Raw genomic sequence first — 84,906 nt, forward strand, 5'->3', positions numbered from 1 at the left:
GTAGCCCGCACGCACCGCGTAGGCCACCACATGGGTGCGGTTGCGCAGTTGGAGACGGGAGGTCAGATTCTGCAGGACGTTCTTCACCGTCCGTTCGGAGTACGCGAGCCTGTCCGCTATCTGCCCGGTGTCATGACCTTCGGCCGCTAACTGAAGGACTTCGACCTCCCTCGACGTCAATCCCATCGTGGGGAGTCCGGCCGGGTCCGGCGCGCTGCTCTTGAGCTGCCCCATCCGGGTGAGGAAGGTGCCAAGGAGATCGGCCGGCAGGTCCCCGTCACCTCGGTGGGCCGCGAGTATGGCCCGAAGCAGCCGAGCCGGCGTCGCATCTCGACGCCATACGATCGACGTGACGCCGCACCCGGCGACATCGAACAGGTCGGCCTCCCGCATCCGGTCCACCACCAGGACCGCCCGGACGCCCTTGACATGGACGAGTGAGCGCAGTTTCAGCAGAGTCGTCTCGTCCACGGAACCGACGACCAGCAGGGCGACTTGGCCGCGGTCCTGCTGAGCGGTGTCCACCAACTCGATCTCCGGGTACTGACGGAGCTGGGTGAGCACTCCGGCCCGGGATATCGGGTCCGATGTGTGAACGGACAGCTGCACCCGTTCAGTCGTAGGGATGCTCTCGACGGTCTGCTGCACGGGCTGGAGCTCCTTCTGCTTCCACGAAGACCAGGGGCTCGAGCGCTGCAGACACGAGTGCGCGGCGCTACCCCCTTGTCGACCAGGTCACCAGATATTGCGTTTGTGCCCTAAGAGGCTCCACGCGATCAACAGGTTGTGTGCTAACGCTCACGTCCTGCTGATGTTCTGCTGACGTCCACTCCTGTGTCATCCGTTTCCGCCACTCCTCCGTCGCCGCGCGCTCGTGCTTTCAGGCCAGGAGCGGGAGAGCGCGGGGAGTACTGCGTCGGGCTCTCAGCGCCCGAGCTGATCCCTGCACAACGCCACGGTGGCCGGATCGGCGACACCGTCCGCCATCCGGCACACCACCTTGCCGTCGTACGTCTGCCGCGGCCGCGCGGGACGCGGTGCCACAGGCGCGGGACGCTGCGGCGGGCGCTGCGCCGTGGACCGGGCGGGCGCCGGGGCCCGGTGGACGGGGGGACGCGGAGGGGCAGGCGCCGGACGCTTGTGGCCGACGGCGGCGGGCTCCTCGCGGCGTCGCGTCGCCTCCTTGGCCGCAGTGACCTTCTCGGCCTTCCTGCCCCGGGGTTTGCCCGTGCTGCTCTCGACCAACGCGTCCCGGGCCGAGGGCTGCACGGCGGGGGAGCGGGACGCGATCGGCGAAGGGGCCGTGCCGCCCGTAGGCGCGAGCGACCGGCCGGGCGGTAGCCGATCCGGATCGGCGCCCGGCGTCACGGAGGCACACCCGGCGGTACTCAGCAGGGCGAGGGCTACGAAGGTGATGATCCGGCGATGCACGCGGCCACTCTCCCTCAGCGCGGAGCCCGGAGAGGGGCGCGGAGCAGCCGGTCCACCGGACCGAGTGATGGCGCGATGCGTGATGACTGGGACCTCCTGCTGCCAAGGAGAGGCCGGGAAGGGGGGCCCTGTTGCCCTGTCCCCGGCTACGACGCAGAACCCTGTCGCCTGCACCGCCCCCGAAGGCTCGTCGGCCCACGACGCCCTTGTCCGGCTCACGTCCTGGTCAGCGCCCTCGGAGGCCGCCGGCCGGCGGCGGCTCGAATCCTGAGTGGCCCCGGCGTTTCCCGCCCGGCCGGGGAGGGAGTCGCGCAGAGTGGTCCGTATGACAACACCCGCAGAGCTGCTCCGTTCCTTCGCCCGCACCCGGGCCTCGCTCGATGGCGAGGAGGTCACGTACTGGTGGTCCGGCGACGTGTACTCCTGGGCCCCCGCTGAGCCCTACCAGCGCCTCTTCGGCTTCGAAGGGCTCAACGTCGCCCGCCTCGTCCAGGACGCCGAAGGCGGCCCCGACTCCTATCAACTGCTCACCCGCGAGGCTGCCTTCTACCTGGACCCCGTCACCCGCGAGATCCTGGAGACCTGGCAGGACCTGCCGGTGGTGCACGTCTGGAACGACCCGGCGAACCAGAAATGGCGCCCTTTCCCGATCCCGACGACCGATCTCGGCGAGCAGGTCTGCTTCAGCCTGGAGATTCCGCTCGCCTACCCCTCGCCGCTGCCGGTGGCCGAGTACCCGGTCCACTCGGCCGGCGACACGTACAAGGCCCTTGAGCTCTTCCAGTTCTTCGCCGACCGCGCTGATCTGGCAGGCCAGGCGCCCAGCGTCCCGGCCACCATGTCGTGGACCCGGATGTCGCCGTGGCTCCCGTGGATGGCCCGCGGCCAGCGCCCCGGCGGCCTCACCTACCACTGCCGGGGTCGCAAGCTCGGCTCGTACACCGAGGTCCCCGAGCGCACCCGCGCCTACATCGCCGACCACCACCCGGAGTTCGCCCAGGCCCCGGAGAAGTGGAGCGAACCGAACGAGACCAGCTGGACGTACTTCCGCAAGCTCCATCCGCCGCAGTAGCCGCAGTAGCCGCCGAGCGGCGTCCGGGGCCGCCGTGGCGATCCCGGACGCCCGGTGTGAGGTGAGCACCTGGCAAGGGCCTACCAGTTGTCCGGCCGCACCTCGTAGGTGAGGGTGTAGTGGGCGCCGTCGCCCCGGAACTCGGCGACCTGCTCGCCGCGGCCCGAGACGGCGGGACTGATGTGGAAGTCGCCCAGGTGGTCGTCCGGGTCGAAGTCGTCCTGGTCCCACAGGGAGACGACGTCGGCCCCACTGTTGACCAGCGAGAACGGCCCGTTGTTGACGTTGATCACCTGCCCGTTGTTGATGTCGCCGCGACCCCAGACGCGCTGGCCGCGGAAGTCCACCCACAGCTCGTCCTCGCCGTTGTCCTCGGTCTCGATGCACCGCAGTTGGTAGAACTTGACCTGGTATCCCATGACTGTCTCCCGCTCCCGGGTCCTTCCGGCCGTCGGACGTGTTTCCGACATCCATGAGAATGCGCGCTTCGAGGCCGCCATCGCGTCCACTCTGGAGTGGATTAGCGGTGTACGACCCAGAGCGTACGTTTCTGCGTGACGCCGAGGCAGTTTCATGGAGCCATGAGCGATTCGCGCGACCCCGTGGATGAGACAACCGTGCTGGTCACGGCCGTGGACGTCACCATCGAACCGATCGGTGCCAAAGCCCTCCTCGTGGACAGGGACGCGCTCCTCGCCCCTGACCCGCCGCCCCTGCTCGTCGAACCGCAGGGGGAACTGGTCGCCGTGATCACGCCGGTGCCCGCCGAAAGCGGCCCTGTGGAGCGGATCGCCGTGGCCGGCGTGGAGCAGCTCGGCGCCGACGAGACCATGCCGGGCGTGACGGCGAGCGTGGTCCGGCTCGCCGGACGATCCCGCTACGTGGTGCGCGCCGAGCCCTTCTCCCAGCATCGGCTCACCGAGGCGTTGCTCGCCGATGACGGCGATCTGTGGGCGGCGATGCGCGAGCTCGGTTACGACTCGCCGGTGCCCGCCCGGCCCCGAAAGGCGGGCCTGACCGGGGTGAGCGAGGATCAGCTCGACGCGTTCGCGGCCGGACCGTGCCGGGTCATCCGCACCTGCTTCCCGCACCCGCCGCACCCCGGCGACCCGCACCCGCCGCACTCCGATGACCCGCGCCCCCCGCACCCCGGTGACCCGCACCCACCTCACTCCGATGACGGCCCGCACCCGCCCCACTCCGGCGGCCCGCGCCCACCCCACTCCGACGACGATGACCCGCACCTGCCGACCGGGCCATGACAGGCAGCCCCGGAGCCGCCCTCGGCGGGCGCTACCGTGCGGCCCCCGCCGTCCAGGACACGGTCCTCGCCACTGCCCTGCTGCTGCCCGACTTGTTCCTCTTCTCGGACTTCGCCCTCCCCAATGTCGGCCTGGCCGACCGCCTTGCCACGGTCGGGTACGCCGTCCTCGGCTATGCGGCGCTCGCGGCCCGGCGGCGAGCGCCCCGCGCGGTGTTCGGCTACCTGTGGGCGCATGCCCTCGGCGGTGAACTCCTCACCGCCGCCGGGGTGTTCGACTACAGCCCGACCCTGGCCCTGCTCGCCGCGCTCTACACCGTCGCCGCTCTCCAGAGCAGCCGCCTCGCCGCGCTCGCGCTGGGCTCCGTGGTGGTGCCGGTGGCGCTCTCGGTGCGGGCGGCGCTCGCCGACGTACCCGCCCAGGAACGACTCACCACCTTGATCGGGGTGGCCTGCTTCTACGGGCTGCTCAACCTGGAGGTGTGGGCCGTCGGCCGGTGGGTGCGGGCCGGGCGGTCGGCCGCGGCCAGGGACCGGCTCGCGCTGAGCCGCGCCGAGGAGGCGATTCTTGCTGAACGGGCGCGCACCGCACGCGAGTTGCACGACATCGTCGCCAACGCGGTCACCGTGATGGTGCTCCAGGCCGGCGGCGCCCGCCATGTGCTGCGGGCCGACCCGGACCGGGTCGAGCACGCGCTCGACCAGATCGAGTCGAGCGGCAAGACCGCCGTCGCCGAGCTGCGCCACATGCTCCTTGTGCTGCGCACCGACGGTGAGCGGCTCGCGGCCGACGGGCCGGGCTTCGGGCTCGCCGATCTGGACCCGCTCCTGAGCGGGGCGCGCCAGGCGGGCCTGGACGCCCGCCTGGAGGTGAGCGGGGTCCCTGCCGTGCTCGCCAGGAGCGTAGATCTGACCGCGTACCGCCTTGTGCAGGAGGCGTTGACCAACGCGGCCAAGCACGCGGGCCCCGGATCCGCCACGGTCGTACGTCTCGACTGGTCCCGGGCCGACGGCCGGCTGAGCATCGAGGTGGGGGACGACGGTCGGGGCATCCCGGCGGCGGCCCGCTCGGAACTGTCCACCGGGCACGGCCTGATCGGGCTCCGTGAGCGAGTGGCCGTCTGTGGCGGCACGTTCGACGCCGGTCCCACCAGGAACGGTGGCTTCCGGACCGCCGCCACCCTTCCGACAGGGGAACATTTCCGACAGGAGGTCGCGTCATGAGGGGTGGCCCCGAGGCAGGAGGAGGGGAGCGGTGATCCGAGTACTGCTCGCGGACGATCAGGCCATGGTGCGTTCCGCGCTCGCCATGCTGCTCACCGGCGAGGACGGCATCGAGGTGGTGGGCGAGGCCGCCGACGGCGACGAAGCCGTGGCCCTGACGGCCGAACTGCGCCCCACCGTCGTCGTCATGGACGTGCGGATGCCCGGCGTGGACGGGGTCGACGCGACCCGGCGGATCACCGCCGACGCCTTCCCCGGTGAGGCCCGGGTGCTCGTGCTGACGACGTACAACGTCAGCGAGGCCGTTTACCGGGCGCTGCGTGCCGGGGCCTCCGGCTTTCTGCTCAAGGACGCGGCACCCGGCGAGCTGGCCGGGGCGGTACGGGCGCTCGCCGACGGGGACGGCTGGCTGGACCCCGCCGTGACCGCTGGCCTCCTTGCCGAGTTCGCCGCCAGGCCGGAGAGGATCAGACCGGCCCCCGAGGAGCTGGCGGCGCTCACCTGCCGGGAGCGCGAGGTCCTCGTCCTGGTCGCGCACGGACTCTCCAACGCCGAGATCGCCGCCCATCTGTTCATCGGGGAGGCGACGGTCAAGACCCACCTCGGGCGGATCCTTCTGAAGCTCGGCATGCGGGACCGGGCCCAAGTGGTCGCCGCGGCCTACCAGAGCGGTCTTGTCGCGCCGGGCTCGTCCCCGCCGCCGCCCGCATGGTGAGGGCGAGGTCTCGACAGGAAGATGCCAACCCGGCCTGGAGCAAGTGAAGTTGGCCTGCCGCATATATCAGCGGCCCTGCTGGTGAACGGAGTTGGACAACAAAAGGTGACTTCTGTCACATGGGTCGCTACTTCTGAGTGTCATCGACCGGTGTGCGCAGGGGTTTTCGGGGGAACGGGCATACGCTTCGATGGCGGCGAGCGAGCGGATTTCCGCTGGCCAGACGTCCGTACGTAGAGTGAGAATTCGTTACCGATCGTTCACTCTCGAACGCATATTTTGTCCTACGGTTACTAGTCAGTCACTTTGTGTCGAAAATTGATTGCCTCTGGCATACGCGTTTGCCCCCTCCGATCCGAAATCCTGCGGTTGAGGACATTGGCGTTCTCCGGCGGCCCGCACCTGGTGCGGGACGGGCCGCCGCCAGCAGGACAAAGGACAGAATCAGTGCCCTTCACCCTCGACGATGTACTCGCCGCGACCGTGGTCATCACCGCGCTACGAGTCTTCGCCCCAGACGCCCGGCGTCTGACGCGCCGCCTGCTGCGCGCCGGTGTGCGCGTGGGCGCCAATGAACTGCTCAGGAGCGGCCACCCTGCCGACGCTGCCCCCTCGTTGACCGCCGCATCCAGTGACGAGGGGGCCCAGCGATGAGCGAACGCACGGGATCGCTGCCGTCCGAGGACGCGGACGAGCCGGAAGGAGTCCTGGACGCCCTCGCCGGCTACCCCAATCTCGACAACCTCACCGGTCTGTCCTACGAGATACCCCCCGATCTGGAGGCGCTCTTCGCCGTCTGTGAAAGGCCCCACCTGCGCTATGCCCTGCGGATGCTCGGGGACAAGCAGGCCGCCAAGAACGTGGTGCGCCGTTGTTTTGGCCACCTCGCCCTGAACTGGCCGCACGTCGCCAAAGAGGAGAGCCCCGAGGCGTACGCGTGGAAGTTGCTCAAGCAGCGGGTGGAGACGCAGCTGCGGCTTGCGGGGCGGCCGGTCGGGTCGCCGTCCGCGCAGGCGGCCGCCCTCCAGGACACCGCGCGCGCCACGCTGGAGGCCGTGCGCTGCAAGTTCGCGGCGATGGAATCCCCCCTGGGGCTCTACACCGCGATAGCCGGACTCCCGGAGCGCCAGTACGACGTCTTCGTGCTCTATTACGTGCTGGGCTACACCTCGCCGCACATAGCCAAGGTCATGGGCATCAAGCCTGACACCGTCCGATACCACCGCCGACTGGCGTATCAGCGCATCGCCATCAAGCTCGGCCTGTCGATCACCAACGAGACGGAGTAGCACTGTGCCAAGCCACATCGACGACATCCTCGCCCAAGTCGCAGTGGAAGCCGACGTGTTCACCGACGCCGAACTGGACGACCTCCGCCAGGAAGTCGTCCGCGACGTCACCGAGATCCTCATGTTCGGTGCCGTCCCCGCCCCGGCCGGCTATCTGCCCACCGTCCACGGGCACGCGGCCACCCGACTCGACGCGCTGTCCATCCAGGTCCTGCACCATCGCGACGCCGCCGGACACCTGGCCCGGCTCGTCGCCGACGGGCCCGACCCGGAGGGGACGCTGCGCTTCGCCTGCCTGCTCAGCCTGGCCGGCTGCCACGACGGCGCCCAGTTCTGGTGGCAGTTCTCCGCCGGCGCGGGCAACGCCGTCGCCGCCCAGTGCCTGCACCTCTACCACCTCAGTCGCGGTGAACTCCGCGACGCCGAATTCTGGGAACGGCAGGCGATCACCCTCGCCGGGCCGCCCGCCCCCCGCACTCCCTGGGCGCGGCGTCCGGCCACGGCAACTCGCGAAACCCGCCTGCCCAAGCAGCTGCATGACGCCGTACGCCGGCTGAAGGTCGACACCGTGGAGGAGTTCGGCATGGGGCGCGTACCCCACCCCGACCCCCGCCTCGCCGACCAGGTCGAGGAGCTCGCCGACGCCCTGTAGACGCCGATGCGCTGTGGACACGGGAAAGCCCCGGCTGGACGGGGGAGACCAGCCGGGGCCGTAAAGCATGACACGCGGAGGGCGGTCGCCTCTCGGCGAAAGGCTCCATGGGGCTTCAGCCGAACGATCTTCCCCATGGGCTATAGGTGGGCCCGGGGACACTGTCCCCTCCGCAGCCACACTCAGAAGAACGACGACTCGTATCCGAATGTTCCGGACCAACGCCTTCCGCGGGGTGAACTGCGACACATCGGAGAGGCTGCCCTCAGGTCCGGCTGCCGTCGGACGGGCCGAAGAGCTCGACCTCGGCGATGGACACCTGCTTCTTGGCGGACGCGGCGTGCGACGACTCGATGGTGAAGCGGACGCGGGTGGCGTCACCGACGCGGAAGGACCGGCGCTGGGCGCCCGGTCCCGGGTCCAGGGAGAGTTCCCGGGTCGTGGTCGTGCCGTCCTTCTTGGTGATCGTGGCCTTGACGCGGTGGGGCAGGGCGGACTTGGAGAGCTGGTCGGCCTGGACCGACACGCCCGGCGTGATGATGACGTCGAGCAGGCGGGTCGGCCGGACGAAACGCACTTCGATCCACTCGCCCTGGCCCGATTCCGCGACGCCCGGCCCCCACCAGGTGTTGTTGAGCTTGTCGAAGGCCAGCTTCACCGGATGGCCCTCGTACGACTTCGAGGCATGGATCTCGTCAGGCTCGACCGGAACGCGCTTGGCGAAATGGTCGCGCGTGGCCTGGATGCCGTCGGGGAGGTACACCGCGGTGCAGATGAGCGCGGTCACGACGAGGACCGCGGTGATCCAGCCGCCGATGTTGTCGAACACGCGGCGCAGCCGGGGGCGCTCACCAGCCCAGGGCGTCTGATTGCGGCCGGGTCCCATGAGGCGGCGCCACCACGGCAGTGGCGCCTGCGTCTGGTCCGCGGTCGCTGCGAGCGGCATCGCGCAGCGGGCGCAGAAGTGCCGGTCGGGGCGGTTCGGGGTGGCGCACCACTGGCACGGCGGGCCGTTTCCGGTCTGAGGCGGCGCGCTGGGTACGCGCACGTGCGGGCGCCGGGCGTCGGGCCGTCCGGGCAGGACGGGACTCACGCCCGGGGGCGGCGGGGTGCCCTCGGGGTCCGAGACGGGGACCAGAAGGGAACGGACGGTGTCCGGCCCTGGGGTGTACGCGGGTACCGGATCGTTGGGCGCCGTGTCCGTCAAGTCCGGTGACTGGTAGGGAGGGTGGGGTGAGGCGGCGGCCGGGGGCTCCGAAGGCGCCGCCGTGCGGGGGCGGAGAGGAAGGCCGGATCCGGCGCGCGGATCGGTGGCCGGGGGCGGCACCGGACCGGTTGTGGGGGCACCCGCAGAGCCGGACGCGGCGGGTGCCGTACGGTCCGAACGCGCGAAGCCGTCCCAGCCGTGGCCGGGGTCGGACTGCGCCCCGGCGCCGGAGTTGGCGTGGGCACCCGAGTCGGCGGCCGAGGCCGCCCCCGAGCGCGCCCCGGCCGGATCCCAGCTGAGGACGGCGCCGCAGGCGTCGCAGAACGACTGGCCCGGTTCCACGCGGGCGTCGCACTCGGTGCAGTTCTGCCTGGTCATGACTCCAGAGTCCTTTCGGCGGCCGTGACGGTGACGGTGTAGGGCATGTGGGCGGGGCGGGCGGCGGCCACGAGCGTGTCCAGGCGGTGGGTGTCCGCCGGGGTCGGCTCTGCCAGCTGGAGCGCCACGTGGAGGTGGGGGCGAGGACTGCCGGGGACCGGGCCGCGGGGGCGGGCGCTCCACGTCGCGCCGCCGCTCTCGGTGATCTCCGGTGCGGTGCCGAACGCGAGGCGCACCGCCTCCGACAGGCCCTGTCGCGTGCCCCGTACCCGGTGCAGCGCCGCCGCGGCCGCGACGGCGGCGCGCAGCCGTGCCTCGGACTCGATGCCGTCCGTCTCCGCACCCACCCAGATGCTGAGCCACTCGGCGAAGTCGACCGGGGTGAGCGCGGGGTCGAAGTACGTGTCCAGGCAGTCGAGGACGTTCAGGATCGGCGCCAGGACGTCGTCGAGGCCCGCGACGAACCGCTGGGCCAGGTCGTCGTCGGCGAAGACGGCCGGGAGCATCATCCCGATGGGAGCGGAGGAGCCGAGGCCGTCGACGGAGCCCCTCACGTGGCGTCCCCGATCACCCGTACGCGGTGGTCGAAGGAGAACACCAGGGCCGACGGCTCCAGGTCGATGCGGTCGGTGCGGTCGCCGCGCTTGCCGGTCAGCGGATCGGCCTGGTGCAGGACGACCTCGTCGACCAGTTCCACGCCGGGCACCCGCTGCAGGACCGCGAAGATCTCGCCCGCCTGGACGGGGCGGCCGAAGGGCCAGCCCTTGCCGTCCGCGCCACCGGTGAGCGGGTCGAGGTGGCGGTAGAGGGCGTCGTGGGTGGCGCGCCGCACCCGGTCGGTCTCCACACCGCGGAACGCGTGCACCGTGGCCACCACCGTGATGCCCTGGTAGTACGGCGGGCCGACGGCGAGACGGGTGCCGATGAGACGGCGTTCGTCGAGATGGCGGGTGATGCGGCCGAGCAGCGCGTCGCCGGGGACGAGCTGCTCGAACCGCAGCCGCCCGCCGGGGTCGGGCACCGCCTGCGGCACGACCAGGACGCGCACCGCGTGCGCCCCGTAGTCGTCGAGCTTGCCCTCCAGACACATGATGCGGGCGGTCTCCGGCGCGGCCCGGCGGGCGAGTTCCTCGTAGTCGCGCAGGGTCACGGCGCGCTCCTGGGCGCGCAGTGTGATGGGGGCGCGGACCTTCGCCTCCTCGACCGTCTCGCCGTCGACCCCGCTGTGTGCGGCCTCCCGGTTGACGACCTCGGTGACGTACGGGATGGAGGTGCGCAGCACGCTCAGGGCGCCGCGGGCCACGTTGCCGGCCCGGCCGCCACCGGTGCGGTAGCGGCGGGCGCGGATGACGGCGCCCTTGGGGGCGACCCTGCCGTACTGGCGCAGGGAGCCGTCGGCCTCGCGGACGGACGGGCCGAACGCGATGTCGCCGGTGGCCGCGTCCAGGGTGATGTGCCGGTCGTCGGCGCGGGACTCGGCGAAGTGCCGCACCACCTGCCAGTCCTCCCAGCCGTTGTGCTCGGCCGTCTGAAGAAGGACCGGCGGGTCGTCGCCGACGATGGGCGCGTGGGCGAGACGCATCCGCTGACCGGGCAGCCCGGTGGCCTCACCGAGCGCCTCGTCGTACACCGTGTCCGCGTGTACGACACCGGTGGTGCCGCCGATCGTGCAGGCGTCGCTGGAGCGCACCGTCGGCGAGGTGGTGTAGAAGGGCTGATTGGCCAGCGGTTCGGTGACGCGGCAGCGCAGCCAGCCCGCCTCGTGGCCGCCGTTGCGGGACAGGACGTGACCGCCGGGAACATGCAGGACCACGTCGCCGGGCCGGTTGAGGCCGCCGGTGCCGTCACGGTGCACCTCGCACGGCTGCCAGCCGTCCGCCGTCCACGCCTCCCAGACCAGCGGGGGCTGCCGGGGGTCGACGCCGACGCCGTCGACACGGCTGTCGAGTTCGATGGCGACCGCGCAGTGCGGCACCGCGGCGGTCAGGCCGAACAGCAGGCAGTCGCCGGCGGCCGGGGCCTCGGCGAAGCACAGCACGTCGGTGCCCTCGGCGATGTCCGCGGTGCGATCGGTGACGGGCTCGCCGCGGCGCTGCACCATCAGATGCCGCAGCATGCACGGGACGATGCGCAGGTCGTGCTCGGCGGCGAAGACGACGGCGTCCTCGGTCTCGGTGCGCAGCGTCGTCACCTCGGTGCCGACCGGCACGGCCACCACCTCGTCGCGGGGCGCGGACAGCCAGAAGGTGACGTCGGTGCGCGCGGCGGACGGCGGGAACAGCGTGATGCCGACCAGGTCGAGGAAGGCCAGGTGGTTCTTCTCCGGGACGCGGTTGAGGCGGTAGACGATCTGGTCCGCCATGTGCGCGACCGTCTCGACCAGGGTGACGCCGGGGTCGGAGACGTTGTGGTCGGTCCACTCCGGGGCGCGCTGCTGTATGTAGCGCTTGGCGTCGTCGACGAACTGCTGGAAGCGGCGGTCGTCGAGGTTCGGGCTCTGCAGGGGCATCAGCGGTCGCTTTCGGGGAAGGCACCGGGGCCGTCGGACGTCTCCGCGGCTCCCGGCTCCTCGTGGGAGGGAATGACGTAGAAGGGGAAGACGAGGCTGCGTGGGTTGTTCGTGCCGCGGATCCCGTAGCGCACGTCGATGTACAGCACGGACTGGTCGTCGCCCGCGGTGACCTCGACCTCGTGCACCTCGATGCGCGGCTCCCAGCGGTCAAGGCTCAGGTAGACCTCGTGCTGGATGCGGCCCGCGGTCTGCTCGTTGACCGGCGCGAACACCAGGTCGTGGATGGCACAGCCGAACTCCGGGCGCATCGGACGCTCGCCGGGTGAGGTCGCGAGGACGAGCCGGATGGCCTCCTCGACCTCGCGCTCCCCACTGACCAGGGCGATGCCCCCGGTGGGGCCGATGCGCAGCGGGAACGCCCAGCCGGAGCCGACGAACTGTTCGGCCATCAGGAAAGCACCTGTCCTCTCTCGGGATGCGGGGTCACAGGGGTCAAAGGGGCACAGGGGCCACAGGGGTAACAAGGGTCATCAGAGGGGCAAGGGCTTCCCCTTGATCAGGACCGTCCCGTTCAGCCCGATCAGGGGCGCGTTCGCTGTGAGGTTGCTGGAAGTCAGGGTCATCAGGGCGCCGGAAGTGAGCGCCATCGCCCCAGGGGTGTTCATCGTGACCCCGCCCGTAGCGATGAGGGACGCCATACCGGCCGCCCGCACGTTGAACATCGATGCGTTGACGCTGAACCCGCCGCCGCCCGCGTTCACGTTGACGGCGCTCCCGGCCCGCAGGCTGAGTATTCCGCCGCTCTGGATGGACACATTGCGTTTGGCGCTCAGCGTGAGGTCGGTCCCAGCCCGGACGGACACGGAGCGGCTGCCCTTGATGGTCACCGAGCCCTTGCTGTCCACGGTGATCTCGGTCTTCGCACGGTCGAGATGGACGGTCAGTTTGTCGTCGCCCGTGCTGACCTTCACGCCTCGGTGGGCGCCCACGCGCTGGCTGAGCAGGTCGACGCGGTTGCCGGTGCGGTCGGAGATGGTGTGGCGGCTCGCCTGGTTGCGCGCCCCGGAGTACAGCGGTGCCTTGTTACGGGTCGGATTGTCCTTGCCGTTGTAGAGCCCGCCGATCACGAAGGGATGGTCGAGCGCGCCCCGGTCGAAGCCGACGAGGACCTCGTCGCCCACGTCCATCGGGAAGATGCCACCGCCGCGCTTCCCGCCGAGCTGCACACAGCGCGTCCAGTCGCTGACGTACGTGTCGTCCAGCCACGGGAACTTCAGCTTCACACGCGCCTGGTCGTCCTTCTTGTCGACGTCCGTGACGACGGCGTTGGCCACGCCGGGCAGCCGCGGCTCGCTCTCCGTACCGCCCGATGTGAGCCCGTACAAGGAGCGCCACTGGCGGCCGCTGACGGTCACCCAGGACTCGTAGCGCTGCCCGTTGCCGAACACGTGCCGCACGGAGGTCGTCGTGTACTTGCCCTGGAAGGGCCAGCCGACGTCGGCGAGCGCCACCGGCACGCCAGGGCGCAGCTTGGGGTTGCCGTGGACGATCACCTCCAGTTCGGAGAACGAGGAGGACACGTCGTCGAAGAGCGCGTCGGCGGCGTGCTTGACCTCGGGCTGCTTGTCGTAGGGCACCGAGGTCTGTACGAGCTTGGTCTTCTTGAAGGCGGCAGCGGCCTTCTTCGGCGAGCTGCCGATGGAGAAGACGGGATTGTCGGCGCGGCGCGAAGTCTCCACGATCTCCCGCGCGTTGGCGACGTCATAGCCGCGCACCTCCACCTCGGCCACCTGGTCGGCGGCGGTCACGGAGGTGCGCAGGCGCAGGATGTCGGTCCCGGACTTCAGGACGAGGGGGTTCTTCGCGCTCCGGCCGCCGCTCGGCGACGGCGCGCCCGACGAGGGCTTCGGCGAGACGAAGTTGAACTTGCCCTTGGCGTCGAGGGACATCACCATCTTGTTCTCGTCCGCGAGCCGGGCGATGAAGTCCCAGTCGGAGACGTTGGCCTGGCTGATGAACTCGTAGCTCGCCCGGGTGGATTCGATCTTCCCGACCGGAACGCCCGCGAGCCCGGCCAGCTTCCTGACGATCGAGGACGCGGTCTCGTTCGTGTACGCGACCACGCGGCGCCTGCGCATGAAGCGGTGCCCGAGGTCGTAGCCGCGGATGACGGTGAAGGATCCTGTGCCGTCGTAGTCGGCCTCAAGGGCGGTGACCTCACCGGTGAGGAGCGGGTCGCCGGAACCCTGCCCGTCGGCCACCGGGGTCAGCACCACCGGGGTGCCGAACTTCACGCCCAGCTCCTTGAGGAGCAGACGGTGCGGGTCGCGGAAGGTGAGCCGGAACGCGGCGGGCACCCCGGCGCCCTGGTCGACCCAGCCGTCGACGAACATCCGGCTGTACTCGTCGGGGATCTTGGCCCCGCCGAGCTTCACCTTCATGACACTGGAAAAGGCGGTGTTGGCCATCAGCGACCCACCTCCTGCGCCGCGGGCAGCACGAGTTCGGTGCCGGACGCGAGCGCGGCCGGGTCGTCGATCCCGTTGGCCTCGGCGATGGCCCGCCACACCGTGGCGTCGCCGTACTCGCGCCAGGCGAGCGACTGCAGCGAGTCACCGGCGACGACCCGGTGCACTCTCTGCGCGGTGAGCGCGCCGGAGGTCGGGTTCTGCGCCAGGGCATCGCTCGGGATCTCGTGCAGCCGCAGCTGGCAGGTGGCCCTGATGGGTATGCCCGAGGTGCCGAAGAGGGTGTACGACGCGTCGACGGAAGCGACGTAGGCGACGAACCGAGCCGTCTTGAACGACCCCCACTGGAAGATCACCCACGGCGGCGACGGCTGGTCGGCGTTCTTGCTCATGGACGTCACCCCACAGCAGTCGAGGAGCGTCTGCACCTTCTTCAGGACCACGTTGCTCGTCGGCCGGTCGGAGGAGTCGAGGAAGATCTCCACGCTCATCTCACGCTGTTCCGAACCCATGAACTCCGGCATCGCGCCGTCGCGGTTGTCCGCCGTCGGCGTCACCGTCCAGTTGGCTCGGCGGCCGATGGTCAGCTGCGAGGGGTTGAAGTCGAACTCGAACGTCTTCATGAGCCCGCCCGGCGAGGTGCTGGTGCCGATGGGGGGTTCGTGAATGGCGAGGCTGGCGCGTACGAGGCTCTTGCCTGCGCCCTTGCTCTGGGGCATGTGGGTGTCTCCCGCTACTCTCTCCGGACCCCCGGGTCACTCGGACCCCGGGCCCCTTGCTCTGTGAGGCCGCTCAGTCCGTGAACCCGTGGTGGGCGATCTCCAGGACCTCCGTCGCGACGGCCGGGCTGCTCGGGTCGAGCCGGGGGCCCTGCCAGCTGACGGGAAGCACATCGACAAGCCCCCACCGCGCGACCTCCGACCCGTCCGCGCGCAGCGCCGCGATCTCGGCGGTGGGCCGCTTGATCCCCGTCTGCACGGAGGAGATCCACTTGGCGACCTTCGTGGTGTCCGGGGTGAGCGGACGGGTGAGCCGGATGGTGGAGAAGGTGACGCGGGACGGCAGTTGCCAGACGAAGCCGTTGTTGCCGCCCTCCTGGCGATGCTCGATCTCCACCTGCGTCGAAAGCCCCTCGCATCCGTTGAAGTAGCCGAGGCTCTGGCCGTCGATGGAGAGGCTGAACCAGATCGTGGAACCCGGGTCCTGGCGGGGCATCGCGGGTGGACCTTTCTGTCGGTGCTGCTGCTCTTGCTGTTGTTGTTGGCTGCCGCGCGCCGGTCAGCGGCGGTCGTCGCGGAGCCTGCCGATCCGTTCGCGGTCCATGCGGAGTTCGGTGCGGACGAGGCGCGTGATGCGGCCGATCATGCGGTGCACGAGTTCGTCGATCTGGAAGTCCGTGAGGTCCTTCGGGTCGAACGTCCCCTCGGGCACTCGCGTGTACTCGGGTGGCGGCGGCGCGCTACTGGCGGAGGAGGTCGCCGAGGCCGCGGTCCTGTCGGGCGGGAAGGGCAGCGGATCGTCCTCGATGCTTGCGTGCTTCTGCTCCTGCTGGCTCCGGCCGCTGGGCCGGATCCGACCCATGGCGGTTGCGACGGTGGAGGCGGCCGCGGCGGCGAGCGAATGGGTCGCCGAGCGGAAATCCCGCTGCACAGTCGGGCCGCCGCCGGGTGGCGGGGCAACAGGTCTGGATGAGGGCGGAGTCGCTCGGGTCGGCGTCGACGGGGCGACGAGGCGGGCCACGGGGAGGGGCGAAGAGGTGGCGGGGGTGGTGCTGGTGCCGGGAGAGGTGAGGCGGCGTACGGGTCTGGCGGGGGCTGCCGGGGTGAACGTGAGTGATTCGGGGGCGCGTTGGATCGGCATGTTCGGCTGGGCGATCGCCCGGGGGGCTCTCGGTGCCTGTGGCGGGGTGCTCGTGTGCGGTGCTGCTTCGCGGCGCGGGGCGGCCAGTTGGGCAGGCGGGGGAGCGGCGGCGTTGGTGCGTGAAGTGACGGGAGTCTGCTGCGGGGCGGCCTCGGGAGGCGTCGCCGTGTCCGGCGCCGGGGCGAACGCCAGCGGCGCGTCGGGGGTGGTGGCTCGCTGGACAGGCGGCACTTCGGGGGTGCTGGTGCGAGGAGGAGGTCCGGGGGCCCGCTTCGAGGGGGCGACGGGCGAGCTGGGTACAGCCCTTCGCGCCGGTGGCGCCACCCGGCCGGTCGGCGGGCCGGAGGCGGGGGGCGGAGTGGACGTGGTGGCTCGTTGGACCGGCGGCACGGTGGGCGTCGCAGGCGCGATGGGCGGGAGGGGCGTGGCGGCTCGCTGGACCGGTGGCACCGTCGGACCGGTGGGTCCGAGCGGCTCGGGAGTCCGCTTCGGTGCGTCTGCGGTCGGCGCGGGATTCGACGACGACGCGGATTCGGAGGTCCATCGCGCTGACGTCGGGGCGTGAGGGTGTGACGCGCCGGTCGACGCGGAGGGTGAGTCGGTAGAAGCGGCACGTTGAACCGAGGGCGGAGCCGTGCGGTCGCTGGGGCGCGACGCGGCAGCGGGCCCCCGCTGCCGGGAGTTCGTGAGCGGTACGGCCTCCGGAGGCGGGGCGGTGAGCGGAGCACCGAGCGGGCTGCGTCCGCGTGGCGCGGGGTTGGTGACGGGAGCGGTGGAGCGCTGGACCTTGTGTGCGGGCTGCGGGGAAGCAGGCGGCGGCCCGGCAGGAGTGGCGTGCGTGTAGGGGGTGGTGACGGGCGCGCCGAGTGGGTTGCGGCGTGGCGCGGGGCTGGTGACGGGAGCGGTGGAGCGCTGGACCTCGTGCGTGGGCCGCGGGGAAGCGGGCGGCACGGTAGGAGGGGCGGGCGCGGTGACGGGCGTGCCGAGTGGGTTGTGGCCGCGTGGCGCGGGGTTGGTGAGGGGATCCGTTGAGCGCCGGACCTCGTGCGTGGGGCGCGTGGAGGCCGGGTTCGCACGTGGTCCGGCAGGAGTGGTGAGCGCTTCGGGGGCGGACGTCGGGCTCGGGTGCGTCGAGGCGACCGGAGCGCCGAGACCCGCACGGGGTGCCTTGCGGGTGGCGCTGCGCTGCACTGCCGGAAGCTGAGGGCTCAGGGATGTCTGGGGCGTGGCGGAACTCGGAGCCTGAGCAGGGGAGTTATGTGCCTCAGTGTGGGGTGCGCTTGCGGTGACATGCGAACCCGGCGAGGCCTGGAGCGAGTTGCTCGCATCGATACGCGATACACCCCTGTCCGTACGAGTGTTGTTCGCCGCTGTACGAGACTCGGGTGCCGCAGAGGGCGGGGCGGCCGGAGAGATGCGTGAGGCAGGCGGCGTCGGGCTGTGCGCACTCGGAGTCGCCCGCTGTGCCACTGGCCGCGCATCGGACGGCCCGTTCCGGTCAGTCGGCTTCGCGGCAGCCGGTGTCGCAGCATCCGACAGAGCGGCAGCCGTTGATGCGGCACCCGACGAGGCGGCGATCGATGACGGAGTACCCGGCGAAGCGGCAACCGATGACGGTGTACCCGACGAGGCGGCAGGCGAAGTCGCGGCAACCGGCGAAGCGGCATCCGCAGTCGCGGGAGCCGGCGAGGCACCCGGCTCAGGCGTGGACGGAGAGCTCGTGAACGGCCTTGAAGGGGAGGCCACTTCGCCTCCCCCTCGTTCCCCACCGCCCCCGCCAGGAGACGCCGCCCCCGCCCGCGCCCCGTCACTCGTGGCGGCCCGCGTCGGCGCAGGCTCCCGACGGGCCACAGGCAGGACGCGGCGCTGCACGGCCGTAGGAGCGACCGGCGCCTTGGTCAGGGCAGAGGGCCGCGTGGCCGCCAGGGACGCGGCAGCCGGGGCGGGCGTCACGCGTACCCCACGGACCGGGGTGGGCGACGGCGTGGCAGCACTCGACACATGGGACGGCGCGGCTGCCGATGCCCCGTTCCCCTCCTGCGCGGAGCGCGAGCGTTGCACGGTCCGGGAGACGGGACGCTGCCGACCGGAACGCTGCTCCCCAGGAATCCGTGCCGGCGGCTGTGCGAGAGGTACCGGCACCCCGGGCCCTCCAGAGCCTCGTACGCCGGACGCCGCAGCACGCTGCACGGGTACGGGTACGGGCGCCGCCACCGGAGTGTGCCCCGTACCTCCAACGTCCTTTACGGGCACGGAAGATGCCGTGGGGCCCGGCCGCCTGCCGGGACCCACGGGGGCGGCGCGCCCGGCGGTCGGCCCTGCCGATCCCGCCGATCCCGCCGACCCCACGGCCCCCACCGGTCGACGGGACGCGGCAGGCCCCTTCGGGCCGCCGGACGCACCTGATCTCGGCGCCTGCGCTCCGGGTGCTTCCGGAGCGGCAGGCGGGGCGGGCGCGGCGGGCGTCGACTCCGCCCGCCGCACCTCACGCAGCGGCGCCACCGGCAGGCGGCGAGCCGACGAGGCCGGCGACGCGGGTGTCCACGGCGCCGCGCCGGCGGCACCCTCGAGCCCCGTGACCGGCCGCGCCGTCTCGCTCAGCGCCGCGGGCGACGAGGAGAAGGTGGCGGAGAGCAGGCTGCTCGACGACGCACCGTCCAGGACGCCGATGCGGGACGACGTCGCAGCGAACGAGGGGTTCTGCCACGTGGGCAGCCGCATGCCGAACGCGGAATCCGCGACGCCGGACCCGCCGTCGCGCACGGACCGCTGGATCGGCGGCAGCCCGGACCACGCACCCGCGGCACGTCCGGCGCCGCCGGAAGCGCCGTCCGACGCGCCACCGGACACGGCGCCGCCGTCCGACGGAACCGTGGCGGCACCGCCGTCACCACCCCCGCCACCGACATCGGCGGCGTCAGCGAGCACGCCACCGTCCACGCCCCGGCCCCGCAGCCTGTCGAAGAATCCCACCGCTCAGCCCTCCGCCCCGGCGAGCGTCACGAAGGACGCGATCTGGTCCGCGTAGAGGCGGCGGTCATGGTGCTCCAGATCCAGGATCGTCTCCAGGTTCCAGTGGAAGTGATAGGCGACGTACGCGATCTCCTCGTGCAGTCGGTCGGTCGCGTACGTCACGATTCCCCCAGGCGGCTCCCGCCGAGTTCCACTTCGAACGGCTCGGAGCAGTGCGGGCACTCCACGGCGGCGCGGGTGTGCCCCTCGGCATTGATCTGTCGGTAGAAGTCCTGGAGGAACGCCAGGTCGGAGGCGAACAGGTTCTCCACCGTCCCGTCGTGCACCGACGGCAGCGTGCCCAGGCGCGTGATGACCCGGCCCAGGAGCACCACCGACAGGTAGGCCGGGTTCTCCTGGACGCGGACATCTCGCAGCGGGATCAGTTCGTCCCGCGCCGTCGACAGGCGCATCACGCCGTCTCGGTGCACGGTCCCCGCCTCGTCCACGTACCCGCGCGGCAGCTGGAAGGGGAACTCCGTGCGCAGGACCCGCGGTGCGGTGTCGGTCTGAGCGGCGGGGGGAGCCTGAGACGGGGACTCCGCTCCCCCCGCCGCGGTCTGGATGGCCGGGGGCGCCGCGACCACCGTGCCCGCGTCCGGCGCACCAACAGCCTTGCGCCGCATTACTCGATGACCAGTTCTTCGAAGACGATGGTCACGGTCTCGGTGAGCACGGCGGCCTCGCCGGCCTTCAGGCTGCTGGCGTCGATCTTGTTGCACCAGGCGTTGCGCAGGTTGTACCGCTTCACCGGGTTGTCCTGGTAATCCATCATGATGATGGAGGCGTTCTTGCGGGCCGTGCTCATCTGACCGTTGATCGAGTCGTTGATCCACTGGGTGAACGCGGACGACTGGGTCATGCCGCGCACCACGGTGCACTGCCCGTTCTTCTTCACACCCGGCAGGATGTTGATGTCGATCTTTCCCTGCGCGGTGTTCTGCTGGCTGACGATGATGTCCTGTTCGAGGGTCAGACCGCTGACCTCCTGGAGGTACTCGACCATCACGCCGTCGATCTGCAGACCGAAGTTGTGTGAAGTGAGGGAGTCACCCTGCATGAGACTCATGGAATCGCTGTCCTTCTAAGGCTGGCTTCGTGGCGATGGCGTACGAGGGCGGGGACGGCGGACTACTCGTCCAACTCCCCGCTGCCGCTGGAGAACTGGGACAAGCGGAAGATGACGAACTCCGCGGGCTTGACCGGCGCGACGCCGATCTCGCACACGACCCGGCCCAGGTCGACCGACTCCGGAGGGTTGGTCTCCTCGTCGCACTTGACGTAGAACGCGTCCTCGGGCCGCTGGCCGAAGAGCGCGCCGTTGCGCCACTCGGTGATCAGGAACGCCGAGATGTTGCGCCGGATCCGGGCCCACAGCGCGTGGTCGTTCGGCTCGAACACCACCCACTGGGTGCCGATCAGGACCGACTCCTCCAGGTAGTTGAAGTACCGGCGGATGTTCAGGTAGCGCCACTCGGGGTCCGATGAGAGGGTGCGCGCGCCCCAGACGCGGATGCCCCGGCCGGGGAAGGAGCGGATACAGTTGACGCCGATGGGGTTGAGCAGGTCCTGCTCACCGCGGGTGATCTGCAGCTCCAGGTCGACGGCACCGCGTACGACCTCGTTGGCGGGGGCCTTGTGCACGCCGCGCTCGGAGTCGTTGCGGGCCCAGATGCCGGCGATGTGGCCGCTCGGCGGCATCATGCGGGCCTTGCCCGACGCCGGGTCGAAGGTCTTCAGCCAGGGGTAGTACAGGGCCGCGTACTTGGAGTCGTAGCCGGCCGTCTCCTGGCGCCACACCCGGATCTGACGGGCATTCAGGCTCGGGGGCGGGTCGATGACCGCGACCCGGTCGCCCATCAGCTCGCAGTGGGCGATGAGCCCGAGCTGCACGGCCTTGACGGACTCCAGGTCGATCGCGCCCTGCTGGTAGGCGGCCATGAGGTCGGGGACGGCCACCATGGAGATCTCGTCGATGGCCTCAAGGCCACCGAAGCCGGTGCGGTCGGCGGAGTCACCGAGGTACTTGGCCGGACCGGGGTGCGAGGGGGTGTCCTGCTCCACGGGCGCGGGTACGGGGGCCGCGGCGGGAGGCGCGGGCAGTGCGACGGTCTGGTTCTCAGGCCGCGTGAGCTGCGCGCCGGACGCGTTCTCCGTCACGGTGATGAGCTTGGAGCGCTCCTTGACCTGGGTGACGACGTACGACCGGTTGCCCTTCTTGGCACTCACGTCGAAGGTCTCGACCGGCTTGTCACCGCTCTTGACGATCAACTTGAAGCGCTCCGCGGGGCCTTCGCCCTCGGGGTCGGCGACCTCCACGGACAGCTGGCCGTTCGCACCGGGCGCCGTGGCGGCCACGGAGAACGCGCCGAGCTGCTTCGCCTCGGCGGCGGGCAGTGCTGCCGCGGGTGCCCCGCCGTTCACCGCGGCGGGAGCCCTGCCGTCTCCGGACGAGCCCTCCGCGGAGCCGCCCACACGAATCACGTACGCGGCGGATCCGCCGTTGTTGAAGAAGCCGTAGACGGAGTGCGCGAGGTAGTACCCGTCGGTGAAGTCGCCGAAGGCGGCGACGTACTGGGTCCAGTTGGTCACCAGCGTGGGCTCGTTCAGGGATCCGGTCGGCGCGAGTCCGACGAAGGCCGCCACGGAGGTGCCCACCCCCTCGATCGGACGCGAACCGCTGGCGACCTCCTCGACGTAGACGCCGGGCGACAAGTAGGACGGCATGCTCTGCTCTCCTCGGGGTACTACGAAACGGAACCCCGTCAGCCTGGCCGGTGCGGCGCGCCGCCGAAATGGCCTCCGGTGCCGGTTGCCGGGCAACGTCGATGCCCGCAAGGGCACTTCGGCGTGGTCGGAACTCGCTGCCCGGACACCCTGCCCGCCTCGGTGCCCGCACCACTGCCCCTGTGGCCCTGTTCCGGTGGGAGGCGTCCGGATGAGGGTGAAGGGTCAGCCCCTGGTTCCACCAGCGGTGGGGCCACTTGGGCCGCGACGGACCGGCCCGGTCGGCCGTCGTCACGAACCGGGCGTGAAGTCCGGTTCGACGGACGGGAGTCCGGTGGGCCGGGCAGCACATGTCGCTGCCCCTCCAGGCAACCAGGTGTGCCCGGCGGACTCCTGACGAGCCGTGCGCTCTCTCCTAGCGTCGTGGCGTGAGCCTTTGGACTTCCCTAGAACCCGCCTCCGCGACCGTCGACCCCGGCAGTAGCACCACAGTGCGGCTGAAAGTGCGCAACACCGGTGACATCGTCGACGAGTACCGCTTTGAACCGGTCGGTGACCTCACCCCCTGGACCAGAGTGGAGCCGCCATCGCTGCGGCTGTACCCGGGGACGACGGGCACGGTGGAGCTGACGTTCGCGCCGCCACGTACGCCGGACGCGACCGCAGGACCCAATCCGTACGCGGTACGGATCACTCCGACAGAACATCCCGACGCCGTCACAGTCCCCGAGGGCAACCTCACCATCACCCCCTTCACCGAGGTGCGCGCCGAACTGGTGCCGCCGACGGTGAAGGGGCGTTTCCGGGGACGCCCGCGGCTTGCGGTGGACAACCTCGGCAACACCAAGGTCACCGCGTCGCTCAGTGGCAGCGACAGCGGGGACCGGCTGTCGTACGACCTCCAGCCGAGCAACATCCAGATCGATCCGGGCCGCGCCGCGTTCGTGAAGACGACGCTGCGGCCCCGGCAGATCACCTGGTTCGGTTCCAAGCAGGAGCAGCCCTACTCGCTGGCCGTACGGCGCTCCGGCACCGAGCCGATGGACGTGAACGGCACCTTCGTACAGCGCGGGATCCTGCCGGGCTGGCTGGCCACCACCTTCGCCCTGCTCCTCGCGGTGACGATCGCCTTCGTGGTGATCTGGCTGTCGTACCGGCCGCAACTGCAGAGCGCCGCGAAGGAGAAGCCGGCGGCGGCGGGGAACATCGCGCCGTCCAGTTCGCCTCCTCCGATCAGCAGCCCGCCGCCCGAGCCCGAGGACAAGCCGTCCGACTCCGCCGACAAGCCCGGTGGCGGCGGCTCGGACGAAGAGAAGGGCGGCGGCGGTGGCGGTGGCGGGGGAGACAAGCCCGTGAAACCCAAGAAGGAGACCGCGGCCGACGCGGTGCGCAAGCTCTCCGAGCGCAGCGAGGGCCGCCACATCTGCTACCGAGCCCTCGTCAAGGGCGAGGGCTGGCAGGACCCGGTGTGCGACGGCGTCGAGGCAGGCACGGTCGGCAAGGGCAAGCCCATCAAGGCGCTGAACATCGCGGTGATCGGCACCAAGGGCGTCTCCGGCACCGGCGCCTGGGTGGGCGAGGGGTGGCGCAAGGAGATCCCGTGGGCGGACACGGAGGACGGCAAGAACATGTACTTCGGCAGCTCCAAGAGCGAAGATCCCCCGCTGGAGGGCTACACCTTCAAGGTCTTCGACGGCTCCGTGTGCAGTGACGCCTATGTCAGGGACAGGCAGTGGATGGGGCCGGTGTGCACCGACCCCGGCGGCTGGAAGTACCACGGGAGCCCGATCGAGCAGTACCAACAGCTGGAAGCGGTCCGCTTCAAGGTGTGACGGCCCCCGACCTCACCGTCGGCTTCACTGGCGAATTCACCGGGTGACTTCACCGGGTGACGGCCAGGTCCGGCACCCGGTTCACCCGGTTCACCCGGTCACCCGGTGAGGTCGGCGGTCACCAGCTCGCTTCGCCCGGGACGAGGCGGCCGGCCTTGCGGTACTCGCGGCGGGCGCCCTCCACCAGGTCGCCCGTCGCGACCGGCTCGTCCCGTCCGGCCGCGAGGTAGGCGGCGGTGACCACCGCACTGCGGATGGCGCCGCCCGAGAGCTCGAAGTCCCGGGCGAGGCCGTCGACTTCGATGCCATCGGCGCGCGGTACGTGCGACAGGCCGTGCCGCCACAGGGCGAGGCGCTGCCCGGGATCGGGGAAGGGAAAGTCGACCACCAGGTCGAGGCGCCGGGTGAACGCGTCGTCGATGTTGGCCCGCAGATTGGTCGTCAGGAGGGCGATGCCGTCGAAGGATTCCAGGCGCTGCAGCAGGTAGGCGCTCTCCATGTTGGCGTACCGGTCGTGGGAGTCCTTCACCTCGGAGCGCTTGCCGAAGACGGCGTCGGCCTCGTCGAAGAGGAGTACGGCGTCCGTGCGGTCGGCCTCGGTGAAGATCCGCTCCAGGTTCTTCTCGGTCTCGCCGACATACTTGTCCACGATCGAGGAGAGCTGGACCACGTAGAGGTCCACTCCCAGATCGGCGGCGACCACTTCGGCGGACAGCGTCTTCCCGGTGCCGGACTCTCCCGCGAACAGACCGACGACCCCGCGTCCACGGCCGCCGCCCGCGCTGAGCCGCCAGGCGCCGAGGACCCGGTCGCGGTGGCGGGCGCGCAGGGCCAGTTCCCGCAGCTGGGCGAGGGGGGCGCCGGGCAGGACCAGGTCCTGCCAGGTCACCGCGGGCCGGATCCGGCGAGCGTGCTGTTCGAGGCCCGATGCCGACTGCTGCCGGGCGGCGAGACGGACGTGGGCGGCGGTGAGCGCGGTCCCGTCGAAGGCGGCGAGCGTGGCGGCGGCCTGTGCGGCGCGCCCGATGCGCTCGGCACCGAGGTGGTACGGGGCCACGGTGCCTGCCAGGTCGAAGGCGTCGGCGGCCGGACCGAGCGCGGTCCGCCACGCGGCCGTTCCCCCGGCGGGGAGCCGGGGCGCCTGGAGCACCAGAGGGTCGTGCGCGGACCACTGCGGGTCGTAGGGCCGAGGATCGGCCAGGAGTACGGTCACATCCGTGGCCGCGGTCAACTCGGCCACCATCGGGCCCGGTTGTTCGGGCAGGCCGGACACGACGACGGCCCGGCCGCTGAGACGTGCCTCGCGCAACAGTTGAGGGACGCGGTCGGCGGGGCCGGAGAACCGCAGGGCGTCGAGACCTGCCGCGCACAGGGCGGACGCGAGGACGGCCAGGGCATCGCCCTCGCGGTGTTCGCGCAGATAGGCGGTGATCGGCCCTTCGCCGATTCGGGCGGCCAGCTGCCGTACGAAGCCCTCGTCGTGCTCCGCGTGGGGCTGCGGGACCGGCATCGCACGCAGCAGGCCCAGGAGCGCGGCATCCGAGGAGGCGTCACCCAGCAGATGGGCGGTGAGCCGGTCGGGCACGCGCAAGGAGCGGGTGAGAAGCGGCCGTTCGTCCTCCTCGACCGTCAGCAGCCCCAGGGCACGCAGCGGCGCCGCGAGGTGGAAGCGGGCGCGGGCGTCCGGCAGGTGCGCGGGCACCCCGCACAGGTCGAGGGCGAGCCCCACGGTGGCGCGGCGCCGGCTCACGTCGTCGTTGAGGTAGCCGTACAGCGGCTCGAAGGCGCGGTCCAGGTCGGGGGCGAGTGCGATGAGCAGGACGGCCGCGTCCAGCTCGGTCAGGTGCAGCCGGGCGGCCGTCCGGGCAAGGCGGTCGTCGGGGTCGCCGGTGTCCTCGGGCCACGGCGCCCACACCTCCGGCGGGACGTCCGCGTCCGGCTCCGCACGTGGCCAGGCCCGCAGCAGATGACGTACGGCCTCCTCGGACATGTACAGGCCGCGCAACGGGTCGCTCGCGGTGGGATCCCCGGCGGAGCGGTGTTCGACCAGGGCGCTCGCGGTCTGCCGTAGTCCGGCGAGGCGGTCGAGCAGGCAGCGGGCCGGGCCCGTGGCCACGAGGTCCCGTGGGCGGGCAGCCGTGGGGGAGGGGGCTTGCGACGAAGACGACGATGACGGCGATGACGACGATGACGGCGACGACAACGACGAGGTGCTCATGACTGCTCCGTGGGGCGGGCCGTCGCCTGTTCGCGGGCGGAGCGCGCGGCCGCCAGTTGGTGGGGCCGGTGGGCGCGTTCCTTCGACCGGGGCGGGCCGCCGTCGACAGCGCCGACCCGGACCGTCGCGCCCTCGGTGACCGGCGGCCCCGCGTCGTAGTCGGGGTACGCCGGGAACGGCACGGTCACCGTGACGTCCAAAGACGGCTTGAGCTCGCCGCCGAGTGCCGACCAGATGTCGGCGAGGGAGCGGGCCTCCGACTGGTTGGCGGAGACCGTCACAGGCACCGAAAGGCCAAGGTCCCCGAGTGCGCCCGGGAGTTCCTGGGCGGGCAGGAGCTCGTGCGGCAGCAGTGTCGCCAACACGGCGGACAGCAGCCGGTGTTCGTCCTGCGGAGTCTTCGTCCAGGAGGTCACCAGGTAGGCGAGCCGGAACCAGCGCGGGGGACGGCGGCGGCGTACGACGATGTCACGGCTGTCGCGCAGCCCGGTGTGGCCGCGCTGCCGCAGGCTCACGTCCTCCCGGATGTCGTACAAGTAGGCGTTGACCACGGGTGCGTTGCGCCGGGCCGCCCAGTCACGGGTGGGCACGTCGAAGGACACGTCGATTCCGGACCCGGCCAGTGCCCCGCCGCCGATGAGGCCCTTGAGGACCTCGTCCACCTCATGGATCACTCTCGCGCTCCCACCTGCCGTTGGCTTCCCCGCCGAACGATGTGATGGCGGCCCTGCCGTCGATCCTGCTCCCCTGAGTGGCCGGAGCGCAGGGACGCCAGGGATGACGTCGGGGCAGTGCTCTCTGCCTCAATGGGCTGCTCGGGAGCCCGTCCGGTCAGATTCCGGGCAGCCCGCCCGGTGAGACTCCGAGGAGTCGGCCCGGTGAGACTCCGGGAGTCGGGCCGGTCAGATGTAGCCCTCACGCAGGGCATGGGCCACCACGTGCGCGCGGTTGCGCAGGTGCAGGCGTGTGGTGAGGCCGTGCATCACGTTCTTGACGGTGCGTTCGGAGTACGACAGCTTCATGGCGATCTCCGAAGTGTCGAACCCCTCCGCGACGAGGCGCACGACATCCACCTCGCGCTTGGTGAAGCTCAGGAAGGACACCGGCAGATCGGCGCCGCCACTGTGGAGGCGCCGCACCTGGCCGATGAGCTGGCCCAGCAGGTCCGATGGCAGATCGCCGCCGCCTCGGGCGGTGGTCAGCACCGCCTGGACCAGGCGCTGGGCGGTCGCTTCGTGACGCCACACTATGGCTCCCACACCGCACTCGATGACCTCCAGGAGCTCGTGCTCGCGGACCGTGCCCGCGACGAGCACGGCACGCGCGCCCTCGCTGCGCACGACGCGCCTCAGCCGGGTCAGCGCGGCCTCGTCGAGGGTGTCCTCGATGAGCAGCGCGACTGTGGTGGGGCCCGACTCCCCTTCCAGTTCGACCTCGGGGTGCCGGCGCAACTGGCTGAGGACGCCCTCGCGGCTGATCGGGTCGGAGGCGGTCACGGCGACCCGCACCCGGTTCGTCATCGGTAGGGCGGTCGAGGGGGCCGGGGGCGTGCTGGACACGAACTTCCTCACTTCTGGGACTGCGGTAACCGGGACTCGGGCGTGACATGCAGCCGGACCCGTATGGGGAGCCGGATCTGTATCAGGAACAGGGCGTGTATGGCGCGTATCAGGAGCAGGACTTGTAGAAGTGCTTCCAACCGCCGGTGGGCATGGAAGGCAGTTCGGCCGGGGTCCCGGTCTCGCCGTACTTCTGCTGCAGCTCGTAGTCGAAGGCACCGGGGCCGCTGCCCGGCTTGGTCAGGCGCACGGACCGCTCGATCACTCCGTCGCCGGCGTTGTTGAGGATCGCGAGGTCCGGGTACGTGTCGTCGCCGTAGTTGGCGATGCGGAGCTGCTTGGCCTCGCCGAGGTCGCCGATGTCGGAGTGCCGGGCGGCGGCGGAGGACAGGTTCGACCGCTTGAGCGGGCCGGGGCGGAATTCAGCGACGCGTGCCTTGTTGGGGTCGTCCCCGCCGGCGGGCGTCACGAGGTTGACGACCATGTCCAGGGTGCCGTCCTTCTGGAAGTCGGCGACCGCGGCGGTGGCGACCTCGCCCGTCTTCGCGCCGAGGAGCTTGGCGACCGTCTTCTTGCTGCCGAACGAGCCGTCCGCGGCGCCCCACTGGACCGTCGTCTTGGTGCCGGTGTGCCCGGGGTTGACGATCTTGTCCGGACGGCCGTCGCCGTCCAGGTCGCCGACCAGCGTCGTGGCGCCGGACAGACACGGGGCCGTCGCGGCGGCAGCCTCGCCGGACCGCGCCGCGCCACTCGATCCTGACGACCCCGCCGCGTTGGCCTGGTACCCGGCGGCGGTCAGCGTCAGGGCGAGCGCCGCCACCGGGGCGGCGATCAGGCGTGAGCGCTTGCGCAGCATCTGTGAACTCCTCATGTCGTTGCTGTCGGGACGTGCCTCCCGGGTCTCTCGGGTCTCCCGTAAGGGCACGGCTTGAGCTTGCGGGGTGATCCGCTCCGACCGCCACGAAAGCCGGGCAGTTGGGGACGCTGGAACGAGAAATACGCCTTTGACCAGCTGAAACGTAAGCGGCCTGGAACGCTGAGATGGGACGCGCGGGTCTCATCGGGCAAGCGGAGGGGCAGTGTCTGGGGTCATTTGGGGAAGCACTGGAGGAATCACCGAGCAGGCGCCGCGATCGTCGTCGCCGCAATCGTCGTCGCCGCGAACGACGTTAGTGAGGCGACGGAGTATTTGGCAGTGTCAGATTTTCTTCACACCACGTGACTTCTGAGTGGCCGCGCCGTTCAGGGCTGCTGACCCACGGCGTTGGGGGCGTGTGTCTGCCTGTCGGCGTCGGCCGCGCGTTCAGGCTGGGTGCGGAGTTCGCCGCGGCTCCACAAGGGGTGCGGGGCGCCGGAAGGGTCGTGTGGCGGGCGCATTCTGTCACTTAGCGACAGTGTCACTAAGTGACAGATGGCGCAAGCGTGCGACTCCTCGAAAGGCGGGAGCGGCAGTCCAGACACGTCACTCGGTGACTGTCTTCCTGGAGACCAGGCTCGGGCCGTGCGCGACGCCACCGGAGGAACGATCGGCGGCGTGGCCGCCCCTGACATGGCGGAAATCCCGTGGCCTCAGCCGACGCGGATCGAGGTGACCTCGTAGTGGACGGCCGAACTCATCGACAACCCGCGACAGGTCAGCTGACTCGGTGGTGTGCGATAGGAGCGCACCTCGATGTCGAGAGCCGCCGGACCAGGCGGACGGCCGGTGACGCGGATCCGCCAGCGGTCGTCTTCGCGGGATGTCTCGACGATGGCGTAGTCATGCCGACCGGCCGGGCCGAAGCGCCCGAGTGCGGCTGCGACCGCGGCCTGCTGCGGAGGGAAGAGATCCGTGTATCCACGCAGGTGCTCCGCGTGGATACGGCCGGTCAGGTGCCCTTCGACCGCCGCCACGGACGATCTGGCGTCGAGATTGCCGTAGTAGACACCGTCCGGCGCGACAACGACGTTGGCGGCGAATCTGTCGCCGCCCACATGGGTGCATTCCCACACCAGATTCGGCCAGCGCTCGCTCAGGGCGCGACCCACAGGACGGCCGCGTACGGCGCAGCAGGTGTCGTGCTGACCGTGGGCGCAGACGAGGACGACGGGCGGGCGGCCGAGCTCTCCGGGGGTGCCGAGGGCATCGACGATCTGCGCCAAGTCCTCGTCGCGGCTCCACGTGCCCCATTGCTGGCGGTGGGCGCCGGAACTGTCGTAGCGCAGTACGGCCCAGCGCCTGGGGGCCTCGGGGCTGTGGCGTCCGTGCCGTCTGATCAGAAGCATCCGGGCCCGCACCGCTTGGGCGGCGGAGAACACCAGGCCTTTGGTCGCGGGATCGAGATCGAGGCCGTCGAAACCGTTGGGCGGCCAGCCGCCCCGGTACTCGATGAGGATCCAGACAGAGCCGTACGGTGCTGTGCCCGCGAGCGAGTCGCCGCGTGTCCGGGCGGCCTCGGCGCAGAAGAAGCGCTCCGCCGCCGTCACAGCGGCCACGTCACTGTTCGGCGGGCACCAGCACACCCGCGCGCAACAGCCTCTCGACGAGGTCGACGCCGAGATCACCGGACATGTGGACCTCGCCGTCGAGCACACGGGTGACCGACGGCAGATCAGCCTCCGGGAAGTCGAGCCAGCCCACACGTGTGGCCAGGCGTCGGCCCTCAAGTCGCACGTCCAGCGCCTCACGGAGCCGCACCGGTGAGTCGGGGCCCAGGCTGTCGACGGCCGCGAGCTGGGCCAGCGGCCCCAGGGGCGCGGGGCGCCCCTGGCCTCGCCTGGCGCGGTGGAACAACGGAGCGCAGTTGGCCTTCGTGACGGCGGCGACGAGGTGTTCGCGGACGATGTCGATCTCACCTTCCGGCCCGTCCACGCCCAGGGGCAGTGTGCCGCGCATCCGGGGATCGTCGCGCAACGTCGCGAGTGCGGCCTTGGCGAGCTGTTCGGCGAGCCCGTAGCGCGTCCAGCCGTGGATCCCGAGCGTCAGATGGATCGAGACCTCGCCCTGCGCCCGCGCGGCGTGCAGCCAGCCACGCGGGAGGTAGAGAACGTCACCGGGCTCGAGAACGGTGTCGATGCGGGCCTCGCCCTTCGCGGCGTCGGCGACGGCGTCGCGGCGATCGGTCCAGGGCTGGTCGCGCAGCGGGTCGGGATGGACGGGCTCGTGGATGAGCCAGCGCTTTGTGCCGTCGATCTGGAGAACGAAGACGTCGTGTACGTCGTAGTGGTCGTCGAACCCGCGGTTCTGCGGCGGCGTGACATAGGCGTTGGCCTGCACCGGATGCCCCAGCTCCGTGCTCAGCCGGGCACTGAAGTCCGCGACAGGCCCCCACGTGCGCTGCAGAGCTTGCAGGACGAGCGTGGCGCCGTCGGCGAACTCGCGCCACAGAGCGGTGTCGTCGAGCTGGTCGGCGATGGTGGCGCCGACACCGCCGGGCGCGGTGAACGACGACTCGGGGAGCGTGGAGCCGTTCTTGGCGACGCGGAGGAAAGGCGTACGCAGCCCGCGACGCGAGATGAGTTCGTCCACGGCGTCGGCGGAGAACAGATCGGAGAAGTCGCTCGCACGGCGTGTGAGCAGCGCTGTGCGCGCCCAGACGTCGCGGGCGAATTCATCTCGGCTCAGGCCGGTCAGACGTGTCTCCAGAACGCCGACGCCCGCAGTGGCGCCGACGTCCTGAAGCTCGGTCGGGGGAGCACTCAAACGCCGCTGCCGGACTCGTCGGCTCCGCCGTCGGCGCCGCCGTCGTGGACGCCGGGCTTGCCCGCCGCGCCGCCGTCTGCCGGGCCTTCGGCTCCGCCGTCCGCGCCGCCGTCGTGGACGCCGGGGGTGCCTGCCGCGCCGCCGTCCGCGGGGCCTTCGGCTCCGCCGTCCGCGCCGCCGTCGTGGACACCGGGCTTGCCCGCCGCTCCGCCGTCCGCCGGGCCTTCCTGCTGGTTCGGATCCTGCTCGGGGTTGGACATAGTGCCTCCTGAGAATCGAACGGCTGGGATCGGGCGCACCCTCAAGACAGGGCCCTCTCTGCTTCCACCAAGCTCGCTCACGCGATTGGGGTCGGCAACCTGAAGGGATCACGGGGCGCCCGGTCGGCTTCTCGGGCCGGCGGTCGTCGGCGAGGCCGCCGTCAGCTCTGAGTGAGCACCACGTCCTGCCGCTGCGAGGCGTGGAAGCGGGGCAGCGGGAGCCCGCTGCGCGAGTCCAGTTCCATCACGGAAGCCTCGACGTGGCCGGCGCCCGGCTTGAGGGCGGCGGGCGAAGGGCGTCCCGTGTTGGTCCAGGCGTGCTGCTCACCGTCGCAGACCGCACGGGTGCCGCCGATGCCGTACCGGACGCTTTGATTGCCCTGGGTCAGAGAAGAGGACACGAAGACGGGGCCAGTGCCACCGGTGCACTGGTAAGTGCCGGAGAGGGTGACGGTGCCGTCCGGGGCGAGGCGGCCTGCGGGGTCGATGGTCACCGTCTCGTGCGGGTCGGCGAGCGCATCGGCAGCGGGTGCGGTGCACAGCAACAGTGAAGCGGTGAAGACCATGGTGGCCTGGCGCAATGACATGGGGCCTCTTGGGTGAGGGGAGACGGAACTCGAAGTTCCGTCAGCAGCGGGCCTGGTGGAGTTGCGTGCCCCGGTCGCCGGAGGGGAATGCCCCCCCCCGGCGACCGGGGCAGCGGCGAGCGGGAGGCACGCGGCCACCGTCATCTCGCCGCCACGTCAGTTCATCCGTTGGCTGTGCCGTTGCCGGAGAGCACCGGAACGTCCTGGACGAGGTGCGACAGCGGCTCGTCGCCCTTGGACTGCGTGGAGTTATCGGCGCACTGCTGGTTCTGGGGCGCCGAGAGGACCGGCACGTCCTGCACGGCGACCGGCACGAGAATGCCGACGAGGGAGCCCACGTTCGCCTTGACGGGCACACCGGCGCAGAGCTTGTTCAACGAGCCCTGGATCGCGGCACCTTGGAGGCTCTGGTTGCCGTGGGTGGCACTGTTGCCGAAGGCTTCCTTGGCGTTGTTGCCACTGGCGCTGGTGGTGCCGTTGTCGTCGCCGACGGCGGCCGCGCCGCCGGCGCTGCCGACCAGGGAGAGGGCGGCAAGGCTGAGAGCCAGCGGGAAGGTACGGGTTCGCATGTCACTCCAGTACGAAACTTTGGTTGAGGACATGAATCAATACAGCGTCAAGGCCTTGGGGCCGGGCATATTCGCCCATTGGCAGAGTGTCGGCGGGGCAGAACTGACGGCAGGACAGGAAAGCGTATGAGCACACGCGGGTAGGTCATGTGGTGCGCCGTGCGCGGAGGAGTTGGGGCATCCGGGCGCCGGGCCGTCCGGCGCCCGGAGCCCGGCACCCCGGGGGCGGGACGGGGTGTTGGGGCGGTCCGCGCGGGCATCGACGCGACAACAGGCCGTAGGAGTCCGTCAGTTGGCCGAGTCGCGTGCGTGCCTCGTCCGGGTGGCAGGTGACCACGGTGGATCGGGCTGGACGTGCCGCGCGACCGCGTGCTGCTCCAGGAGAGTGAGCGGGCTTCGGCGCTCGCCGGGCCGCGGGAGCTCGCCGAGCAGGCCCGGCGGAGCGGCATCCTCACCGAAGGCGGGTCATGATGGCTTCGTGGCGGCAGAGAGCGCGCGGTACACCGAAGACGGCCATTTCGTCATCATCAAGGGGCGACGCTGGCGGGCGACTGACCCCCGCCTGCCCCACGAAGTGGAAGAGCGCCTGACTCACCACCTGATGTCAGCCCGCCGGGCCGTGGCCGCCGCGGGCGACGACGAAGACGCACGGAAAGCGGCCCGAGCCCGCGTACAGCTCGCGAAGACGGGACTGGGGGAGCGCGGCACGGCCTGGTGGGAACAGACCCTGGCCGAACGGCGCCGACGCTGGGACGACTGCCTGCGCCGACTGGAACAATGAAATGAGGGTGCTCCCTCCTGACTGCTCCCGACGACGCTGATCGGAGCAAGGGTGCGACACGGGCAGTGGACCGGTTCGCCCTAGGCGGACGCCTCCGCGCGCTCCCTCACGTACACGTTGCGCGCCTCGATGAGCCCGTGCATGTACCGGCCGAGAGCCGCCGTCTCCACAGCCGTTCCCAGCGGGCCGAACGGCGCCGCGAATTCGATCACGTCGCGCATCACCGTGCCCCCGCGCCCGTCCGGTGCGAAGTGGTGCGTGTGGTGCCACCGCTTGAACGGCCCGGCCACCTGCTCGTCCACGAATATTGCGGGCCGCTCGTACGCGCTGATGCGTGAGGTCATCCGCCACCGCACACCGAAGTGCCGGGCCTGCCAGGTCACCGTGTCGCCGAGCGTCATACGTCCGGCGCGGACCCCGCCGACGATCCGCTCCCCGGAGTCGGCCATGGACGCGGTGTGCAGGTCCACGTCCAACGACAGGTCGAAGACGGCTGCCGGAGACGCGGAGATGTGCGTGACGGTCTCGAAGCGCTTCATGCCGGGATGCTCGCACAAGCACTCGGCCAGTGGATCAACCGCCTGCCGCTCCCACCCGGCCCCTTGCCCGAACCCGATCGATGGACCACGCACCCGGGCCCACCGCTACGGCCGCCCGTGCCGCGGGCTCCCGGTCGGCTTCGAGGCGCCGAACACGGCGTCGGGCGACGGCGGGTGATCGAGCGTCAAAGGCCGTTGTCAGTGCCTACCCATAGAGTGAAATCAGTCGGGAAGCCCTCGAAGAAGGAGCAGAAACATGTCCGCCAACAGGATCCAGCACAAGGTGAATCACGTGGCGCTGGTAGTGGACTGTTCGGGTTCCATGCGTCCGCACCAGGATCAGCTCGTCCGCGTCGTGGACGAGTTCGTGTCGGGTTTGAAAGCAGAGTCGGACAGCCTCGGCCACGAGACCCGAATCAGCCTCTACTCCTTCGACCACCGCGTGGAGAACCTCGTTTGGGACATGGACGTGAAGCACCTGCCGTCCATGCGGGGTCTTTATCAGGTCAACAATGGTGCCACGGCCCTCATCGAGGCTTCCCTGAAGTCTCTGGACGACCTGGAACACATATGGGAGGAATACGGCGAGCACAGCTTCCTCCAGATAGTGGTGACGGACGGCGAGGAGAACGCCTCCGGCGGCAACAGGCGGCACGACGGCGACATGACCATCCTCGGACCCTGGCTGGACAAGATCGCGGCGAAGATGGGCGGGCTTCCGGGCCACTGGACCTCGGCGATCCTCGTTCCGAATTCCCTGGCCAAGCGGACCGCCCAGAACTACGGCTTCCCAGCCGGAAACATAGCCATCTGGGACGCGGATTCCCAGGAGGGCGTCGAAGAGGCGATAGGCACCGTACGCGCGGCCGCCACCAGTTTCCTCCGGGCCCGCGAGCAGGGTGTGCGTGGAACGAAGAATCTGTTCGCCGTCGGTCAGGACATATCGATTGACGAAGTGCGGGCGAATCTCGAACCGGTTCCGGCCGACATGTACCGGCTCCTCAAGGTCGACAAGGAGATCGAGATCCGCCCCTTCGTCGATTCGCATCCGGGCGTGACGTACGAACGCGGTGCTTGTTACTACCAGTTGGGCGCCCGCGCTCAGGTCCAGCCGAACAAGGAAGTCATCGTGGTCGAGAAAGACACCGATCGCGCCTATACGGGAGACGCGGCGCGCAGCCTTCTGTTCGGTTCGGGTATTCAGGGAACCGTCTCGGTGAAGGCGGGCAACAATCCCAAGCTGGAGGTCTATGTGCAGAGTCGTTCGGTGAACAGGAAGCTCAAGCCGAAGACACGTCTGCTCATCATGCTCTGAGACGCCCGACCCCTCCTGCCCCTTGACGCCCGCCCCCTACTGCCCCTACTGCCCCTCGACCGAGTCCCGCTGGCTCGTGGGACGGCGGCACGTCCTGTCGCCCGGAGGGCAGCGGCACGGTGGAGCGCCGGGGGAGCCGCCCTTGCGGCGCGGCGAGGATGGCACCCGCCAAGAGCACCGGAGCCCCACCGCCTGCACGGCGGCGAGGGACCCCCTAGGAGCAGAGTGCCGCAGGCGGTGTCGGCCACGGCGTCACGCCCGGCTTCTTTCGACGCGCCTGAGCTCAGCCCCGGGCCAGGACCACGACCGCGTTGTGGCCGCCGAAGCCGAAGGAGTCGCTGACGGCGACGGCCGAGGTGACGGTCCTGGCGCTGGCGGCGACCACGTCGATGTCGAGCGCCGGATCCGGGTCGGTCAGCCCCGCGGTGGGCGGGACGAGGTCCGCGCCCAGCGCCAGTACCGTCAGAGCGGCTTCGATCGCGCCTGCCGCGCCGAGAGTGTGGCCAAGAGCCCCCTTGGCGGAGGTGACGGGCGGCCGGTGCGGGAGGACACGAGCCAGGACCGCCGCCTCCATCGCGTCGCCACGCGGGGTGGAGGTGCCGTGCGCGTTGACATGGTCGACGTCGCCGGGGGCGACCCCGGCCTCGGCGAGCGCGGCGCGCAGGGCCCGCTCGGCGTGGCGCCCCTCGGGGTGCGGGGCCACCAGATGGTGGGCGTCGCTGCTCGCCCCGTAACCGATGAGCCGGGCGAGCCGGGGTGCCGAGCGGGCGGCCGCGTGCTCGGGCCGTTCCAGGATCAGGGCGCCCGCGCCCTCGGCGATGACGAAGCCGTCGCGGGCCGTGTCGAACGGGCGGGAGCACCGGTCGGACAGCGCCCTGAGCTGGGCGAAGCCGGTCACCATGAGCGGAGTGACGGCCGCGTCGGCACCGCAGACCACGGCGATGTCGCACTGGCCCGAGGCGAGCAGGTCACGGGCCGTGCCGAGGGCGGTGGCCCCCGAGGCGCACGCGGTCGCGACGTTCAGGGTCGGCCCCGTCACACCGAGGTGCAGGGCGATGGCGGCACACACCATGTTGGGCAGATAGCCGGTCAGGAAGTACGGGGAGACACTCCGCGGGCCGTCGGCGGCGAGGCGAGCCCCGGCGGCCCGCTGGGTGTGCATGCCGCCGACGGAGCAGCCGGTGACGACGGCGACGCGGGCGGGGTCCCACTCGGCGGGGTCGAGCTTGGCCGCGTCCAGGGCCTGGGCGACGGCGGCCAGGCCCATGCGGGCGCCGGGATCGAGCTGCGCGGCGCCGGGCTGCCGCGGACGAAGCTCGTCCACGGCGTCGACGCGGCAGCTCAGAGAGACCTGAAGGTCCCGCAGTTCCGGGTCGGTCCTCGCGGTCGCGCGTCCTTCGCGGACCGCGGCCCAGGTGCTCTCCGTGTCGGCCCCCGCCGCGGTGACCAGGCCGAGGCCGGTCACCGCGACGGTGGTGTCCCGCGTCATCCGGCGCGGCGCTCGTCGACGCGGGCGGAGAATTCGGCGAAGGTGAGCTCCCGCAGTTCGTCCTCGGTGGCGCTGACGTCCAGTTCGTCCTTGAGCGTGATGGCCATCTCGACGACCATCAGCGAGTCGGCGAGCAGGTCGGTCATGCGGGCATCGGCCCGGACTGCGGCCGGGTCGACGTCGAACTTGGCGACGAGCAGGCCGGTGATCAGATCCGCGGTCGCAGGTGACGCAGAGGTACTCATGGCTGGCCTTTCCCTTGACGCGTCCGGAATTCGGGCGCTAGTGAGAGAGACCACCTCAATGGCATCTTTAGGCTTGCGAAGGCCCATTTTCAGCTGAAAGTGGGATCTTGTGACAGATGTAACGGATATGAAGGATACGGAAGACGCGTCAGAAGCGGGTCCTGGACCTTTGACCGAAGCCGGCGCCGACCTGTTGGACGGCGTACTGACCTGGCTAGCCGACGACTACCTCCGCGTGGAGGTGTCGGGTCTGGAGAACGTGCCGCTGGCCGGGCCCGCGCTCATGGTCGCCAACCACTCCGGCGCCTGGGGGCTCGACGCTTTCGTCCTGCACAAGCTCCTGCACCGTCGGCTGCGACGGCCGGTGCACTTCTACGCCTCCGCGTCGGTCTTCCGGCTGCCGCCCCTTGCCGCGTACGCCCGTCGGCACGACGTCTTCACCGACGATCCGACCCTGGGCCGGGACCGGCTGGAGGCGGGGCACATCGTCGCTGTGTTCCCCGAGGGACTCGACGGGGTCGGCAAGCCGTTCTCGCAGCGCTACCGGCTGCGCCCCTTCGGCCCGGGTTTCGCGGTCACCGCCGTGCAGACCGGTGTGCCGGTGGTGCCCGTGTCGATCGTCGGCGCCGAGGAGACGTATCCGAAGCTCGGTGAGATCCGGGCCCTGGCCCGCCGCTTCGACCTGCCGTACTTCCCTCTCACCACCCCGCTGCCGCTTCCGGCGAAGTGGCGGATCAGCATCGGCGAGCCGGTCCCCGCCCCGGCCCGCGCGGCTTCCTTCGCGGCCCGCTCGGCGGCGGCGCGGCGGCTGTGCGACGAGGTCTGGTTCACCGTCCAGGGCATGGTCGACCGGGACCGGCACCGCCGGGCGACACCGTTCTGGTAGGGGGAGCCCGGGCTCAGTTCGTCAGCCAATCGGCGGCCCGGCGTGCGTCGGCGGCAGCGCGGGCGCAGCGCTCGGCGTGGGCGAGCAACGTCATCCGGCAGTGCTCACCGAACGCGTCGTGGTTCCAGCCGGGCTGGTGTGCGCAGTCGGCGAGTTTCCGGGCGTGCTCGTCCAGGCTGCGGGCGCCTGCCGCGGTGAGCGCGGCGTAGTGGGCGGGGCTCTGTCCGGCGCTTGGCGGCACGTACCCGTCGGCCACCGGGCGGGCGCCGGCGCCGTGCGGTGGGTGGCCGGCCGGGTGATCGGCGTCCGCGAGGGCGATGCGGAGAGAAGCGGCGGGCAGGGTGGCAGGCAGCGCGTCGGGGGTGAGGTGCGGGGCCAGGACGATCGGTTCGGCGTGCTGGGTGAGAGCGCGGACCAGTTCGGTGGCGGCGAGGACGGCGAGTTCGGCCGCGGCGCACGGGGCGGGCGCCGCGCACAGGGACACCGACGGGTCGTCGCCGTGGCCCTGTGTTTCGTCCAGGTCGCGCAGCCAGGCGGTCGCGCACAGGATCTCGGTGCCGGTCGCGACGGTCAGGTCGTGCCATGCGAAGGGGGCGCGGATCTCGTGCACGGTGGCGGCCAGCGGCGGGTAGCGGTGCAGGGCCTCGCTGACGGCTCGCTCGGCTCCCTCAGCCCGCTCGGTGCGGTCGGCCTCCTCGGCTCGCTCGGTGCGGTCGGTGTTGGGCATCAGCGGCTGCACCGTCACCAGCGCCAGGGCCTGTGACGCCGTGTCGGTGAGGGCCCGGGTGACGGTCTCCAGGGCGTGCTCGAGCACGGCGTCCCTGGTGTCGTCGGTGAGATCGGCGGCGGCGAGTCCGCCCGGGTGCGCGTCATGGACGTACGGGTCGAGACGGCGGCGCAGAGCGGCGGCGCGGGCGGCGTACTCGGTGCTGTCATCGGACCGGGCGGTGGCTTCGAGGATGGCGCTGACGAGGCTGTCGTCGGCCGCGCCGTCCCCGAGGACGATCCGCCGTGCCAGGCGCGCCGTGTGCGCGCACCAGTCGGCGCGGGCGATGCTGCCGTCCGTGTGGCGACCGGCGTGGATGGCGGCGGCCTCTTCGCCGACGGCCGCCCGCATCTGGACGTGCAGCGCGTCGAGGGGGACGGGCAGCGTCACATGGGGTGTCAGCCGCAGGCGGCGCCCCTCTGCGGTCAGGGCGGTGACGGTGCCCCCGGCGTCGGCCTCGTCGGCCCCGCGGATCAGGCCGGCGGCGTCAGCGGCGCTCAACGGCATCAGGAAGGTGCCGAACGCGGTGCGCAGCCGGGTCGGCCTACCGGACGTGGTGCGCCGCAGCTGGGCAAGGACCTGCCGCGTCAGGTGCTGCCGGGTGAACGGTTTGAGGCCCAGGGCGCGCGCCGGGGCGTCGATCCAGGAGACGCGCTGCGCCGCGAGCGCGGCGCTGATCAGAGCGTTCTCCAGCGGCCAGGCCGTCGCGGGCCTGCGGGGAGCTGTCGTGGTGTCACTGGCGTTCATCGCCGGTCTCCCTATAGGGGGTTGCTGGCTGGCGGCGTCACTTGTCGCGCAGCAGATAGGGCTGGTTGTCGAGGATCTCGCCGTCGTAGAGGGTGATGAGCTCGTTCACGCGGGCCCGGTGCGGGAGATCGCCGCTGCGCAAGGTGCCCGCGTACGACTGAGGGGCGTGGGAGAGGGGATAGTCGTACGTCTCGTCCAGCCAGGAGAGCTCGACCCAGCTGTCCGGGATGTCGTTCGCACAGGCAGGACCGCGCCCGTCGAGGCCCGGGATGACGTCGTGCTCGTTGACGAGGCTGACCACCTGGGTTGTGGGGTCGGCTGGGCGCTTGGTGTCGATGGGGGAGCCGACGGTGATCACGTGCGTGAGCCGGTACGTGGACACGAAGTCGAGGTCGCAGGCGAGGTTCATGGCGGTGATTCCGCCGAGGCTGTGTCCGACGATCATCAACTCCGCACCCTGGGGCACCCCCGCGCGCAGCAGCATCTGTTTCGCGGACCGGCTGTACGTGGTGTCGGTGCGCAGCAGCGCGTCGAACGCGCCGACCAGGTCCTGCGGGGTGCTGTTGCTCAGCCGCCCGAAACTGGTGCCCGGCAGCAGCAGGACGTGCCGCGCCGTGCCGTCCGCGCAGGCGACGCGACGCAACAGGGCGAGCCCGTGGTTGCCGAGGGCGGAGATGTCGTCGATGTAGCGCACGATGTCGTTGTCGGAGCGGGCCAGGACGCGGGTCAGCATCGCGTCGGCCTCGGTGCGCTCGGCGCGCCCCGGGCCCGGGTTGAGGTGCCGGATCAGACCGGCGGGCAGGCCGAACAGCGGGTCGGTGGTGGGCACGCCGCCTGCCAGGGTGACCCAGGCGAAACTGTCGTTGGTCGGGTTCTCGTCGAGCAGTCCGGCAAGCGCGAGCAGCTCCATGATCACGGGACTGATCGTGGTCAAGGTGCGGGTGACGCCGAGAAGGTCCACCAACTCCCTCGCGGCACGCACCACTTCGAGCCTGCGTCCGGCGACCACGGCGTCCGTGAGCCTTTTGGCGAGCGGCGCCGCCAGGTTCGGGTGCTCTCGGGCGGCGGCCTCGATGCGCAGCGCGAAGGCGTCCACGGCCATCGCCACGCAGGCGGGCCGCCGGCGTGTCACGGCGCCCAGGGACCGGACGGTCTCTCCGACCAGGCCGCCGTTGGCGGCGAGGCCGAGCCCCGCGGGGTTCGACATGGCGCGGGCCGCCGAAAGGGCGGTGCCGAGCGCCCACGCGGGGCGCCGCAGCGCCTGCAGCCCGACCCGCCAGCTGGCACCGGCCGCGGTCAGTCCCGCGCCGGTCCGCCGTGCCGCGAGTGCGGCGTCCGCGAGCAGCACCGAGGTCGCGACCAGCAACTCGGCATCGGTCTGCGCCTGCTGTCCCTGCCGTCCCTGCTGTCCCTGCTGTTCTTGCTGTCCTTGGAGTCCCTGGTGTGTCGACTGTTCCTGTCGTACGGCCGTCCGCTCGCCGACGGCGTCGGTCGCGTCGGTCGCGTCGGCTGTCCGGGCTGTCATACCCGCCACCTCATCTCCGGGTGTTCCGGCCGGACGCGAGGTAACGCGCGACGCCGGGCCTGTCACTCCCAGCAGTAGAACCGCCGCCGTGCCGTTCGGCAGGCCACTGCCACCGCTCGGGTGAATCACCGAGCGTGTACGCGTGCCGGGGTCGACTGCCGACGGGTGCCCGTGAGCATCTTCCGGTGTGATCATCGGGCGAGAGGGTGCGGCAACGGCATGGGGGCGGTGGCTGTTGGCCGGTCTTCTCGTGACCGTGGGCTGCTGGTCGGCTGCCGGGTCCTCCGCCGCCGACGGCCCCGGCTCGCACGGCCTTGCCCTGGAGGTCACGGTGAACTCCCGGCCGGGCCTCGGCGCTCTGCACCCCGGCATCCGGACCGGCGCCGTCGTCGTCAAGTCCTACCGTCTCGTCAATCGCGGTGGCGCCGACCTGTACGAAGTGCGGGTGCGGGACCCCGGAATGCCGGGCGCCGTGATCCGCTGCCCCGGCGGACGGGACCGGGTGCCGATGCTGGCGGGGCTGCGTTCGGTGCGGTGCACGGCGACCGGCGCCGCGCGCCCCGGAGACTGGATCGGCGAGGTGCGGGCGGTCGGACAGCAGCCCTATCTGCGCGCGGGTGCCCTGCAGGCGGCCATGCGCTCCCTGCCCGCCGGTGGCGTGCGGGCGACCGCGCGTTCCGGGTACACCGGGGTCGGCGCGGCCCTGACCCTGACGGAGACGGCACGGGTCACCGGCCCGCGGCAGGCGGAGGTCCGCTACGTCCTGGCCAACCGGGGCAACCGGCCCGTCCACGGCGTCCGGATCACGGACCCGGTCCTTGCCCCGGCCCGGATCGCCTGTACGGGCGGGCGGCCCGTCGTCGCCCATCTCGCGGCAGGGGCGCATGCCGCGTGCACCGCCGTCGTCCGGCGCCCCCCTGGCACGTACGTCAGCGGGGGGCGCGCCGACGGCAGCGACCTGCTCCGCACCCTCGGCCCACGCGGTGAAGCGGTGATACCCCCGCGGTTGACGGCACGGGCCCTGGCGCGCTTCACGCTCCGGGCTCGGGCGCCCACAACTCCCTTGGCGCCACGGCCCCGGACGCCCGTGGTGAATCCCGGACAGCGGCCGCGAGCCGGGACACCAGCTTCCGTGCCCCGCCTCGCGTCACAGCTCCCCGCAGTACCCCTGCCGCCGGGCATCGCGGCACCCGGCGCCGCACCACCCGGCGGCGGGGCGCCTGGCGTCGGACCTCCGGGAGTCGCACCACCCGGGCCAGCCGCACCCGAGGAGGCAGCACCCGGTGTCGCTCCGCCCCCTCCGCCCGCCGTGCCCGACGGTGCGGGACAAGCTCCGGCAGCGGTTTCGCCCGCGGTGCCACCAGCCGCGGTTCTGCCGCCCGCGGTGCCACCAGCCGCTGTGCCGAAGGAGGCCGAGCCGCGGCATCCGCTGCTCAGCCGCTTCGTCCGGACAGACCACACTCCCACTGGCATGGGCATGGTGGCCGCGCTCTTGCTCGTCCTGCTGCCCGCAGCCATCGCGGCCGCCGTGTTCGGCTCCCGCAGACTCTGACCGTGCCGCCACGAAACGGGACCCATCGATGATCGAAAGCCTCGCCATCGTTCTGGGCGTCGCCCTGCTCGCAGCGGCGGTCGTTCTGCTCAAACACCGCTTCTGGCCGCCGGGTCCGGACGAGGAACCCCGCGAGGACGTCGCCGAGTACATCTCCATGATGGTCGGTGTCCTGTACGCCCTGGTCCTCGGCCTCGCCCTGGTGTCGGTCTGGGACACCCACTCCGGTGCCGAGGACCACACCGCCACCGAGGCCAGTGCCGCGCACCAGATCCATCTGATCGCCGCGGGCCTGCCCTCGGCGCAGGCCGGCCGGGTGCGGGGCGGGATCGAGAAGTACGTCCGGCACGTCACCGACACGGAGTGGCCCGCGATGGCCGAGCGCGCCCCGCTGGGCCCCGAGGGCTGGCGTCTGCTGGACGGGGTGCGCGCGGCGGGTCAGGTCCCCGCGGACGCCACACCGGCCGAAATGGCCACGGCCCAGGAGGTGTTGGCGCAGCTGAGCACTCTGGACGAGGCGCGTCGCGGCCGTGAGTCCGACTCCATGGAGCGCCTTTCACCGGTGATCTGGTTCGGCCTGATCGTCGGCGGCGCCCTCACCATCGCCTTCATGTTCATGTTCGGTGTCCAGCGCAGTTTCACCCATGTCGTGATGGTGATGGGCCTGTCCGCCCTCATCAGCTTCACCGTGCTTCTCATCTACCAAATGGACAGTCCGTTCCACGGGTTGTTCGCCGTCGACCCGGACGCTTTCACGCGCTACTTCTGACCACGACCTGGATCTGACGTCTTGGTGGCTTGCAAAATATATAGACCGGTCTAGTCTCCGTCCATGACGGAAACCAAGGAAGCCAGGGCCAGGCACGCACTGGTGCTGGGCGCGAGCGGCTTCATCGGACGCCACGTCGTGCTCACGCTCGGCCGGACCGGCGTCAGGGTGAGCGCGGCCGGTCGGAGCGAGGAGTCCTACCGGCGGTTGGTCCGGTGGCTGGCCCGGCACGGGTACGACCGGGCCCCGGCCGACCTCCGGGTCGATTTCACCAAGGCGTCGCTGATCGAGGGCGAGTTCGACGGCATCACCGAGATCTACAACTGCGCCGGTGCCTACCGGTTCGGGATGGCGGCGGAAGAGGCCCGTCGTGCCAACGTCGACAGCGTCCGCGCGGTCGTCGCGTTCGCGGCGCGACTACCGAACCTGCGGCGCCTGGTCCAGGTCTCCGGATACCGCGTGGGCGGTCAGGCCTCCGCCCCGTGGAGTGAACAGCGACGACGGGACACCTACCGGGAATTGGGCGCCTACGAGGCATCCCGCCTCGAGGCGGACGCCGTGTTCCAGGCCGAGGCGGCGCGGGCGGGCGTTCCCTGGACCATCGTCAACCCGCCCAGCGTGATCGGAGACAGCGTCACCGGGGAGTCCGACCAGTACCTGGGACTCGCCTCCAACGTGAAAGACCTCTGGCAGGGCTCACTCGCGGCGCTGCCGGGAAACGGTCAGACCTTCGTGCCGGTGGTCGCCGCCGACCACCTCGCCCGGTTCATGACCCTGCTCCCGACGGACGAGGCCACCCGACAGACCGCGTACTGGCCATTGGCCGACGACACGCCCGCACTGCCCGACCTGCTCACGCTCATCGCGGAGCACTACGGCGTCAAGGTGCCCCGGACACGTATCCCGGTACCCCTGCTCAAGCGGCTACCCCGCCGGCTCACCAAGGCCGATCCGGAGACCCTGACGTTCCTGTCGACCGACCGCTACCCGACCGACCCCGCCCATGCCTTCGCCGCCCGGCACGGGCTGACCATGCCGGACACCGGCACAACGATCCGCCGCTGGGCCGACCATCTGGCAGCCCACCGCTTCGGTGACGTCCCCGCAGGTGAAAGGCGGTTCACCGCACCGGGCGGAATACGCACGTTCGAACTCGGTGACGCGGGCGCCGCCACGGTGGTGCTGCCCGGTCTGCCGGTCAACGCCGACACCTGGGCGCCGGCCGTCGAGGCGCTCGGACATGCCCGTGCCGTCGACCTGCCGGGCCTGGGGATGAGTACGGGACGCCACCAGGACTGGCCGGCCTGGCTGAGCGCACTGGTGACGGAGACCGGTGCCCGTCATCTGGTGGGCCACTCCATCGGCGGCGCGGCCGCCGTCGAGGCCGCGCTCTCCCATCCCGGCGCTGTGGATCAACTCACCCTCGTGGCACCGTTCTTCCTGCAGCAGCCCCCGGCGCGCATGCTCAAGTGGACGCCCCTGACCCGCCAGTACCTGAGCCGGACGACTCCCGAGGCGCTTGCCGAACGGCTGACCGGCACCACGGGCCGAGCGGCCGCGCTCCGACCGGCTGTCGCGGATCTTCGCCGCGGCTCTGTCGCGGCCACCGTCGCCCGCCTCCTGGCTCTCGCCGCGAACCCACAGCGGCGCGCGGACCTCAGGGCCAAGCTTCAGCGCTACCCAGGGCGTGTCCACATCGTCGTGGGCTCCGACGATCCGCTCAACGCCGAGGGGCAGGCCCTGTTGGACACCCTCCCGCACGCCACCGTGACGGTGCTTGCCGACGCGGGCCACCATCCCCAGCTGACGCACCCGGAGGAGGTCGCCCGGGCCATCGGCGAGCAGAGCGCATCCCGGGTCGCCGGGGGCGGTTCATCCACCCCGGCCTCCTCGCCCCGGTGATCTCGGACGTTCCCGCACAGCTGAAGCCGGCGCTGTCCACAACGACCACGGTCCTGTCACGTACGTGCGCGTTCGAAGACCAGCTCACCCTCGATGAACGTCATCTCGACTTCGGTGGTGTGCACTTGGGTGATCTTCGCTTCGAAGGGGTTCTGGTCGACGACGATGACGTCGGCGAGCATGCCCGGTTCGATGCGGCCCAGGCTGTTCGCCATTCCCTCCTGGCGTGCGGAGTTGACCGTGAACAGGTCGAAGGCCTGTTCCAGCGTGATGGCCTGGGACGCGCCGAAGGAGTCGGCGCTGCCCCCTGGCGCCTGCCGGGTGACGAGCGTTTCGATGGCGGACCAAGGATTCACCGACGGCACGACACACCAGTCGGACCCCGGCACGACCAGTGCGCGGGCTTCGAGCATCTCGCGCACTGGCCAGACGCGTTCGATCGCTTCCGGGCCGACGGCCGCAGCGATGTCCGAGCAGATGGGGGAGGGCTGCCACAAGTACGGAGAGACTTCGAACGTCGCACCGATCCGCGACGCGCGCTCGATGTCGGACTTCGCCACGAACGTGCAGTGTCCTACGTTGTGCATGCAGGGGCCGTGGCCGTTCGCGGTACGGGCGGCCTCGATGGCGTCCAGCGCTGCCCTGACCGCGGCATCGCCGGCCGCGTGGAACTTGACCGTGATGCCCATCCGATCGAAGCGGGTCACAGCCCGATCGAGGACCGCCGGCGCGATCGCGAGCAGCCCATGCCGGCCGGCTTCGTCGTCCCGCCCCGCCACCGTGTCCGCGTAGGGCTCGATCATCGCCGCCGTGTGGCTGTCGGTCGGTACCCCGTCCAGGAAGATCTTCACGCAGTCGGGCGTGATGTGGGCGCTCGCGCAGAGGTTTCGCGCAGCGATCACGTCTTCACACGTGGGGTCGTTGGGGGACCACACGAGACTGAGACGCACCCGCTGCCCGACGGCTCCGCGCGCGGCGAGACGGGTGTAGGCCCGCAGTTCGGCTCGCGGCCCCGCGGTGAACCCGACCGCGGCTTCGGTGAACGACGTGATCCCGTAGGAGAGCATCTCCTTGAGGGACCACTCCAGAGCCGCCTCAACTTCTTCGTCGGCCGGTTTGGGGGCCGAGGCGGCGAGCAGATCGGCGGCGGTCTCGCGTTGTATGCCGCTCGGATCGCCCGCGGCGTCCCGCTCGAAGATGCCGCCCGGCGGGTCAGGTGTGCCGGGGCCGATTCCGGCGATCCTGAGTGCCGCGCTGTTCGCCCATGAACTGTGCCCGCTGGTGTCCTCCAGGAGGACCGGATGGGCGGGGGAGACGGCATCGAGCAGGGTCCGGTCCGGGATGGTGCCGAGCGCGGACGTGTCCCACTGCCCGCCGAGGACCCAGGTGCCGGGGGCGGTCCGAGATATGTGCTCGGCCACGATGTGGAGGGTGTCGGCGAGGCCCGAACCCTGCGGGACTTTGCAGCGGCGTTCGCGGATCCCGGCGTAGATCGGGTGCACGTGCAGGTCGTGCAGGCCCGGGAGGACGGTGGCGCCGGCCAGATCGACCACCCGCGTGCCCGGTCCGCGCCGTCGCAGCACATCCTTGTCGCCGCCGACCGTCTCGATGACACCGGCGCGTACGGCGAGCCCCTCGGCCCAGCCCGTTGATGTCCTGACGTGCCCACCCACCAGGATCGTGTCCGCGTACTGATCGGTCATGGCGCTCCACCTCCAGCTCGGCTCCTGCTCGGCTCTACCCCGGTGACTCAGCGGCGGTTGATGAATCCGGCGTCGACGGGCAGCGTGACACCGGTGATGTAGCGGGCTTCGTCCGAGGCCAGCCACAGGACGGCATTCGACACGTCGACCGCCTCGATCGTGGCCACGGGAAGGGCGTTGGGCGCCGTCTCGGACAGAATCGGGTCCTGGGCGACGAACTCGGCGATGGCGGGGTCGGTCACCATGGGAGTGGCCACGCCGGTGGGGTGCACCGAGTTCACCCTGATGCTGTGCGGGGCGAGGTTGTTGGCGTATGTACGCATCAACCCGACCACACCGTGTTTGGAGGCGGCGTAGCCGAGGCCGCCGTTGCTGGCCCCGCCGATGCCGACGAGGCCGGCGGTGGAGCTGACGATCACGATCGAACCGCCCTGCTCGGCGGCGACCATCGACGGGACGGCCACCTCGACGGTGTGGAAGGTCCCGCTGAGGTTGACATCGATGGCGTCGTGCCACGCCTGCACCCTGTCCTCCACGAGGAGCGGTGCGATCCCGGCGTTGGCGACAACGACGTGGATCTGTCCGAACTCGGCGAGCCCGGCGTCGTACGCCTCTTGGAGGGAGTCCCGATCGCGTACGTCCGCCTGCCGGGCCACGACGCGGCGTCCGAGCGCCCGCACTTCCTCGACCGCCTCGGACAGGTCCTCCGGCGTCGACAGCGGGTAGGGCACGGTGTCGACCGACCGGCATATGTCCACGATGACCAAGTCGGCGCCTTCCTCCGCCATCCGGCGAACGTGGGCGCGGCCGAGCCCTCCGGCCGCACCGGTGACGAAGGCCACCTTGCCGTCAAGGCGCCCCTTCGGTCCCTGAGTTTCCTTGTTCCGCCGGTAGCCGTTGTGCGGGGTCATGTTGGTGATGTACCGCGCGGCGGTCGGCTTGGCCAGGGCGGAATCGGAGCGACTGTCGTGCGCCGACTCCCGGGAGCGGAGCATGGGAGCGGCGGGCTCCCGCACATGCCCCGCACATGCCCCACACATCAGCTGCTCCGCTGCTCCTCGCGGTCTCCGAGGGCGCTGATGGCGGTGGCGGCGGAAATCCAGGCTGTCGACGCCGGGATATGATCTTCATCCCGGAGCTCGGAGTCAGTCATGCAGGGAGTGCTCACCGGATTCGCGGTGATCGCCGTCGTCATCGCGGTCGGCTACTTCCTCGGGCTCCGCGGGCACTTGGGCAAGGACGGCCGGACGGTCCTGACCTCGCTCGCCTTCAACGTGGCCACGCCCGCCCTCCTCTTCACCACCCTGGCAGGCGCCGACCTGTCGGTCATCCTCTCCGAGCGCCTCCTGGTGACTGCGGCCGGCACCGCCGCCGTAGCCGCCGTCTTCATCACCATCGGGGCCCTACGCGGCTGGGGCGCGGGGCAGATCACCATCGGCGCCCTGTGCTCCAGCTACGTCAACGCGGGCAACCTCGGTATCCCGATCGCCGTGTACGTGCTGGGAGATGCCTCGCTCGTCGCGCCGATCCTGCTCTTCCAGCAGATCATCGTCACCCCGCTGGCCCTCACCGTCCTCGACCTGAACCGGCCCGGCGAGCCGACGCCCCTCTGGCGGCGTCTGACCACACCGCTCCGCAACCCGACGGCGGTCGGCTCCCTGACGGGCGTCGCCGTGGCCTGCACCGGCTTGACCATCCCGCAGCCGGCCCTCGAACCCCTCAACCTCATCGGCAACATGTCCGTCCCCGCGGTTCTGCTGGCCTTCGGGATCTCCCTGCGGGGCAGCGGACTGCCCGCCCGCGGAGACAACCGGCCCGCGATCGTTCTCTCCACCGTCCTCAAGACGGTCGGCCAGCCCCTCGTCGCCTGGGGCCTCGGCGCGGGACTCTTCCACCTGCACGGGACGGAACTCCTTGCGGTCGTCGTGACCGCCGCCCTCCCTGCCGCTCAGAACCTCTACACGTACGCCTCGCAGTACCGCGTGGCCGAACAACTCGCCCGGGAATCCATACTGCTGTCCACACTCGCCTCGGTACCGGTGCTGATCACCATCGCCGCTCTCCTCGGATAGCTGTTCAGGACGGCTCGGCCGGCGCCAGTCGGTACGCGTCCCCCTCACGCCGTACGTGTCCGGCGGTCGGCGGCGGGAAATGGCTGCCGAGCAGAAGAGTCGACGTGCCCGCGAGCGAGTCGAGCACCCGATCACGCGTCCTGGCGGCGAGTGCGGGGTCGATGTCCACGCAGCTGCAGAGCGCGGGATGCGACATCTGGACCGGGTGGTGGATGCTGTCGCCGGTGACCAGCGCTCGCTCGCCCCTGCTGCTCAACTCGACCGCCACCTGGCCCGGGGTGTGGCCAGGAGTGGGCAGCAGACGGATGCCCGGCGCGACGTCCGTGCCGTCGTCCGCGACGTCGACCAGATCCAACAGGCCCGCGTCGCGGACGGGGTGGACCGAGTCACGGAACATCTGCCGACGCGCCTCCTCCATGTCGACTCCGGCCCAGTAGTCCCATTCGGTGCGCGCGGTGAGGTAGCGCGCGTTGGGGAAGGTGGGCACCCAGTCGTCGCCCCGCGCGCGGGTGTTCCACCCCACGTGATCGGTGTGGAGGTGGGTCATGACGACGAGATCCACGCTCTCCGGCGCGAATCCCGCCGCCTCGAGGCGCGTCACATAGTCGCTGTTCAGGTCGTGCCAAGCGGGATTGGCACGCTGCTTTCCGTTGCCGATGCCGGTGTCGACCAGGACGCGCATGCCGTCGGCCTCGACGGCGAAGCTGTGGCTCGCCAGGCGGATGACGCCTTCGTCGTCGGCGAAGTCGGGGCGCAGCCAGGGCGTCCGGGTCACGATGTCGGCGGTCGCTCCGGGCAGGAGCCAGGGACCGGTCCCGGCGGGCAGAGCTATCTCGTCGATACGCCGGACGACGTGGTCGCCGACAGCCCAGGCGGGGAGCGAAGACGTGGACATGGGTGATCCTTCCCAAGCTAAAAGCAATCGGTTTGCTTTAACTCACCGTAGGTCCTATGGTCGGCTAAAGCAAACCATTCGCTTTAGGTGTTCCGCACGAACTCGGAAGGACGCAATGACCAGCGAACTCACTCCCCAGGAGGCGGCCGTGTCGGCGCTGCGGGCGGGGTTGCCCCTTGCGGGCGACCGGCATGAAGGGGTGGCCGCGACGGCCAACCACATCCACTCCGTCATCACCACGCTGCGCGAGCTCGACTTCGGCGACACGCCTCCCGCGGCCTCCTACCGAGCCGGAGGGGAGAACGCCGATGCAACCGTTTGAGCTTTCACTCACCGAGGCTTCCCGCGCGGTGCGCGCAAGGGAGTTGTCCCCTGTCGACCTCGCTGAATCCGTACTCGCCCGCATCTCCGCGGTCGACGGACGACTCGGCGCCTACGTCACCGTCGCCGCGGACACGGCCCTGGCGGCGGCCGCCCGGGCCGAACGGGAGATAGCGGAGAGGGGGCCGCTCGGGCCGCTGCACGGAATCCCCATGGGCCTGAAGGACCTGATCGATGCCGAGGGGATGCCCACCACGGCGAGCTCGGACGTCCGGTCCGGGCACGTCGCGGACCGTGACAGCCATGTCGCCGCACTCCTCGACGCCGCCGGGGCCGTCCTCCTGGGCAAGACGCACACCCACGAATTCGCCTACGGCCTGACCACTCCGCAGACGAGCAACGCATGGGACCACAGCCGTGTCGCCGGAGGGTCGAGCGGCGGCTCGGCGGTAGCGGTCGCCGCCGGAGGCGCGACGTTCGCGCTGGGCACGGACACCGGCGGTTCCATCCGGGTTCCGGCCGCCCTGAACGGGGTCGTGGGCCTCAAGCCGACCTACGGCCTCGTCTCCCGCACCGGCGTGACCTCGCTCTCCTGGTCCCTGGACCACGTGGGCCCCCTCACCCGCACCGTGCGGGACGCGGCTCTGGTCCTCGCCGCGACAGCGGGCCACGACCCTCGCGATCCGGCGAGCGTGCCCGGACCCGCGACGGACTTCCTCGAAGCGGGTGACTTGAGGGGCCTGAAGGTCGGGGTGCCCCGCAATTACTACTTCGACCGCGTCATGCCCGAGGTGGAGGAAGCCGTACGGAGCGCGATCGGGCGCCTGGCGGAGCTCGGGGCGGAGCTCGTCGACGTCGACATCCCGATGGCGCGCTACATCCATGCCACACAGTGGGGCCTGATGGTCCCGGAGGCCACCGCCTATCACGAGCGGTCGCTGCGGACCACGGCCGACCTGTACGCGCCGGACGTCCGCATCCTCCTGGAGGCGGGCGAACTCATCTCGGCGGGCGACTACCTCCGCGCCCAGCGCGCCCGCACCATGATGCGCGACTCCTGGGCGCGCATGTTCGAGGGGATCGATGTCCTCGCCGCGCCGACGGTGCCCATGACGGCTGCCGCGTCCGGCCAGGACACGGTCGAATGGGCCGATGGCACCGTCGAGTCCGTGTCTGACAGCTACGTCCGTCTCTCCGCACCGGCCAACATCACCGGCGTACCCGCCCTTACCCTTCCGGTCGGCCGCGACCGCGACGGGCTGCCGATCGGCATGCAGCTGATGGGACGGCCCTTCCGGGACGCGACGGTGCTGCGTGTGGGCCGGGCCTACGAGGAGGCGGTGGCCGATACGGGGCGACTCGCACCGATAGCGACCGCGGCAGCGGCCTGAGGGCCTCGCGCGGGAAGTCCTAGACGCAACGGATTCGCATTAAGGTGGTCGGTATGAGTCCCAAGCCCATGGCCCGCCCCGGCGGGCGCAGTGCACGCGTGCAGGAGTCCGTCCACTCCGCTGTCCGTGAGCTCGTCGCCGAAGCGGGACGCGATGCGCTGACCGTCCCCATGGTGGCGGCCCGCGCGGGTGTGACCCCGTCCACCGTCTACCGTCGCTGGGGCGATCTGCAGGAACTCCTCTCCGACGTCGCGGTCGAGCGGCTGCGCCCGGAGACGGATCCCGCCGATCTCGGCAGTCTTCGGGCCGATCTCGACGCATGGGCGGAACAGTTCCTCGACGAGATGGCGTCTCCGTCCGGGCGTGCCTACATCAGGGACGCGCTCCTCGGAGACCCGGAAGGCACCAACGCCGGTCAGTGCTCCGCCTATGCGGCGGAGCAGATCGACGCCGTGCTCGACCGGGCGGCCCGGCGCGGCGAGCCGGTGCCCGACACGGAACGGATGATCGACGACGTCGTGGCGCCGATCATGTACCGCATCCTTTTCCGCCCCGGCCGGCTTGACGCCGCGTACGCGCGCGAGCTCGTGGCGCACGCCCTCGACCGGCTCTGACGCGGCAGTCTCAGGACTCCAGATAGCGCAGCACCGCGAGCACCCGGCGGCTGTAGCCGGTGGTGTGCGAAAGATCGAGCTTGTCGAAGATCATGTTGAGGTTCTTCTCGACCGCGCTCAGCGAGATGTGCAGCTTCTGCGCGATGGCCGCGTTCGTATGGCCCTGCGCCAGCGCCTCGATGACGGTGCGCTCGCGGGGCGTGAGGCGCGAGAGGGGGTCGCTGTGCGTGGTGCGGACGACCAACTGCCGTACGACTTCGGGGTCGATGGCGGCGCCGCCCGCGTGGATCCGCTCCAGCGAGTCGAGGAACTCGTCGACCTGCGCGACGCGGTCCTTGAGGAGGTAGCCGACCCGCTCGACGTTCGAAGTGAACAGCTGCGCCGCGTAGTTGCGCTGCACGTACTGGGAGAGCACGAGCACGCCGACCCCGGGCCAGCGCTCGCGGATCTCCACCGCGGCGCGCAGCCCCTCGTCGGTGTGGGTCGGCGGCATCCGGATGTCGGTGACCACTACGTCCGGCTGCTCTGTCTCCACCTCCCGCAGCAGCGAGAGCGCGTCACCCACCCCGGCGAGAACCTCGTGGCCCTCCTCGACGAGCAGCCGGATCAGCCCTTCTCGCAGCAGGGTCGAGTCCTCGGCGAGAATTACGCGCACGGCAGCTCCGCGGTGATGGTGGTGGGGCCCCCGGAGGGGCTGTGAACGTTCAGTCTGCCGTCGAGCGCGGCCACCCGGCTGCGCAGTCCGGTCAGACCGCTGCCCCCCGGGTCGGCACCGCCGACGCCGCTGTCGCGTATCAGGATGCCGAGGTACGCGCCGTACGCCCTGACGCTGACGAAGATGTCCTGGGCCGAGGAGTGCTTGGCCGCGTTGGTCACGGCCTCCGACACGACGAAGTAGGCGGCCGTCTCGACGGACGGCGGCAGCGGCCCGGCAACGTCGTACTCGATCCTCAACGGGATGCCGCACCGCTCGGACACCCCGCCGAGCGCCTCCTGGAGACCGAGGCTGTCGAGCGCCGACGGATAGACCCGCCAGGCCACTTCGCGCAGTTCGGTGAGGACTTCCTGGGACTCCTTGTGTGCCTGCTCCAGGAGAGCGTCCGCCTGCTCAGGAGCCTTGCTGCGGCGGGCCCTGCCGAGCAGCATGGCGAGCGCCACGAGGCGCTGTTGCACGCCGTCGTGCAGATCGCGTTCGACGCGGCGCCGCTCGGCGTCCACCGCCCGCACCACCGCGGCGCGGCTGGCGGCCAGTTCGTCGATGCGCCGCTCGAGGAGTTCGCGCTCGGACGGCCCGAAGCACTCGCGGGCCAGGCGGGTGTCCAGGGCTGCGAGCGACAAGAGGCCCTGCACGTCGAGGAAGAGCAGGACGCCGCCGAGCACCACCTGGCCCAGGAGCTCCTGCCAGGTCAGTGTGGACCGGGCGACGCCCGCGGCGAGCAGCCCGGCCAGGATGACGCCGACGACGAGCAGCCCGACCACGATGCCGCACAGCAGTCCGGCGTATGTACGGGCCGCGAGGTAGCGCAGCACCTGCTGGTCGGAGGCGTGGTGCTCGGGAAACGAGTCGTGGAAGAAGACCGAGCGCCGTCGGCGCTCAAGGGCGGTCAGTCCGCGGGCCCCCGCGGTGAGCAGGGCATGAGCCCGGCGGCGGGTGCGCGGCCACAGCAGGAAGGCACCGAGCACGGCACCGGCCAGGAGGAAGTACAACAGGCCGAGCAGGGCGGTCAGGCAGCTGATCAGGACACCGGCGCCCCTGAGGAGGAGGGTCGAAGGAAGACGGTCGGTGTCCGTGTCCGTCAGGTCCCCCTCCATGCCGGCTGACATTAGTGCTGCCGCATCGCCGGGACAAGATCGCTCAGCTTGGGCGGGCAGGGGACGGGCGGGGGTCGCGTCGCCGGTCATCGCAGCGGGTCAGGACGTGCGGCGGTGCTGGGACTGCGGCTGAGGCTGCTTCCTGGACCGGACGCGAACGACCACGTAGACGGCGATCGCGACGAGTACCAGGACGAGGACGGCCTTGGAGAGGAAGCCGACGTAGGTCTCCACCGCGTCCCACTGGTCGCCCAGCCAGTAGCCCGCCATCACGAGAACCGAGTTCCAGACCAGGCTGCCGAGGGTGGTCAGGGAGAGGAAGACCGGCAGCGGCATACGCTCCACGCCGGCCGGGATCGAGATGAGGCTGCGGAAGATCGGCACCATGCGGCCGAGCAGGACGGCCTTCGTGCCGTGTTGGGCGAACCACCGCTCGGTGCGCTCCAGGTCGGAGCCCTTGACCAGGGGGAGCTTGGCCCAGATGGCGTGCATGCGCTCACGGCCGAACAGCACGCCGATCCAGTACAGGACGGCGGCGCCGACCACCGAACCGAGCGTGGTCCAGAACAGCGCGGACGCCAGGCTGATCACGCCCTGCCCGGCGGCGAAGCCGGTCAGCGGCAGGATCACTTCGCTGGGCAGCGGCGGGAAGAGGTTTTCGAGGGCGATGGCGAGACCGGCTCCCGGGCCGCCCATCGCGTCCACAAGGTCGGCCGCCCAGCCCGCTATGCCGCCCGCGGGTTCCTGGGGGAGAGCGAGAGTCACGAGATCCATGCGGTTTCTCCAAGCTGGTGGAACGGCGGCTGCAGCACAGGCGCCGGGATGCACCAGCAACGCTAGAAACCGCGGATCAGCGGCGGTATGCGGGTTGCCTTCGAGCATAGTGGGGTTTTCCGCAGGGCTCCGGGCGCCCCCTGCGGACTTGACTCAGGGCGGACTTCACTCAGGCAGGGAGGACGGGCATGCGCGGTGACGCCGGGGCGGCCGTGGTGAGGGCCGGGGCGTCAGCGTTCGGGATTGAGGAGCGTGTCCGCGACCGTGCCGTTCAGGACCTGGCGGGCCACATCCGAGAGCTTGAGCTGCCGGTTGCGGGCATACGTCCGCATGCGGGTGAATGCCTGATCCGCGCTGCAGCCGCGGGAGTTGGAGAGATATCCCTTGGCCTGCTCGATGACGATCCGGGAGTCCAGGGAGTTCTGCAGGTCCGCGATCTGCGCCAGCTGCGCGTGCACCACTTGCCGCTGCATCACGCAGGCAGTGGCGATGTCCGCCAGCGCCTGGGCCAGTCGCAGCTGGGTGTCGTCCAGGGGTTTCGTCCGGTTGTGGAGGAGGCTCAGGGCGCCGACCACCGTGCCCTGGCAGCGCAGCGGAACCGTCGCGACCGAGGTGAAGCCGAGGAGCAGGGCGCGCGGGGTGAACCGGGGCCATCGTGGACAGGCGTCCTCGACGTCGAGGCGGGTCTCGGAGATGCGCGCATCGGAGCGGGCGCAGTCCCGGCACGGCCCCTCGTCACATTCGAGGCCGAACAGCTCAAGCGCGTGGGTGTACTCGTCCGAGGCGACCACCTCGACGCCCTGGCCGTGCGGAACGTCGAGGAGGACCCCGGCCGCCGATACCTCAAGCAGCTCCACACAGTGTTCGGTCAGGGTGCGCAGGACAGCGGTCACGCTCACATCTCGCACCAGCGGTGCGGTGAGATCCACGAACGCGGACGCCAGTCGCTCCTCGCGCCGTCTCTCGGACATGGCGGTCATGCCGCCACTCCCTTCCACGCCCTGCATCAGCAACGGAACTGTGCGCATGCTTGAGTTGAGGATTCCGTGGATCCACGGATCCGCGGAATGCTCTTCACATTACCGCGATCGGTCGTCCGACATCAGACACACGCCGATCGGATGTGGTCGAGAGATCGCAAGTGCCGTAACTAACCGCCCTCTTTTGTTCTGTTGAAATCAGGATTGAATTCCTGTCAGCTTTCTCTTCTCATCGCGGCTTTTCCGCGGCGCGTCCAGGACCAGAGGCCGCGGTCCAGACCCACTGCTCACGGGAGAGAGTCACCGCCGTGACCCGCGCCCTGAAGTGCTCTGCCGCCACGGCGGACGCCAGTTGCCCCACGGGTCACCACGACGTACCGCCTGTCACCACGACGTACTGGTGGAGGGAAGCTGATCGGCGATCACGGGAGGCAGCTCGGAGAGGCCCAGAAGCCCGGCCACCGTCCGTCCGGTCAGCGTGTGCCATGCGGGGGCACGTCTCAGCATGGCGTGGTCACTGCCGTCCATCAGCACGGTGGCCGCCTCGGCGCCCGCGGCGCGGGCCCGGGCCGCGAAGTCCAGGGAGGCCCTCGGATCGGTCGTACGATCCCTGTCGCCGTGCAGCAGCACCACACGACGCCCGCGCAGGTGCGCCACCGGCTCCCCGGCGGGGCACCAGGGGGCGAGGCCGACCACCCCGCGCACCAGCGGTTCCCCGCCGACCCGCAGCGCGGCACGGCCCCCCATCGAGTGCCCCACCAGGACGGTCGGCACCTCACCGGCGAGCAGTTCCAGCTCCCGCAGCGCCCGGCGGGCGTCCTGGGCCGCGTCCTGCCGCTCTGCGTTCCAGCCCCGATGGCGGTAGCGCACCCGCCCGATCAGCACACCGCCTCCCGACGTGGCCCGGCGGATCGCGCCCTCGAAGAGACGAAGCCGCGCGCCCGGCAGATTCCACGGAGGTGGCGCGGCGGTGCCGTGCTCCCGGCCGCCGTGCAGCAGGAGCACGACGGCACGTGGCTCCTGGACGTGACCTCTCAGCTCCAGCGCCGAGCGGTGGCCATCGCGGAAGGGCACAGGGACTCCTCGACATGTCGGTGACCGGCCGTACGCACCGGACACGCCTTATTCGGAGCCGCGCCGGTGTCGGATGGGTCGTACGGCGCGATCGCCTCTGCTCTGGCTCCGCAGTGGCCGCTCGTCGGCTCCGTCCGAGGCCGCCTAGTGCCCGGGGCGCGAGCCGACCTCGTCCAGGGTCTCACCGTCCTTCAGATCCGCCCTCACGGTGACGCCGGGGTTCTTGGAAGCCTTGACGGCGAGGGTGCGGCCTCGTTCCTTCACGTCGACGTCGCCGGTCACCTCGATGCCGGTGACCTCGCGGCTGCCCGCGGCGAGGAGGTAGTGGCGCCCCGAGCCCGCGGTCCAGGGGGTACTTGCCACGATGTGCTGGCCGAACCGGCTGCAGGAAGCTGTGGAGCGTGCCTGTCCGACGACCTTCGCCGGTGCGGTCGCGGACGCCGTGGACGTGCGGAACTGCACGAGGACATCGCCGGGGCCGCGCCAGGTGGAGGCGCGGGTGCAGGTCCACACCGCTCTGCCGCCTCGCTCGGGCAGGTCCTGCTCGGCGAAGTCCCATTGGTTGACGGACCGCACGCCGCTGCGCCGCATCTCGGGGAGTTGGCACGCGGTGCGGGCCCAACTCCGCAGCGCCGCACTGCTGGTGGCCTCGCGAGGCTGCCGGGGCGGGGCTCCGGTGCCGGGCAGGGGGGTGTAGCTGAGATGTACGGGAGTGAGGCCTCCCAGGTCGGTGACGAGGAAGGCGTGCTTCTCCACGATCCTGCTCGATGAGCGCAGCTGCAGCACGGGCAGGCTGTCGCACGATCCCTTGGCCGGTAGCTCGGGGACGGCATCGGTGACGCCCTCGTCCGACACGTCGAGCGGACGGCCGGGAGAGTTGGGGGCCAGCAGGTCGCGCGTGCGCGCCTCGGCGATCCAGGGTGCGGTCAGATAGCGGACCTTGCCCGCCCCGCGGCTGACGACGAGCGCGGCCGCCGTGGTCACGTCGGCCTCGTCGGAACGGGAGATGTCCAGGGAGGCGGCGTCCTGCGCGGAGGGCGGTTCGCCGTAGCGCACGACGCGTCGACCGTCGTAGAACAGCACGACCGCCTCCTTGCCGACGTCGCCCGCGTACACCAACTGGGTGTTTTCGGGAGGTGGTTCGGCGCTGGTGGCCTTGGCGACGCTCACCCGGGTGCCGCGTGGTGGATCGGTCCACGTGGCGAGCGCGCGCGTGATGAGCGCGTCGTCTTTGACGCGTGTGCCTCGGGCAGGCCACGCGGTGAAGTCCACGCGGGAGGTGTTGGACCAGACGTCAGGTGGGGTGTGGACCAACTGGGCCGGACTGATCGGAGGGCGGGCGTCGACGGTTCGGGAGGGCTCGGCCGATGGCGTCCTCCCGACGGTGGCCATCAGTACCGCACAACAGAGGGCTACGACGCCCGCGGTGAGCCAGGCGAGCTGGAACCGGCGCCTGCGGCGCAGCAGATCGGTCGGGCGGGTCTGTACGGAACAGGCGTCGAACTCCCGTGAACGCAGGAGCGCTTCCGCCGCCACGCCCGCGGTCGCCTCCACGCCGCGGGCGCCGCGCAGCGCCTGCCGCGGCTGCGGCACACCGGCGGTGGTGAGCTGCTCGACGACCTCGGAGGGGGACAGGCCCTCCAGCTTGAGCAGCACGAACGCCGCACGCGTGGCTGCGGGTACCTCGGAGAGTGCCTGTCCCAGCGCGATCTCCTCGCCGCCGCCCGCGCGAGGGAACAGGCGCAGTCCCCAGACCACCGGGAGCATGGGGCGAAGTGTGCGGGGCGGCGGCAGCACGCCCGGCCAGCCGCGCGGACGGTGGTCGTGGGCGAGCGCCGAGCGCAGGACGCGCGCCCGCGTGCTCGCCAGCGTGGGGTCGGCCTTCTGTGTGCCCCGCCGCTGCTCAGGCACACGCGATATTGATCGCCCGACACGGAAACCGGGCAGAGCGCGCTGTACCAGAGCGTGGGCGACGAGGACTCGCCTGTGTCTGCTGAGAGTATGGGGGAGCGTGAGGTAGGCGAGGCGTACGAGTCGTGTGTACTGGTCGACGATGACGGCTTCGACCTGGTCAAGGGCGACCCGCCCCGTCTTCTTCGCCGGGCGCCGTTGCGATGTGCTCATCGATCAAAGAAGCCTTCCAAAGGCTGACGACATTGCGTCCTGACCCGATTCAAACGAGTGAATCGTGCGATGGTCACAGCCGTCGCGCCACAGCGGTGGCGGTCGCCTTGAACAGACGACCGGGGGCTGAGGGGAGAGGGCGGAGGTGGCGACGGCGGCGTCCGGGTGGAGGAGGCCGATGCCTCGCACTCCACCGGGATCAGCCGCACCGGTCGCCACCTCCGCGCGTCCGAGCGGGGTCGCTCACCCCCCTGTCGGACACCCGTGATGCGTCGGCGGCGGCGTGATGGATTGGCATCGATTGGCATCGATTGGCGTGGATTGGCATGGATCGGCTCGGGGCGAGCGGGTGAGTGCGCGAGCGGCGCGGGACGCCTGATTCCGGGAGAAGCCGCGTAACCGATGATCATGCCCCGCGTTGGTCTGCCGGGGCCCGGCAAGTCAGGCCGGGCCATGACGAAGGCTTGAGGGTCACTCATCATGCACGACATCACCAGGAAGATCGCCGCGGGGATCGGCGCCGTCGCCGCGGCGCTGGGCTGTGTCATCGTCGCCGGGCCGCCGGCTGCGGCCGACGGCAAGTGGTGCAACAACGCGGTCTGCATCGAGACCTACGACAGCGGCACCTATCTGGGCAGGGTCGAGGTGTCGGTCATCAACTCCAACCAGCCGCACCGCATCAGCGCCCGCGTCTGGACCACCAACGGCTGGAGCGCCAACACGAAGGTGGAGGACGTCGACGCGTTCAGGACCTACCGGGACCAGGCCTACCCGCAGCGCCACTTCCCCGCCGGCACCCGGCTCTGCGCGGAGGGCTTCCGGGGCGGCGACAGCGTGGGCCTTCCCTGCGTCACCCTGACTGACTGACCTCGCCGCGGCTCAGCCGTACCGGCGGCAGCGGCCGGGGATTCGGCGGCGGCGGGGTCGAATCCCCGGGGAAGGTCCAAAACTTCGGTCAGGCCGTGGAGTTCGAGTGCGGCCAGGTCCGGGCCGGTGCGGTCCGGGACCTGGCCGCACCCCTTTTCCGTTCGAGCGGATGACCCGGCCCGGCCCGGCCCGGCGCGGGTCGCGGAAGAGGCGGCCCGGCCACCAGAACCAGCGGCCCAGGTCCAGAGCGAGGGCGGGCACCAGGACCGTACGGACGAGGTGCGCGACCAGACCGTACGTTCCTTGCGCGCGGGCGTGCCGTGCCTCGGCATGAACGGCCGGCACACCCGGCGGCCCGTGACGACGAGCAGCGCCGGCAGGACAGCGACCAGGGCAACGAGCGCGCAGATCACCCCGACGGCGCCGACCGGGCCCAGGGAGCGCGAGGAGTCGATGTCGGCGAAGGCGAGACAGGACAGGCCGACCGCGATGGTCCCGGCCGACGCGAGGATCGCCGGGCCCGAGCGGCGAAGGGCGGCCCTCATCGCCGTGTGCCGCAGCTCGTGGAGTTGGCGGCGTTGCGCGTCGTCCAGGAGGCGCTGACCGGGTGGTGATCAAGCATGCGGACGCCCGGCACGTGGCGGTGTCGGTGGCGGCGACGGGCGACCGGCTCGCCGTGGAGATCACCGACGACGGGCCGACGGCGGCCGTGAACCGCGCGGCCACGGGGGAGGGGCACGGCTTGATCGGCGTGCGGGAGCGGGCCGTCGCGGTGGGCGGCGATCCCGAAGCGGCTCGGCAGGGGTATTTTGCGATTCTTTTACAGTGGGTGTAGAAGTTAGCCGTACTTCTCCACCCACTGTCGCTGTACGGCCGGGGCGTCACCTCCGGCGTGGCGGGATGCCCCGGCCGCGTCGAGAATGACCGGCACGCCCCTTCACCGGAACGGAGCCACTGTTGCTGTCCGCCGTACTCGGTCTGCTCGCCGTTCTCGTCCTGACCGCGGGCACCGGCTACTTCGTCGCGCAGGAGTTCGCGTACGTGGCCGCGGACCGCCTCGCGCTCGCGCGCGAGGCGCAGGCGGGCGACCGGCGGGCGGCCCGGGCCGTGCAGGTCCTGGAGCGGCTCTCGTTCATGCTGTCGGGCGCACAGCTGGGAATCACCGTCACCGGTCTGGTCGTCGGCTTCCTCGCCGAGCCGTCCGTGTCCGGGCTCCTGAAGCCCGCCCTGGACGGCACCGGCCTCTCGGACGGCGTCGTCTCCGCCCTCTCCGTGGTCCTCGGCTTCGTCGTCGCCACCGTGCTCCAGATGGTCCTCGGTGAGCTCGCCCCCAAGAATCTCGCGCTCGCCGTCCCCGAGCGCCTCGCGAAGTCCCTGGCCGCCTCCACGCTGGCGTATCTGAAGGTCGTCGGGCCGATCGTCCGTGTCTTCGACAGCGCCTCCAACCGGCTGTTGCGCCGCATCGGCATCGAGCCCGTCGAGGAGTTGCACCACGGCGCCACGCTCGAAGAGCTCAGCCACCTCATCGGCGAGTCCCACGAGCACGGTCAGCTGCCGCGCGAGAGCGCCGAGCTCCTCGACCACGCCCTGGAGTTCTCCGAGCGCACACTGGCCGAGGTGATGGTGCCGCGGGCGGACGTCACCTTCGTGCGCAAGGACGCCACGGCGGACGAGGCGGTGCGGCTCATCGCCGGGCACGGGCACTCGAACTACCCCGTCATGGGCGACCACCCGGACGACGTCGCGGGTGTCCTCGGGGTCCGCGAGCTGATGCGGCTGCCCGCAGGGCAGTTCGACCGCACCACGGCGGGCGAACAGGCCCGCCGCCCCCTGCTCCTCCCCGACACCCTGCCGCTGCCGGGCGCGGTGGCGCAGATGCGCGAGCGGGACGACGAGTTCGCGGTCGTCCTCGACGAGCACGGGGGCGTGGCGGGCATCGTGACGTACGAGGACATCGCCGAGGAACTCGTCGGGGACATCGCCGACGAGACCGACGCCGTCGTCGCGCTCGCGGTCGCCGACGGCGGCGGCTGGTTCGTCGACGCGGGCCGCCGCCTGGACGAGGTCGCCGACGCGACCGGCATCGACCTGCCGGAGGAGGACGACTACGACACCGTGGCCGGGCTCATCGTGGACCGGCTCGGCCGCTTCCCGGCCATCGGCGACCGCCTGACCGTGGAACTGTCCGACGGCGGCCGCGTCGCCGTCGCCGTACTCGGCCTCGACCGCCACGTACCGGAGCGCGTACGGATCGAGCGCCTGCCGGGTGCGCATGTGCCGACCGCCGAGGAGACCACCGCATGAGCTTCCCGCTGGCCCTCTTCGTCACCCTCCTGCTGCTGATCGCGAGCGGCTTCTTCGTCGCCGCGGAGTTCGCCCTTGTGGCTGCCAAGCGGCACCGCATGGAGCGGGCGGTCGCCGCGGGGCAGCGCGGCGCCAAGTCCGCGCTCGCGGGCATGCGGGAACTGTCCCTGATGCTCGCGGGGGCCCAACTCGGCATCACCGTCTGCACCTTGGGCCTCGGCTCGGTCTCCAAGCCCGCCATCTCCCACGAACTCGACCCGCTCCTCGCGAAGCTGGGCCTGCCCGCCGGGCTCAGCTACGGCATCGCCTTCGCGCTCGCCATGGTCGTCGTGGTGTTCCTGCACATGGTCGTCGGCGAGATGGCCCCCAAGTCCTGGGCCATCGCCCACCCCGAGCGCTCCGCGATGCTGCTCACCCCGCCCTTCCGGGCCGTGGTCAAGGTCGTGCGGCCGCTGCTCACGGTCCTCAACAAGGCCAGCAACGCGCTTGTCCGCCTGTGCAAGGTCACCCCGCGCGACGAGCTGACCTCGGTGCACAATCGCGAGCAACTCACGCACCTGGTGCAGGAGTCGTGGCGGCTCGGACTCATCAGCGAGGCCGACTCCGGCCTCATCACCACCTCGCTCACCGCACCGCTGACCGCGGTCGGTGATCTGCAGACCGCGGCCGCGCAGATCACGTCCGTCCCGGCCGACGCGAGCACCGACGAGGTCCTGGAGGTGGCCGCGGCGAGCGACCGCACCCGGCTGCTCGTCAGGGACGGCGCCACCGTCCTCGGCTCGGTGCACGCCCGTGACGCCCTGGTGGCCCGCGCCCGCAGTCGCGCCCTGACCGCTCGCGAGCTGGCCCGCCCCGTCCCGGAACTCGCCGCCGACGACACCCTCGCGCACGCCGTCGAGGAACTGCGCCGCCGCCGTGCCTCGCTCGCCGTGCTCTGCGACGAATCGGGCCGTCTCACCGGCCTGATCAGCCTTGACGACCTGCTCGCCCGCCTCATGGAACCGCGACAGGCGGCCTGATGGCCGGCCGGTTCCGCCCCTCCGGGCAGCGAAAAGCCACTCGGAACGGGGATGTACGCGTGCCGTGTCCTGTGGCTACTGTGCTCGCAATGTTCCGTGCCGACGCAGTCACGCACCGTCACCCGGCACCCCGCGCGAGCGCGGCGCCGCGATGAAGTTCCGAAGACGGCCTCCTCCCTGCCCGCAGGTGGTCACCTACCGTTGGGCCCCGGCGGCGGTGGCGGCGGGCTGCCAGGTCATCACGCTCCTGGACGGCAAGGGCCACGACATCGGGCACCTCGACTACCAGGTGTGCCATCTGTGCGGCGCCGCACACGTCAACACGATCGCCATCGCCGGGCCCTGGCAGGGCATGGGCCTGGGACGCGAGGCGCTCCACCGCGCCACTGACCCCTGGTCCGCGTACGCGTGGAGCACATCCAGGCAGTCCGCCGACGGCCGGAAGTTCTTCGCCGCGATGGCGGAGGAGACAGGCATGGACTTCGTGCCGGGGGCCGTGAGGTGCCCTCACATAATCGCGTCGCCACCGGAATCCAGGTCCGGCGGGGCGCTGGGGCGTCAGGAATGAACGGCCGCTGACCGGGGCACTCGGAGACCGGGCGCGTATCACGCGCCCACGTTTCTGGGAGGACACGATGACGCTGTCTCGGGTGTACACGCGTGGCCGGACCAAGAAGGCAGGGGTCCGTCGTCGCTCGGCGGAGGAGGAATCGCTGACGGCGGCGGGTAGGGCGGGCTTTGCCGCCCGTGGCGTCGTCTACGTCCTCATCGGCGCCCTTGCCCTGCGGATCGCCCTCGGCGGCAGCGGTGAACAGGCCGACAGGCAGGGCGCGTTGGCCCAGGTCGCCGAGCAGCCCTTCGGTGAGGTGATGCTGTGGGCGCTGGCCGTCGGGTTCGGCTGCATGGCGCTGTGGCGGGGCTCCCGCGCGGTGGGGAGGCGGGGGCCCCGTCGCAAGGCCGCGTCGCGGGCCCTCGACGGCGGCCGGGCGGTCTTCTACGCCTTCGTCTGCTGGGCGACCGCCGTGTACGCGGCCGGGGGCGGCCAGGGTTCGAGCGGCGACGCCAAGTCGCAGGACTGGACGGCCTCGGCGCTGGAACTCCCCTACGGACGCCACCTGGTGGGCGCCGCGGGCTGTGTGCTGACCGGCGTCGGCGTGGTGCTCGCCGTCCGGGCGATGATGCGGCGCTTCCTGCGGCAGTTGGACCTCGGTTCTCTCAAGGGCCGCACGCGGCAGGTCGTCACCGCCCTCGGCGTGACCGGCGGTGTCGCACGCGGCGCGGTGTTCGCCGCCGCGGGCGTCTTCATCCTGACGGCGGCCGTCCAGGCCGACTCCGACGAGGCCAAGGGCGTGGACGCGACGCTCCGCAGTTTCTCGCACACCCCGGTCGGCCCCTGGCTGTTGGCCGCCGTCGCGGCCGGGCTCGTCCTCTTCGGGGTGTTCTCCTTCGCCTCCGCGCGCTGGCGGCGCCTGTGAACCCGCGCCCCCTGCCCCCTAGGCGAACGAGGGCATCTCGCCCTCCGTGGTCGTCAGATCGACGACGCTGAAGGTGGCACCCTGCTGGTCGGCGACCGTGGCGAAGCGGCCGAAGGGGCTGTCCATCGGGCCGAGGAGCAGCCGGCCGCCGAGCTTGGTGACGGTGGCGATCGCGGCATCGCAGTTGTCCACGGCGAAGTGCACGTTGATGAACGGCGGCATGTCCGGCGGGAAGTCCTCGGTCATCTTGAGCCGTCCGAGCACCGCCCGGTCACCGATCTTGAAGACGCCGTAGTCCACGTCGTCGACGTCCATCGTCTCCACCTCGAAGGGGAAGACGGCGGGCAGGAACGCGTCCGCTGCCGCCGGGTCCCGCGTGGTGAGCTCCGCCCAGCAGTACGCTCCTGCCTCACCGGTCTTCTCGAAGCCCTCATGGGCGCCCGGCTGCCAGACGCTGAAGTACGCGCCGCTCGGCTCCTGGGCCGTCGCCATGGTGCCGAAATCGCCCACCCGCGTCGGCTCCATGGCGAGCGTCCCGCCGTGGTCGCGGATCTTCGCGGCCGTCGCGGCGGCGTCGGGCGAGGCGAAGTAGAGGTTCCAGGCGGCCGGTCCTTCCACGCCCTGCATCCGCGGGACGACGGCGGCCACAGCCCTGCCGTCCGAGCGTGCCTGCGTATAGCCGCCGAACTCCTCGGAGCCGGAGTCGAACGTCCAGCCGAGCAGTTCGCCGTAGAAGCTCTTCGCGGCCGCCACGTCGGGGAACATCGCGTCCGCCCAGCAGGGCGTGCCTTCCGGGTGCGCGGCCATCGCGAGGCCTCCTTCTGAGGGACTTCCGAGAGACTTTCAGGTCGTTCCTGACGAATTCACGCTATTCGAACAGAGGCCCCCGCGCTCGTCGGCCCCCGTGCCCGCAGCCCCGGGTGATCCGTGATCACCGCGCGCCGAAGTTCTGCGTCCACCAGGGCCCGCCGCTGCCCTGCCGGTAGCCGATGCCGATCTCCTTGAAGGAGCAGTTGAGGATGTTGGCCTTGTGGCCGGAGCTGTTCATCCAGGAGTCCATCACGGCGGCCGGGGTGCGCTGGCCCGCGGCGATGTTCTCGCCGTAGGTGGTCCACTTGTAGCCCGCTGCCGTGACCCGGTCGCCGGGGTCCTTGCCGTCGGGGTTGGTGTGGTCGAAGAAGTCGCGCTCCGCCATGTCGTCCGAGTGGCCCTGCGCGGCCTTGCCCAGCTTGCCGTTGAGGGTCACCGGGCCACAGCCGCTCTTGGAGCGCTCGGCGTTCACGAGCCGGGTGACCTCCGCGCTGTAGGAGTTGCCCGCCGGGGCCTCTGGAGCCTGGGGCGCGCTGCTCGTGCGGGTGGGCTTCGGAGTCGCCTTGGGCTTGGGCGCCCGCGTCTTCGTCTTCGACGGCGTGGGTTTGGGGGACGGCTTCCGCGTCCGGCTGGGGGAGGCGGAGGGGGACTTGCCGCGCTTGGGGGCCGTGGTGGTCGGAGCCGCGGACGAGGGCGGCTGCGACGCGGTGAGCGGCTGTGCTTCTGTCTGTTCGTCGTCCGTGGGGCGTGTGGCCGAGTAGATGACCCCGGTCGCGACGACGAGCACGGCGACTCCCGCGGCGACCGTACGGCCCTTGCGCGGCACCCGGTGACTGCGCTGTGCGGCGTGTCTCGCCGGGGCGCTCCGGGCGGTGGATATCTCGTACGTGTTCCCCGCCGTGGCGTGCGCGTCGGTCGCCGTGCGCGCGGAGTCGTACGCCAGGTGGTGCGCGTCGGCAGCGCTCACCGCGCGTATCGCACCGGGCGCGGCCAGCGCGGCGGTCGGCGGCACCAGGGCGACACCCACAAGGAGTCGCTCGGCGAGCACCAGGCCCGCGCCGTGACCCGAGCACACCGCGCAGTCACGGACATGCCGGGCCAGGCGCTTGCGCCAGAGGGAGGAAGGAGCGCCGTCCCACGGGGCCACCACGTCGCTCAGGTACGGGCACCGGGGAGCCGCGGCCAGCGCGCGGACCACGATCCGGGCCGTCTCCAGCTGGGTCTTCATCCGCTGCACCCGGACCGTGGCGTGCTGCGTCGGCAGCTCCATGGCGGAGGCGACCTCCGCACGGGTGAGCTCGCCGGAGACCTCGAGCCACCACAGCGACAGAAGCGCGCGGTCGTCGGTGTCCAGCCAGCGAGTGGCCTCGGCCACCTCCCGGCGCTGCCCCACAAGGCCGAGCCGGATGATGGTCAGGTCGACGAAGTCCGCGCCGGGGTCCACGACGTCGTGCGCCTCATGGAGCGGGCTCGGGCTCTTCTGCCCGGACGCACGCTGCTGCCAGTGCCTGCGGATCTCGTTCATGGCGATGGCCACGAGCCAGGACCGGAAACTCGCCGGGTCGCGGAGCGACGACAGTCCGGCGAGCGCCCGCAGCATGGTCTCCTGCACCACGTCGTCGACGTCGGCGTGACCGTCGAGCGCCCGCCCGACGATGTTGTAGACCAGCGGCAGATATCCGGCCACCAGGTCGTCCTGCGCCTGCTGGTCCCCGGTCTGCGCCGCCGTCACCAGAGGATCGTGTTCACCGATCATGGACTGCCTCACTCGCTTTCTTCGTAGGCACGTGTGGCCTTACACCTGGGAGATCGCGTGAGCGCACGGAGATAACAGAAATCCGCGAACGGAAATCTGCGGCGAGCATACGCACCTGGTCAGCAGCGAAAGCGATCCAGGAATGCGTAAATCCATATACACGGCTTACCGGACATCGACTGGTTCCGCACGATCGGCGACGCCGCTGGCCTCACGCCCGCGACAAGCACTCCTTGACCGCCCCGACGAGACGCGCGGACCGCGCGTCGCCATGGCCGATCATCCGGTTCGCGGTGTAGGCGAACCCCACGCCGAACTCGTCGTCCCCGAAGGCGAAGTGACCGCCCGCGCCGTCGTTGCCGAAGCTGCGGGCGCCCAGCATCGGCCGGAACCGCGGGGCGTCGAGCAGGAAGCCCGAACCCCAGCGGGCGCCCAGGTCGGGAAAGCCGGACCAGGAAGGGCCCGCGGTGAGTTCGCGCAGCGCGTCGGTGACGGTGTCCCGCGTGAGCAGCCGCGCCGAGCCGTCGACTCCGGTTGCCGCCGCCGCGTACAGCGTCGCCAGCGAACGAGCCGACGACACCGCGCCCGCGCCGGGAATCTCGGCGCGCAGCAGTGCCGGGTCGTTCCAGCCGTGCGGCTCGTCGAGGCCGGGGAAGGCGAACGCCCCGTTCATCGTCACGATCCGCATGACCAGGGACTGGGGGTCGGGATTCCCCGGCCGCCCCTCCGCCTCGACGAGCCGGGCCAGCTGGGCGACCTCCTCCTCGGGCAGGCCGATCCAGGTCCGCAGGCCGAGTGGGTCGCCGATGGCCTCACGGAAGTACGCGCCCGGGGTGAGGCCGGTGACGCGGCGGATCAGCTCGCCGAGGACGAAGCCGAAGGTGTGCCCGTGGTACTCGTGGGCGGCGCCCGGCTCCCAGAGCGGCTCCTGCTCCTCGATCGCGCGGACCACCGGCGTCCACGCGGTGATCTCGTCGAAGGCCAGGGAGCGGTCCAGGGCGGGGAGCCCGGCGCGGTGCGCGAGCACCATGCGCGGGGTGATCGCCTCCTTGCCGCCGCGCGCGAACTCCGGCCAGTACCGGGCCACCGGCGCGTCGAGGTCCAGGCGCCCCTCTTGGGCGAGCAGATGGACGCAGACGCTGACGACGCCCTTGGCGCACGAGAAGACCGGGACGACCGTGTGCTCGTCCCACGGACGCCCGGTCCGCTCGTCCGCGACGCCGCCCCACAGGTCGACGACCTTGCGTCCCTCGGCGAACACCGTGACGCAAGCGCCGAGTTCACCGAACTCGGCGAAGTTCCGCGAGAAGACGTCCGCGACCGCCCCGTACCGCTCGTCGGCCCATCCGTTGTGCCCCATCGCGTTCTCTCCCCTTGCCCGTGATCGACTGTGTCGTGATCGACCGGGGAACGCTATGCGGCAGGAAGGGCCGACTCCAACGCATTTACGCGGAGGGTGCCACGGAGCGCCTCAGCGGGCGAGCAGGTCCCGCAGCGCCTTCGCCGTCTCGGCGGGGGCTTCCTCGGCCATGAAGTGGCCGCAGGTGACGGGCGTGTGCCGCAGGTCCGGCGCCCAGGCGCTCCACAGGGCAGCCGCGTCGAAGCCGAGCGCGGAGCCCCAGTCCTGCTGGAGCACCGCGACCGGCATCTTCAGCCGGTTGCCCGTGTCCAGGTCGGCGCGGTCGTGGTCGACGTCGACACCGGCGGAGGCGCGGTAGTCGGCCACGATCGAGGGCACCGCGGAGCGACAGGCGTCCAGATAGGCGGCGCGTACGTCGGCGGGGATCGCCTGCGGGTCGTTCGTCCAGATGTCGAGGAAGTAGCCGAAGAACGCGTCAGGGGCGCCGGCGATCAACTCCTCGGGCAGGCCGGGCGGTTGAGCCATCAGGTAGAGGTGGAAGCCGACGGCGGCGGTGACGCCGTGCAGCACGTCCCACATGTCCAGCGTGGGCAGCACGTCGAGGCAGGCCAGGTGCGTGATCGTGTCGGGGTGGTCGAGCCCGGCGCGGAACGCGACCAGGGCGCCGCGATCGTGTCCGGCGAGGGCGAAGCGGTCGTGCCCGAGGGCACGCGCCACTTCGACGACATCGGCGGCCATGGTGCGCTTGGAGTACGTGCTGCCACCGGTCTCCGCGGGCTTGTCGCTGGCTCCGTAGCCGCGCAGGTCGGGACAGATCACCGTGTGGTCAGCGGCGAGGTCGGCCGCGACATGCCGCCACATGAGATGGGTCTGCGGGAAGCCGTGCAGCAGCACGATCGGCGGGCCCGAGCCGCCGACGGCCACACTCAGGCTCACGCCGTCCGCGACGGGCACGCGCCGGTAGGTGAAGCCCTCGATGACAGGAGGCGTGGCAGGGGTCGTGCCGGGGGTCATGGCCGCGTCCTTCGCGTTGGCGGAACAAGTGACCCCGAGCCTGCCGGGCGCCAATGAGCATCCAATGAGCGCGCTACCGTGACCAGCGTCGATACCCATGGAGAAGGTGGTCAGGCGTGCAGGTCGCGTTCGGGGTCCTCGGTCCTGTGGCGGCCTGGGACGGCGCCGGGGCCGCCGTGGGGCTGAAGGGCCCGCGGCACCGCGCGGTGCTCGCCCGGCTGATCGTCGCCCGCCGCCGCGTCGTCCCCGTGGCCCGTCTGGTCGAAGACCTGTGGGTGGACCCGCCCCAGGACGCGATCGGGGCGGTACGCACCTTCGTGGCGGCACTGCGCCGAGCCCTTGAACCGGAGCGCCCGCCCCGCACCCCGGCCCGGCTGCTCGTCACCGAAGGCCCGGGGTACGCCCTGCGGGCCGAGCCAAGCACCGTGGACGCCTGGCGGTTCGAGCAGGCGGTGACCGACGCCGCGGCCCTGCCGCCGCAGGGCGCCCTCGATTGCCTTGAGGAGGCTCTCGGCTGGTGGCGTGGCCCCGCCTACGCCGATTTCACCGAAGAGACCTGGGCCGCCGCCGAGCGCTCCCGCCTGGGCGAACTGCGCCTGCACGCCGTCGAGCGCCGGGCCGAGGCCCGCCTCGGCCTGGGACGCGCAGCCGACGCGGTACCCGACCTGGACGCGCACGTGGCCGAACACCCCTGGCGCGAGGACGCCTGGCGGCTCCTGGCCCTGGCGCTCTACCGCGCCGGCCGTCAGGGCGACGCGCTCGCGGTCCTGCGCCGGGCCCGTACGCTCCTGGTCGAGCAGCTCGGAGTGGATCCAGGACCGGGCCTTCGCCGCCTGGAGACGGACATCCTCGGCCAGGCCCACCACCTCGACCTTCCGACGCCCCCGGCCGGTGGCGCGGCGGAACAAGTGTGGGTCCGGGCCACCACCGCCTACGAACGGACCGTGGCGTCCGGAGCCCGTGCCCGGCTCGACTCCACGGTGAGCCTGCTGCGCAACCTCGCGGTGACCGGAGGCGGCGGCCTCGAAGCGGCCCGCGAGCACCGGGTGGCGGCCATCGAGGCGGCGGAAGAACTGGGCGACGCGGAACTCACCGCCCGCGTGATCGGTGCGTACGACGTCCCGGCGAACTGGACCCGCGTCGACGACCCACGACAGGCCGCGCAGGTCGTGGCGGCGGCCGAACGCACGCTGGCCGCGCTCCCTCCCGACGCGCACCCGGCGGCACGGGCCCGCCTGCTGACCACGATCGCCCTGGAGTCGCGCGGCACCAGATCGGCGCGCGGGCCCCAGGCCGCCCGGCAGGCCGAGGAGATCGCCCGCCGCCTCGACGACCCGGCGCTCCTGGCGTTCGCCCTCAACGGGCTGTACATGCAGACCTTCCACCGTGCGGGCCTTGCCGCACACCGGGACGCGATCGGCGCCGAGCTCGTCGCTCTCTCCGCCCGGCACGGCCTGGCCACCTACGAGGTCCTCGGCCACCTCATCCGCCTCCAGGCCCGCGGCGCGCTCGCGGACTTCCCGGGAGCCGACGGCCACGCGGCAGCCGCGAACCTCCTGGCGGAACGTCATGAGCTGCCGCTGGTAGGCGTGTTCACCCAGTGGTACGCGGCGCTGCGGCTCGCCGCGACAGGGCAGACACCGGCTGCCGAGGCCGCTTACCAGGAGGCTGCCTCGGGGCTGGACGGCGCGGGCATGCCCGGCCTGGAACGCGGATTGCTCCCGCTCGCACTGCTGTGCCTGCGTCTGCGGAACGATTCCCCGGCCTCGGCCGACGTGCACATCGGCCGGGGGCTGGACGACAGCACGGACTGGGGGCCCTACGAACCCTGGACCCGCCCGCTGGTACTGCTGTCCCAGGACCGCCGCGACGAGGCGGCGCAGGCACTGCGCCGCCTCCCGGAACCGCCCCGCGACCTACTCCTCGAAGCCCTGTGGTGCCTGGCGGGGCGAGCGGCTTTCGCCGTCGACGACCGCGAGACGATGGAGCGCGTCCGCGCGGAACTGGCCCCCGCCGCAGGGGAGTTGGCGGGGGCGGGCAGTGGCCTGCTCACGCTGGGCCCGGTCGCACAGCACCTGGACGACCTCGCCTCGGCCCTCCGCCGCTCTCGGTGAGCGGTCGTCGGAAGGCGGACGGACCGCGCTCAGCCCTTGCGGGTGTTGACCTCGTCGGTGAGGGCGGGGACGACGTCGAAGAGGTCGCCGACCACGCCGTAGTCGACCAGCTCGAAGATCGGGGCCTCGGCGTCCTTGTTGATCGCCACGATGGTCTTGGAGGTCTGCATACCCGCCCGGTGCTGGATCGCGCCGGAGATGCCCGAGGCGATGTACAGCTGCGGCGAGACGGACTTACCGGTCTGGCCGACCTGGTTGGAGTGCGGGTACCAGCCCGCGTCCACCGCGGCGCGCGAGGCGCCCACGGCCGCACCCAGGGAGTCGGCGAGCGACTCGATGAGGTGGAAGTTCTCCGAACCGTTCACGCCACGGCCGCCGGAGACCACGATGGCCGCCTCGGTCAGCTCCGGACGCCCGGTGGACTCCCGCGGAGTACGCGCGGTCACCTTCGTGCCGGTGGCCTGCTCCGAGAAGGAGACCGTGAGGGCCTCGACGGCGCCCGCGGCCGCAGCGGCCTCCACCGCGACCGAGTTCGGCTTGACCGTGATGACCGGAGTGCCCCTGGAGATGCGCGACTTGGTGGAGTACGAGGCGGCGAACGCGGACTGCGTCGCGACCGGGCCCTCGTCGGAGGCCTCCAGATCGACGGCATCGGTGATGATGCCCGAGCCGATCCGCACCGCGAGACGGGCCGCGATCTCCTTGCCCTCCGCGGAGGACGGCACCAGCACGGCGGCCGGGGACACCGCGTCGTAGGCGGCCCGCAGCGCGTCCACCTTCGGCACGACCAGATAGTCGGCGAACTCCGGGGCATCGGCGGTCAGCACCCTGACCGCACCATGCTCGGCCAGCACGGCCGCGGTGCCGGCAGCACCATTGCCGAGCGCCAGGGCGACGGGCTCGCCGATACGACGGGCCAGCGTCAGCAGCTCCAGGGTGGGCTTGCGGACGGCACCGTCCACGTGGTCGACGTAGACCAGAACTTCAGCCATGGGACTTCAATCTCCTGCGGTTACGAAGAAGTGGGGCGGATTTCAGGGGCGGCTGAAGCTCAGATGAACTTCTGGCCCGCGAGGAACTCGGCGAGCTGCCTGCCGCCCTCGCCCTCGTCCTTGACGATCGTGCCCGCGGTGCGCGCGGGACGCTCGGTGGCCGACTCGACCTTCGTCCAGGCACCCTCCAGGCCCACCTGCCCGGCCTCCAGATCCAGGTCCGAGAGGTCCCAGGCCTGCACCGGCTTCTTCTTGGCGGCCATGATGCCCTTGAAGGACGGATAGCGGGCCTCACCCGACTGGTCGGTCACCGACACGACAGCGGGCAGCGAGGCCTCCAGCTGCTCGGAGGCCGCATCGCCGTCACGGCGGCCCCTGACGACACCGCCCTCCACGGACACCTCGGAGAGCAGCGTGACCTGCGGGACACCAAGCCGCTCGGCCAGCAGCGCCGGAACCACACCCGCCGTACCGTCCGTGGACGCCATCCCGGAGATCACCAGGTCGTAGCCGGCCTTCTCGATCGCCCTGGCGAGCACCAGCGAGGTCCCGATGATGTCACTGCCGTGCAGGTCCTCGTCCTCCACATGGACGGCCTTGTCCGCACCCATCGACAGCGCCTTGCGCAACGCGTCCTTGGCATCCTCGGGACCCACCGTCAACACGGTGATCTCCGCGTCGTCGGCCCCGTCCGCGATCTGCAACGCCTGCTCCACCGCGTACTCGTCCAGCTCCGACAGCAGGCCATCGACGTCATCCCGGTCGACGGTCAGGTCATCGGCGAAGTGCCGGTCGCCGGTGGCGTCAGGCACATACTTCACGGTGACAACGATCCTCAAGCTCACGCCGGCTCTCCTACCTGGTGTTGTTCGTTATGGCGACCGTATGGCACTCAGTACCCCCTGTAAAGGTACGTAGTGCCAGATGGGCCTTCACGATGCTACGTTCCCCGCATGACTGAGGCGCGCGGACCAGCGAAGAAGACCCCCATGCGGGAGGTGCTCGCCAAGGCGGCGTTCCAGTTGTTTCTGGAGCGGGGCTTCGAGCAGACCACGGTGGACGACATCGTGGCGCGGGCCGGGGTCGGGCGGCGCTCCTTCTTCCGGTACTTCCCGTCCAAAGAGGACGCGGTCTTCCCCGACCACGAGAGCTGCCTGGCCGACATGACGGCGTTCCTCGATGCGGCCGACGGCCACGATCCCGTGGACGCCGTGTGCGACGCGGCCCGGATCGTGCTGCGCATGTACGCCACGAACCCGGAGTTCTCCGTCCAGCGTTACCGCCTCACGCAGGAGGTGCCCGGCCTGCGCACGTACGAACTCTCCGTGGTGCGCCGCTACGAACGCACCATGGCCGGCTACCTCCGCCGCCGCTACGCCCAGGACGCGGACGGCTCCCTGCGCGCCGAGGTGGTCGCCGCCGCCGTGGTCGCCGCGCACAACAACGCCCTGCGCTCCTGGCTGCGTTCGGGCGGCGACGGCGACGCCGAGACGGCGGTGGACCACGCGCTGGAGCTGGTGCGGAACGGATGGGGGAGTGCCGCCACCGGTGGGGAAGGCGCCGCTGACGCCGATGACGAGGTCGTCGTCATGGTCGTCTCCAAGCGCGCGCCCATGTGGCGTGTGGTGCAGCGCGTCGAGTCGGCCCTCGGCCAGGACTGAGCAGGACCAGGAGTGAGCAGGACCAGAACTGAGTGAGTAGCACTCAGTACCTTTACCTGCTGGCACTCAGTGCCATATGGTGCGGAGGCGTCGACGCCGACGGCGGCGCATCCGAGCCGAATGAATGCAGGGGGTCGAGACGTGTCCCAGCAGGAATTGAGCGTCGCGCCGACAGACGACGAGCAGCGAACCGGCCTGATCTACCACCGCTGCCGATGGTGCGGCACCGCGTCCTTCCGGCGCATGCTGTGTCCGGTGTGCGCCTCCAGCGAACTGGTGGCCGAACAGAGCGACGGCGAGGGCGTCGTCGTACAGTCGAGCGTGGTCAACCGCTACACGGGGACCGCACGCAACGAGTCCCTCGTCCGGTTCCCCGAAGGGTTCGTGTTCCGCTGCCGTGTCGTGGGCGCCTCGCCGCATCTCGTGTGGGTCGGAGCGCGTGTACGGCCCGTGGCCGGGTCCGATCCGGAGACCGGGGAGGCCGTCTTCGAGCTCTGCGAGACGCACACGAGCGCCGACTGGTAGGGCTTCCGGCAGTGTTTCGGATGGATCGCTTCGGATGGATCGACCGGTAGTACTCCGGATCAGTTGACGCCCCGCTCGCGCCCCTCCCAGTAGGGGTCGCGCAGCTTGTACTTCTGGAGTTTCCCGGTGGCCGTGCGGGCCAGTTCGTCGCGGAACTCCACCGAGGTCGGCGCCTTGAAGCCGGCGAGGTGCTCCTTGCAGTGCCGGATGAGCTCCTCCTGCGTGGCGTGGGCGCCGGAGGCGAGGACGACCAGGGCCTTGACGGTCTCGCCCCACTTCTGGTCCGGCACCCCGATGACCGCGACCTCGGCCACCGCGGCATGGCTGAACAGCACGTCCTCCACCTCGATCGACGACACGTTCTCACCGCCGGTGATGATGACGTCCTTCTTGCGGTCGCTGATCGTCAGATGGCCGTCCGCGCCGATCGAACCGCCGTCGCCCGTGTGGAACCAGCCGCCTTCCAGCGCCTGAGCGCTCTCCTGAGGCTGCTCCCAGTACCCCTCAAGGATCACGTTCGAGCGGGCCAGGACCTCGCCCTCGTCCGACGTGCGCAGCGTCACGCCCAGGGCGGGGGGACCGGCCTGGACCAGTTTCTCCGCGCGCTGCTGCGAGGTGAGGTCGTCCCACTCGCCGCGGGTGCGGTTGATGGTGAGCAGGGGAGAGGTCTCGGTGAGTCCGTAGATCTGGATGAACTCCCAGCCCAGCTCGGTCTCGACCTGTTCGACCGTCTTGGTGGGCGGCGGAGCCCCCGCGACGATGATGCGCACCCGGTCCCGGCCCGGGATCTCCCCGTCCCATGAACGTGCGGCGGCAAGCACCGCGTTGACCACCGCGGGCGCCGCGCACATGACCGTGACCCCGTGCTCGGCGACGCGGCGCAGGATCTCCGCGCCGTCCACCTTGCGCAGCACGATCTGGCGGGCGCCCATGCCGGACATCGCGAACGGCATGCCCCAGCCGTTCGCGTGGAACATCGGCAGGGTGTGCAGATAGACGTCCCGGTCCGTGACCCCGGCGTGCAGCGCGAACGTCAGGGCGTTCACCCAGATGTTGCGGTGCGTGATCTGTACGCCCTTGGGGCGCGCGGTCGTTCCGCTGGTGAAGTTGATGGTGGCGGTGGCGTTCTCGTCGTGCTCCCAGGGCTCGGGCTCGGTGTCGAACCGGTACAACTCCGAGTCGGCCTCCGCTCCGAGCGTGAAGCGGTGCTTGCAGACCACCCCCGAGAGGCGGTCCTCGAGTTCGGGGTCGACCAGCAGGACGCTCGCGCCCGACTGGCCGACGATGTAGCTCACTTCTTCGGCCGAGAGGCGGAAGTTGACCGGGACGAGGACCCGGCCGTGGCCGCTGACGCCGAAGAACGAGGTAAGGAGCCGTGCGCTGTTGGGCGAGACCACCGCAACGCGTGCGCCGTGCGGCACCCCGAGCGCGTCGAGCCCGGCGGCCTGGGCCCGGGCCAGCTCACCCACGCGCCGGTAGGTGAGCCCCTGCCAGGGCTCGGCAGGCTGATCGGGCTCGTCGACGATGCCGACCCGGTCCCCGTACACGGTCGTGGCGCGGTCCAGAAAATCAAGGGCCCCGAACGGGACGAACATCCTGGCCTCCAGAAGCTCAGTCGATGTACGTCGCCTATCCGACCATGCCCCGCGGGAAACCGGGCCCCCGGCGCCATCCCCTTACCTGACCTCCTCCGGCGCTTCCTGAAGCCGCCGCAAGGACGTCACCAGCTGATCCACCTCCTCGGACGTGTTGTAGAGCGCGAGTGACGCGCGGGCGGCCGACTCCAGGCCGTAGTGGGCGAGCGCGGGCTGGGCGCAGTGGTGCCCCGCGCGGATGGCGATGCCGTCGCGGTCGAGCCAGTCCGCGACACCGGCCGGGTCCTGGCCCGTGAGGGTGAACGTGAGGACCGCGATCCGCTCGGGCGCCGAACCGAGGACCTCCAGGCCCGGCACGGTGGACAGTGCCTGCCGCGCGTACGTCATGAGCGCACTCTCGTACGCGGCGACGGCGTCCCGGTCGAAGGACGTGAACCAGTTCAGCGCGGCGAGGAGGCCGACCACGCCCGAGATGTGGCCCGTGCCCGCTTCCAGGCGGTGCGGGACCGGCGCGAACGTGGTCCGTGTGAAGTCGACCGACTCGATCATGTTGCCGCCGCCCTGCCACGGCCGCATGGTCTGAAGGATCTCCGGCTTCGCGTAGAGCGCGCCGATGCCGGTCGGCGCGAAGAGCTTGTGCCCCGAGAAGGCGTAGAAGTCGGCGTCCAGATCCTGCACGTCGACCGGGAAGTGCGCGACGGCCTGCGCCCCGTCCACCAGGACCTTGGCGCCGTAGCGGTGGGCGAGGGCGGTCATCTCCTTCACTGGTGGCACGGTGCCGAGCACGTTCGACGCGTGGCTGACGGCGACGAGCTGCGTGCGGGACGAGAGGAGATCGGCGTAGGCGTCCTGGTCGATCGCCCCCTCGGGCGTGAGGGGGATCGGGACGACCCGGGCGCGGGTCTCCTCCGCGATCAACTGCCAGGGGACGATGTCGGAGTGGTGTTCGAGGGTGGCCACCAGAATGTCGTCCCCGGGACCGAGATTGGCCCGCCCCCAGCTCTGGGCGACCAGGTTGATGGCCTCGGTCGTGCCGCGTACGAAGACGATGTCGTCGGGCGACCCGGCCCCCAGGAACTGAGCGACCGCCGACCGCCCCGCCTCGTACATCTGAGTCGCCTCGCGCGCCATGGTGTGCGCGCCCCGGTGGATGTTGGAGTTCGCGGCGCCGTAGTAGGCGCCGAGTGCCTCGATGACCTGGCGCGGCTTCTGTGTGGTGGCGCCGTTGTCGAGCCAGACGAGGGGGTGGCCGTTGACGGTGCGGTGCAGGATCGGGATGTCCCGGCGGGCCGACTCCGGGGAGAATCCGGGTGGTTGGAGCTGCGGGAGCGCGCCCGCTCCGGGGGTGGCGGCCGGGGGAGCCGAGTCAGTGGGGGCCGAGTCCGTGGGGACCGGGCCCGTGGGGGCCGTCGGCATCACCGCCGTCGAGCCCTGCACTTCCGGCACACCCGCACCGGGCAGGCCCGGCACACCTGGAACGCCCGGCCCTCGCGCCGTGACGTCAGGAGTAGTCATGGTAGTTCGACACCTCGACGTTCTGCAGGACGGCGATGGCGTCCTCGACCAGGACCGCCGTGTTGAAGTACGCCGTCATCAGGTACGACGTGATGCCCTTCTGGTCGACACCCATGTTCCGCATGGACAGGCCCGGCTCGACCTCGTCAGCGACACCGGCGGGACGAAGGCCCACCACACCCTGCTCGGCCTCGCCCGTGCGCATCAGCAGGATCTCGGTGGTGCCCATGCCGGCACCCATGCCGCCCGAGAACGGCACCTTGTCCGACGGGAGCAGCGGGACGCCGCGCCACGTCAGGAGCGGGCTGCCGAAGCGGTTGTCCGTCACCGGGGGCACGCCCCGCCGCGTACATTCACGGCCGAAGGCGGCGATCGCCCTGGGGTGGGCCAGGAAGAAGCCGGGCTGCTTCCAGACCCGCGTGAGGAGCTCGTCCAGATCGTCGGGGGTGGGCGCACCGGTGCGCGCCTGGACCCGCTGACCGGCACTGACGTTGTGGAACAGGCCGTGCTCGGGGTGGTTGAGGAGTGAGGACTCCTGGCGTTCCCGCAGCGCCGCGACGGTCAGGTTGGACTGTGCGCGGGTCTGGTCGATGGGCCCGTTGTAGAGGTCGGCGACCCGTGTGTGCACGCGGAGCACCGTCTGCGCGAGCGTCATGTGGTACTCACGCGGCGCGTCCTCGTAGTCGACGAACGTCCCCGGCAGGTCCGGCTCTCCTACGTGCCCCGCGCTCAGGTCCACCGGCACCTCGGCGCCGGGCGTCATGGTGCCCCCGGCGCAGTACGCGGTGATCGCACCGCCCAACGCCTCGTCCCGGTCGGCTAGCCCCGAGAGCGCGCTGCGGTCCGCGCAGAGCGCCACACCAGGGGTGAGCGCCTTGACGCGGTACGGCATCGCATCGGTCCGGGTCCACGCGCCGAGGTCGAAGAACTGCCCGTCGCCTATGACTTCGAGCAGCGCGTCCTCGCCGTACCGCCCGGTCACCCGCTTCTCTGCCTTGCCCCGCACGACCACCCACAGCCGGTCGGCGGCGTCGCCCTCCTGCGCGAGCACCTGTCCGGCCTCGAAGGTGACCTCGGTGAAGGCGCCGGCCAGCTCCGCGAGCAGCGCGTCGTCGGCGTCACGGAGGTAGGAGACCTCGCGCAAGTCGCCCGGTACGACTCGGTGACAGCCGCTCTCCTCGTACGTGGTGATCCGGTCGTCTCCGAGCACGAACGTCCGGCGGCGGTTCACCCGGTAGGTGCCCGACTCGACGTCCACCCAGGGCAGGGCGCGCAGCAGATAGCGCGGGGTGATGCCGCGCATCTGCGGAGTGGTCTTGGTGGTCGTGGCCAGTTGCCGTGCGGCATCCGGGCCGAGTGCGAGCCGGTCGTTCACTGGAACCTCCTGGAAGAACGGTCTTTGCTGGCCGCCGTAATGGCGTTCGGCGCCGATCGTCTTCGCGTTGTTCCATGGCCGCAAGTGGTCTTTTTTCAGAGATGATGCAGAAAGGGCCGGAAATGGACTGACAGCTGTCCTGCGACCCCGCAGCCCACCATCCCAGGCCGCTTCCGGGGAGTCCCCGCACCGCGGATATCGGGCTCAAATCAGCTCGATACCGGACCTGAGCACGCCTGAAAGCAGCGCTTATGACTCGGGTAGCGGGACCAGGAGTCGGGAAGGATGGTTCCGGTGCGGCCGGTGCTCGTGGGCGCACCGGGGCGCGGCCCTTCTCCGAGGGCGGTCCCCTCCGGCGTACGAAGGGTGTGGCGATGACGGATTCGGTCCCTGGGCGGCTCTCCATCTCGCGGGCGACGCTCGACGACTGGCAGGTCGTCAGCGGCTGGGCGAAGGACGAGGGCTGGAACCCGGGCCTGCGGGACGGCCCGTGCTTCTTCGCGCAGGACCCGGAGGGATTCTTCATCGGCCGCATCGAGGGGCAGGCGGTCTCCGCGATCTCGGTCGTGAACTACGACGAGGTGTACGCCTTCCTCGGCTTCTACCTCGTCCGCCCCGACCTGCGTGGCCACGGACACGGCCTCGCCACCTGGCAGACGGCCCTCGCCCACGCGGGAACCCGCACCGTCGGCCTCGACGGCGTGGTCGCACAGCAGGCCAACTACCGCCGCTCGGGCTTCGAGTTGGCCCACCGGACCGTCCGCTACATGGGCTCCGTGCCCCCGGGCGCCGCACGGTCCGCGCAGATCCTGCCGGTCGAGGCCGCAGGCCTGCGGGCGATCACCGCGTACGACGCCGCGAGCCACCCGGCCGACCGTCCGCGCTTCCTGGCATCCTGGCTCACCGCTCCCGGCCACCGCGCGCTCGCCCGCATCGTCGACGGCCGCATCACCGGGTACGGCGTGCTCCGCCCGGCCGATGGCGCCCTGCGGATCGGGCCCCTGTTCGCCGATACGCGCGCCGACGCCGAGGAGCTCTTCGACGCGCTGACGGCCGAGGCGGACGGCACGCCCGTGCTCATCGACGTCCCCGAGACCCAGCCGCAGGCCGTGGCCCTGGCCGAGGCGCGCGGCATGAAGCCGACGTTCGAGACCGCCCGAATGTACACGGGCCCTGTGCGGGAGCTGGCCCAGGAACGGGTCTTCGGCGTCACCACGCTCGAACTCGGCTGACGCGCGAGGGCCGGGCGCCACACGGGCCCGGTCCTCCTCGCGCACAGCCGCTACGTGATCGTCAGCCTCTTCTTCGCCTTCGCCTCCGAGCTGTTGCCGACATAGACGTCCACGGCCCCCTCCTCGACACGGAACTCGCCGCTCTCCGCGTTCGTCCAGAACCCGAAGTCATCGGCGCCGAGCTGGAAGCGGACCGTTCGCGACTTGCCGGGCTCCAGCGTCACCCGCCGGAACCCGCGCAGCTTGCGCACCGGCTGCGTGATGCTCGCCGCGATGTCGTGGACGTACAACTGGACGACCTCGTCGCCCGCGCGCTCACCCGTGTTGCGGACGGTGACCGAGACCTCAAGCGTGTCGCCCTTGCGCAGCGCTCCCGCCGACACACGGTCGCGGCTGAGCTTCGGCTCACCGATCTCGAAGTCCGTGTACGAGAGCCCGTGGCCGAAGGCGAACTGCGGGTCCGGGGGCAGGTCGAGGTACTTGGACGTGTACTTGTTGTCCGCGTTGTAGGGGCGGCCCGTCGACTCGTGGTTGTAGTGGCAGGGGATCTGACCGACCGTGCGCGGGAACGAGACGGGCAGCTTGCCGCCCGGATTGACCTTGCCGAACAGCACGTCGGCGATCGCGTTGCCCGCTTCGAGGCCCGGGTGCCAGGCCTCGACGACGGCGGGCGCCGACTTCAGCCAGTCGCCGACGGTCAGCGGGCGCCCGTTGACCAGGACCACCACGAACGGCTTGCCCGTCTTGGCGATCGCCTCGATCAGCTTCTCCTGCCCGCCCGGCAGACTGATGTCGCTGCGCGCCGCCGCCTCGCCGCTCATCGCCGGGGGTTCGCCCACGACCACGACGGTGACATCGGCGCCCTTGGCCGCGGCGACCGCCGCCGGGATACCGCCGGTGTCCGTGCCCTCGGGGTCGACGCCTTTCGCGTACGTCACCTTCGCCCCCGGAGCCGCGGCCTTCACCGCGGCGAGGACCTTGCCCGAGGGGAAGTTCTTCGTGGCGCCGGGGAACGTCCATGTGCCCAGGAGGTCGTCGGAGTCGCCGAACGGGCCGACGACCGCGATCGAACCTGCCGACTTCTTGAGGGGAAGCGCCTTGCCGTCGTTCTTCAGGAGCACCATCGAGCGGGCGGCGGTCGCACGGGCCGCCTCGCGGGCATCGGCGGACGGCTTGTCGATGGCGTCGTCCTCGTCGACGTACGGATTCTCGAAGAGTCCAAGGGCGTACTTCAGGCGCAGGATCCGCGTGACCGCCTCATCGAGGCGCTTCTCGCGGATCCTGCCGCTGCTCAGCAGCTTCTTGCCGTGCTCGGCGAGATCCGTGCTCGCCATCTCCATGTCGACGCCGGCGTTCAGCGCGAGCCGTGCCGCGTCGGCGCCGTCCTCGGCGAAGCCGTGCGCGATGAGTTCGTCGACGCCGTTCCAGTCGCTGACGACGAAGCCGTCGAAGCCCCACTCCTTGTACAGGACGTCGGTGAGGGTGTGGGAGTTTCCGTGGGCGGGGACGCCGCTGATGGTGTTGAAGGAGGCCATCACCGTGGCCACGCCCGCGTCCAACGCGGCCTTGAACGGCGGCAGATAGTGGTTGCGCAGGCGGGACTCCGACACGTCGACCGTGTTGTAGTCCCGGCCGCCCTCGGCCCCGCCGTACGCGACGAAGTGCTTGGCGCAGGCGGCGATGCGGTCCTTGGCGTCGAGACTCGAACCCTTCTCGCCCTGGTACCCCTCCACCTTGGCCACGGCGAACGCCGTCGTGAGGTACGGATCCTCGCCGCAGCCCTCGGCGATCCGGCCCCAGCGCGGCTCGTGCGTGACATCCATCATCGGCGAGAACGTCCAGTGCACGCCGTTCGAGCGGGACTCCTTCGCCGACACCTCGGCGTCCCGTCTGGTGACCTCCGGGTCGAAGCTCGACGCCTGGGCGAGGGGGATCGGGAACGTCGTCCACAGGCCATGGATGACATCGAGTCCGAAGAGCAGCGGAATGCCGAGCCGGGATTCCTCCACGGCGATGCGCTGGAGCGCGTTGCTGCTCTTGGCGCCGAAGATGTTCAGGACCGAGCCGAGCCGCCCGGCGCGCGCCGCGTCCTCGACGTCCTTCGTCTCGCTGCCGCCGGGGCCGGTGCTGACGGCCCACGGGAGCTGCTGCAACTGCCCCAGCTTCTCTTCGACAGTCATACGGGCGAGCAGCTTCTTGACCTTCGGGTCGATGGGGCTCGGGCGCCGCGGCGCGGCCTGGGCGATCCCGGTGTCCGCGGTGGCGACCCCGGTGCCCGCGGCGGTGAACCCGCCCCCTGCGACAGCGGTGCCGCCGATCGCGGACAGCAGAGTACGCCTTCGTAGCTCTCGCATGTGTTCGCCTTCTCGCATCAGAAAGTCGACAACCTCTGTGATGGCCACAAGAGTTGAAGCGAAAGTACGTTCCTGTTACATGCGGGTCAAGGGATGCGGCAGGGACGCGCGGGGCTCTTGTTTCGGTGTCCCGTTGGCGCCCGGCTCCCGACGCTTGACCTCAATGAAGCTTTAGGTTCTACGTTCTTCTTATGAGCATGGAAACGACAGCCTGGACCCAGCTGCAGAGCGTCATGCGCGCCGAGCAGGACAGCCGTCCCTTCGCCCGCGCCACCTTGCGCCGCATCGGGACCTTCGCCCGCCCGCACAAACGCCGCATCGTCCACTTCGTCCTCCTGAGCATCGTATCCGCGCTGCTCGCCGTGGCGACGCCCGTCCTCGCGGGCAGCGTCGTGGACACGATCGTCTCGGACGGAGAATCCTCGCTCGTCGTCCGCTACGCCCTGCTCATCGCCGCCATCGCCGTCGCCGAGGCGGGCTTCGGCCTGCTCGCCCGCTGGCTCTCGGCGAACCTGGGGGAGGGGCTGATCCTCGACCTGCGCACCGCGGTCTTCGACCACGTACAGCGCATGCCCGTCGCCTTCTTCACCCGTACCCGCACCGGCGCCCTTGTCAGCCGCCTCAACAACGATGTGATCGGTGCCCAGCGCGCGTTCAGCAACACGCTCTCCGGAGTCGTCAGCAACGTGGTCACGCTGCTCCTGACCCTGGCCGTGATGCTGAGGCTCTCCTGGCAGATCACGCTCCTCGCCCTGGTCCTGCTCCCCCTCTTCATCGTGCCCGCGCGCCGCATGGGCTCCCGGATGGCGAAACTCCAGCGGGAGGCCGCACACCACAACGCGGCGATGGGCACGCGTATGACCGAGCGCTTCTCCGCACCCGGCGCCACGCTCATCAAACTGTTCGGGCGCCCGGGCGCCGAGTCGGCGGAGTTCGCCACGCGGGCCAGCCGGGTGCGGGACATCGGTGTCCGCACGGCCATGGCGCAGTCCGTGTTCATCACCGCGCTCACGCTGGTCTCGGCCCTCGCGCTGGCCCTCGTCTACGGCCTCGGCGGCTACTTCGCGCTGGACGGCACCCTGGAAGCGGGCGCGATCGTGTCCCTCGCCCTGCTCCTGACCCGCCTCTACGCGCCACTGACCTCCCTGGCAGGAGCGCGGGTCGAGGTCATGAGCGCGCTCGTCAGCTTCGAGCGGGTCTTCGAGATCCTCGACCTGAAGCCGCTGATCGACGAGAAGCCGGACGCGCGTGAAGTCCCCTCGGGCCCGGTGGCGGTGGAGTTCGACGACGTCCGCTTCGGCTACCCCTCCGCGGACAAGGTCTCCCTCGCCTCCCTCGAAGAGGTCGCGTCCCTCGACACCCGAGGCGGCGAAGAAGTCCTGCACGGCCTCTCCTTCCGCGCCGAACCGGGCCAGACCGTGGCGCTCGTCGGATCGTCGGGTGCGGGCAAGTCGACGATCGCCCAACTGCTTCCCCGCCTGTACGACACGGACGGCGGGACCGTACGCATCGGTGGAGTCGACGTCCGTGATCTCTCGGCGGCGTCCATGCGCCAGACCCTCGGCATGGTCACCCAGGACGGCCACCTCTTCCACGAGTCGATCCGCGCCAACCTGCTGCTGGCCCGCCCCGAAGCCGCCGAGGACGACCTGTGGGACGCCCTGCGCAGGTCCCGCCTCGAAGACCTCGTACGCTCCCTGCCGGACGGCCTCGACACGGTGGTCGGGGAGCGCGGCTACCGCCTCTCCGGCGGTGAGCGCCAGCGGATGACCATCGCCAGGCTGTTGCTCGCCCGGCAGCGGGTGGTCATCCTCGACGAGGCCACGGCGCACCTCGACAACACATCCGAGGCGGCGGTACAGGAGGCCCTCGCCGAAGCCCTTGAGGGCCGCACCGCGATCGTCATCGCGCACCGGCTCTCGACGGTGCGGTCAGCCGACCAGATCCTCGTGGTCGAGGCCGGGCGGATCGTGGAGCGCGGGACGCACGACGAACTGCTCGCGGTGGACGGCCGGTACGCGGAGCTGTACCGCACGCAGTTCGCGGACAAGGGCAAGACGGACAAGGACGAGACGGCGCAGGTCGCGGCGTAGAGCACGCAGAACGCGCCGGACCGGCTGGGGCACTCCAGCCGGTCCGGCGCGTTC

79 protein-coding genes and 1 pseudogene (1 of these 80 cut by a window edge) are annotated in these 84,906 nt (G+C 70.9%); 31 read left to right on the top strand and 49 right to left on the bottom strand.

The features are described from left to right. A protein-coding gene (locus ACFVXC_RS31615) for a response regulator transcription factor (protein WP_389912160.1) crosses the window boundary here: on the bottom strand, nucleotides 1-648 show its 5' portion. It extends 6 nt beyond the left edge of the window; 648 of the gene's 654 nt are visible here — the first part of the coding sequence; it begins with the start codon at nucleotides 646-648; the stop codon falls past the left edge of the window. Nucleotides 649-924: 276 nt separating this feature from the next. After that, a complete protein-coding gene (locus ACFVXC_RS31620) occupies nucleotides 925-1,431 on the bottom strand; it encodes a hypothetical protein (protein ID WP_389912163.1) in 507 nt (168 codons plus the stop codon). A 325-nt stretch (nucleotides 1,432-1,756) separates the two neighbouring features. Here ACFVXC_RS31620 and ACFVXC_RS31625 point away from each other — a divergent pair, with 325 nt between their 5' ends. After that, on the top strand, nucleotides 1,757-2,503 hold the full coding sequence (locus tag ACFVXC_RS31625) for a DUF1838 family protein (RefSeq protein WP_389912166.1): 747 nt from the start codon (nucleotides 1,757-1,759) through the stop codon (nucleotides 2,501-2,503). Between the two features lie 80 nt (nucleotides 2,504-2,583). Here the strand turns inward: ACFVXC_RS31625 and ACFVXC_RS31630 are convergent, their stop codons facing one another. Beyond that, a complete protein-coding gene (locus ACFVXC_RS31630) occupies nucleotides 2,584-2,922 on the bottom strand; it encodes a hypothetical protein (protein ID WP_389912169.1) in 339 nt (112 codons plus the stop codon). A 162-nt stretch (nucleotides 2,923-3,084) separates the two neighbouring features. Here ACFVXC_RS31630 and ACFVXC_RS31635 point away from each other — a divergent pair, with 162 nt between their 5' ends. The 6 genes from ACFVXC_RS31635 to ACFVXC_RS31660 all read left to right on the top strand — a co-directional run bounded on the left by ACFVXC_RS31635 (nucleotide 3,085) and on the right by ACFVXC_RS31660 (nucleotide 7,644). Beyond that, a complete protein-coding gene (locus tag ACFVXC_RS31635; protein ID WP_389912172.1) occupies nucleotides 3,085-3,765 on the top strand; it encodes a hypothetical protein in 681 nt (226 codons plus the stop codon). After that, nucleotides 3,762-4,988, top strand: coding sequence for a sensor histidine kinase (locus tag ACFVXC_RS31640; protein WP_389912175.1), 1,227 nt, complete (start codon nucleotides 3,762-3,764; stop codon nucleotides 4,986-4,988). Before ACFVXC_RS31635 ends, ACFVXC_RS31640 begins: the two co-directional genes overlap by 4 nt. Nucleotides 4,989-5,019: 31 nt before the next feature. Then, nucleotides 5,020-5,703, top strand: a complete 684-nt coding sequence (locus ACFVXC_RS31645; RefSeq protein WP_389912178.1) for a response regulator — start codon at nucleotides 5,020-5,022, stop codon at nucleotides 5,701-5,703. A 447-nt stretch (nucleotides 5,704-6,150) separates the two neighbouring features. Further along, nucleotides 6,151-6,357, top strand: a complete 207-nt coding sequence (locus tag ACFVXC_RS31650) for a hypothetical protein (RefSeq protein ID WP_389912180.1) — start codon at nucleotides 6,151-6,153, stop codon at nucleotides 6,355-6,357. After that, on the top strand, nucleotides 6,354-6,992 hold the full coding sequence (locus tag ACFVXC_RS31655; protein ID WP_389912184.1) for an RNA polymerase sigma factor: 639 nt from the start codon (nucleotides 6,354-6,356) through the stop codon (nucleotides 6,990-6,992). Before ACFVXC_RS31650 ends, ACFVXC_RS31655 begins: the two co-directional genes overlap by 4 nt. Nucleotides 6,993-6,996: 4 nt before the next feature. Then, a complete protein-coding gene (locus ACFVXC_RS31660) occupies nucleotides 6,997-7,644 on the top strand; it encodes a hypothetical protein (RefSeq protein WP_389912186.1) in 648 nt (215 codons plus the stop codon). A 265-nt stretch (nucleotides 7,645-7,909) separates the two neighbouring features. Here ACFVXC_RS31660 and ACFVXC_RS31665 read toward each other — a convergent pair whose 3' ends face one another. From ACFVXC_RS31665 to ACFVXC_RS31700, 8 genes are all read right to left on the bottom strand, one after another. Continuing rightward, on the bottom strand, nucleotides 7,910-9,229 hold the full coding sequence (locus tag ACFVXC_RS31665; protein ID WP_389912188.1) for an NADase-type glycan-binding domain-containing protein: 1,320 nt from the start codon (nucleotides 9,227-9,229) through the stop codon (nucleotides 7,910-7,912). Beyond that, nucleotides 9,226-9,738, bottom strand: a complete 513-nt coding sequence (locus ACFVXC_RS31670) for a phage tail protein (protein ID WP_389912361.1) — start codon at nucleotides 9,736-9,738, stop codon at nucleotides 9,226-9,228. The genes ACFVXC_RS31665 and ACFVXC_RS31670 overlap by 4 nt, the downstream gene beginning before the upstream one ends. Nucleotides 9,739-9,779: 41 nt before the next feature. Further along, nucleotides 9,780-11,738: a putative baseplate assembly protein gene (locus tag ACFVXC_RS31675; RefSeq protein WP_389912190.1), complete on the bottom strand. Its 1,959-nt coding sequence runs from the start codon at nucleotides 11,736-11,738 to the stop codon at nucleotides 9,780-9,782. Beyond that, entirely contained in the window at nucleotides 11,738-12,190 is a 453-nt protein-coding gene (locus tag ACFVXC_RS31680; RefSeq protein ID WP_389912193.1) for a GPW/gp25 family protein, read from the bottom strand. Before ACFVXC_RS31680 ends, ACFVXC_RS31675 begins: the two co-directional genes overlap by 1 nt. A gap of 81 nt (nucleotides 12,191-12,271) precedes the next feature. Next, nucleotides 12,272-14,209: a VgrG-related protein gene (locus ACFVXC_RS31685; protein WP_389912195.1), complete on the bottom strand. Its 1,938-nt coding sequence runs from the start codon at nucleotides 14,207-14,209 to the stop codon at nucleotides 12,272-12,274. Next, the gene (locus ACFVXC_RS31690) at nucleotides 14,209-14,928 is read right to left on the bottom strand and encodes a LysM peptidoglycan-binding domain-containing protein (protein WP_389912198.1); all 720 of its coding nucleotides are present in this window, start codon (nucleotides 14,926-14,928) and stop codon (nucleotides 14,209-14,211) included. The genes ACFVXC_RS31685 and ACFVXC_RS31690 overlap by 1 nt, the downstream gene beginning before the upstream one ends. Nucleotides 14,929-15,001: 73 nt before the next feature. Further along, nucleotides 15,002-15,424, bottom strand: a complete 423-nt coding sequence (locus ACFVXC_RS31695; protein WP_389912201.1) for a phage tail protein — start codon at nucleotides 15,422-15,424, stop codon at nucleotides 15,002-15,004. A gap of 63 nt (nucleotides 15,425-15,487) precedes the next feature. Then, nucleotides 15,488-15,790 carry a hypothetical protein gene (locus tag ACFVXC_RS31700; protein WP_389912204.1) on the bottom strand — a complete coding sequence of 101 codons (303 nt, stop codon included), beginning with the start codon at nucleotides 15,788-15,790 and terminating at the stop codon, nucleotides 15,488-15,490. Between ACFVXC_RS31700 and ACFVXC_RS31705 the strand changes: the two genes are divergently transcribed. Both ACFVXC_RS31705 and ACFVXC_RS31710 read left to right on the top strand, forming a co-directional pair. Next, entirely contained in the window at nucleotides 15,789-16,634 is an 846-nt protein-coding gene (locus tag ACFVXC_RS31705; RefSeq protein WP_389912206.1) for a hypothetical protein, read from the top strand. The two genes, ACFVXC_RS31700 and ACFVXC_RS31705, sit on opposite strands and share 2 nt — an antisense overlap. A 1,698-nt stretch (nucleotides 16,635-18,332) precedes the next feature. After that, on the top strand, nucleotides 18,333-19,097 hold the full coding sequence (locus ACFVXC_RS31710) for a hypothetical protein (RefSeq protein WP_389912209.1): 765 nt from the start codon (nucleotides 18,333-18,335) through the stop codon (nucleotides 19,095-19,097). Here ACFVXC_RS31710 and ACFVXC_RS31715 read toward each other — a convergent pair. From ACFVXC_RS31715 to ACFVXC_RS31730, 4 genes are all read right to left on the bottom strand, one after another. After that, on the bottom strand, nucleotides 19,046-19,204 hold the full coding sequence (locus ACFVXC_RS31715) for a DUF6760 family protein (protein WP_389912212.1): 159 nt from the start codon (nucleotides 19,202-19,204) through the stop codon (nucleotides 19,046-19,048). The two genes, ACFVXC_RS31710 and ACFVXC_RS31715, sit on opposite strands and share 52 nt — an antisense overlap. Further along, nucleotides 19,201-19,707, bottom strand: coding sequence for a hypothetical protein (locus tag ACFVXC_RS31720; RefSeq protein WP_389912215.1), 507 nt, complete (start codon nucleotides 19,705-19,707; stop codon nucleotides 19,201-19,203). Before ACFVXC_RS31720 ends, ACFVXC_RS31715 begins: the two co-directional genes overlap by 4 nt. Continuing rightward, the gene (locus ACFVXC_RS31725; RefSeq protein ID WP_383279946.1) at nucleotides 19,707-20,150 is read right to left on the bottom strand and encodes a phage tail protein; all 444 of its coding nucleotides are present in this window, start codon (nucleotides 20,148-20,150) and stop codon (nucleotides 19,707-19,709) included. The genes ACFVXC_RS31720 and ACFVXC_RS31725 overlap by 1 nt, the downstream gene beginning before the upstream one ends. A 62-nt stretch (nucleotides 20,151-20,212) precedes the next feature. Next, nucleotides 20,213-21,808: a phage tail sheath subtilisin-like domain-containing protein gene (locus tag ACFVXC_RS31730; protein WP_389912218.1), complete on the bottom strand. Its 1,596-nt coding sequence runs from the start codon at nucleotides 21,806-21,808 to the stop codon at nucleotides 20,213-20,215. A gap of 428 nt (nucleotides 21,809-22,236) precedes the next feature. Here ACFVXC_RS31730 and ACFVXC_RS31735 point away from each other — a divergent pair, with 428 nt between their 5' ends. Continuing rightward, entirely contained in the window at nucleotides 22,237-23,640 is a 1,404-nt protein-coding gene (locus ACFVXC_RS31735) for a hydrolase (RefSeq protein WP_389912221.1), read from the top strand. Between the two features lie 118 nt (nucleotides 23,641-23,758). Here the strand turns inward: ACFVXC_RS31735 and ACFVXC_RS31740 are convergent, their stop codons facing one another. The 9 genes from ACFVXC_RS31740 to ACFVXC_RS31780 form a co-directional block, all read right to left on the bottom strand. Continuing rightward, nucleotides 23,759-25,858, bottom strand: coding sequence for an ATP-binding protein (locus ACFVXC_RS31740; protein ID WP_389912224.1), 2,100 nt, complete (start codon nucleotides 25,856-25,858; stop codon nucleotides 23,759-23,761). Further along, on the bottom strand, nucleotides 25,855-26,532 hold the full coding sequence (locus ACFVXC_RS31745; RefSeq protein WP_389912227.1) for a DUF4255 domain-containing protein: 678 nt from the start codon (nucleotides 26,530-26,532) through the stop codon (nucleotides 25,855-25,857). Before ACFVXC_RS31745 ends, ACFVXC_RS31740 begins: the two co-directional genes overlap by 4 nt. Before the next feature lie 228 nt (nucleotides 26,533-26,760). Next, nucleotides 26,761-27,378 (bottom strand): LuxR C-terminal-related transcriptional regulator, encoded by a 618-nt coding sequence (locus tag ACFVXC_RS31750; RefSeq protein WP_389912364.1) that lies wholly within the window; start codon nucleotides 27,376-27,378, stop codon nucleotides 26,761-26,763. Between the two features lie 148 nt (nucleotides 27,379-27,526). Next, nucleotides 27,527-28,273, bottom strand: coding sequence for an FG-GAP repeat domain-containing protein (locus ACFVXC_RS31755; protein WP_389912230.1), 747 nt, complete (start codon nucleotides 28,271-28,273; stop codon nucleotides 27,527-27,529). A 713-nt stretch (nucleotides 28,274-28,986) separates the two neighbouring features. Next, nucleotides 28,987-29,883 carry a sucrase ferredoxin gene (locus ACFVXC_RS31760; RefSeq protein ID WP_389912366.1) on the bottom strand — a complete coding sequence of 299 codons (897 nt, stop codon included), beginning with the start codon at nucleotides 29,881-29,883 and terminating at the stop codon, nucleotides 28,987-28,989. 10 nt (nucleotides 29,884-29,893) lie between these two features. Further along, nucleotides 29,894-31,099 (bottom strand): cupin domain-containing protein, encoded by a 1,206-nt coding sequence (locus ACFVXC_RS31765; RefSeq protein ID WP_389912233.1) that lies wholly within the window; start codon nucleotides 31,097-31,099, stop codon nucleotides 29,894-29,896. Further along, nucleotides 31,096-31,359, bottom strand: coding sequence for a BatC protein (locus tag ACFVXC_RS31770; protein ID WP_389912236.1), 264 nt, complete (start codon nucleotides 31,357-31,359; stop codon nucleotides 31,096-31,098). The genes ACFVXC_RS31765 and ACFVXC_RS31770 overlap by 4 nt, the downstream gene beginning before the upstream one ends. 161 nt (nucleotides 31,360-31,520) lie before the next feature. Further along, a complete protein-coding gene (locus tag ACFVXC_RS31775; RefSeq protein WP_389912239.1) occupies nucleotides 31,521-31,946 on the bottom strand; it encodes a DUF6299 family protein in 426 nt (141 codons plus the stop codon). 161 nt (nucleotides 31,947-32,107) lie between these two features. After that, nucleotides 32,108-32,515 carry a rodlin gene (locus ACFVXC_RS31780; protein ID WP_389912241.1) on the bottom strand — a complete coding sequence of 136 codons (408 nt, stop codon included), beginning with the start codon at nucleotides 32,513-32,515 and terminating at the stop codon, nucleotides 32,108-32,110. Between the two features lie 478 nt (nucleotides 32,516-32,993). Here ACFVXC_RS31780 and ACFVXC_RS31785 point away from each other — a divergent pair, with 478 nt between their 5' ends. After that, a complete protein-coding gene (locus ACFVXC_RS31785; protein WP_389912244.1) occupies nucleotides 32,994-33,296 on the top strand; it encodes a hypothetical protein in 303 nt (100 codons plus the stop codon). A gap of 80 nt (nucleotides 33,297-33,376) precedes the next feature. Here ACFVXC_RS31785 and ACFVXC_RS31790 read toward each other — a convergent pair whose 3' ends face one another. Beyond that, the gene (locus ACFVXC_RS31790; protein WP_389912246.1) at nucleotides 33,377-33,835 is read right to left on the bottom strand and encodes an SRPBCC family protein; all 459 of its coding nucleotides are present in this window, start codon (nucleotides 33,833-33,835) and stop codon (nucleotides 33,377-33,379) included. Nucleotides 33,836-34,091: 256 nt separating this feature from the next. Here ACFVXC_RS31790 and ACFVXC_RS31795 point away from each other — a divergent pair, with 256 nt between their 5' ends. Beyond that, on the top strand, nucleotides 34,092-35,150 hold the full coding sequence (locus ACFVXC_RS31795; RefSeq protein WP_389912248.1) for a VWA domain-containing protein: 1,059 nt from the start codon (nucleotides 34,092-34,094) through the stop codon (nucleotides 35,148-35,150). A 283-nt stretch (nucleotides 35,151-35,433) separates the two neighbouring features. Here the strand turns inward: ACFVXC_RS31795 and ACFVXC_RS31800 are convergent, their stop codons facing one another. Together ACFVXC_RS31800 and ACFVXC_RS31805 are read right to left on the bottom strand one after the other, a co-directional pair. Beyond that, entirely contained in the window at nucleotides 35,434-36,639 is a 1,206-nt protein-coding gene (locus tag ACFVXC_RS31800) for a beta-ketoacyl-[acyl-carrier-protein] synthase family protein (RefSeq protein ID WP_389912251.1), read from the bottom strand. Continuing rightward, complete coding sequence (locus tag ACFVXC_RS31805) at nucleotides 36,636-36,884, bottom strand: acyl carrier protein (RefSeq protein WP_389912254.1); 249 nt, start codon at nucleotides 36,882-36,884, stop codon at nucleotides 36,636-36,638. Before ACFVXC_RS31805 ends, ACFVXC_RS31800 begins: the two co-directional genes overlap by 4 nt. Nucleotides 36,885-37,053: 169 nt before the next feature. Between ACFVXC_RS31805 and ACFVXC_RS31810 the strand changes: the two genes are divergently transcribed. Next, on the top strand, nucleotides 37,054-37,770 hold the full coding sequence (locus ACFVXC_RS31810) for a 1-acyl-sn-glycerol-3-phosphate acyltransferase (RefSeq protein ID WP_389912256.1): 717 nt from the start codon (nucleotides 37,054-37,056) through the stop codon (nucleotides 37,768-37,770). Between the two features lie 13 nt (nucleotides 37,771-37,783). On the opposite strand, the gene ACFVXC_RS31815 is transcribed toward ACFVXC_RS31810, so the two are convergent. Together ACFVXC_RS31815 and ACFVXC_RS31820 are read right to left on the bottom strand one after the other, a co-directional pair. Beyond that, the gene (locus ACFVXC_RS31815) at nucleotides 37,784-39,283 is read right to left on the bottom strand and encodes a hypothetical protein (RefSeq protein WP_389912258.1); all 1,500 of its coding nucleotides are present in this window, start codon (nucleotides 39,281-39,283) and stop codon (nucleotides 37,784-37,786) included. A 37-nt stretch (nucleotides 39,284-39,320) separates the two neighbouring features. Then, nucleotides 39,321-40,808, bottom strand: coding sequence for a hypothetical protein (locus tag ACFVXC_RS31820; RefSeq protein WP_389912261.1), 1,488 nt, complete (start codon nucleotides 40,806-40,808; stop codon nucleotides 39,321-39,323). A 187-nt stretch (nucleotides 40,809-40,995) separates the two neighbouring features. On the opposite strand from ACFVXC_RS31820, the gene ACFVXC_RS31825 reads away from it, so the two are divergent. The 3 genes from ACFVXC_RS31825 (at nucleotide 40,996) to ACFVXC_RS31835 (ending at nucleotide 45,031) form a co-directional block, all read left to right on the top strand. Next, nucleotides 40,996-42,360, top strand: coding sequence for a hypothetical protein (locus ACFVXC_RS31825; RefSeq protein WP_389912264.1), 1,365 nt, complete (start codon nucleotides 40,996-40,998; stop codon nucleotides 42,358-42,360). A 28-nt stretch (nucleotides 42,361-42,388) separates the two neighbouring features. Further along, on the top strand, nucleotides 42,389-43,129 hold the full coding sequence (locus tag ACFVXC_RS31830; RefSeq protein ID WP_389912267.1) for a hypothetical protein: 741 nt from the start codon (nucleotides 42,389-42,391) through the stop codon (nucleotides 43,127-43,129). 63 nt (nucleotides 43,130-43,192) lie between these two features. Further along, nucleotides 43,193-45,031: an alpha/beta fold hydrolase gene (locus ACFVXC_RS31835; RefSeq protein ID WP_389912270.1), complete on the top strand. Its 1,839-nt coding sequence runs from the start codon at nucleotides 43,193-43,195 to the stop codon at nucleotides 45,029-45,031. 56 nt (nucleotides 45,032-45,087) lie between these two features. Here ACFVXC_RS31835 and ACFVXC_RS31840 read toward each other — a convergent pair whose 3' ends face one another. After that, nucleotides 45,088-46,734, bottom strand: coding sequence for an amidohydrolase (locus ACFVXC_RS31840; protein ID WP_389912272.1), 1,647 nt, complete (start codon nucleotides 46,732-46,734; stop codon nucleotides 45,088-45,090). A gap of 47 nt (nucleotides 46,735-46,781) precedes the next feature. Beyond that, nucleotides 46,782-47,729 (bottom strand): mycofactocin-coupled SDR family oxidoreductase, encoded by a 948-nt coding sequence (locus ACFVXC_RS31845; RefSeq protein ID WP_389912275.1) that lies wholly within the window; start codon nucleotides 47,727-47,729, stop codon nucleotides 46,782-46,784. A 156-nt stretch (nucleotides 47,730-47,885) separates the two neighbouring features. Between ACFVXC_RS31845 and ACFVXC_RS31850 the strand changes: the two genes are divergently transcribed. Next, a complete protein-coding gene (locus tag ACFVXC_RS31850; protein WP_389912278.1) occupies nucleotides 47,886-48,806 on the top strand; it encodes an AEC family transporter in 921 nt (306 codons plus the stop codon). Between the two features lie 4 nt (nucleotides 48,807-48,810). Here the strand turns inward: ACFVXC_RS31850 and ACFVXC_RS31855 are convergent, their stop codons facing one another. After that, the gene (locus ACFVXC_RS31855; protein ID WP_389912280.1) at nucleotides 48,811-49,701 is read right to left on the bottom strand and encodes an MBL fold metallo-hydrolase; all 891 of its coding nucleotides are present in this window, start codon (nucleotides 49,699-49,701) and stop codon (nucleotides 48,811-48,813) included. Nucleotides 49,702-49,816: 115 nt separating this feature from the next. Here ACFVXC_RS31855 and ACFVXC_RS31860 point away from each other — a divergent pair, with 115 nt between their 5' ends. Genes ACFVXC_RS31860 through ACFVXC_RS31870 form a run of 3 tightly spaced genes read left to right on the top strand, consistent with a single transcriptional unit; the run spans nucleotide 49,817 to nucleotide 52,027 of the window. After that, complete coding sequence (locus ACFVXC_RS31860) at nucleotides 49,817-50,023, top strand: hypothetical protein (protein WP_389912283.1); 207 nt, start codon at nucleotides 49,817-49,819, stop codon at nucleotides 50,021-50,023. Further along, nucleotides 50,010-51,413, top strand: a complete 1,404-nt coding sequence (locus ACFVXC_RS31865; protein WP_389912286.1) for an amidase — start codon at nucleotides 50,010-50,012, stop codon at nucleotides 51,411-51,413. Before ACFVXC_RS31860 ends, ACFVXC_RS31865 begins: the two co-directional genes overlap by 14 nt. 53 nt (nucleotides 51,414-51,466) lie before the next feature. Continuing rightward, nucleotides 51,467-52,027, top strand: a complete 561-nt coding sequence (locus ACFVXC_RS31870) for a TetR/AcrR family transcriptional regulator (protein ID WP_389912288.1) — start codon at nucleotides 51,467-51,469, stop codon at nucleotides 52,025-52,027. 10 nt (nucleotides 52,028-52,037) lie between these two features. On the opposite strand, the gene ACFVXC_RS31875 is transcribed toward ACFVXC_RS31870, so the two are convergent. The 6 genes from ACFVXC_RS31875 to ACFVXC_RS31900 all read right to left on the bottom strand — a co-directional run bounded on the left by ACFVXC_RS31875 (nucleotide 52,038) and on the right by ACFVXC_RS31900 (nucleotide 58,791). Beyond that, a complete protein-coding gene (locus ACFVXC_RS31875; protein WP_389912290.1) occupies nucleotides 52,038-52,682 on the bottom strand; it encodes a response regulator in 645 nt (214 codons plus the stop codon). Further along, nucleotides 52,673-53,839 carry a sensor histidine kinase gene (locus ACFVXC_RS31880; RefSeq protein WP_389912292.1) on the bottom strand — a complete coding sequence of 389 codons (1,167 nt, stop codon included), beginning with the start codon at nucleotides 53,837-53,839 and terminating at the stop codon, nucleotides 52,673-52,675. Before ACFVXC_RS31880 ends, ACFVXC_RS31875 begins: the two co-directional genes overlap by 10 nt. A gap of 99 nt (nucleotides 53,840-53,938) precedes the next feature. Beyond that, nucleotides 53,939-54,613, bottom strand: a complete 675-nt coding sequence (locus tag ACFVXC_RS31885) for a DedA family protein (protein ID WP_389912295.1) — start codon at nucleotides 54,611-54,613, stop codon at nucleotides 53,939-53,941. A 230-nt stretch (nucleotides 54,614-54,843) separates the two neighbouring features. Beyond that, nucleotides 54,844-55,593, bottom strand: coding sequence for an ANTAR domain-containing protein (locus ACFVXC_RS31890; RefSeq protein ID WP_389912298.1), 750 nt, complete (start codon nucleotides 55,591-55,593; stop codon nucleotides 54,844-54,846). Between the two features lie 384 nt (nucleotides 55,594-55,977). Continuing rightward, the gene (locus ACFVXC_RS31895; protein ID WP_389912300.1) at nucleotides 55,978-56,667 is read right to left on the bottom strand and encodes an alpha/beta hydrolase; all 690 of its coding nucleotides are present in this window, start codon (nucleotides 56,665-56,667) and stop codon (nucleotides 55,978-55,980) included. A 144-nt stretch (nucleotides 56,668-56,811) separates the two neighbouring features. Further along, entirely contained in the window at nucleotides 56,812-58,791 is a 1,980-nt protein-coding gene (locus ACFVXC_RS31900) for a hypothetical protein (RefSeq protein WP_389912303.1), read from the bottom strand. Nucleotides 58,792-59,271: 480 nt separating this feature from the next. On the opposite strand from ACFVXC_RS31900, the gene ACFVXC_RS31905 reads away from it, so the two are divergent. Beyond that, nucleotides 59,272-59,658, top strand: a complete 387-nt coding sequence (locus ACFVXC_RS31905) for a hypothetical protein (RefSeq protein ID WP_389912305.1) — start codon at nucleotides 59,272-59,274, stop codon at nucleotides 59,656-59,658. Nucleotides 59,659-59,879: 221 nt separating this feature from the next. Here ACFVXC_RS31905 and ACFVXC_RS31910 read toward each other — a convergent pair. Next, a pseudogene (locus tag ACFVXC_RS31910) lies at nucleotides 59,880-60,224 on the bottom strand (MMPL family transporter); the annotation flags it as partial. A gap of 41 nt (nucleotides 60,225-60,265) precedes the next feature. Between ACFVXC_RS31910 and ACFVXC_RS31915 the strand changes: the two are divergent. The 5 genes from ACFVXC_RS31915 (at nucleotide 60,266) to ACFVXC_RS31935 (ending at nucleotide 64,456) form a co-directional block, all read left to right on the top strand. After that, nucleotides 60,266-60,493, top strand: coding sequence for a hypothetical protein (locus ACFVXC_RS31915; RefSeq protein WP_389912308.1), 228 nt, complete (start codon nucleotides 60,266-60,268; stop codon nucleotides 60,491-60,493). A 125-nt stretch (nucleotides 60,494-60,618) separates the two neighbouring features. Then, the gene (locus ACFVXC_RS31920; RefSeq protein WP_389912368.1) at nucleotides 60,619-61,962 is read left to right on the top strand and encodes a hemolysin family protein; all 1,344 of its coding nucleotides are present in this window, start codon (nucleotides 60,619-60,621) and stop codon (nucleotides 61,960-61,962) included. After that, the gene (locus ACFVXC_RS31925) at nucleotides 61,959-62,981 is read left to right on the top strand and encodes a CNNM domain-containing protein (RefSeq protein ID WP_389912311.1); all 1,023 of its coding nucleotides are present in this window, start codon (nucleotides 61,959-61,961) and stop codon (nucleotides 62,979-62,981) included. The genes ACFVXC_RS31920 and ACFVXC_RS31925 overlap by 4 nt, the downstream gene beginning before the upstream one ends. A gap of 187 nt (nucleotides 62,982-63,168) precedes the next feature. Beyond that, entirely contained in the window at nucleotides 63,169-63,549 is a 381-nt protein-coding gene (locus ACFVXC_RS31930; protein WP_389912314.1) for an N-acetyltransferase, read from the top strand. A 67-nt stretch (nucleotides 63,550-63,616) separates the two neighbouring features. Then, nucleotides 63,617-64,456 carry a DUF1206 domain-containing protein gene (locus tag ACFVXC_RS31935; RefSeq protein WP_389912317.1) on the top strand — a complete coding sequence of 280 codons (840 nt, stop codon included), beginning with the start codon at nucleotides 63,617-63,619 and terminating at the stop codon, nucleotides 64,454-64,456. A gap of 18 nt (nucleotides 64,457-64,474) precedes the next feature. On the opposite strand, the gene ACFVXC_RS31940 is transcribed toward ACFVXC_RS31935, so the two are convergent. The 4 genes from ACFVXC_RS31940 to ACFVXC_RS31955 form a co-directional block, all read right to left on the bottom strand. Next, entirely contained in the window at nucleotides 64,475-65,263 is a 789-nt protein-coding gene (locus tag ACFVXC_RS31940; protein ID WP_389912320.1) for a VOC family protein, read from the bottom strand. Nucleotides 65,264-65,387: 124 nt separating this feature from the next. Beyond that, nucleotides 65,388-67,022 carry a sigma-70 family RNA polymerase sigma factor gene (locus tag ACFVXC_RS31945; protein WP_389912323.1) on the bottom strand — a complete coding sequence of 545 codons (1,635 nt, stop codon included), beginning with the start codon at nucleotides 67,020-67,022 and terminating at the stop codon, nucleotides 65,388-65,390. Between the two features lie 211 nt (nucleotides 67,023-67,233). Beyond that, nucleotides 67,234-68,382: a serine hydrolase domain-containing protein gene (locus ACFVXC_RS31950; protein WP_389912326.1), complete on the bottom strand. Its 1,149-nt coding sequence runs from the start codon at nucleotides 68,380-68,382 to the stop codon at nucleotides 67,234-67,236. A 111-nt stretch (nucleotides 68,383-68,493) separates the two neighbouring features. After that, nucleotides 68,494-69,396 carry an alpha/beta fold hydrolase gene (locus tag ACFVXC_RS31955; protein WP_389912329.1) on the bottom strand — a complete coding sequence of 301 codons (903 nt, stop codon included), beginning with the start codon at nucleotides 69,394-69,396 and terminating at the stop codon, nucleotides 68,494-68,496. A 116-nt stretch (nucleotides 69,397-69,512) separates the two neighbouring features. Between ACFVXC_RS31955 and ACFVXC_RS31960 the strand changes: the two genes are divergently transcribed. After that, nucleotides 69,513-71,510, top strand: a complete 1,998-nt coding sequence (locus ACFVXC_RS31960; RefSeq protein ID WP_389912332.1) for a BTAD domain-containing putative transcriptional regulator — start codon at nucleotides 69,513-69,515, stop codon at nucleotides 71,508-71,510. Between the two features lie 29 nt (nucleotides 71,511-71,539). On the opposite strand, the gene ACFVXC_RS31965 is transcribed toward ACFVXC_RS31960, so the two are convergent. After that, nucleotides 71,540-72,502, bottom strand: coding sequence for an electron transfer flavoprotein subunit alpha/FixB family protein (locus ACFVXC_RS31965; protein WP_389912335.1), 963 nt, complete (start codon nucleotides 72,500-72,502; stop codon nucleotides 71,540-71,542). Nucleotides 72,503-72,561: 59 nt separating this feature from the next. Further along, complete coding sequence (locus ACFVXC_RS31970) at nucleotides 72,562-73,347, bottom strand: electron transfer flavoprotein subunit beta/FixA family protein (protein ID WP_389912338.1); 786 nt, start codon at nucleotides 73,345-73,347, stop codon at nucleotides 72,562-72,564. 108 nt (nucleotides 73,348-73,455) lie between these two features. On the opposite strand from ACFVXC_RS31970, the gene ACFVXC_RS31975 reads away from it, so the two are divergent. Together ACFVXC_RS31975 and ACFVXC_RS31980 are read left to right on the top strand one after the other, a co-directional pair. Next, nucleotides 73,456-74,163 (top strand): TetR family transcriptional regulator, encoded by a 708-nt coding sequence (locus ACFVXC_RS31975; RefSeq protein ID WP_389912340.1) that lies wholly within the window; start codon nucleotides 73,456-73,458, stop codon nucleotides 74,161-74,163. A gap of 141 nt (nucleotides 74,164-74,304) precedes the next feature. Further along, complete coding sequence (locus ACFVXC_RS31980) at nucleotides 74,305-74,688, top strand: Zn-ribbon domain-containing OB-fold protein (protein ID WP_389912343.1); 384 nt, start codon at nucleotides 74,305-74,307, stop codon at nucleotides 74,686-74,688. A 59-nt stretch (nucleotides 74,689-74,747) separates the two neighbouring features. Here ACFVXC_RS31980 and ACFVXC_RS31985 read toward each other — a convergent pair whose 3' ends face one another. From ACFVXC_RS31985 to ACFVXC_RS31995, 3 genes are all read right to left on the bottom strand, one after another. Beyond that, nucleotides 74,748-76,283, bottom strand: coding sequence for an AMP-binding protein (locus tag ACFVXC_RS31985; RefSeq protein WP_389912346.1), 1,536 nt, complete (start codon nucleotides 76,281-76,283; stop codon nucleotides 74,748-74,750). Nucleotides 76,284-76,364: 81 nt separating this feature from the next. After that, nucleotides 76,365-77,798, bottom strand: a complete 1,434-nt coding sequence (locus ACFVXC_RS31990) for a SufS family cysteine desulfurase (protein WP_389912348.1) — start codon at nucleotides 77,796-77,798, stop codon at nucleotides 76,365-76,367. Beyond that, nucleotides 77,785-79,173, bottom strand: coding sequence for a family 2B encapsulin nanocompartment shell protein (locus tag ACFVXC_RS31995; protein WP_389912351.1), 1,389 nt, complete (start codon nucleotides 79,171-79,173; stop codon nucleotides 77,785-77,787). Before ACFVXC_RS31995 ends, ACFVXC_RS31990 begins: the two co-directional genes overlap by 14 nt. 374 nt (nucleotides 79,174-79,547) lie before the next feature. Here ACFVXC_RS31995 and ACFVXC_RS32000 point away from each other — a divergent pair, with 374 nt between their 5' ends. Next, nucleotides 79,548-80,405 (top strand): GNAT family N-acetyltransferase, encoded by an 858-nt coding sequence (locus ACFVXC_RS32000; RefSeq protein ID WP_389912354.1) that lies wholly within the window; start codon nucleotides 79,548-79,550, stop codon nucleotides 80,403-80,405. Between the two features lie 50 nt (nucleotides 80,406-80,455). On the opposite strand, the gene ACFVXC_RS32005 is transcribed toward ACFVXC_RS32000, so the two are convergent. After that, a complete protein-coding gene (locus ACFVXC_RS32005) occupies nucleotides 80,456-82,759 on the bottom strand; it encodes a glycoside hydrolase family 3 N-terminal domain-containing protein (RefSeq protein WP_389912356.1) in 2,304 nt (767 codons plus the stop codon). A 191-nt stretch (nucleotides 82,760-82,950) separates the two neighbouring features. Here ACFVXC_RS32005 and ACFVXC_RS32010 point away from each other — a divergent pair, with 191 nt between their 5' ends. Then, nucleotides 82,951-84,852 (top strand): ABC transporter ATP-binding protein, encoded by a 1,902-nt coding sequence (locus ACFVXC_RS32010; protein WP_389912359.1) that lies wholly within the window; start codon nucleotides 82,951-82,953, stop codon nucleotides 84,850-84,852. The last annotated feature ends 54 nt before the right edge of the window (nucleotides 84,853-84,906 follow it).

This window comes from Streptomyces sp. NPDC058257, from assembly GCF_042881845.1.
GTDB lineage: Bacteria > Actinomycetota > Actinomycetes > Streptomycetales > Streptomycetaceae > Streptomyces.

Bases quoted from the DNA above. Each gene is read 5' to 3' on its own strand.
- ACFVXC_RS31625 (WP_389912166.1), top strand. From the start codon at position 1,757: ATGACAACACCCGCAGAGCTGCTCCGTTCCTTCGCCCGCACCCGGGCC.
- ACFVXC_RS31630 (WP_389912169.1), bottom strand. From the start codon at position 2,922: ATGGGATACCAGGTCAAGTTCTACCAACTGCGGTGCATCGAGACCGAG.
- ACFVXC_RS31635 (WP_389912172.1), top strand. From the start codon at position 3,085: ATGAGCGATTCGCGCGACCCCGTGGATGAGACAACCGTGCTGGTCACG.
- ACFVXC_RS31640 (WP_389912175.1), top strand. From the start codon at position 3,762: ATGACAGGCAGCCCCGGAGCCGCCCTCGGCGGGCGCTACCGTGCGGCC.
- ACFVXC_RS31655 (WP_389912184.1), top strand. From the start codon at position 6,354: ATGAGCGAACGCACGGGATCGCTGCCGTCCGAGGACGCGGACGAGCCG.
- ACFVXC_RS31665 (WP_389912188.1), bottom strand. From the start codon at position 9,229: ATGACCAGGCAGAACTGCACCGAGTGCGACGCCCGCGTGGAACCGGGC.
- ACFVXC_RS31670 (WP_389912361.1), bottom strand. From the start codon at position 9,738: ATGATGCTCCCGGCCGTCTTCGCCGACGACGACCTGGCCCAGCGGTTC.
- ACFVXC_RS31675 (WP_389912190.1), bottom strand. From the start codon at position 11,738: ATGCCCCTGCAGAGCCCGAACCTCGACGACCGCCGCTTCCAGCAGTTC.
- ACFVXC_RS31680 (WP_389912193.1), bottom strand. From the start codon at position 12,190: ATGGCCGAACAGTTCGTCGGCTCCGGCTGGGCGTTCCCGCTGCGCATC.
- ACFVXC_RS31685 (WP_389912195.1), bottom strand. From the start codon at position 14,209: ATGGCCAACACCGCCTTTTCCAGTGTCATGAAGGTGAAGCTCGGCGGG.
- ACFVXC_RS31690 (WP_389912198.1), bottom strand. From the start codon at position 14,928: ATGCCCCAGAGCAAGGGCGCAGGCAAGAGCCTCGTACGCGCCAGCCTC.
- ACFVXC_RS31695 (WP_389912201.1), bottom strand. From the start codon at position 15,424: ATGCCCCGCCAGGACCCGGGTTCCACGATCTGGTTCAGCCTCTCCATC.
- ACFVXC_RS31705 (WP_389912206.1), top strand. From the start codon at position 15,789: ATGGCGGTTGCGACGGTGGAGGCGGCCGCGGCGGCGAGCGAATGGGTC.
- ACFVXC_RS31700 (WP_389912204.1), bottom strand. From the start codon at position 15,790: ATGGGTCGGATCCGGCCCAGCGGCCGGAGCCAGCAGGAGCAGAAGCAC.
- ACFVXC_RS31720 (WP_389912215.1), bottom strand. From the start codon at position 19,707: ATGCGGCGCAAGGCTGTTGGTGCGCCGGACGCGGGCACGGTGGTCGCG.
- ACFVXC_RS31725 (WP_383279946.1), bottom strand. From the start codon at position 20,150: ATGAGTCTCATGCAGGGTGACTCCCTCACTTCACACAACTTCGGTCTG.
- ACFVXC_RS31730 (WP_389912218.1), bottom strand. From the start codon at position 21,808: ATGCCGTCCTACTTGTCGCCCGGCGTCTACGTCGAGGAGGTCGCCAGC.
- ACFVXC_RS31740 (WP_389912224.1), bottom strand. From the start codon at position 25,858: ATGAGCACCTCGTCGTTGTCGTCGCCGTCATCGTCGTCATCGCCGTCA.
- ACFVXC_RS31750 (WP_389912364.1), bottom strand. From the start codon at position 27,378: ATGACGAACCGGGTGCGGGTCGCCGTGACCGCCTCCGACCCGATCAGC.
- ACFVXC_RS31755 (WP_389912230.1), bottom strand. From the start codon at position 28,273: ATGCTGCGCAAGCGCTCACGCCTGATCGCCGCCCCGGTGGCGGCGCTC.
- ACFVXC_RS31770 (WP_389912236.1), bottom strand. From the start codon at position 31,359: ATGTCCAACCCCGAGCAGGATCCGAACCAGCAGGAAGGCCCGGCGGAC.
- ACFVXC_RS31775 (WP_389912239.1), bottom strand. From the start codon at position 31,946: ATGTCATTGCGCCAGGCCACCATGGTCTTCACCGCTTCACTGTTGCTG.
- ACFVXC_RS31780 (WP_389912241.1), bottom strand. From the start codon at position 32,515: ATGCGAACCCGTACCTTCCCGCTGGCTCTCAGCCTTGCCGCCCTCTCC.
- ACFVXC_RS31790 (WP_389912246.1), bottom strand. From the start codon at position 33,835: ATGAAGCGCTTCGAGACCGTCACGCACATCTCCGCGTCTCCGGCAGCC.
- ACFVXC_RS31795 (WP_389912248.1), top strand. From the start codon at position 34,092: ATGTCCGCCAACAGGATCCAGCACAAGGTGAATCACGTGGCGCTGGTA.
- ACFVXC_RS31800 (WP_389912251.1), bottom strand. From the start codon at position 36,639: ATGACGCGGGACACCACCGTCGCGGTGACCGGCCTCGGCCTGGTCACC.
- ACFVXC_RS31805 (WP_389912254.1), bottom strand. From the start codon at position 36,884: ATGAGTACCTCTGCGTCACCTGCGACCGCGGATCTGATCACCGGCCTG.
- ACFVXC_RS31815 (WP_389912258.1), bottom strand. From the start codon at position 39,283: ATGAACGCCAGTGACACCACGACAGCTCCCCGCAGGCCCGCGACGGCC.
- ACFVXC_RS31820 (WP_389912261.1), bottom strand. From the start codon at position 40,808: ATGACAGCCCGGACAGCCGACGCGACCGACGCGACCGACGCCGTCGGC.
- ACFVXC_RS31830 (WP_389912267.1), top strand. From the start codon at position 42,389: ATGATCGAAAGCCTCGCCATCGTTCTGGGCGTCGCCCTGCTCGCAGCG.
- ACFVXC_RS31835 (WP_389912270.1), top strand. From the start codon at position 43,193: ATGACGGAAACCAAGGAAGCCAGGGCCAGGCACGCACTGGTGCTGGGC.
- ACFVXC_RS31840 (WP_389912272.1), bottom strand. From the start codon at position 46,734: ATGACCGATCAGTACGCGGACACGATCCTGGTGGGTGGGCACGTCAGG.
- ACFVXC_RS31845 (WP_389912275.1), bottom strand. From the start codon at position 47,729: ATGCTCCGCTCCCGGGAGTCGGCGCACGACAGTCGCTCCGATTCCGCC.
- ACFVXC_RS31850 (WP_389912278.1), top strand. From the start codon at position 47,886: ATGCAGGGAGTGCTCACCGGATTCGCGGTGATCGCCGTCGTCATCGCG.
- ACFVXC_RS31855 (WP_389912280.1), bottom strand. From the start codon at position 49,701: ATGTCCACGTCTTCGCTCCCCGCCTGGGCTGTCGGCGACCACGTCGTC.
- ACFVXC_RS31860 (WP_389912283.1), top strand. From the start codon at position 49,817: ATGACCAGCGAACTCACTCCCCAGGAGGCGGCCGTGTCGGCGCTGCGG.
- ACFVXC_RS31865 (WP_389912286.1), top strand. From the start codon at position 50,010: ATGCAACCGTTTGAGCTTTCACTCACCGAGGCTTCCCGCGCGGTGCGC.
- ACFVXC_RS31870 (WP_389912288.1), top strand. From the start codon at position 51,467: ATGAGTCCCAAGCCCATGGCCCGCCCCGGCGGGCGCAGTGCACGCGTG.
- ACFVXC_RS31880 (WP_389912292.1), bottom strand. From the start codon at position 53,839: ATGGAGGGGGACCTGACGGACACGGACACCGACCGTCTTCCTTCGACC.
- ACFVXC_RS31885 (WP_389912295.1), bottom strand. From the start codon at position 54,613: ATGGATCTCGTGACTCTCGCTCTCCCCCAGGAACCCGCGGGCGGCATA.
- ACFVXC_RS31890 (WP_389912298.1), bottom strand. From the start codon at position 55,593: ATGACCGCCATGTCCGAGAGACGGCGCGAGGAGCGACTGGCGTCCGCG.
- ACFVXC_RS31900 (WP_389912303.1), bottom strand. From the start codon at position 58,791: ATGAGCACATCGCAACGGCGCCCGGCGAAGAAGACGGGGCGGGTCGCC.
- ACFVXC_RS31905 (WP_389912305.1), top strand. From the start codon at position 59,272: ATGCACGACATCACCAGGAAGATCGCCGCGGGGATCGGCGCCGTCGCC.
- ACFVXC_RS31925 (WP_389912311.1), top strand. From the start codon at position 61,959: ATGAGCTTCCCGCTGGCCCTCTTCGTCACCCTCCTGCTGCTGATCGCG.
- ACFVXC_RS31935 (WP_389912317.1), top strand. From the start codon at position 63,617: ATGACGCTGTCTCGGGTGTACACGCGTGGCCGGACCAAGAAGGCAGGG.
- ACFVXC_RS31940 (WP_389912320.1), bottom strand. From the start codon at position 65,263: ATGGCCGCGCACCCGGAAGGCACGCCCTGCTGGGCGGACGCGATGTTC.
- ACFVXC_RS31945 (WP_389912323.1), bottom strand. From the start codon at position 67,022: ATGATCGGTGAACACGATCCTCTGGTGACGGCGGCGCAGACCGGGGAC.
- ACFVXC_RS31950 (WP_389912326.1), bottom strand. From the start codon at position 68,382: ATGGGGCACAACGGATGGGCCGACGAGCGGTACGGGGCGGTCGCGGAC.
- ACFVXC_RS31955 (WP_389912329.1), bottom strand. From the start codon at position 69,396: ATGACCCCCGGCACGACCCCTGCCACGCCTCCTGTCATCGAGGGCTTC.
- ACFVXC_RS31965 (WP_389912335.1), bottom strand. From the start codon at position 72,502: ATGGCTGAAGTTCTGGTCTACGTCGACCACGTGGACGGTGCCGTCCGC.
- ACFVXC_RS31975 (WP_389912340.1), top strand. From the start codon at position 73,456: ATGACTGAGGCGCGCGGACCAGCGAAGAAGACCCCCATGCGGGAGGTG.
- ACFVXC_RS31985 (WP_389912346.1), bottom strand. From the start codon at position 76,283: ATGTTCGTCCCGTTCGGGGCCCTTGATTTTCTGGACCGCGCCACGACC.
- ACFVXC_RS31990 (WP_389912348.1), bottom strand. From the start codon at position 77,798: ATGACTACTCCTGACGTCACGGCGCGAGGGCCGGGCGTTCCAGGTGTG.
- ACFVXC_RS32000 (WP_389912354.1), top strand. From the start codon at position 79,548: ATGACGGATTCGGTCCCTGGGCGGCTCTCCATCTCGCGGGCGACGCTC.
- ACFVXC_RS32005 (WP_389912356.1), bottom strand. From the start codon at position 82,759: ATGCGAGAGCTACGAAGGCGTACTCTGCTGTCCGCGATCGGCGGCACC.
- ACFVXC_RS32010 (WP_389912359.1), top strand. From the start codon at position 82,951: ATGAGCATGGAAACGACAGCCTGGACCCAGCTGCAGAGCGTCATGCGC.